The sequence below is a fragment of the Yoonia vestfoldensis DSM 16212 genome (genome assembly GCF_000382265.1).
Lineage (GTDB): Bacteria > Pseudomonadota > Alphaproteobacteria > Rhodobacterales > Rhodobacteraceae > Yoonia > Yoonia vestfoldensis.
Window position 1 is genome coordinate 1 of record NZ_KB907978.1, and the last position, 114488, is coordinate 114488.

At 62.2% G+C, this 114488-nt stretch carries 111 protein-coding genes, 3 tRNA genes and 1 pseudogene (1 of these 115 running past the window's edge); 71 read left to right on the top strand and 44 right to left on the bottom strand.

All coding sequences use genetic code 11. The features are described from left to right. The 6 genes from H147_RS0107050 to H147_RS0107080 form a co-directional block, all read right to left on the bottom strand. Positions 1-148: helix-turn-helix domain-containing protein (locus tag H147_RS0107050; RefSeq protein WP_019954651.1), on the bottom strand; the 148-nt coding region annotated here is incomplete at its 3' end. A 123-nt stretch (positions 149-271) separates the two neighbouring features. Further along, positions 272-424 (bottom strand): hypothetical protein, encoded by a 153-nt coding sequence (locus H147_RS20960; protein WP_019954652.1) that lies wholly within the window; start codon positions 422-424, stop codon positions 272-274. Positions 425-1241: 817 nt separating this feature from the next. Next, positions 1242-1619: a hypothetical protein gene (locus H147_RS20965; protein ID WP_162561644.1), complete on the bottom strand. Its 378-nt coding sequence runs from the start codon at positions 1617-1619 to the stop codon at positions 1242-1244. Positions 1620-1963: 344 nt separating this feature from the next. Next, positions 1964-2040, bottom strand: a tRNA-Arg gene (locus H147_RS0107070). Between the two features lie 53 nt (positions 2041-2093). Beyond that, entirely contained in the window at positions 2094-2405 is a 312-nt protein-coding gene (locus tag H147_RS0107075) for an ETC complex I subunit (protein WP_026352332.1), read from the bottom strand. A 71-nt stretch (positions 2406-2476) separates the two neighbouring features. Then, a complete protein-coding gene (locus H147_RS0107080; protein ID WP_019954656.1) occupies positions 2477-3709 on the bottom strand; it encodes an aminopeptidase in 1233 nt (410 codons plus the stop codon). A 93-nt stretch (positions 3710-3802) separates the two neighbouring features. On the opposite strand from H147_RS0107080, the gene uvrB reads away from it, so the two are divergent. Further along, complete coding sequence (gene uvrB, locus H147_RS0107085; RefSeq protein WP_026352333.1) at positions 3803-6007, top strand: excinuclease ABC subunit UvrB; 2205 nt, start codon at positions 3803-3805, stop codon at positions 6005-6007. Between the two features lie 26 nt (positions 6008-6033). Here the strand turns inward: uvrB and H147_RS0107090 are convergent, their stop codons facing one another. Beyond that, on the bottom strand, positions 6034-6318 hold the full coding sequence (locus H147_RS0107090; RefSeq protein WP_019954658.1) for a TFIIB-type zinc ribbon-containing protein: 285 nt from the start codon (positions 6316-6318) through the stop codon (positions 6034-6036). A gap of 123 nt (positions 6319-6441) precedes the next feature. Here H147_RS0107090 and H147_RS0107095 point away from each other — a divergent pair, with 123 nt between their 5' ends. Beyond that, the gene (locus tag H147_RS0107095; RefSeq protein ID WP_043699539.1) at positions 6442-6864 is read left to right on the top strand and encodes a hypothetical protein; all 423 of its coding nucleotides are present in this window, start codon (positions 6442-6444) and stop codon (positions 6862-6864) included. Next, on the top strand, positions 6861-7325 hold the full coding sequence (locus H147_RS0107100; RefSeq protein WP_019954660.1) for a HugZ family pyridoxamine 5'-phosphate oxidase: 465 nt from the start codon (positions 6861-6863) through the stop codon (positions 7323-7325). Before H147_RS0107095 ends, H147_RS0107100 begins: the two co-directional genes overlap by 4 nt. On the opposite strand, the gene H147_RS0107105 is transcribed toward H147_RS0107100, so the two are convergent. After that, the gene (locus H147_RS0107105; protein WP_110570933.1) at positions 7305-7832 is read right to left on the bottom strand and encodes an NYN domain-containing protein; all 528 of its coding nucleotides are present in this window, start codon (positions 7830-7832) and stop codon (positions 7305-7307) included. The genes H147_RS0107100 and H147_RS0107105 overlap by 21 nt on opposite strands. A 192-nt stretch (positions 7833-8024) precedes the next feature. Between H147_RS0107105 and H147_RS0107110 the strand changes: the two genes are divergently transcribed. The 9 genes from H147_RS0107110 to H147_RS0107150 all read left to right on the top strand — a co-directional run bounded on the left by H147_RS0107110 (position 8025) and on the right by H147_RS0107150 (position 18364). After that, positions 8025-9407 carry an aminotransferase family protein gene (locus tag H147_RS0107110; RefSeq protein ID WP_019954662.1) on the top strand — a complete coding sequence of 461 codons (1383 nt, stop codon included), beginning with the start codon at positions 8025-8027 and terminating at the stop codon, positions 9405-9407. A 60-nt stretch (positions 9408-9467) separates the two neighbouring features. Next, a complete protein-coding gene (gene pdxR, locus H147_RS0107115) occupies positions 9468-10934 on the top strand; it encodes a MocR-like pyridoxine biosynthesis transcription factor PdxR (RefSeq protein WP_019954663.1) in 1467 nt (488 codons plus the stop codon). After that, positions 10931-11680, top strand: a complete 750-nt coding sequence (locus H147_RS0107120; protein ID WP_019954664.1) for a TSUP family transporter — start codon at positions 10931-10933, stop codon at positions 11678-11680. The genes pdxR and H147_RS0107120 overlap by 4 nt, the downstream gene beginning before the upstream one ends. Before the next feature lie 12 nt (positions 11681-11692). Continuing rightward, a complete protein-coding gene (locus H147_RS0107125) occupies positions 11693-12631 on the top strand; it encodes a phosphate acyltransferase (protein WP_019954665.1) in 939 nt (312 codons plus the stop codon). Next, positions 12628-13710 carry an acetate/propionate family kinase gene (locus H147_RS0107130; RefSeq protein ID WP_019954666.1) on the top strand — a complete coding sequence of 361 codons (1083 nt, stop codon included), beginning with the start codon at positions 12628-12630 and terminating at the stop codon, positions 13708-13710. The genes H147_RS0107125 and H147_RS0107130 overlap by 4 nt, the downstream gene beginning before the upstream one ends. Then, complete coding sequence (locus tag H147_RS0107135; RefSeq protein WP_019954667.1) at positions 13700-16525, top strand: molybdopterin oxidoreductase family protein; 2826 nt, start codon at positions 13700-13702, stop codon at positions 16523-16525. The genes H147_RS0107130 and H147_RS0107135 overlap by 11 nt, the downstream gene beginning before the upstream one ends. Continuing rightward, on the top strand, positions 16507-16635 hold the full coding sequence (locus H147_RS21495) for a hypothetical protein (RefSeq protein ID WP_019954668.1): 129 nt from the start codon (positions 16507-16509) through the stop codon (positions 16633-16635). The genes H147_RS0107135 and H147_RS21495 overlap by 19 nt, the downstream gene beginning before the upstream one ends. 95 nt (positions 16636-16730) lie before the next feature. Next, complete coding sequence (locus tag H147_RS0107145; RefSeq protein ID WP_026352335.1) at positions 16731-17492, top strand: 4Fe-4S dicluster domain-containing protein; 762 nt, start codon at positions 16731-16733, stop codon at positions 17490-17492. Further along, positions 17492-18364 (top strand): dimethyl sulfoxide reductase anchor subunit family protein, encoded by an 873-nt coding sequence (locus H147_RS0107150; protein WP_019954670.1) that lies wholly within the window; start codon positions 17492-17494, stop codon positions 18362-18364. Before H147_RS0107145 ends, H147_RS0107150 begins: the two co-directional genes overlap by 1 nt. Before the next feature lie 67 nt (positions 18365-18431). On the opposite strand, the gene H147_RS0107155 is transcribed toward H147_RS0107150, so the two are convergent. The 3 genes from H147_RS0107155 to H147_RS0107165 are packed head-to-tail and all read right to left on the bottom strand — an operon-like array spanning position 18432 to position 21533. Continuing rightward, positions 18432-19643 carry a threonine ammonia-lyase gene (locus tag H147_RS0107155; protein ID WP_019954671.1) on the bottom strand — a complete coding sequence of 404 codons (1212 nt, stop codon included), beginning with the start codon at positions 19641-19643 and terminating at the stop codon, positions 18432-18434. Positions 19644-19673: 30 nt separating this feature from the next. Continuing rightward, positions 19674-20735 (bottom strand): ABC transporter ATP-binding protein, encoded by a 1062-nt coding sequence (locus tag H147_RS0107160; protein ID WP_019954672.1) that lies wholly within the window; start codon positions 20733-20735, stop codon positions 19674-19676. Positions 20736-20738: 3 nt separating this feature from the next. Further along, a complete protein-coding gene (locus H147_RS0107165) occupies positions 20739-21533 on the bottom strand; it encodes an IclR family transcriptional regulator (protein WP_019954673.1) in 795 nt (264 codons plus the stop codon). 158 nt (positions 21534-21691) lie between these two features. On the opposite strand from H147_RS0107165, the gene H147_RS0107170 reads away from it, so the two are divergent. The 11 genes from H147_RS0107170 (at position 21692) to mnmH (ending at position 34118) form a co-directional block, all read left to right on the top strand. Beyond that, complete coding sequence (locus tag H147_RS0107170; protein ID WP_019954674.1) at positions 21692-22951, top strand: ABC transporter substrate-binding protein; 1260 nt, start codon at positions 21692-21694, stop codon at positions 22949-22951. 99 nt (positions 22952-23050) lie between these two features. Further along, a complete protein-coding gene (locus tag H147_RS0107175; protein ID WP_019954675.1) occupies positions 23051-24010 on the top strand; it encodes a carbohydrate ABC transporter permease in 960 nt (319 codons plus the stop codon). A gap of 96 nt (positions 24011-24106) precedes the next feature. Next, positions 24107-24955 (top strand): carbohydrate ABC transporter permease, encoded by an 849-nt coding sequence (locus tag H147_RS0107180; protein WP_019954676.1) that lies wholly within the window; start codon positions 24107-24109, stop codon positions 24953-24955. Positions 24956-24962: 7 nt separating this feature from the next. Then, positions 24963-27047, top strand: coding sequence for an alpha-galactosidase (locus H147_RS0107185; protein WP_019954677.1), 2085 nt, complete (start codon positions 24963-24965; stop codon positions 27045-27047). Beyond that, positions 27044-27802, top strand: coding sequence for an SDR family NAD(P)-dependent oxidoreductase (locus H147_RS0107190; protein WP_019954678.1), 759 nt, complete (start codon positions 27044-27046; stop codon positions 27800-27802). Before H147_RS0107185 ends, H147_RS0107190 begins: the two co-directional genes overlap by 4 nt. Next, a complete protein-coding gene (locus H147_RS0107195; protein ID WP_019954679.1) occupies positions 27799-28701 on the top strand; it encodes a 2-dehydro-3-deoxygalactonokinase in 903 nt (300 codons plus the stop codon). Before H147_RS0107190 ends, H147_RS0107195 begins: the two co-directional genes overlap by 4 nt. 2 nt (positions 28702-28703) lie before the next feature. After that, positions 28704-29309: a 2-dehydro-3-deoxy-6-phosphogalactonate aldolase gene (locus tag H147_RS0107200; RefSeq protein ID WP_019954680.1), complete on the top strand. Its 606-nt coding sequence runs from the start codon at positions 28704-28706 to the stop codon at positions 29307-29309. After that, positions 29306-30127 carry an SMP-30/gluconolactonase/LRE family protein gene (locus H147_RS0107205; RefSeq protein ID WP_019954681.1) on the top strand — a complete coding sequence of 274 codons (822 nt, stop codon included), beginning with the start codon at positions 29306-29308 and terminating at the stop codon, positions 30125-30127. The genes H147_RS0107200 and H147_RS0107205 overlap by 4 nt, the downstream gene beginning before the upstream one ends. A gap of 38 nt (positions 30128-30165) precedes the next feature. After that, positions 30166-32067: a beta-galactosidase gene (locus H147_RS0107210; protein ID WP_019954682.1), complete on the top strand. Its 1902-nt coding sequence runs from the start codon at positions 30166-30168 to the stop codon at positions 32065-32067. Next, a complete protein-coding gene (locus H147_RS0107215; RefSeq protein WP_019954683.1) occupies positions 32067-33008 on the top strand; it encodes an aldose epimerase family protein in 942 nt (313 codons plus the stop codon). Before H147_RS0107210 ends, H147_RS0107215 begins: the two co-directional genes overlap by 1 nt. Before the next feature lie 57 nt (positions 33009-33065). Further along, the gene (mnmH, locus tag H147_RS0107220; RefSeq protein ID WP_026352337.1) at positions 33066-34118 is read left to right on the top strand and encodes a tRNA 2-selenouridine(34) synthase MnmH; all 1053 of its coding nucleotides are present in this window, start codon (positions 33066-33068) and stop codon (positions 34116-34118) included. On the opposite strand, the gene H147_RS0107225 is transcribed toward mnmH, so the two are convergent. Genes H147_RS0107225 through H147_RS0107245 form a run of 5 tightly spaced genes read right to left on the bottom strand, consistent with a single transcriptional unit; the run spans position 34105 to position 40828 of the window. Continuing rightward, positions 34105-36201 (bottom strand): slr1591 family oxidoreductase, encoded by a 2097-nt coding sequence (locus H147_RS0107225; RefSeq protein WP_019954685.1) that lies wholly within the window; start codon positions 36199-36201, stop codon positions 34105-34107. The two genes, mnmH and H147_RS0107225, sit on opposite strands and share 14 nt — an antisense overlap. A 24-nt stretch (positions 36202-36225) precedes the next feature. Beyond that, positions 36226-36783: a pyridoxamine 5'-phosphate oxidase family protein gene (locus H147_RS0107230; RefSeq protein ID WP_019954686.1), complete on the bottom strand. Its 558-nt coding sequence runs from the start codon at positions 36781-36783 to the stop codon at positions 36226-36228. Continuing rightward, positions 36776-37801 (bottom strand): lipocalin-like domain-containing protein, encoded by a 1026-nt coding sequence (locus H147_RS0107235; RefSeq protein ID WP_019954687.1) that lies wholly within the window; start codon positions 37799-37801, stop codon positions 36776-36778. The genes H147_RS0107230 and H147_RS0107235 overlap by 8 nt, the downstream gene beginning before the upstream one ends. Continuing rightward, positions 37791-40172 carry an ABC transporter permease gene (locus H147_RS0107240; RefSeq protein ID WP_019954688.1) on the bottom strand — a complete coding sequence of 794 codons (2382 nt, stop codon included), beginning with the start codon at positions 40170-40172 and terminating at the stop codon, positions 37791-37793. The genes H147_RS0107235 and H147_RS0107240 overlap by 11 nt, the downstream gene beginning before the upstream one ends. After that, on the bottom strand, positions 40169-40828 hold the full coding sequence (locus H147_RS0107245) for an ABC transporter ATP-binding protein (protein ID WP_019954689.1): 660 nt from the start codon (positions 40826-40828) through the stop codon (positions 40169-40171). Before H147_RS0107245 ends, H147_RS0107240 begins: the two co-directional genes overlap by 4 nt. Positions 40829-40958: 130 nt before the next feature. Here H147_RS0107245 and bktB point away from each other — a divergent pair, with 130 nt between their 5' ends. Continuing rightward, positions 40959-42134 carry a beta-ketothiolase BktB gene (bktB, locus tag H147_RS0107250; protein ID WP_019954690.1) on the top strand — a complete coding sequence of 392 codons (1176 nt, stop codon included), beginning with the start codon at positions 40959-40961 and terminating at the stop codon, positions 42132-42134. A 70-nt stretch (positions 42135-42204) separates the two neighbouring features. On the opposite strand, the gene H147_RS0107255 is transcribed toward bktB, so the two are convergent. The 3 genes from H147_RS0107255 to hspQ all read right to left on the bottom strand — a co-directional run bounded on the left by H147_RS0107255 (position 42205) and on the right by hspQ (position 44442). After that, a complete protein-coding gene (locus tag H147_RS0107255) occupies positions 42205-43071 on the bottom strand; it encodes a hypothetical protein (protein WP_019954691.1) in 867 nt (288 codons plus the stop codon). Positions 43072-43268: 197 nt separating this feature from the next. Continuing rightward, a complete protein-coding gene (yaaA, locus tag H147_RS0107260; protein ID WP_019954692.1) occupies positions 43269-44039 on the bottom strand; it encodes a peroxide stress protein YaaA in 771 nt (256 codons plus the stop codon). Positions 44040-44115: 76 nt separating this feature from the next. Next, complete coding sequence (hspQ, locus tag H147_RS0107265; RefSeq protein WP_019954693.1) at positions 44116-44442, bottom strand: heat shock protein HspQ; 327 nt, start codon at positions 44440-44442, stop codon at positions 44116-44118. A gap of 197 nt (positions 44443-44639) precedes the next feature. Here hspQ and H147_RS0107270 point away from each other — a divergent pair, with 197 nt between their 5' ends. Both H147_RS0107270 and H147_RS0107275 read left to right on the top strand, forming a co-directional pair. Continuing rightward, positions 44640-45230 carry a transglycosylase SLT domain-containing protein gene (locus tag H147_RS0107270; RefSeq protein WP_019954694.1) on the top strand — a complete coding sequence of 197 codons (591 nt, stop codon included), beginning with the start codon at positions 44640-44642 and terminating at the stop codon, positions 45228-45230. Then, a complete protein-coding gene (locus H147_RS0107275; RefSeq protein WP_162561645.1) occupies positions 45227-45868 on the top strand; it encodes a hypothetical protein in 642 nt (213 codons plus the stop codon). Before H147_RS0107270 ends, H147_RS0107275 begins: the two co-directional genes overlap by 4 nt. A gap of 110 nt (positions 45869-45978) precedes the next feature. On the opposite strand, the gene H147_RS0107280 is transcribed toward H147_RS0107275, so the two are convergent. From H147_RS0107280 to ttcA, 5 genes are all read right to left on the bottom strand, one after another. Further along, complete coding sequence (locus tag H147_RS0107280) at positions 45979-46587, bottom strand: LolA family protein (RefSeq protein ID WP_019954696.1); 609 nt, start codon at positions 46585-46587, stop codon at positions 45979-45981. 72 nt (positions 46588-46659) lie between these two features. Continuing rightward, positions 46660-47796 (bottom strand): N-acetylglucosamine-6-phosphate deacetylase, encoded by a 1137-nt coding sequence (gene nagA, locus H147_RS0107285; protein ID WP_019954697.1) that lies wholly within the window; start codon positions 47794-47796, stop codon positions 46660-46662. Next, complete coding sequence (locus tag H147_RS0107290; protein WP_019954698.1) at positions 47789-48697, bottom strand: ROK family protein; 909 nt, start codon at positions 48695-48697, stop codon at positions 47789-47791. The genes nagA and H147_RS0107290 overlap by 8 nt, the downstream gene beginning before the upstream one ends. Positions 48698-48817: 120 nt before the next feature. Further along, a complete protein-coding gene (locus H147_RS0107295; RefSeq protein WP_019954699.1) occupies positions 48818-50410 on the bottom strand; it encodes a PstS family phosphate ABC transporter substrate-binding protein in 1593 nt (530 codons plus the stop codon). Positions 50411-50559: 149 nt separating this feature from the next. Further along, entirely contained in the window at positions 50560-51420 is an 861-nt protein-coding gene (ttcA, locus tag H147_RS0107300) for a tRNA 2-thiocytidine(32) synthetase TtcA (RefSeq protein ID WP_026352338.1), read from the bottom strand. A gap of 87 nt (positions 51421-51507) precedes the next feature. Here ttcA and H147_RS0107305 point away from each other — a divergent pair, with 87 nt between their 5' ends. Further along, the gene (locus H147_RS0107305; protein WP_019954701.1) at positions 51508-52044 is read left to right on the top strand and encodes a DUF3833 family protein; all 537 of its coding nucleotides are present in this window, start codon (positions 51508-51510) and stop codon (positions 52042-52044) included. Positions 52045-52099: 55 nt separating this feature from the next. On the opposite strand, the gene yidD is transcribed toward H147_RS0107305, so the two are convergent. The 3 genes from yidD to rpmH form a co-directional block, all read right to left on the bottom strand. Next, positions 52100-52321, bottom strand: a complete 222-nt coding sequence (gene yidD, locus H147_RS0107310) for a membrane protein insertion efficiency factor YidD (RefSeq protein WP_019954702.1) — start codon at positions 52319-52321, stop codon at positions 52100-52102. Next, positions 52318-52650, bottom strand: a complete 333-nt coding sequence (gene rnpA / locus H147_RS0107315; RefSeq protein ID WP_375342050.1) for a ribonuclease P protein component — start codon at positions 52648-52650, stop codon at positions 52318-52320. The genes yidD and rnpA overlap by 4 nt, the downstream gene beginning before the upstream one ends. A 74-nt stretch (positions 52651-52724) precedes the next feature. Then, complete coding sequence (gene rpmH, locus H147_RS20500) at positions 52725-52859, bottom strand: 50S ribosomal protein L34 (protein ID WP_007204042.1); 135 nt, start codon at positions 52857-52859, stop codon at positions 52725-52727. 251 nt (positions 52860-53110) lie between these two features. On the opposite strand from rpmH, the gene H147_RS0107320 reads away from it, so the two are divergent. The 4 genes from H147_RS0107320 (at position 53111) to H147_RS0107335 (ending at position 56808) form a co-directional block, all read left to right on the top strand. Then, entirely contained in the window at positions 53111-53833 is a 723-nt protein-coding gene (locus H147_RS0107320) for a TVP38/TMEM64 family protein (RefSeq protein WP_019954704.1), read from the top strand. A gap of 3 nt (positions 53834-53836) precedes the next feature. Further along, positions 53837-55255: a dihydrolipoyl dehydrogenase family protein gene (locus H147_RS0107325; protein WP_019954705.1), complete on the top strand. Its 1419-nt coding sequence runs from the start codon at positions 53837-53839 to the stop codon at positions 55253-55255. A gap of 15 nt (positions 55256-55270) precedes the next feature. Then, positions 55271-56671 carry a sensor histidine kinase gene (locus tag H147_RS0107330; protein WP_019954706.1) on the top strand — a complete coding sequence of 467 codons (1401 nt, stop codon included), beginning with the start codon at positions 55271-55273 and terminating at the stop codon, positions 56669-56671. A gap of 60 nt (positions 56672-56731) precedes the next feature. Continuing rightward, positions 56732-56808: transfer RNA gene (locus H147_RS0107335), tRNA-Arg, on the top strand. 277 nt (positions 56809-57085) lie between these two features. Here H147_RS0107335 and H147_RS0107340 read toward each other — a convergent pair. Continuing rightward, complete coding sequence (locus H147_RS0107340; RefSeq protein WP_019954707.1) at positions 57086-58024, bottom strand: LysR substrate-binding domain-containing protein; 939 nt, start codon at positions 58022-58024, stop codon at positions 57086-57088. A gap of 104 nt (positions 58025-58128) precedes the next feature. Between H147_RS0107340 and phnA the strand changes: the two genes are divergently transcribed. From phnA to H147_RS0107380, 8 genes are all read left to right on the top strand, one after another. Continuing rightward, the gene (phnA, locus tag H147_RS0107345) at positions 58129-59406 is read left to right on the top strand and encodes a phosphonoacetate hydrolase (protein ID WP_051108192.1); all 1278 of its coding nucleotides are present in this window, start codon (positions 58129-58131) and stop codon (positions 59404-59406) included. Then, positions 59403-60674 carry an alkaline phosphatase family protein gene (locus tag H147_RS0107350; protein WP_019954709.1) on the top strand — a complete coding sequence of 424 codons (1272 nt, stop codon included), beginning with the start codon at positions 59403-59405 and terminating at the stop codon, positions 60672-60674. The genes phnA and H147_RS0107350 overlap by 4 nt, the downstream gene beginning before the upstream one ends. Before the next feature lie 29 nt (positions 60675-60703). Next, on the top strand, positions 60704-62245 hold the full coding sequence (locus H147_RS0107355; protein ID WP_110570931.1) for an ABC transporter substrate-binding protein: 1542 nt from the start codon (positions 60704-60706) through the stop codon (positions 62243-62245). A gap of 167 nt (positions 62246-62412) precedes the next feature. Beyond that, a complete protein-coding gene (locus H147_RS19445) occupies positions 62413-63114 on the top strand; it encodes an ABC transporter permease (protein ID WP_019954711.1) in 702 nt (233 codons plus the stop codon). After that, positions 63111-64037 (top strand): ABC transporter permease, encoded by a 927-nt coding sequence (locus H147_RS0107365; RefSeq protein WP_019954712.1) that lies wholly within the window; start codon positions 63111-63113, stop codon positions 64035-64037. The genes H147_RS19445 and H147_RS0107365 overlap by 4 nt, the downstream gene beginning before the upstream one ends. Next, positions 64034-65647 carry an ATP-binding cassette domain-containing protein gene (locus H147_RS19450; protein ID WP_019954713.1) on the top strand — a complete coding sequence of 538 codons (1614 nt, stop codon included), beginning with the start codon at positions 64034-64036 and terminating at the stop codon, positions 65645-65647. The genes H147_RS0107365 and H147_RS19450 overlap by 4 nt, the downstream gene beginning before the upstream one ends. A 248-nt stretch (positions 65648-65895) precedes the next feature. Continuing rightward, positions 65896-66954 (top strand): glycosyltransferase family 4 protein, encoded by a 1059-nt coding sequence (locus H147_RS0107375; protein WP_019954714.1) that lies wholly within the window; start codon positions 65896-65898, stop codon positions 66952-66954. Further along, positions 66951-67766: an inositol monophosphatase family protein gene (locus H147_RS0107380; RefSeq protein ID WP_019954715.1), complete on the top strand. Its 816-nt coding sequence runs from the start codon at positions 66951-66953 to the stop codon at positions 67764-67766. The genes H147_RS0107375 and H147_RS0107380 overlap by 4 nt, the downstream gene beginning before the upstream one ends. On the opposite strand, the gene H147_RS0107385 is transcribed toward H147_RS0107380, so the two are convergent. Next, entirely contained in the window at positions 67739-68443 is a 705-nt protein-coding gene (locus H147_RS0107385) for an FkbM family methyltransferase (protein WP_245541118.1), read from the bottom strand. The genes H147_RS0107380 and H147_RS0107385 overlap by 28 nt on opposite strands. 222 nt (positions 68444-68665) lie before the next feature. Here H147_RS0107385 and ribA point away from each other — a divergent pair, with 222 nt between their 5' ends. From ribA to H147_RS21565, 7 genes and pseudogenes are all read left to right on the top strand, one after another. After that, on the top strand, positions 68666-69811 hold the full coding sequence (gene ribA / locus H147_RS0107390; RefSeq protein ID WP_019954717.1) for a GTP cyclohydrolase II: 1146 nt from the start codon (positions 68666-68668) through the stop codon (positions 69809-69811). Positions 69812-69879: 68 nt separating this feature from the next. Further along, a complete protein-coding gene (locus tag H147_RS0107395; RefSeq protein WP_245541119.1) occupies positions 69880-70752 on the top strand; it encodes a zinc-dependent alcohol dehydrogenase in 873 nt (290 codons plus the stop codon). A 34-nt stretch (positions 70753-70786) separates the two neighbouring features. Then, the gene (locus H147_RS0107400; RefSeq protein ID WP_019954719.1) at positions 70787-71182 is read left to right on the top strand and encodes a 6-pyruvoyl trahydropterin synthase family protein; all 396 of its coding nucleotides are present in this window, start codon (positions 70787-70789) and stop codon (positions 71180-71182) included. 3 nt (positions 71183-71185) lie between these two features. Next, positions 71186-71950, top strand: coding sequence for a class I SAM-dependent methyltransferase (locus H147_RS0107405; protein ID WP_019954720.1), 765 nt, complete (start codon positions 71186-71188; stop codon positions 71948-71950). A gap of 22 nt (positions 71951-71972) precedes the next feature. Beyond that, positions 71973-72797 (top strand): RibD family protein, encoded by an 825-nt coding sequence (locus tag H147_RS0107410; RefSeq protein ID WP_019954721.1) that lies wholly within the window; start codon positions 71973-71975, stop codon positions 72795-72797. A 206-nt stretch (positions 72798-73003) separates the two neighbouring features. After that, a complete protein-coding gene (locus H147_RS0107415) occupies positions 73004-73519 on the top strand; it encodes a MarR family winged helix-turn-helix transcriptional regulator (protein ID WP_019954722.1) in 516 nt (171 codons plus the stop codon). An 86-nt stretch (positions 73520-73605) separates the two neighbouring features. Next, positions 73606-74427 (top strand): annotated as a pseudogene (locus H147_RS21565) (DMT family transporter); the annotation flags it as partial. 225 nt (positions 74428-74652) lie between these two features. Here H147_RS21565 and H147_RS0107425 read toward each other — a convergent pair. After that, positions 74653-74726, bottom strand: a tRNA-Cys gene (locus tag H147_RS0107425). A 200-nt stretch (positions 74727-74926) separates the two neighbouring features. Here H147_RS0107425 and neuC point away from each other — a divergent pair. Genes neuC through H147_RS0107440 form a run of 3 tightly spaced genes read left to right on the top strand, consistent with a single transcriptional unit; the run spans position 74927 to position 78627 of the window. Further along, complete coding sequence (neuC, locus tag H147_RS0107430) at positions 74927-76051, top strand: UDP-N-acetylglucosamine 2-epimerase (RefSeq protein ID WP_019954724.1); 1125 nt, start codon at positions 74927-74929, stop codon at positions 76049-76051. Continuing rightward, a complete protein-coding gene (locus H147_RS0107435; protein ID WP_019954725.1) occupies positions 76035-77300 on the top strand; it encodes a 3-deoxy-D-manno-octulosonic acid transferase in 1266 nt (421 codons plus the stop codon). The genes neuC and H147_RS0107435 overlap by 17 nt, the downstream gene beginning before the upstream one ends. Further along, positions 77293-78627 (top strand): 3-deoxy-D-manno-octulosonic acid transferase, encoded by a 1335-nt coding sequence (locus H147_RS0107440; RefSeq protein WP_026352342.1) that lies wholly within the window; start codon positions 77293-77295, stop codon positions 78625-78627. The genes H147_RS0107435 and H147_RS0107440 overlap by 8 nt, the downstream gene beginning before the upstream one ends. Here H147_RS0107440 and H147_RS0107445 read toward each other — a convergent pair. After that, positions 78624-79778, bottom strand: coding sequence for an acetoin utilization protein AcuC (locus H147_RS0107445; protein ID WP_019954727.1), 1155 nt, complete (start codon positions 79776-79778; stop codon positions 78624-78626). The two genes, H147_RS0107440 and H147_RS0107445, sit on opposite strands and share 4 nt — an antisense overlap. Positions 79779-79811: 33 nt before the next feature. Between H147_RS0107445 and H147_RS0107450 the strand changes: the two genes are divergently transcribed. From H147_RS0107450 to ptsP, 5 genes are all read left to right on the top strand, one after another. Beyond that, positions 79812-80282, top strand: a complete 471-nt coding sequence (locus H147_RS0107450) for an NUDIX hydrolase (RefSeq protein ID WP_019954728.1) — start codon at positions 79812-79814, stop codon at positions 80280-80282. Positions 80283-80338: 56 nt separating this feature from the next. Further along, entirely contained in the window at positions 80339-80734 is a 396-nt protein-coding gene (locus H147_RS0107455) for a DUF1178 family protein (protein ID WP_019954729.1), read from the top strand. Next, entirely contained in the window at positions 80734-81381 is a 648-nt protein-coding gene (locus H147_RS0107460; RefSeq protein WP_019954730.1) for an SDR family oxidoreductase, read from the top strand. Before H147_RS0107455 ends, H147_RS0107460 begins: the two co-directional genes overlap by 1 nt. A 70-nt stretch (positions 81382-81451) precedes the next feature. Continuing rightward, entirely contained in the window at positions 81452-82690 is a 1239-nt protein-coding gene (locus tag H147_RS0107465; RefSeq protein WP_019954731.1) for an aspartate kinase, read from the top strand. 35 nt (positions 82691-82725) lie between these two features. Continuing rightward, positions 82726-84966, top strand: coding sequence for a phosphoenolpyruvate--protein phosphotransferase (ptsP, locus tag H147_RS0107470; RefSeq protein ID WP_019954732.1), 2241 nt, complete (start codon positions 82726-82728; stop codon positions 84964-84966). Here ptsP and H147_RS0107475 read toward each other — a convergent pair. Beyond that, the gene (locus tag H147_RS0107475) at positions 84957-85757 is read right to left on the bottom strand and encodes an EcsC family protein (RefSeq protein ID WP_019954733.1); all 801 of its coding nucleotides are present in this window, start codon (positions 85755-85757) and stop codon (positions 84957-84959) included. The genes ptsP and H147_RS0107475 overlap by 10 nt on opposite strands. Positions 85758-85772: 15 nt before the next feature. Continuing rightward, complete coding sequence (locus H147_RS0107480) at positions 85773-86288, bottom strand: GNAT family N-acetyltransferase (protein WP_019954734.1); 516 nt, start codon at positions 86286-86288, stop codon at positions 85773-85775. Between the two features lie 71 nt (positions 86289-86359). Here H147_RS0107480 and H147_RS0107485 point away from each other — a divergent pair, with 71 nt between their 5' ends. The 3 genes from H147_RS0107485 to H147_RS0107495 are packed head-to-tail and all read left to right on the top strand — an operon-like array spanning position 86360 to position 88379. Continuing rightward, entirely contained in the window at positions 86360-86971 is a 612-nt protein-coding gene (locus H147_RS0107485; protein ID WP_019954735.1) for a flavin reductase family protein, read from the top strand. Further along, positions 86968-87852, top strand: coding sequence for an S-methyl-5'-thioadenosine phosphorylase (locus tag H147_RS0107490; protein WP_019954736.1), 885 nt, complete (start codon positions 86968-86970; stop codon positions 87850-87852). Before H147_RS0107485 ends, H147_RS0107490 begins: the two co-directional genes overlap by 4 nt. Next, positions 87849-88379: an adenine phosphoribosyltransferase gene (locus H147_RS0107495; protein ID WP_019954737.1), complete on the top strand. Its 531-nt coding sequence runs from the start codon at positions 87849-87851 to the stop codon at positions 88377-88379. Before H147_RS0107490 ends, H147_RS0107495 begins: the two co-directional genes overlap by 4 nt. A 223-nt stretch (positions 88380-88602) precedes the next feature. Here the strand turns inward: H147_RS0107495 and H147_RS0107500 are convergent, their stop codons facing one another. The 10 genes from H147_RS0107500 to coxB all read right to left on the bottom strand — a co-directional run bounded on the left by H147_RS0107500 (position 88603) and on the right by coxB (position 97496). Continuing rightward, positions 88603-90015: an FAD-binding oxidoreductase gene (locus H147_RS0107500; protein ID WP_019954738.1), complete on the bottom strand. Its 1413-nt coding sequence runs from the start codon at positions 90013-90015 to the stop codon at positions 88603-88605. Continuing rightward, complete coding sequence (locus H147_RS0107505; RefSeq protein WP_019954739.1) at positions 90016-90600, bottom strand: GNAT family N-acetyltransferase; 585 nt, start codon at positions 90598-90600, stop codon at positions 90016-90018. Then, positions 90600-91868: a M16 family metallopeptidase gene (locus tag H147_RS0107510; RefSeq protein WP_019954740.1), complete on the bottom strand. Its 1269-nt coding sequence runs from the start codon at positions 91866-91868 to the stop codon at positions 90600-90602. Before H147_RS0107510 ends, H147_RS0107505 begins: the two co-directional genes overlap by 1 nt. Continuing rightward, a complete protein-coding gene (gene thrC / locus H147_RS0107515; protein WP_019954741.1) occupies positions 91865-93250 on the bottom strand; it encodes a threonine synthase in 1386 nt (461 codons plus the stop codon). The genes H147_RS0107510 and thrC overlap by 4 nt, the downstream gene beginning before the upstream one ends. 3 nt (positions 93251-93253) lie before the next feature. Further along, complete coding sequence (locus tag H147_RS0107520) at positions 93254-93934, bottom strand: SURF1 family protein (protein WP_019954742.1); 681 nt, start codon at positions 93932-93934, stop codon at positions 93254-93256. A gap of 77 nt (positions 93935-94011) precedes the next feature. Continuing rightward, positions 94012-94815, bottom strand: a complete 804-nt coding sequence (locus H147_RS0107525; protein ID WP_019954743.1) for a cytochrome c oxidase subunit 3 — start codon at positions 94813-94815, stop codon at positions 94012-94014. Positions 94816-94840: 25 nt separating this feature from the next. Continuing rightward, a complete protein-coding gene (locus tag H147_RS0107530; protein ID WP_019954744.1) occupies positions 94841-95455 on the bottom strand; it encodes a cytochrome c oxidase assembly protein in 615 nt (204 codons plus the stop codon). After that, entirely contained in the window at positions 95452-95655 is a 204-nt protein-coding gene (locus H147_RS0107535; protein ID WP_019954745.1) for a cytochrome c oxidase system small membrane protein, read from the bottom strand. The genes H147_RS0107530 and H147_RS0107535 overlap by 4 nt, the downstream gene beginning before the upstream one ends. Next, positions 95649-96590 (bottom strand): heme o synthase, encoded by a 942-nt coding sequence (gene cyoE, locus H147_RS0107540; RefSeq protein ID WP_019954746.1) that lies wholly within the window; start codon positions 96588-96590, stop codon positions 95649-95651. The genes H147_RS0107535 and cyoE overlap by 7 nt, the downstream gene beginning before the upstream one ends. 78 nt (positions 96591-96668) lie before the next feature. Beyond that, the gene (coxB, locus tag H147_RS0107545) at positions 96669-97496 is read right to left on the bottom strand and encodes a cytochrome c oxidase subunit II (RefSeq protein WP_019954747.1); all 828 of its coding nucleotides are present in this window, start codon (positions 97494-97496) and stop codon (positions 96669-96671) included. Between the two features lie 180 nt (positions 97497-97676). On the opposite strand from coxB, the gene tldD reads away from it, so the two are divergent. The 5 genes from tldD to H147_RS0107570 all read left to right on the top strand — a co-directional run bounded on the left by tldD (position 97677) and on the right by H147_RS0107570 (position 104541). After that, entirely contained in the window at positions 97677-99098 is a 1422-nt protein-coding gene (gene tldD, locus H147_RS0107550) for a metalloprotease TldD (protein WP_019954748.1), read from the top strand. A gap of 163 nt (positions 99099-99261) precedes the next feature. Further along, positions 99262-100392 (top strand): DNA-processing protein DprA, encoded by a 1131-nt coding sequence (gene dprA, locus H147_RS0107555; RefSeq protein ID WP_245541120.1) that lies wholly within the window; start codon positions 99262-99264, stop codon positions 100390-100392. 135 nt (positions 100393-100527) lie between these two features. Continuing rightward, the gene (topA, locus tag H147_RS0107560) at positions 100528-103140 is read left to right on the top strand and encodes a type I DNA topoisomerase (protein ID WP_019954750.1); all 2613 of its coding nucleotides are present in this window, start codon (positions 100528-100530) and stop codon (positions 103138-103140) included. Positions 103141-103213: 73 nt separating this feature from the next. Then, on the top strand, positions 103214-103918 hold the full coding sequence (locus H147_RS0107565) for a CoA transferase subunit A (protein ID WP_026352344.1): 705 nt from the start codon (positions 103214-103216) through the stop codon (positions 103916-103918). After that, positions 103918-104541, top strand: a complete 624-nt coding sequence (locus H147_RS0107570; RefSeq protein WP_019954752.1) for a 3-oxoacid CoA-transferase subunit B — start codon at positions 103918-103920, stop codon at positions 104539-104541. The genes H147_RS0107565 and H147_RS0107570 overlap by 1 nt, the downstream gene beginning before the upstream one ends. Before the next feature lie 36 nt (positions 104542-104577). Here the strand turns inward: H147_RS0107570 and H147_RS0107575 are convergent, their stop codons facing one another. Then, complete coding sequence (locus tag H147_RS0107575; protein ID WP_026352345.1) at positions 104578-105414, bottom strand: lytic transglycosylase domain-containing protein; 837 nt, start codon at positions 105412-105414, stop codon at positions 104578-104580. Positions 105415-105763: 349 nt separating this feature from the next. On the opposite strand from H147_RS0107575, the gene H147_RS0107580 reads away from it, so the two are divergent. The 9 genes from H147_RS0107580 to H147_RS0107625 all read left to right on the top strand — a co-directional run. After that, entirely contained in the window at positions 105764-105946 is a 183-nt protein-coding gene (locus H147_RS0107580; RefSeq protein ID WP_019954755.1) for a Flp family type IVb pilin, read from the top strand. A 119-nt stretch (positions 105947-106065) separates the two neighbouring features. Then, the gene (locus H147_RS20295) at positions 106066-106269 is read left to right on the top strand and encodes a hypothetical protein (protein ID WP_019954756.1); all 204 of its coding nucleotides are present in this window, start codon (positions 106066-106068) and stop codon (positions 106267-106269) included. 320 nt (positions 106270-106589) lie between these two features. Continuing rightward, complete coding sequence (gene cpaB / locus H147_RS0107590) at positions 106590-107423, top strand: Flp pilus assembly protein CpaB (protein WP_026352347.1); 834 nt, start codon at positions 106590-106592, stop codon at positions 107421-107423. 327 nt (positions 107424-107750) lie between these two features. Beyond that, positions 107751-109181 (top strand): type II and III secretion system protein family protein, encoded by a 1431-nt coding sequence (locus tag H147_RS0107600; RefSeq protein ID WP_019954758.1) that lies wholly within the window; start codon positions 107751-107753, stop codon positions 109179-109181. Positions 109182-109196: 15 nt separating this feature from the next. Beyond that, on the top strand, positions 109197-109853 hold the full coding sequence (locus H147_RS0107605) for an OmpA family protein (protein WP_019954759.1): 657 nt from the start codon (positions 109197-109199) through the stop codon (positions 109851-109853). Between the two features lie 238 nt (positions 109854-110091). Beyond that, complete coding sequence (locus H147_RS0107610) at positions 110092-111336, top strand: CpaE/TadZ family protein (RefSeq protein ID WP_019954760.1); 1245 nt, start codon at positions 110092-110094, stop codon at positions 111334-111336. Between the two features lie 10 nt (positions 111337-111346). Continuing rightward, a complete protein-coding gene (locus H147_RS0107615) occupies positions 111347-112801 on the top strand; it encodes a TadA family conjugal transfer-associated ATPase (RefSeq protein ID WP_019954761.1) in 1455 nt (484 codons plus the stop codon). Positions 112802-112806: 5 nt separating this feature from the next. Beyond that, entirely contained in the window at positions 112807-113772 is a 966-nt protein-coding gene (locus tag H147_RS0107620) for a type II secretion system F family protein (protein WP_019954762.1), read from the top strand. A 10-nt stretch (positions 113773-113782) separates the two neighbouring features. Further along, on the top strand, positions 113783-114488 hold the 5' portion of the coding sequence (locus tag H147_RS0107625; RefSeq protein ID WP_019954763.1) for a type II secretion system F family protein. Its footprint extends 257 nt past the window's final position; only the first 706 of its 963 coding nucleotides appear in the window; it begins with the start codon at positions 113783-113785; its stop codon lies beyond the right edge, outside the window.

Sequence of the window (114488 nt, forward strand, 5' to 3'; positions counted from 1 at the left end):
GATCTGGCGCGTGAAACGCAGGTTCAACAATCCCCTCCCGCAAATACTTCTTGATCGTGTTGCGAGACACGCCCGTCCGCCGCGCGATCTCGCGAATGGGCATCTTGTCACGCAGCGCCCATTTCCGGATAACTTTTAAAAATCCCATGTCTATCACTCCAAGTGCTCCCAGCTGATTCAAGCCGGGGTAAGGTTGCACATGGGTCAATTCTCGATGACAATTTCTGCTGCTGCCGGGTCAGTTCTCAGTGACAATCAACACCGCCAAGATCTAGAACCATGGGAACGACAGTTTGGCCGTCGTCCGCGCATCAATGGCTGCACGGTCGTCGGACGGTGCCATACGCGCCTCGATCAGAGCGATCGCGCAGTCCGCTATGCCCTTGAAACCGATGCGGATCGGGAAGGCGAATAGCGCGCTCATTGCTTGCCCGCCAGACACAGCGCCTGTTCCACTCCAGCTCGATCCTCGGCATAAACGCGGGATAGCGGGCCAGCAGTTGGTGCGGCGTGACAGAGAACGATGCCCGAACAATGGACAGCAAATGCACAAGAACTCAGTTGCTTCGAACTACGACGATGAATGGCGAACTTCGGATTGTGGACATCAAGACGGTGTGGCACGGTCCGAACGAACAGATCGCCCGCGCGCGTCAGAGCGAAACCTAGCGGGCAAGGCAAGGGCCTGCCACTCGGGTTATCGACAGTAAAACTGTCCCGCATTGCCTGTCGATACCGGTGCGTTTGTTAACGATCCATCGAGAGCAAAACAGGCAGCAAATCTGACACCGCGACCCACTGTATCGACCGGAATTGATGCCCCCGGACGAACTGTTTCCAAGTTATTGTAGTAGGAGGCGTTAGTACTGCAGCTGGCAGCTTCACACCATCGCACTGTGACCGATCGGGTACAACGGTTCGTAATTCGGCCCTTAAAAAAGGCGGTCGAGTTGGGGTTTATCGAAGACGATATACAATTGTTTGCACTCGGACTGGTTGTTGCCGGAGTGCTTGCAGGCAACGGGCTCGCGACAGATCTCGGCGGTGAATATGGTATCGGAGCCGGGGCACGATAGGCCGTCGTGTTTACTGGAGCCACGCGAGCTCCGCCGCTTCCCGCTGGCATGCATACAACTCCATTCCATTGACGCCCTTGGGAAGCACATAATCCCGGCATCGCGGCAGTCAGTGCGTTGTTTACGCCTTGTAGGTCGGCGGCATCACATGAAACCAGTAAAGAGCTAACCAACAGCGCAAAGGCTGAACGAAAATACATGACCTGCAAGCCCAGCCTTTGATAACGGACGGTTGAGACCTCTCGTCGAGACCAACTTCAGGGATTGATACTGACAATAGACCAGCATCATATAATTTACCCCTACTCCGCCACGGTAAATGTCGAAATGATGTACCGAACAGTTGGCCGATTCGCTTTTTCGCTCAAGATTCTTTTTGATCACGAAGGCCCATACGGTGATCACAGGGCCACTATGTGGTAAATCCTGCAGTTGCGTCGACATAACTTCGAAACCGGCCAATACCCAGCGTGCTAAAGATTGTGGCGACAATCCCGCACATTTTTCCATCAGCGGTAAGGCTGCAGTGGTCCGGGAGAACACTGCGTCACCTCTGCACCGCCGTGATCGCACCCAGTCCCGAGATACAACAGCCCGCGGATCACGTTGGCCTGCTCCCTGAAAATTGGATAGTCATGGAAGGAACAATCTGACATCTGCTAGTCTCCAATAGCGAGGAGATCAGCATTTGAAGAAAAGCATGAACCATGACGCAGAGTTCAAAGCCCGCGTAGCGTCGGAAGCCGTGAATGGCGAGCTCACAATAGCGGAACTGGCTACCTTGAAGGATCTGAACGGAGAAACACGAAGAACCGCCTTGACACGATGGGCAGCAAAAAGTGCAGATTTGCGCAGTCTTGTGCCTCAGTCACAGCCGAAAGCCGGAATGGCGATCCCACGAGGACTCGAACCCCGAACCTGCTGATTAGAAGTCAGCTGCTCTATCCAGTTGAGCTATGAGATCGTCAGGACGCGGTATCGCGCGACAAAGGGGCTTTTGGCAAGCCGGAAACGGCGCTAGTGGGTCCAGGCGCCGCGTCGGTTGGTGGCGAAATTCTCGCCATAGCCGCCGGGGCGGATGTTGGGTTTGCGCGATTTAGGTTCCTGCACGATGGCATCGATTGCGTGTTCGCGGGCGTAATCCAGCGCTGCTTCCTTGCTGTCGAAATATAGCTTCACCTGCGCCTGCGTGTCGGCCGACGAGGTCCAGCCCATCAGCGGGTCGATGCTCCGCGCGGCTTCGGCCACATGTTCCAACACCCAGGACCGCGTTTTCGCGGTGCCCGAGGACATGGCGGTTCTGGCTGGCTTGTAGATTCGTGCGCGCATCTTTGGCCCTTTCGTCGTTGCATGTCATATGCGCAAAAGGCGGAGATTTCGCAAGCCCCGCCAGTGTCGCATCACGCCCATTCGCCTTTGCGCATGACGGGGATCACCTCGCCTGTCTTGGTGATCCCGTCGATATCCACCGCATCCGACCCCATCATCCAGTCGACATGGATCAGGCTTTGGTTGCCGCCTTTTTGCTGGAGCTCCTCGGGCGAATATTCCGACCCGCCGGTGATCGTATCCGCATAGCATTGGCCAAGTGCGATATGGCAGGACGCGTTTTCATCGAAGAGCGTGTTGTAGAACAGCGTGCCGGACTGGCTGATCGGGCTGGAATGGGGGACCAACGCCACCTCGCCAATACGGCAGGCGCCGTCGTCAGTGTTTAGCAGCGCCTTCAGTACGGCCTCGCCTTTGGTCGCTGTCGCCTCGACGATGCGGCCCGCCTCGAAGCGGACCTTGATGTTCTCGATGACATTGCCCTGATGCGCGAGAGGCTTGGTGGCGGAGACCACGCCGTCGACCTTGTAGGCATGGGGACAGGTGAACACCTCTTCGGTGGGGATATTGGGCTGGCAGACGACGCCGTTCAGTGCGGGTGAGGCACCACCTTTCCAGATATGCCCGTCCGCCAGACCCAGCATCAGGTCGGTGCCGGGGCCAGTGTATTTCAGCGCGGCGAAATCGTGGTCGTTCAACCACTGCACACGCTTCTTTAGTTCTTTGGTGTGCGCGGCCCAATTCGCCACCGGATCGTCGCCATCCAGACGGGACGCCTTGTAGATCGCATCCATCAGCTTGCCCTGCGCTTCCTCGACTGGCAGATCGGGGAACACACGCGCGGCCCAGCCGGCACCGGGGAAGGCGACGATGTTCCAGTTCACCTCGAACCCGACGATGGGTGCCATCGCAGGTTTGGCGGCGATAGATGTGGCCTTGGACAGGCGCGCGACCTTCGCGGGGTCCTGATCGGCCAGCAGCATCGGGTCGTCGCCCGTGATCGCCATGCGCGCGGCACCGCCTTTGTAGGCGGCGGCGAGACCTTCGTAAAACCACGCAGGCGCGCGGTCGAAACTGGAGTCGTCGGCATTTTCATACCGCGCGAGCGTGATCGCCTCGTCGGTGAAGAACGGCATCACGATCCCTGCCCCGGCCTTGTAGGCATGCACGGTGATCGCGCGGACCAGTTCGATCGCCGACAGGGGGGCGGTGATCACCAGATCCTGCCCTTTTTGCAGGTTCACGCCGGTGCGCACGGCGACTTCGGCCAAGCGGTCGAGTTTCACGGGATCAATCATGGTCATACCTCTTTCGTTTGGCCGGACCTTAGGCCAGCGGTGGCCCTTGATCCAGTGACCAAAGACAACAACTATAGGTCAACCAAAGGAATCCCCGCCATGGCCTATGCCCAGACCGACAAAACGCCGCCCGTCTATCTGGCGAACCCTGCGCCGGACGTGAAAACCCGCGAAAAGATGGAAGGCGGCAAGCGCTTTGTGCTGCAGACAGATTTCGAACCCGCAGGCGACCAGCCGACCGCGATTGCCGAACTCAGCGCCGGGATTCTGGCAGGCGAACGCGATCAGGTGCTGCTGGGCGCGACGGGGACCGGCAAGACATTCACCATGGCCAAGATGATCGAACAGACCCAGCGGCCTGCGATCATCCTTGCACCCAACAAGACGCTGGCGGCGCAATTATACGGCGAATTCAAAGGGTTCTTCCCCGACAATGCCGTCGAGTACTTTGTAAGCTATTATGATTACTATCAGCCCGAAGCCTACGTCGCGCGGTCGGATACCTATATCGAGAAAGAATCCCAGATCAACGAGCAGATCGACCGGATGCGCCATTCGGCGACGCGCGCGCTCTTGGAACGCGACGACGTGATTATCGTGGCGTCTGTGTCCTGCATCTATGGCATCGGGTCGGTGGAAACCTATGGCGCGATGACGCAGGATATCCATGCCGGCCAATCCTATGACCAGAGGCAGATCATCGCCGATCTGATCGCACAGCAATACCGGCGCAACGATCAGGCGTTCCAGCGCGGCACCTTCCGCGTGCGTGGCGACAGTCTGGAAATTTGGCCGGCCCACCTTGACGACCGCGCATGGAAACTGTCGTTCTTCGGAGAGGAGCTGGAGGCGATCACCGAATTCGACCCTCTGACCGGCACCAAGACAGGCACATTCGACAAGGTCCGCGTCTATGCCAATTCGCATTACGTGACGCCCAAACCCACGATGCAGCAGGCGATCATCGGCATCAAGAAAGAGCTGCGAATGCGGCTGAACCAACTGGTCAATGACGGCAAACTCCTGGAAGCCCAGCGGCTGGAACAACGCACCAATTTCGATCTCGAAATGCTGGAGGCGACCGGCGTCTGCAACGGGATCGAAAACTATTCACGCTATCTGACTGGCCGCGCGCCGGGGGAGCCACCGCCGACCCTGTTCGAATTCATCCCGGACAACGCCATCGTTTTTGCCGACGAGTCCCACGTTTCCGTGCCCCAGATCGGCGGCATGTACAAAGGCGACTATCGACGCAAATTCACGCTGGCAGAACACGGGTTCCGCCTGCCCTCCTGCATGGACAACCGCCCGTTGAAGTTCGAGGAATGGGACGCGATGCGCCCGCAATCGGTCTTCGTGTCCGCCACCCCCGCCGCGTGGGAGCTGGAACAGACGGGCGGCGTCTTCACCGAACAGATCATCCGCCCGACCGGCCTGATCGACCCGCAAATCGAGATCCGGCCCGTGGAAACGCAAGTCGACGACCTGCTCGACGAGGTGCGCAAGGTGGCCGCCGCCGGTTACCGCACCTTGGTCACGACCCTGACCAAGCGCATGTCCGAGGACTTGACCGAATACATGCACGAACAGGGCATCCGCGTCCGCTACATGCACTCCGACATCGACACGATCGAGCGGATCGAGATTCTGCGCGACCTGCGGCTTGGTGCGTTTGACGTGCTGATCGGGATCAACCTGCTGCGCGAGGGTCTCGACATTCCCGAATGTGGGCTGGTCGCCATTCTGGACGCGGACAAGGAAGGCTTCCTGCGCTCTGAAACCTCGCTCGTGCAGACCATCGGGCGGGCCGCGCGCAACGCCGAAGGCCGTGTCATCATGTATGCCGACCGGATCACCGGCAGCATGGAACGTGCAATGAACGAAACCGAACGCCGCCGGACCAAGCAGTTGGCCTATAACGAAGAACACGGCATCACGCCGACGACCGTGAAAAAGAACGTCGAGGATATTCTGGCGGGCCTCTACAAAGGCGATGTGGACATGAACCGCGTGACCGCCAAGATCGACAAAGACCGCGCGGGTGGCAATATCCAGACCGTCATCGAAGGCATCCGCACCGATATGCGCAAGGCCGCCGAAAACCTCGAATTCGAGGAAGCGGCGCGGTTGCGGGATGAACTCAAACGTCTGGAAGCCGTGGAACTGGCCATCGCCGACGACCCGCTGGCGCGCCAACAGGCGGTGGACAAGGCCGTCGACGACGCCTCGCGCGCGTCAGGCCGTAGCACGGGCGGCCGTGGCGGCATGCGGGGCGGGAAAAGCAGATATGGCGGGCGGAAATAAGGGGGGCGCTGCCCCCCTTCCCCGCATCAGAAATCGAACAGGTCTTCCAGAAACCCGCCGCGCTTTTTCTTGCGGGGGCGGTCGTATTGGTCGCGGCTGTCGCCATAGCCACGGTCGTCGGCATACCCGCGATCATCGCGGCCGGATGGTGGCGGCGGCGGTGGCGGCGGCGTGTAGGCAGCGCTGCGTTCGATGATCTTGTCCAACTCTCCCCGGTCTAGCCAGACACCCCGGCATTGCGGGCAATAGTCGATCTCGACGCCGGAGCGGTCAGAAATCACAAGTTGGGTTCCATCGATCGGGCATTGCATGGCAGGTCTCCTTTGTTGTCAAAGGCCGAGATGGGAAACCGGGGCCCACAGTGCAAGGCATGGCGCGGAATGTCGCATCGCCGGACGCTCTTGTTTTTGCATGAAAGCTGCTATCTTCGACAGATGCGCCTGACGTTCGCCTTTATCCTTCTCGCCGCGCCTGCTGGCGCATGGGACTTTTCGCCGTCCCCTATATGCACGCTGACGGACGCAGACGGCACGGTGACCGTGACCTATGACGCACGCCTGCCGGAATACAGCGTCACGATCACCCTGCCGGATGGCACGTGGTCGGACGATCCGGCCTTCGCGATGAATTTCGTGGGCGACCGTCCGATCTTTATCCAGACCGACCGTCACCAGATCAGCCCCGATGGCCGCAGCCTGACGGTGACGGACAGCGGGTTCGGGAATGTGCTGGACGGGTTGGCTTTCAACCAGCGCGCCTATGCGATTTCTGGCGACACCACCGTGGGCGTGTCGCTGGAAGGGATTGGCCCCGCGATGGAAGCCTTCCGCGCCTGTCCCGAGGCGAACCTTGCTTGACCCGACGCGAGCCGATCAACCCCACCGATGATGCCGCCCGCGCGCTGGTGCGCGACTTGCTGGCGGATGTCCGCTTTGGCGCGTTGGCTGTGCTGCATCCCGAAACCGGCGCGCCCTATGTCGCCCGCGTCGGGATGATCTGGGATGACACCGCCGCGCTGACGCTGGTGTCGACCCTGTCCACACATACGCGGGCGCTGCTGGTCCAACCCGCCTGCGCCGTGCTGGTGGGCGAGGTTGGCGACAAGGGCGACCCCTTGACCCATCCGCGCCTGACGCTGACCGCGCAGGCCGCGCAGGTCGACAAGCAAGCGCACAAGGACAGATGGCTGGCCGCTGTGCCCAAGGCCAGGCTTTACTATGATTTTACCGACTTCCTGATGTTCCGGCTGACCCCCGTCGGCATCGACCTGAACGGCGGTTTCGGCAAGGCCTACCGCCTAACCCCGGACGAGCTCTAGCGGCTTGCGCCAGACCACCGCGCCATCCTGAAAGGTGCCGCGCAGTACCGCGCCCTTGCGGTCCAGATGCGGGAAATGCACGCGCCAGTCGCGATACTGGTCGTTGCTGACCACCCGCAGCCCGTGATCGGCAGCAAAGGCAAGGATCGCCTGATCCGCGACGACACCCTTGTCGACCACGCAGATATGGGCCGCAGGAATGTCGATCGCATGGGACAGCTTGTTCTCGTTCAGATAGCGGTCGGACAGCTTGTAACCCACGCTCGCATCAAAAAAGACGATGGGCGTATAACCCTTGATCTCCAGCTCTCGCAACACGCGGCACAGCACCTTGGCCGACGGGTCGCCGCCCCAATGCATGACGTTGGACCCGTCCACGACGATGGCGTTGCGAGGGACCTCGGCACTGGCTTCGGGTGTCGGACGCAGCGGCCTGCGGCGCAGCGCGACCAGCACGGCAAAGCCGATCAACGCCGGCAGCAACAAGAGCAGGTCGGAAAGCATCATCCCGCGATCATATGCCCAGCGCCCGCCCATACAAGCCAGCAGACAACCCGCCGACATCTGGCTATATCTATGCACCCCATCTGGTCATATCACCCAAGGCAAAACTCGGGTCAGACTGGACAGCGACACGGGTAATGCGCGTCTTGGATTCGCAGGCCCTGCAACCAATCCTTTGCAACGGAGCTACCGGACATGGATACCCTCAACTTTGCCAACGACCCCGGCCATGTGATCGAGGCCGACCGCGCCCATGTCTGGCACCATATCAGCCAGCACAAGGTCTATGAAAACATTGACCCGCGCATCATCGTCGAAGGACGCGGGCTGCGGGTCTGGGACATCAAGGGCAAGGAACATATCGATGCTGTGTCGGGTGGTGTCTGGACCGTCAACATCGGCTATGGCCGCGAACGGATGGGCCGCGCGATTTCGGACGCCGTGACCAAGATGTGTTTCTTCGGCGGGGCGCTCGGGACCATTCCGGGCGCACAATTCGCCGAAATGCTGATCGCAAAGATGCCGGGGCTGGACCGCGTCTATTATGCGAACTCGGGGTCCGAGGCGAATGAAAAGGCGTTCAAGATGGTCCGCCAGATCAGCCACAAGCATTACGGCGGCAAGAAATCCAAGATCCTCTACCGCGAGCGCGATTATCATGGCACCACCATCGCCAACCTTTCGGCAGGCGGGCAGGACGAACGCAACGCGCAATACGGCCCCTTTGTGCCGGGCTTCGTGCGCGTGCCGCATTGCCTTGAATACCGTTCTCAGGACGGGACCCTGGGCGAGGAATACGCCGCCAACGCGGCCCGCGCGATCGAGGATGTGATCCTTGCCGAAGGGGCCGACACGATCGGCGCGCTCTGTCTTGAACCGATCACTGCAGGCGGCGGGATCATCGTGCCGCCCAAGGGGTATTGGGAACGCGTGCAGGAACTTTGCCGCAAATACGATATCCTGCTGCATATCGACGAGGTCGTCTGCGGACTGGGCCGCACCGGCGCTTGGTTCGGCTATCAGCAATTCGGCGTCCAGCCCGATATCGTGACGATGGCCAAGGGCGTGGCATCCGGCTATGCCGCGATTTCGTGCTGTGTGACCACCAATACCGTATTCGAAATGTTCAAGGACGACACCGACAAGCTGTCCTATTTCCGCGATATTTCCACCTTTGGCGGATGCACGGCAGGGCCAGCGGCAGCCATCGAAAACATGCGGATCATCGAGGAAGAGGACCTTCTGGGTAATTCGACCGCCATGGGTGCGCATCTGTCGGGCAACCTGCATGCGCTGATGGACAAGCACAAATGGATCGGCGACGTGCGCGGCATGGGCCTGTTCCAAGGTGCCGAACTGGTCGTGGACCGCGACACCAAGGAACCGCTGGACGAAAAGAAGGTGCAGGCCATCGTCGCCGATTGCATGGCGCAAGGCATCATCATCGGGGCCACGAACAGGTCGCTTCCGGGGTTCAACAACACGCTGCTCTTCGCGCCTTCGCTGATCGCGACCAAGGATGATCTCAACCAGATCACAGACGCCGTCGATCAGGCGATCACCCGCGTTCTGGGCTAGAACACCCGCTTGCCTTGGCTCTGGGATAAGTCCAGTCTGGACACATCCTAGGGCCAGCGCATGTCGATTTCCGTTGAGACCTTTTTTCTTGATCCGGGTGCCGAAGGCACGCTGCAGGCGCGAATCCAGCAGATGGTCGCGCAAGGCATCCTTGCAGGCCGGTTCCGCCCCGGTGAACGATTGCCATCGTCGCGGATGATGGCGCAGCATCTGGGCGTCAGCCGGATCACCGTGACGCTGGCCTATACCGAACTGGTGGCGGATGATTACCTGACCTCGCGTGGGCGGTCGGGGTATTATGTGTCTGACAACGCACCCGAACCGCCCGCCTTTACGGCGCAGACGGTCCAGTCAGGCACGGTGGACTGGGCGCGCGCCATCGGCCAGCGCTTTACGCCGGGGCTGAGCAACGACAAACCCGCCGATTGGGCGAATTACCGTTATCCGTTCATCTATGGGCAGGCCGACCGGACGCTGTTCGATGCCGCCAACTGGCGGCTCTGCGCCCTGCGCGCGCTGGGGATGCGCGATTTCGGGGCGCTGACGGCAGATTATTATGACGGCGACGACCCGCAACTGGTGGATTTCATCAGCCGTCAGACCCTGCCAAGGCGCGGCATTCTGGCGAACCCTGATGAAATCCTGATCACGATGGGCGCGCAGAACGCTTTGTGGCTATCGGCGCAGGTGCTGCTGAACAGCCGCAGGCGGGCCGCGATCGAGGACCCCTGCTATCCGGCGTTGCGCAATATCCTGACGCAATCGCGCTGCCATCTGAGCATTGTGCCGGTGGACCGCGACGGGCTCCCGCCCGAGGCCCTGCCCCGCGGGATCGACGTGGTTTTCACCACCCCCAGCCACCAAAGCCCGACCGCCGCGACCATGCCGCTGGACCGGCGCAAGGCGCTGATCGCGCGGGCCGAGGCCGAGGATTTCATCATCGTCGAGGATGATTACGAATTCGAGATGTCGTTCCTGAAAGCACCCTCGCCGTCGCTCAAATCGCTGGACCCGCATGGGCGGGTGATCCATGTCGGCTCCTTCTCCAAATCGCTGTTTCCGGGGCTACGGCTGGGCTATCTGGTCGGCCCCGCGCCATTCATCCGCGAAGCACGCGCCTTGCGCGCCAGCGTGCTGCGCCATCCGCCGGGGCATATCCAGCGCACGGTCAGCTATTATCTGTCGCTGGGCCATTACGACGCGCTGATCCGCCGGATGAGCCGCGCCTATCACGAGCGGCGTCAGGTGCTGGACGCGGCCTTGCAGGATTGCGGGCTGGTGGTGGCGGGGCAAGGGCTGTCGGGCGGATCGTCGGTCTGGGTGAAAACACCTGACGGCACAGATACCGCAGCACTGGCGCTGGCGCTGCGGGCGGATGGCGTGCTGATCGAGCCGGGCGCACGTTTCTTTGCAGGCGACGCGCCACCCACGGAATTCATGCGCCTTGCCTATTCCTCGATCCCCGCGGCCCGGATCGGTGAAGGCATGCGTCTGATCGCGGCGGCCTTGGCGCGGGGGGCGGCGTGATCATGCCTTTCGATCTGGACAGCGGCACGGCCGCCTTGCTGGCCCTTGCCCTGCTGGGGGCGGCCTTTGTGCGCGGGTATTCGGGGTTCGGGTTTTCCGCGATCTTCATTGCCTTTGCGGCACTGCTGACGAACCCCCTGCCCCTGATCCCCGTCGTTTTCGCCTGCGAGATCCTGATGACCGCCTTTCAGGCACGCGGGATCCGGGCGCATGTCGACTGGCCCCGTGTGGGCTGGCTGATCCTCGGGGCGGCTGTCGCGCTGCCGTTTTCCGTGTCGGTCATGCTGTCGGTGGGCGAGGATACAGCCCGCATCGTCATTTCCACCGTGATCCTGCTCATGGCGTTGCTGCTGCTGTCAGGCTGGACCTTGCAGCGGCGGATCGGCGGGCCGGGGCATGGCAGTGTGGGTATCCTGTCGGGCATGTGCAACAGCGCAGGGATCGGCGGCCTGCCGGTCGCGGCCTTTCTGTCGGCCCAACCGATGCAGGCGGCCACGTTCCGCGCAACGATGATTGTTTATCTGACCTTGCTGGACCTAATCACCCTGCCGCTGTTGTGGATGGGTGGGCTGGTCACATGGGACACCGCCATCGCCGCGCTGATGGCCTTTCCGATACTGGGCTTGGGCGTCTGGCTGGGCGGGCGACGCTTTCTGGCGGCCTCGCCCGCGGCTTTCCGGCAATCAGCGGTTTTGCTCTTGCTCCTTTTGTCCGCACTCGGTCTGATCCGGGCGATGCTGACCTGAGAGGCAACGACGATGCACGACGACTACCCGTTCCTGTCGCAGACACATGCGCGATGCCCGCAAAGCCTGCTGGACAGGGCCCGTCATCTACCCATACCCCGGGTCGCCTTGGTCAATGCAGGCGGCGCAAACCCGCTGCAAGGCCTGCGCGAGGCCTGCGATCTGGGTCTGGCGACGCCCGTCCTGATCGGTGATACGGCGCGTATTCTGGCCACCGCCGATGCGATCGGCTGGGACATCACCGGTCTGCCGCTGATCCATGCCCCCGGACCGCAAGCCGCACAAAAGGCGGCCGAGCTTGCCCGCGACGAGCGTGTCGATGCGATCATGAAAGGACAGGTGCATACGTCGGTCTTTCTGCAAGGGCTGCTGCCCTCCAGCGCAGGCTTGCGTGACAAGGGCAGCCTTTGCGGCCATGTGTTCCACCTGACCATGCCCGGATCAGACCGGCCGCTGTTCCTGACCGATGCCGCGCTGAACGTCGCACCCGATGTCGCCACGCGGCAGGCCTGCCTGACGCACGCGGTCCGGCTGGCGCAGACCTTGGGCATCACCCGCCCGCGCGCCGGATTGCTGGCCGCGACCGAGGATGTGGTCCCCACGATCCCCTCGACGGGAGAAGCGGCGCTAATCGCCGCATGGGCCAAGACCGCGCTGCCCGAGGCTATCGTCGAAGGGCCGATGGCGCTCGACCTGATCTTTTCGCGCGCGGCGGCGGCAGCGAAGAACTTTACCTCCGAGGTTGCAGGCCAGCCCGATATCATGCTGGTGCCCGACATCACGACCGGCAACGCGCTGTTTAAGCTGATGTCGCTGGGCATGGGCTGTTGTGCTGCGGGGGTCGTGCTGGGGGCGAAAGTGCCGATCATGCTGACCAGCCGGTCGCAGACCGCACAGGACCGGATCGCCTCGGCAGCACTTGGCGCGATCGCTGCGGGGATGCGGGCATGATCCTCGTCGTCAACACGGGATCGTCGTCGGTCAAGGTGGCGCTGTTCGATGGGGGCCTTGCAAGGCTGGCCTCGGGCGAAGTGACGGAAATCGGCGGCGCGGGCCTGCTCAAGTCCGGCGGGGACCACACACCGATCCGCGCGGCAGACCATGCCAGCGCCCTTGCCGCCTTGTTGGACGCGCTCGATACCGCAGGCCAGCGCCTGACCGCCGCCGCACACCGGATCGTGCATGGCGGGGCAGACCTGACGGCCCCCACCCGTGTGACGCCCGATGTCATCGCACAGATCAGCGCCTGCAACGTGCTGGCCCCATTGCACAATCCGCACAACATCGCGGGGATCGCCGCCATTGCCGACGCGCTGCCCGACTTGCCGCAATACGTCAGTTTCGATACGGCGTTCCATGCCACGAACCCCGCCATCGCCACGACCTATGCCCTGCCGCCGGAGGAGACGGCCAAAGGCATCCGACGCTACGGCTTTCACGGGCTGAGCTACCAAAGTCTTGTGCAGTCCTTTGCCGACACGCTGCCTGACCATCTGCTGGCCTTCCACCTTGGCAACGGCGCCTCGCTTTGCGCGATCAAGGATGGTAAATCGGTCGCCTCCTCAATGGGCTATTCCCCGCTCGACGGTCTGGTCATGGGCACCCGCACCGGCAGCATCGACGGCATGGCCGTGCTGCGACTTGCGAAAGATCACGGCATCGCGGCGGCAGGCGACATCCTGAACCGGCAGAGCGGGTTGCGCGCCTTGGGCGGCACGAGCGACATGGCAGCGCTGCTGCAATCAAACAGCGACAGCGCACGCTTCGCCGTGGAACATTTCTGCTATTGGGCGGCACGGCACGCAGGCTCTGCAATCGTCGCAATGGGCGGGCTTGACGCCGTGGCCTTCACCGGCGGGATCGGTGAAAATGCACCGGAAATCCGTGAGCAGATCATGGACCATCTGGCGTTTCTTGGTAAGGTGCCGGTGCATGTGATCGCCGCCGACGAGGAAAAGCAGATCGCGCGCGACGCGCTGACCCTCTTGGCGCAAGACCAGCTACGCGAAGGAGCCAGCCATGTCCCTTGACCAGCCCCAGCTTGACACATCCCCGCACGTGTCCGACGAGGTGCGCAAGACGACCTGCTACATGTGCGCCTGCCGCTGCGGGATCAACGTGCATATGAAGGACGGCAAGGTCGCCTATATCGAAGGCAACCGCGATCACCCCGTGAATCAGGGCGTGCTTTGCGCCAAGGGCTCGGCGGGCATCATGCAGCACAATGCGCCCTCGCGTCTGCGCGCGCCTTTGCGGCGGGTAGGTGAACGCGGGTCGGGCAAGTTCGAGGAAATCAGCTGGGAAGAGGCGTTGCAGACCGCGACCGGCTGGCTGGCCCCACTGCGCGCAAAGCACCCCGAAAAACTGGCGTTCTTCACCGGCCGCGACCAGTCGCAATCCTTCACCAGCTTCTGGGCGCAGGGGTTCGGCACACCCAATTACGCGGCCCACGGGGGCTTCTGTTCGGTCAACATGGCCGCCGCCGGCATCTACACGATGGGCGGGGCCTTTTGGGAATTCGGCCAGCCCGACTGGGACCATACCAAGCTCTTCATGCTGTTCGGCGTGGCCGAAGACCACGACAGCAACCCGATCAAGATGGGGATCGGCAAGATCAAGGCCCGTGGCGCGCGCATCATCGGCGTGAACCCGATCCGCACCGGATATAATGCCGTGGCCGATGATTGGGTCGGCATCACGCCCGGCACCGACGGGCTGTTCATCCTCGCGCTGGTGCATTGCCTGATGCAGGCGGGCAAGGTCGATCTCGACTATCTGGCGCGGTTCACCAATGCCTCGGTCCTTGTAAACGAAGACCCCAAGTCCGACCAGTTCGGCCTGTTCCTGCGCGATGCCGCAGGCCAGCCACAGGTGATCGACCGGCGCACAGGCCAGCTTGCGCCATGGAACGGCCACGGGGTCGAGCCCGATCTTGCCGCCACCCACCGTGCCGCAGGCATCACGCATCGCCCCGTCTTTCACCTGATGGCCGATCGCTATCTTGACCCGTCTTACGCGCCCGAGGCTGTCGCCGACCGCTGCGGTATCTCGGCCCAGCGCATCCGCGCGCTGGCGGCTGATCTGGCGCGGGTGGCCTTTGACGAGGCGATCACACTCGACCACGCATGGACCGATTTCCGCGGCAAAAAGCATGCGAAAATGATCGGCCGCCCCGTCAGTTTCCACGCGATGCGGGGAATTTCAGCCCATTCCAACGGTTTCCAGACCTGCCGCGCGCTGCATATGCTGCAGATCCTCCTTGGCGCCGTGGAAACCCCCGGCGGCATGCGGTTCAAACCACCCTACCCCAAACCCGCCACAGCCCACCCCAAACCGCATGGCAAGGTGACAGCGGGTGCCGCCCTCGACGGCCCGCATCTGGGCTATGTGCAGGGTCCCGAAGACCTCCTGCTGCATGACGACGGCAGCCCCATCCGCATCGACAAGGCGTTCTCGTGGGACAACCCGATGTCGGCGCACGGGCTGATGCATATGGTGATCAGCAACGCCCATGCGGGCGATCCCTACAAGATCGACACGCTCTTCATGTATATGGCGAACATGTCGTGGAATTCGTCGATGAACGTGGGCGGCGTCCACAAGATGCTGACCGACAAGGATGAAAACGGCGATTACCTCATCCCCCGCATCATCTATTCCGATGCCTATTCATCCGAAATGGTGGCCTATGCCGATCTGATCCTGCCCGACACGACCTATCTGGAACGGCACGATTGCATCAGCCTGCTCGACCGCCCGATCTGCGAGGCGGACGGCGTCGCCGACGCAATCCGCTGGCCCGTGGTGGAACCCGACCGCGATGTGCGCGGGTTCCAGTCGGTGCTCTGCGATCTGGGCGCGCGGCTGGGACTGCCGGGGTTCGTGAACGATGATGGCAGTGCGAAATACAAAGACTACGCCGATTACATCACAAATCACATCCGCCGCCCCGGGATCGGGCCACTGGCGGGGTTTCGGGATGCAGACGGCACCGCCGAAGGGCGCGGCGCGGCCAACCCCGACCAGTTGCAGGCCTATATCGACAACGGCGGTTTCTGGATCGCCCATGTCCCAGAAAACTGCGCCTATTACAAACCCTTCAGCGCCGAGTATCAGGACTGGGCGGTAAAGATGGGCTTTTACGATGTCATGCAGCCCTACATTTTTCAGCTTTATGTAGAACCCTTGCGCAAGTTTCAGGCCGCCGCCGAAGGGCGCGGCCACCGCCAACCGCCCGACCATTTGCGCGGGCAGATCAAGGTGACGATGGACCCGCTGCCGATCTGGTATCCGCCGTTTGAGGATGGCCATGTCGACCCTGCCGAATACCCGATCCATGCCCTGACCCAACGGCCGATGGCGATGTATCATTCCTGGGGCACGCAAAACGCCTGGCTGCGGCAAATCCATGGCCATAACCCGCTCTATGTGCCGACGAAAATCTGGGAGGCGCATGGGTTCAAGGACGGCGACTGGGCACGCGTCACCTCGGCGCATGGATCGATTACCGTGCCTGTGGCGCATCAGGCCGCGCTCAACGAAAACACGGTCTGGACATGGAACGCCATCGGCAAACGCAAGGGCGCCTGGGCGCTCGACGAAAAAGCACCCGAGGCGACCAAAGGCTTCCTGCTCAACCACCTGATCCACGAACTGCTGCCGCCGCGCGGCGACGGGCTGCGCTGGGCGAATTCCGATCCGATCACAGGGCAGGCCGCATGGTTCGATCTGCGCGTGAAAATCGAAAAATCGGGCATTCCGAACGAGGCGCAGCCCGTCATGCCCGCCATCACATCCCCCGTCCCGCAAGGGCCCAAAGACATCGCATGGACATCCCGCAAATGACCAAAGGCCAAATCCTTCTGCTGATCGCCCTCTTCGTCGCCCTGACGCTGGGCAGTTTCATCTGGTATATCGCCACATGGGATGCCGCTGCGCGCGCCCCGATCGGATAAAGCGCCATGTCCCCGCATCTTCCGAGCCCAAATATCCCCGCCGGAGGCCGCGTATTTCGCCAGAAATGCGCGACCCCGCAGCAGAGGCCAATCGCATGACGCAACTTCCCGCCAGCACCGCCAAAAAACTTGGCCTCGTCATAGACCTCGACACCTGTGTGGGCTGCCATGCCTGCGTGATTTCCTGCAAAGGCTGGAACACCGAAAACTACGGCGCGCCCCTGTCGGATCAGGACGCTTATGGCGCGAACCCTTCGGGCACCTTCCTCAACCGCGTGCATTCCTATGAAGTCCAGCCAGAGGCCGGCACCGCCCAACTGATCCATTTCCCCAAATCCTGCCTGCATTGCGAAGACGCGCCCTGCGTCACTGTCTGCCCGACAGGAGCGAGCTATAAACGGGTCGAAGACGGGATCGTGCTGGTCAATGAAAAGGACTGCATCGGCTGCGGGTTGTGCGCTTGGGCTTGTCCTTATGGTGCGCGCGAGCTTGATGCCAAGGAAGGCGTGATGAAGAAATGCACGCTCTGCGTCGACCGCATCTATAACGAAAACCTGCCCGAAGAAGACCGCGTTCCCGCCTGCGTGCGCACCTGCCCGGCGGGGGCGCGGCATTTCGGCGATCTGGGGGACGCGGAGTCAGAGGTATCACAACTGGTCGCAGCGCGCGGCGGGTTCGACCTGATGCCCGAACAAGGCACCAAGCCTGTCAACAAATACCTGCCCCCGCGCCCCAAAGACGTGGTGCCCGAATTCGACGTGCTGGCCCCGTTTCTTGACCCCGTAGCGACAGATGGCAAAGGCTTTGCGCATTGGCTCGACAAGGCGCTGTCAGCCCTGCCCGGAGGGGCGAAGTAATGCATCCCGCCAAATCCGTCATCATCTTCACCACGTTTTCGGGCCTTGGGTTCGGGCTCTTGTTCTGGCTCGGCATCGGGGCGATCACACCCACGGGTTTGTCAGCCTTCATCTGGTTCACCATCGCCTATCTGGCCGCCGTGGGTGGTCTGCTGGCTTCCACCTTTCACCTCGGGCGGCCCGAACGCGCGATCAAGGCGTTCAGCCAGTGGCAGACAAGCTGGCTGTCACGCGAGGGAATCTGCGCGGTTGCGACATTGCTGGCGATGGCGGTCTACGGCGCGGGGCTGGTGTTCTTCGACAGGGTGCTGGCACCCTTGGGCTGGATCGGGGCGCTGGGGGCGGTCGCGACAGTGTTCACGACATCGATGATCTATGCGCAGCTGAAAACCGTGCCGCGCTGGCGGCATTGGACGACACCTGCGCTGTTCCTGACCTTGTCGGTGGGCGGCGGCGCGCTGCTCGGCGGACAGGTGACAGAGGCGCTGGTGCTGCTGGCGCTTGCGGCAATCTTGCAGGTGTACACATGGGTGACGGGTGACACACGACTTGCCCAGTCCGGCACCGATATGGCGACGGCCACGGGACTTGGCCATATCGGCACAATCCGCGCCTTTGAACCACCCCATACCGGCACCAATTACCTGATGCGCGAATTCATCCATGTGGTGGGGCGCAAACATGCGCAGCGCCTGCGGGTGATCGCAGCGGTGCTGGCCTTTGTGCTGCCGGTCGTGTGCCTGCTGCTGCCTTTCAGCCATATCTGGGGCGCGCTGGCGCTGGTCAGCCATATCGCAGGCGTGCTGGTGTTGCGCTGGCTTTTCTTTGCACAGGCCGAACATGTGGTCGGGCTCTATTACGGCAAGCGCTGAGGGGGCGCTGCCCCCGCCCCGGACAGGGTCCTGGGCCCCCCGGGATATCTCTACTCGGAAGATGAGGTTAAAGGTCCTGCGCCGTGCGCACCGACAGGCCCGCGTCCCGCAAGAGGCCGGTGATGTCATCAACATGGCGTTGGTCACGGGCCTCGATCACGATTTCAAGTTCAGCTTTTTTCAGTGACACGCTCTGCATCATCCGCTGATGGATGACTTCGATCACATTCGCCCCCGCCTCGCCGATGATACGCGAGATCATGGCAAGCTGTCCGGGCTTGTCGTCGATTTCAAACACCAGCCGGGTGATCCGCCCGTCGCGCATCAGTCCGCGCAGGATCAGCGTGGACAGAAGGCGCGAATCGATGTTGCCGCCACAGATCACGAGGCCGACCTTCTGGTCCTTGAACTGCGCGAGGTTGTTCTTGATGACGGCCAGCCCCGCCCCTGCCGCCCCTTCGGCGACAAGCTTTTCGTGGCTCAGCAGGTCGAACACCGCGCTTTCGATCTCGCTTTCGCTGGCGCTGTCGATGCGGGAGACATGGTCGCGGATGATGGCGATATTGGCGGCGGCGGGTTGCTTGACAGCGATGCCTTCGGCCAAGGTGGCACCCGCGAAATGCGGGGCGACCCCGTCGAGTTGCGCCTTGGCGGCGTCGAAGATATGCGCCTGCGCGCCGATGATCCTAACGTCTGGCCGGACCGATTTCGCCGCGACGGCCATGCCCGCGATCAACCCGCCGCCGCCCACCGGCACGACGATGCAATCGAGGTCCGGCACCTGTTCGAGCATTTCCAGCGCGACCGTGCCTTGACCCGCTGCCACAACCGGATCATCGAAAGGATGGATGAAGGTCAGCCCCTTTTGCGCGGCCAGATCGAGCGTGAACTGCACGCTGCCGTCAAAACCTGCGCCATGGATCACGACCTCGGCCCCCAGATCGGCCGTGCGCTGGATTTTGTTGAAGGGCGTGCCTTCCGGCATCACGATGGTGGACGGAATGCCCAACCGTGTGGCGTGATAGGCCACACCCTGCGCATGGTTGCCTGCGCTGCAGGCGATGACACCCGCCTTGCGCGCGGCCGTATCCAGCGTCAGCAGTTTCGCCAGCGCCCCGCGCGCCTTGAACGCATTGGTGTGCTGGAGGTTTTCCAGTTTGAGATAGAGGTCGATCCCCAGCATATGCGACAGGCGCGTCGCGCGGATCGTGGGGGTGCGGATGGTCGCGGGGGCAATCGCCGCATAGGTCTGTTCGATCAGGGCGGCGGTCAGTTCCACGGGTCTTCTCCTGCAAACCGGACCCCTCGTTCATCCGTTGCGGATGCGGACCTCGGTTTGCGCATCAAACAGGTAAAGGCGGGATTTGTCGATGGTGACACCCACGCGCGCGCCCTCGACCGATCGGTCGTCGCCGCGTTCCTCGATCACGATACGTTCGCCCGTGTCGGAGGTGAGGTAGACGAAGGATACCCCACCAAGGCTTTCGGTCAGATCGACGGTATGGGTGTCGCCTGCGGCATCGACGGCCAGATGTTCGGCACGCATGCCCACGGTGACGGCCCCGTCATAGGAGGCGGGGATCACACCTGCGAAATCGGCCTTCATCCCCGGCACGGTGACTTTGCCGTCCTTGGCCGTCCCGCCCAGAAAGTTCATCGCGGGTGAGCCGATGAAACCTGCCACGAATTTGTTATCAGGGTCGCGGTACAATTCCATCGGAGCGCCGACCTGTTCGATCCGGCCCGCACGCAGCACAACGATCTTGTCGGCCAGGGTCATCGCCTCGACCTGATCGTGGGTGACGTAGATCATCGTCGCCCCGATCTCGCGGTGCAGGCGGGCGATTTCGACGCGCATTTCCACCCGCAATTCGGCGTCAAGGTTGGACAAAGGTTCGTCAAACAGGAAGACTTCCGGCCCGCGCACGATGGCGCGCCCGATGGACACGCGCTGGCGCTGGCCACCGGACAGGGCGGCGGGTTTTCGGTCGAGATAGGGTTCGAGTTTCAGAATCCGCGTCGCCTCGGCCACCTTTTCGGCGATAACCTTCTTGGGGTAGCCGTTCATCTTGAGCCCGAAGCCCATGTTGTCGCGTACAGTCATGTGCGGGTAAAGCGCGTAGGTCTGAAACACCATCGCCACGCCGCGCTGTGACGGGTCAAGCCGCGTCACGTCGCGCTCGCCGATGACAACGGCACCGTCGGTGGTTTCCTCCAACCCCGCGACCATCCGCAGCAAGGTGGACTTGCCGCAGCCCGAGGGGCCGACGAACACGCAGAATTCCCCGTCGCCGATGGTAAGGTCGATCCCATGGATCACCTGCACATCGCCATAGCGTTTGACCACATTCTTCAGCGTGACACCGGACATCGCCTACCTCCCCGTTTGTTCTTTTGCGTCGTAATCGGGAAAGCTCCAGCTTTGGGCGTCCCGTGCGATTTTGCTGGCCGTGTCCTGCAGGATCGGCACATAGGATTCGAGCCCGGCCAGATTGGTCCGGCTGGTCGTGCTGGTCACCGACAACGCCCCCAGCACGCGCCCCGCATCAGACACGATCGGCATGGCGACACAGATGATGCCGGGTTCATGTTCCTCGCGGTCGAAACCGTAACCGTTGGCCCGGATAGCGGACAGCTCTGCGCGCAGTGCGGCAGGCGTGGTCAACGTCGCGGCGGTAAAGCGATGAAAACTTTGCTGTTCGATCACCGCCTCGATGATCGCGGGGTCAGAAAATGCCAGCATCACCTTGCCGACGCCTGTGCAATAGGCAGGGCCGACCTTGCCGGCCTGGCTGAACATCTGCACGGGATTATTGGCGTTGCGTTTGTCGATATAAAGCACCTGCGCGTGGTCAAGCTGCGCCAGATGCACGGTTTCGCCGACGGCCGCGCTGAGCGCGTCGATATGGGGCCGCGCGATCGGGGCAAGGGTGGATTGTTCCCATGCCGCATGGGCGAGCCGTACAAGACGCACGCCGGGCGAATAGGTCTGCCGGTCGGGATCATAGGCCAGCATGCGCTGGTTCGTAAGGGTCTGCAAAAAGCGGTAAAGCGTCGGCTTGGGAAAGGGTGACGCTGCCAGCACTTCGCTGAAACGCACGGGCCGACCGTAAGCCGCCACCTGATCCAGCACCTCAAGGGCCTTGCCGACTGTCCCGTCGCTTGTCATCTGCTCTCCCTCGCTCCCGCCATGCGTGCCGCGGATTGTTGCAGGCGCGTCATGGCTGTTGACAAGGCTAGCGGCTTTGCGATTAAGTATCAATATGCAAAACCTAGTTTCATATAATGAAACCAAGGTGGACCATGGAAGCACCTAGGGAGGATATAATGCGTTCCATTCTGAAAACGTCGTTCGCGGCGTTCGTTGCAGCAGGCATCGCGGCATCTGCCATGCAGGCCAATGCACAAACGCTGTCAGGCGATCTGGTCATTTTCTCGGACATGTCCAACCCTGCGCCCCGCGCGGTGATGGAAGGCATGGTCGAACGTTTCGGCGAAATGCACCCGGACCTGAACATCGAGCTGACCGTCATCGACCGTGAAGCCTACAAGACCCAGATCCGCAACTTCCTGACCGCCAACGCGCCGGACGTCGCCAACTGGTATGCCGCCAACCGCATGCTGCCTTACGTCGAAGCCGGTCTGTTCGAAGACGTGTCCGACATCTGGGAAGGCGCAATGAGCGAAGAGCTTGCCTCCACCAAGGGTGCGCTGACAGTGGGCGACGCGCAATATGGCGTGCCTTATACCTATTACCAGTGGGGCGTCTATTACCGCAAAGACCTGTTCGACCAGTTCGGCCTGACGGAACCCACCACCTGGGAAGAAGAGCTGGCCAACTGCCAGACCCTGCTCGACAACGGGATCAAGTGCTACACCATCGGGACCAAGTTCCTGTGGACCGCTGGCGGCTGGTTCGACTATCTGAACATGCGCACCAATGGCTATGACTTCCATGCGCGTCTGACCAATGGCGAAGAAAGCTGGACCAGCGACGAAGTGCGCGCGACCTTTGCCAACTGGCGTCAGCTGATCGATATGGGTGCGTTCATCGACGACCACCAGAACTATAGCTGGCAAGAAGCCCTGCCCTTCATGGTCAACGGCGAAGCCGCAAGCTATCTGATGGGCAACTTCGCCGTGGCACCATTGCGCGAGGCGGGTCTGACCGACGAACAGATCGATTTCTACCAGTTCGTCGAAATCACCCCCGGCATTCCAAAGGGTGAGGACGCGCCAACCGACACGTTCCACATCCCGTCAGGTGCTCAGAACAAGGAAGCCGCACGCGAATTCCTGCGCTTCGTGGTCTCTGCGGAAAACCAGACCCTGATCAACAATGGCGCGAACCTAGGCCAGCTGCCCGTGAACGCGCTGTCATCGGTCGATGACGACAAGTTCCTGCAGCAAGGCTTCGAGATGCTGTCAAGCGGCGCACCCGGTGGGATCGCGCAGTTCTTTGACCGCGACGCACCCGCCGAGATGGCGGCGGCAGGCATGGAAGGGTTCCAGGAATTCATGGTGTTCCCCGACAACCTCGACGACATCCTGGAGCGGCTGGAAGCCACGCGTCAGGACGTCTATTGATCCTCCCCATGGGGTGCGCTGTGATGCGCACCCCGTTCGTGCCGGGCGTGGCCTCATCCGCGCCCTGCACGCCCCATTCACCAACAGACAGGGCGGCGCATGACCATTTCCGCTGACAGCTACAGCCAGACCCCGCGCGGCTGGTACAAGCGCAACGAGATCGCGATCACGCCCTGGCTGTTCCTTGCCCCCGGCGTCCTGTTCTTTGTTGTCTATGTCATAGCCCCGATCTGGCAAAGTTTCGGCATGTCGCTCTATGACTGGAACGGGCTGGGCGACATCGACACCAACGGCACCTATGTCGGGCTGGAGAATTACAACAAGCTGTTCGGCCTGAACGGCGAACGCGCCGACCGGAATTTCCAGATCTCGCTTTGGAACAACCTCAAATGGCTGGTGCTTTATCTGCTGGCGATCCCGTTGGGCCTGTTCATCGCGCTGTTCCTGAACCAGAGCGTGCGCGGCATCCGCCTTTACAAATCGCTGTTCTTTTTCCCCTTCGTCATTTCCCAAGTCGTCGTCGGTCTTGTGTTTTCGTGGTTCTATCTGCCCAACAACGGGCTGTTCACGATCATGACCGGCTGGTTCGGCTTCGAGATCAGCGGCGGTGTGCTGGGCAATCCCAACACCGCGACCTATGGCATCATCGCCGCAGGGCTTTGGCCGCAGACGGCCTATTGCATGATCCTGTATCTGACCGGGCTGAACGCCGTTGACCCCGAACAGGTCGAGGCCGCCCGTCTGGACGGTGCCAAGGGCCGCAAGATGCTGTGGTACGTGATTCTGCCACAACTCAAGCCGGCGACCTTCATCGCCTTTGTCGTCACGATCATCGGCGCGCTGCGCAGTTTCGATCTTGTGTCGATCATGACAGGGGGCGGGCCGTTCGGGTCTACCCGCGTGTTGTCGTACTACGTGTTCGAAAAATCGCTGTCCGAACGCGGGCTGCAATATGGCTATGCCGCCGCCGTCGCGGTCGTGCTTTTCATGATCATGCTGGTGTTTATCTCCTACTTTCTTTGGTCGATGTACAAAGACGAAAGAGGGGCACGCTCGTGACTGCCATGCCGAACCCCGTCCCGGGCCTGCCCCTGGACCTCCCCTTCACCCCGATCAACAGGTCCCGGATCATGTCCGGGACGGCGGAGGGCTGACATGTTCCCGACACCCGTCCAGAAATCATCCCCCGCTGTCCGCGTCGGCTATCAGGCGTTCCTGCCGCTTGCGCTGTTTCTCTGGCTCTTGCCGCTGATCGCGGTGATGATCTTTTCGATCAAACCGGACGTTGATTTCACCACAGGCAATTACTGGGGCTGGCCGTCTTCGTTCGAGGGTTTCACCAATTACGGGCTGGTGTTCTTCGAAAGCGCGATGCCGCGCTACCTGCTCAATTCCGTGCTGATCACGGTGCCCACAGTCATCGGGACCGTCGCCTTGGCCTGCATGACGGGGTTCGCGCTGGGGGTCTACAAGTTCAAGGGGAACCTCTTGATCTTCTTCATGTTCATCGCAGGCAATTTCGTGCCTTTCCAGATCCTCATGGTGCCGGTGCGCGACCTGACCGTCGACATGGGGCTGTATAATACCAAGACAGGCCTCGTGCTGTTCCACATCGCGTTTCAGACGGGGTTCGCCACGCTTTTCATGCGCAATTTCATCCGCGCCCTGCCCTTTCCCCTGATCGAGGCCGCGCGCGTCGAGGGCGTCGCCGAATGGCGCATCTTCGTCTACGTCGTCCTGCCGCTGATGAAGCCTGCCATCGCCGCGATGGCCGTGCTGATCTTCACCTTCATCTGGAACGATTATTTCTGGGCGGTCGTGCTGACCCAAGGCCCCGAAAGCCAGCCCGTCACTGCCGGCATCACCAGTTTCAACGCGCAATACCGCGCCGCCTATCACCTGATGAGCGCAGGTTCCATCGTGGCCGCCCTGCCACCGGTCCTGATGTTTTTCCTGATGCAGAAGCACTTTATCGCGGGCCTCACGCTTGGGGCTGTAAAGTAAGAAGTCCATGAACAATACCTACCGGATCGACGATGGACGCCAGACGCTTGTTCTGGCGGCCACAAATGCCCGCCTGCCAGAGGTCGTCTATTGGGGCGCGCGCCTGCCCGCTGACGAAGACCTCGGCACCCTGCACGCAGCCCACGCCATCGACGTCACAGGCGGGATGCTGGATGAAAACCCCGATCTGTCGCTCTGCCCAGAGGCGAGCCGCAGTTTCCCCGGCCAGCCCGGCCTGATCCTGCGCGACAGCGACGGCACACCGCTTTTGCCGAAGTTCTGCCTTGTCGATGCAGAGCAGACCGATACCGACCTGCGCCTGATCTTTCGTGACGCGGATAACCGGCTGGACCTGACCTGCACGTTTCAATCCGACACCGGCACCCATGTCATCACCTGCCAGACCACGCTGGACGCGGACCGTCCGGTGCATCTGCACTGGCTGGCCGCCCCGGTCCTGCCTGGCCCGCAGCAGAGCGACGAGATGATCGACGTCTCTGGCCGCTGGTGCGGAGAGTTCCAACTCGCGCGCACACCGTGGTCACCGGGGATGCGCTACCGCGAAAACCGCACGGGACGCACGGGGCACGAACATTTCCCCGGCCTGATCGTGCCATGCCGGGGCGCGACGAATACCCAAGGCGAGGCCTATGCCTTTCACTACGGCTGGTCCGGCGGTCACCGCATGATCGCCGAGGAACTGCCCGACGGGCGACGGCAGATCCAATGGGGCCACGCCGCACGGATGGAAACCGAAGCCGCCACGCATTTCAGCACCGCGCCACTGTACATCGCCTATTCCGACAGCGGCTTGAACGGCTGCGCGGTCGCGTTCCAGCGCCATCTGCGCGACCGGATCGTGACTTGGCCAAAGCCGAAAGCCCCACGCCCCGTGCATTACAATTGCTGGGAAGCGGTCTATTTCGACCATAAACTCCCTGTGCTGAAAGACATCGCCGCGCGTGCCGCAGCCCTTGGCGCGGAACGCTTTGTTCTGGATGACGGCTGGTTCGGGCAGCGCGACGACGACACGCGCAGCCTGTCGGACTGGACGGTGGACGCCCGCAAATATCCCGACGGGCTGCACCCGCTGATCGACCATGTGCACGGGCTGGGCATGACCTTTGGCATCTGGTTCGAACCCGAGATGATCAACGAGGACAGCGACATTCACCGCGCCCATCCCGACTGGGTGCTGGGCAGCGAGGATCAGACGCTGGGCCGCCAGCAAAAAGCGCTCAACATGGCGCTGCCCGCGGTGCGCGATTACCTTTATGACCGGATGTCGGCGATCCTGCACGACCACCCGATCGACTATATCAAATGGGACCACAACCGCGTGTTGCCGATGCCGGATGCATCGCAGACGCGGGGGTCATATGCCCTGCTCGACCGGCTGCGCGCGGAATTTCCCGATGTCGAGATCGAAAGCTGCGCCTCGGGCGGCGGGCGGATCGATTTCGGCATCATGCAGCGCACGCAGCGCGTCTGGCTGTCCGACAGCAACGATGCGCTGGAACGGCTGCGCATCCAGCATGACGCCGCTCTGTTCCTGCCGATGGCCGTGACCGGCAGCCATGTCGGCCCGCGCGTGTGCCATACCTCGGGGCGGACGCTGGATATCTCCTTTCGTGCATGGGTCGCCGCCCAGCGCCACATGGGGTTCGAGATGGACCCCCGCGAATTGACCGCGCACGAAGCAAGCGTGCTGGCCGAGGTGACAAGCTGGTGGAAACATCACCGCCACTGGCTGCAAACGGCGGACATCCTCCGGCTCGACAGCCCCGATCCCGCCGTGATCGCCGAACAGCAACTGGCGCGCTACAAGGACCGGTTCGTGGTTTTCGCAGGCAAGGCCGCGACCAGCACGCAGATCGTGCCGCGCCCCTTGCGGCTGACCGGACTGGACCCACAGGCGCGCTATCGCGTCAGCCTGATCAACCGCGACAGCGCCCCGCGCCTGTCGCGTGGCGCGCCCCTGCTCAAGTCCGAGGCACTGGTTGTGACGGGCACCTATCTGATGCATCACGGCGTGACACTTCCGTGGTCGTTTCCGGAACGGATGTGGGTGCTGGAAGGAGAACGCCTGTGACCGCCACCTTTCACGATCTTGCAGATGCGTCGGTGTTCATTACCGGCGGCGGCAATGGCATCGGTGCCGCACTGACCGACGGGTTTCTGGCCCAAGGCGCCAAGGTCGCTTTTGTCGGTCGGTCCGACGCCAGCGCCTTCGTGGACGAGATGGATGCCAAACACCGCAACCGACCGCTGTTCATCCAGTGCGACATCACCGATACGGACGCCCTGCAAGATGCCATCGCGCAAGCGGCCGCCACACACGGCCAACTGAACGCGCTTGTCAACAACGCCGCCAACGACGCCCGCCACGAGGCGGCAACCATCACCCCCGCTTATTGGGACGACATGCAGGCCGTGAACCTCAAGGCCTATTTCTTTGCCTGCCAAAAGGCCGCCAGCGTCATGGCCCCACAGGGGGCAATCATCAACTTTTCCTCAATCAGCTATATGTTCGGGGCGGCGGATATGATCGCCTATACCACCGCGAATGCGGGGATCACGGGCATGACACGGTCGCTCGCCCGCGAATGGGGGACGCGCGGGATCAGGGTCAATGCCATTGCCCCCGGCTGGGTCTTTACCGAAAAGCAGGAAACCCTGTGGGCCACGCCCGAAAGCAAGGCCGCCTTTCTTGAACGGCAATGCATCCCAGAACCGATCATGCCCGCCAATATGGTCGGGCCGGTGCTGTTTCTGGCCTCCGACGCATCGCGGATGATGACGGGCCAGACCATGGTCGTCGATGCCGGCGTGGTGACGACAGGATGACCGCGCCGATCAATCCCGCATGGATCGCCGTCGATTGGGGCACATCCAACGTGCGCGCGTGGGCGATGTCGGCCAGCGGCACCGTGCTGGCGCAGGCCGGATCGGACAAGGGCATGGGCGGGCTGGACCGCGCGGGGTTTGAGCCCGCGCTGCTGGCACTAGTCGGCGACTGGCTGCACGGCCCGACGCCTCTCATCGCCTGCGGCATGGTCGGCTCGCGCCAAGGCTGGGTCGAGGCGCCCTATGCCGCCGTGCCTTGCCCGCCTTTGGGCGCTGCCATGGCAATAGCACCTGCCTGCGACGCTCGTTTGCAGGTCCATGTCATCCCCGGCGTCAAGCAGATGCATCCCGCCGATGTCATGCGTGGCGAAGAAACCCAGATCGCGGGCTATCTGGCCCAGAACAAGGGGTGGGACGGTGTCATCTGCCTGCCCGGCACCCATACCAAATGGGTCCATGTCAGCGCGGGCGAGATCGTCAGCTTCCAGACCTTTATGACAGGCGAGCTGTTCGCGACACTGGCCACGCAAACCGTGCTGCGCCATTCCATCGCCGCTGATGGCTGGGACGAAGCCGCTTTCGAAAGCGGCCTTGCCGATGCCTATGCGCGGCCTGAAAAACTGGCCGGACGGCTGTTTTCGCTGCGCGCCGAAGGGTTGCTGCACGACCTGTCAGGGGCGGCTGCCCGCGCAAGGCTGTCAGGGCTGCTGATCGGGGCGGAGCTTGCCTCGGCGAAACCCTATTGGCTGGGCCAGCAAATCGCGGTGATCGGCGCGGGCGCGCTGGCACGGCTTTACGTCGCAGCGCTGGCACAGCATGGTGCGCCTGCCACACAGGTCAATGCCGAAGCTGCCACGCTGGCGGGCCTGACCGCCGCCTACCGCCAGTTGAAAGGATAAAGATGCACCGCCCCCTGATCGCCATCCTGCGCGGCATCACGCCGGACGAAGCCGAAGCCGTGACCGCCGCACTGATCGCCGCAGGCATCACCAAGATCGAGGTGCCGCTGAACTCCCCCGACCCGTTCGACAGTATCGGCCGCATGGCGCGCGCCTTTGGCGATGACGCGCTGATCGGGGCGGGCACCGTGCTGTCCACCGATGATGTCGGGCGCGTCGCAAAGGTCGGCGGGCGGCTGATCGTGTCGCCCAACTGCGATCCCCGCGTGATCGTAGCGACCAAGGCCGCAGGCCTGCAAAGCTGGCCGGGGGTGATGACACCGACCGAATGTTTCGCCGCATTGAAAGCGGGGGCGGACGGGCTGAAGATATTCCCCGCCAGCCTGATCGGGCCTGACGGGATCAAGGCGATCCGCGCGGTGCTGCCCCAAGGCACGCAGGTCTATGCCGTGGGCGGCGCGGGGGCCAGCAATTTCGTAACATGGATGGCGGCAAGCGCGGATGGTTTCGGCATCGGAACTGCACTTTATCAACCAGGCCTGAGCGTGGCCGAGGTTTCTGCCCGCGCGCGCGACATCGTGGCCGCCTATGACGAGGCCGCAGGATGATCTTTGACGCCACCCAATGCGCCCTTGGCGAAGGCGCGCTTTGGCATCCGCTCCGTGGCGAATTGTTCTGGTTCGACATTCTGGGCAAACGCCTGCACAGCAAGGCGCGCCACTGGCAGTTTGACGAATATGTCTCGGCCGCAGGTTGGGTCGATGCAGACACGCTGATCGTCGCGACGCAAACCGCGCTGATCCGCTTTGATCTGCGCGACGGCAGCCAGACCCCGCTTTGCCCGCTCGAGGCGGATAACCCCGTCACCCGCTGCAACGATGGGCGCGCGGACCCGCAGGGCGGGTTCTGGATCGGGACCATGGGGATCAATGCCGAACAGGGCGCGGGTGCGATCTATCGCTATCACAAAGGCGCGCTGCGCCAGATTTTCGCGCCGATCACGATCAGCAATGCGATATGCTTCGCCCCCGACGGCAAGACCGCCTATTTCACCGACACGCCGACGCAAAAGATCAGGTGTGTGGCGCTGGATGCGGACGGCTGGCCGCAAGGCGACCCTGCGGTCCATATCGACCTGAGCGCGACCGATTTCCGCCCCGATGGCGCGGTCGTCGATGCGCAAGGCAACCTGTGGAACGCACAATGGGGCGCGCACCGTGTGGCGGGTTATGCGCCCGATGGCACCTTCCTCGAAAGCTATAGCTTTGCAGCGGCGCAAACCTCCTGCCCGGCCTTTGGTGGCGATGACCTGTCGATCCTGTTTTGCACATCGGCCGCCACAGGGCTGGACGGGCCGGACGAAGGCAAGACATACGCTGTCCCCACACCCTACAAGGGCCAGGCAGAACATCAGGTGATCCTTTAACCCTGCCTCCCTTACCTCGCATTTCAAAAGGCTGACACATGCACCGCACGCTTGGCATCTGCTATTACCCCGAACACTGGCCCGAGGCCCAATGGCCCGAAGACGCCGCCCGCATGGTGGACGCTGGCCTGTCCTGGGTGCGGATCGGCGAATTTGCCTGGGCGCGGATGGAGGCCGTGCCGGGCACCCTGACGTGGGACTGGCTTGACCGTGCGATCGACGTGCTGGGTGCGGCGGGACTGAAGGTCGTGCTTGGCACACCGACCGCCACGCCGCCGCGCTGGATGCTGGACAAATACCCCGACATGCTGGCCGTCGACGCGCAGGGGCGCGCGCGCAAGTTCGGATCGCGCCGGCATTACGATTTCAGCCATCTGGGTTACCGCGACGAATGCCGCCGTAACGCGCGCCTGATGGGCGAGCGTTACGGCAAGAACCCCCATGTCGCCGCATGGCAGATCGACAATGAATACGACTGCCATGATACGACCCTGTCCTATTCGGACGCTGCAAGGCGCGGGTTTCAGGACTGGCTGGCGCAGCGCTATCAATCCACCGATGCGTTGAACCGCGCCTGGGGCAATGTGTTCTGGTCGATGGATTATGACACGTTCGACCAGATCGACCTGCCCAACCTGACCGTGACCGAACCCAACCCCGCGCATGTGCTGGCCTTCCGGCGTTACAGCTCGGATCAGGTGGTGGCGTTCAACAAGGTGCAGGCGGACGAGTTGCGCCGCCATACCGCCGCGCCGCTCATTCACAATTACATGGGCCGGATCACGACCTTCGACCATTGGAAGGTCGGTGCCGATCTCGATATCGCGTCTTGGGACAGTTACCCGATCGGCTTTCTGTCCGACCGGCTGGAAGGCACGGCCAAGGAAAAGGCTACCTTCCTGCGCCAAGGCCATCCCGACATGCAGGCGTTCCATCACGATCTTTACCGTGCTGTCGGTAAAGGGCGGCTCTGGGTCATGGAACAGCAACCTGGCCCTGTGAACTGGGCGCCTTACAACCCAGCCCCCCTGCCCGGCATGGCGCGTCTTTGGGCATGGGAGGCTTTTGCCCACGGCGCTGAAACCGTCTGCTATTTCCGCTGGCGGCAGGCGCCATTTGCGCAGGAACAGAACCATGCGGGGCTTTTGCGCCCCGACAGCGCGCCTGCCCCCGCCCTAGCCGAATGCCGTCAGGTCGCGGATGAGATTGCAACGCTGCCGGATGTCGGCACGGCCAAGGCGCAGGCGGCGCTGGTATTCGATTACGACAGCGCCTGGGCATGGGACACCCAACCGCAGGGCGCGGATTTCGAGGGGTTCCGTCTGGCCTTTGCCGCTTACCGCGCGCTGCGGCGGGCGGGGCTGAACATCGACATCCTGCCGCCCGATTGCGCCGATCTGTCGGGTTACAAACTGGTGCTGGCCCCCGGCCTGATGAAAATCAGCGACCCGTTGCGCCGCGCACTTGCCCGCTTTGACGGCATCGCCCTGATCGGGCCGCGCAGCGACACCAAGACGGATGAATTGAGCATCCCCACACCGCTTGGCCCCGACCTGCCCGATACCGATCTGGCGGTCGTGCTAACCGAAAGCATTCCGCCCGACGCCAAGATCAAGCTGCAAGGCGGCGGCCGTTTCCGGCACTGGTTCGAACATCTGGAAGGCACGGCACCGGTGCATCTGTCCACCAAATCGGGCCAGCCCGCGATCATGGGCGGCGACCATTTGCGCTATCTGGCGGGCTGGCCGGATGATGCGACCTTCGATGCGATCATCGGCGGGCTGTGCGATCCGCTGGACCTGCCCAGCTATACCCTGCCCGAAGGCTTGCGGATCAGGGACACCACCACACATCGGTTCGTGTTCAACTATGCACCCAAGGCGCAGGCTTGGGGCGATGTGATCGTGCCAGCGGCGGGCGTGCATTGGGAAACGCTGTGATGCAGGTTTTCGGCACCACCAAGGACGGCAAGACCGCGCATATCATCACGCTGCGCGCGGGCGACCTGACCGTCACGCTGCTGACATACGGCGCGCGGGTGCAGGACCTGCGGCTGGCGGGTGTGGATCACGGGCTGACGGTGGGGTCGGACGATCTGGCCGATTACGAAGGCGCGATGCGCTATCACGGGGCCATCGTCGGGCCTGTCGCCAACCGGATCAGCACAGCCCGCGTCCGGCTGGACGGGATGATGTATGAACTGGAACGCAACGATGGTCCCGCGCACCTGCATTCGGGGTCCGAAGGCAGCCACGCGCAGGTCTGGGATGTGGTCGCGACGACCGAGGATTCTGCCATCCTCGCGCTTGACATGCCCGATGGCTTTGCGGGGTTGCCCGGACAGCGGCGTGTGACAGCGGAATTCACCCTGACCGCCCCTGCGACGCTGACACTGACAATCAGCGCGACCAGCGATGGCACGACCTTGATGAATGTCGCCAATCACAGTTACTGGAACCTTGACGGATCGGCCACATGGCATGGCCATCGCCTCAAGATCGCGGCGGATCATTTCCTGCCCGTTGATGAAATGGTCTGCCCGACGGGCGATGTGGCGGATGTGACCGGCACCGGCATGGATTTCCGCGACGGCCCTGTGCTGCGCGCGCAGACGCCGCCGCTCGATCACAATTTCTGCCTGTCGGATCAGGTGAAACCGCTGCGCGATGTGCTCTGGCTGACAGGGCAAGGCGGGGTCGGCATGGCGATGGCCACGACCGCACCGGGACTGCAGGTCTTCGACGGCAGGCCGCGCTATGACGCGCTGGCCATCGAGGCGCAGCATTGGCCCGATGCCCCCAACAACACGCATTTCCCGCAAATCAAGCTGGCACCGGGTGCCATATATCGTCAGACGACACGCTGGACCTTCGCATGCTAGAGCATGGCGGCGACGCTTGGCCCTTTTGTCCGCGCAACGGCCGCGCTAGACAGCGCAATGCCTATCGCTTTCGCAACGCTTGACGAACTGCTGAACCATGGTTGCGACACCGTGATCGACGTGCGGTCGCCTGCCGAATTCGCGCTGGATCATATTCCGGGCGCAATCAACCTGCCCGCCCTGTCCAACGCCGAACGCGCAAGGGTCGGGACGATGTACAAACAGGTCAGCCCGTTCGAGGCGCGCAAACTGGGCGCATCACTGGTCGCGCGCAATGTCGCGGACCACATCGCGCAGGCGATGGCGGACAAGGATGGCAGCTGGCGGCCTTTGGTCTATTGCTGGCGTGGCGGGCAACGGTCGGGGTCGTTCGCCTCCATCCTGAGCCAGATCGGCTGGCGCACCGACACGGTGCAGGGCGGCTATCAGAGTTTTCGGCGGCTGGTGCACGAGGCGGTTTACGACACGCCCCTGCCGCACCGGATCATCCTGCTTGACGGCAATACCGGCACGGCGAAAACGGAACTGCTGGCACGGCTTGCCGCGAAGGACGTGCAGGTCATTGACCTTGAAGCCATGGCCAACCATCGCGGGTCGTTGTTGGGCGGCAGCGATCAGGGCCAGCCATCGCAGCGCGCGTTCGAGACACGACTGGCGCTGGCGCTGCACCGGCTCGACCCTGCCCGCCCCGTCCTGATCGAGGCGGAAAGCAGCAAGATCGGCCGTCTGATCATCCCGCCGGTCCTGTGGGCCGCGATGTGTGCCGCAAGGCGGATCACAGTGGGCGCGCCGCTTGCCGCGCGGGCCGCCTATCTGGCGCAGGCCTATGCCGATATCGCCGCCGACCCCGAGGATATGGCGCGCAGGCTGACGCCGCTCCGCTATGTCCGTGGGCATGACGTGGTGGATGGCTGGTTGGCCTTGCTGCGCGCGGGCGATCTGATCGGGTTCGCCAGTGCACTGATGGACCAGCATTACGACCCCGCCTATGCAAAATCGCGCAAAATCTCGGCAGATGACGTGCTGGCCGATCTGCACAGCGACACGCTGGACGATGCAGGGCAGGACCGGCTGGTGGAGGCGATACTGCCGCTGGTCAGCGCAGGTTGATCTCTCGCCCTTCGGTGATTTGCCCGATGATGGCGGCGGTATAGCCCGCCTCGGTCAGATCGCGCAGCAGATCATCGGCGCTGTCGGCAGCGACCGCCGCCAGCAAGCCACCTGCCGTCTGCGGGTCATAGGCCAGATCAGGCACCGCGCCGCCGACCATACCGGTCCCCGTCTGATTATCCGCAAAAAGTGTCGAACGCACGCCTTTCGCCGACAGCGCCGCCGCCCCCACCATCACCGGCACCTGCGCCCAATCCAGTACTGCCCCCGTGCCGGATGCATCACAGATCCCCCGCAGATGTCCCAAAAGCCCAAAACCCGTCACATCGGTCATCGCATGCGCATCCCGCAGGATCGCGGCGGCAGCGGCCTGCGATTGCACCATCAGGTCCAGACAGGCGATCACATCCGCCCCGCGCGCCTGCCCCGCCATGTCACCGGCCATGATCGTGCCGCTGCCGATGGGTTTGGTCACGATCAGCGCATCGCCCGGCCGCGCGCCCGCCAGCGTGATGGGCCTGTCCACCAGCCCCGTGATCGTAAAGCCGATGGTCAACTCATCCCCCAGTGAGCTATGCCCGCCGACGATCCGCGCGCCTGCCTCGGTCATGGTCGCGGTGGCAGTCGCCATGATCTCGGCCATCGTGCGTTGCTGCAATTCCGCGCTCATCCGTGGCAGGATGATCTGCGCGGTCGCGGCCTGCGGGATGGCCCCCATCGCCCAGACATCGCCCAGCGCGTGAATGGCGGCGATCCGCGTCATCAGCACCGGATCGGCCACCAGCGCGCGCAGGTGGTCGGTCGTGATGACCTGCCCCGCCTGCACCATGCCCGCGTCATCGCTAAAGGCATCGCCCAGCACCTGCAGTAAGGCCGCACGCCCCACCTTGGCCCCGCAGCCGCCACACATCGGCTTGTCGCCCAAGGCCTCGCGCAGGCCAAGGGCCGCGGTTTTCGGCACCTCCGGTCCCTGCATCACCGGCAGATCGTCAAGCTGGTTCATGAACTTGCGGTCGATCCGGTCCTTGAGCCGCCACAAGAGCGGCCCCTGCCAAACCGTCCCGAACTTTTCCGCCAGCGCGGATTTCTGCCCCAGCGAGATCAGCTTGAGATAATCGCGCTGCGGCGTGTAATCGCGCAACGGCCCGCCGGACAGAACCGCGCTCAGGTTGTCGAACAGCACGGGGGCCTGCCGCACGGCATAGACCCCCGCCTTGGGGCGGGGGGTGGCGACCATATGCGCGCAATCGCCCACGGCAAAGACGGCCACGTCGCTGGCCTGCAACTGCGCGTTTACGGTGATGAACCCGTCTCGCAGGTCCAGCCCCGTGCCCGCGATCCAGTCATGCGGCTTGGCCCCTGCCGCACCGGTGGTAAAATCACTGTGGATCAGGCGGCCGTCTTTCAGCAACACGCCTTCGGGAAACACCTGCGTGACTTCGGCGTTTTCGATGATCTCCACGCCGTAGCCCGCCAGCGCCGCCAGCATCCTTTGCCGCGCCTTGTCGCCAAGGGCGGCCAAGGCGCGGCTGCGGTCGATCAGATGCAGTTTCGGCGATCTGTCACGCAACGCATGCGCCATGGCAAGCGCCAGTTCCGCCCCCGCGACACCGCCCCCGATCACGGCAATCTTCGGGGCTTTCGCGCGGGCGCGATAATCGTCCCAGGCCTGCGCAAAGGCGCCCAGGGGTTTGGCCGGAATGCCATGCGCGGCGAAGCCTTCCAATACCGGCATTTCCGACGTGATGCCCACGTCGATCGCCAGCACGTCATAGGCGATAGGTGGCCGCCCCGGCAGAGTGACAGTGCGCGCTGCGCGGTCGATGCCCGTCACCGCCCCGTTGATGATCCGCGCCCCTGCGAAACGCGCCAGTTTGACCAGATCGATATCCAGATCATCGCGGCTGTAATGCCCCGCCACGAACCCCGGCAGCATGCCCGAATAGGCCGCTGTCGGACCGGGGTTGATCACCGTCACCCGCACACCGGCCAGCGGGTCCATCCCCCATTTGCGCAACACCAGCGCGTGGGTATGCCCGCCGCCGATCAGCACGAGGTCACGCGTGAAGGGGTATCTATCCATAAAACGCCTTTAGCGCGCACTCTGTCACGGCGATAGCCATTGGCCCGCCCAATCATCGCTTCGTGAATAGGCCGCGCGGCGGTGCTGGTCGCCCAGATGCACTAGGTCAATCTGCATGACACGGCAGGACAAAACGGCAAAGGTCGCGGGGTCAGGGTGTTTGGCATATTCCAGCGCTGCCCCGATGGGCGCACCGGGCGGCGGGGTCACGCCATAGCTTTGCTGCGCGTGATCTGGGATCTTGTCCCAAAGGTCGCGGACTTCCGCACCGCTTTGTACCGTCACCTCGGCCTGCAACCTGATCTGCAAGGCTTGCGGCCGCAGCCAGACATGCAGCGCCACACGCGGATTGGCCTGCAGGCTGGCCAGTTTAGTCGATTGCAGATCGGTGTGCAGCGTCACCAGCCCTGTGCCCTGATCGGCGGACCGCAGCACCATCGTGCGCGCCTCTGGCCAGCCATCGGGGCTGACGGTGCAAACGGTCGGCAAACGGCAAGGATGGCGCGCATCGGCCACGCCTCGTGCCAGCATCCCCCAGGCTCGCATGCGCAAGCCGTCCAGCGTGGTGAACCAGTCAGTCATAGCCTGTCATCTCCAGATAGCCGCGCCCTTGGTGGGTGCCCTGAAACGTCACCGGCCCTTCCCAATAGGGGACGCTGGTCGCCATCCATGCGTCATCGTTCAGCGCCTCGACCGTCACATCGACACCGCGCGCAGGCAAGGTCAAGCGCCAATGGACCGGCACGCCAGCCGCATTGGTCATCAGCGGTTCCACCTGCAAGGCCCCATCCGCGTAAGGCGTGGTTTCCCCCTCCGCCGTGATCCATGTGGCAGAGGTGTAATTCATCCCGTCCGTCTGTTGCAGCCGGAAGCCCATCAGCTTGTTGCCATCATCGAACAACAGTGAAAACCAGTCCCAGCCGGTCTGGTTATCCGCCAAAGGCTGCGACGACCATTCGCGGTCCAGCCACGCATTGCCCGTGACCTCCACATCGCCTGTCGGCAGGTGCAGCGTGCCCGCGATCTCGAAAAACGGCTGTGAATAGTAGTAGGACGCCTGCCCCGCCGCCGATTTCACCGAATAGCCGCCCTCGCCGTGGAACACCAAGGGCCCGGCCGCGGACAGCGTCATATCATAGCCGAAGTCCGCACCCGTCGCGCGCATCTGCAAGGTCTGCCAGTCGCCTTCCAGCGCCCAGTCGTCGATCCACGCGCTGAACGGATCGGCCACGACACCTGCCTGCCCGATCCCGCCACGCGCGAGGCGTTCGGCGACGAAATGCTCGGTTTCGGTCGTCACCGCCGCATGACCCATCCAGAGTTGCGGGCTGTCCCAGCCCTCGGCCTCGTAGGGCGCAAGGGCGGACCGGAACAGCGTCCATTGCAGTCCGTAGGGCGTGCCGTCGGCATCCTCCAGATTGGCGGTCAGATACCACCATTCGATCCGGTAATCAGGATGCGGGCCGTGATCGGCGGGAAAGTCGAACACGGGGTCAGGGGCGGGGGTGGAAAAACCTTCAACCTCGGTCCCGAGACCCGCGAAGCCTTGGGCGGATGCGGTGACAGGCAGCAGGCAGAGGATCAGCGCTTTAGCGTTCATTGGCAAAAACCTTCAGCAGATCACCGGGCGGCGTGCGGGCCAGCCGCCATGCGGGCCAGCCAGCAGCAAGAACAGCGGCGAGCAAGGCGAACCCGCCCAGACGCGCGTAATCCAGCGGGAACAGATACATCGGCAACTGCCAGCCGAAAGCCGCGACATTCACGACCGCCAGCAGCACCCACGCCAGCGCAAGGCCCAGCGGCAAGGCCAGCGCCGCAGTCAGCACCGCCAGCATCACCGCGCGCAGCAGTTCCAGCCGCCCCAAGGCGCTGCGCGTCATGCCCATCGCCCAGGCGGGGGCCAGTTGCGGGACCCGCATCGCAGCCAAGGTCAGCAGGCTCATCAGGATGGCGAAACCGGCGACAGCCAGCGTCAGGATGTTCAACGCGGTGGTGACGGTAAAGGTCCGCTCGAAGATCGCCAGCGAGACGGCCTTGATCCCTGCCTGGTCGATGGTCTGGCCCGCCCCGATGCCTGTCGCGGCCGTCAGATCGGTGACGACTGCGGCGACTTCACCCGGCACGCGCAGGCCGAACTGGCGCGCCTCGACATTCGGGAATTGCGCGGCAAAGGGGTCCTCGGCCAGCACGACCTGCCCGATAGGGTTGCCGTAATCGCCATAGATGCCCGCGACCGGCAGGGTCAGGCTGCCGATGGTCACCATATCGCCAAGGCCCAGCGCCCCCCGCCGCGCCAGTTGTTCGTTGATCACCACCGCCTGCCCAGCAAAGGTCGCGTCCCATGCGTCGGGCGTGCTTTGCAGGAACCGCCAGTTGTCGCGATAGGTGGCATGGTCGCGGGTGCCGAACACCTCGGCCGGTTGGCCCGCGATCTGCACGTCGGCGGACTGGATCGGCAGGACGACGACGCCCCGCGATTCGGCAAAGGCGATCAATGCGGCGGTCTGTTCGGCGCTGTCGGTGCTGACATAAAGCTCGGACGCAAGCCGCTGGTCCAGAAAGCCGGTGAAGGTCAGCCGGAAGCTCGACACCATCGTGGACACACCGATATTGGCCGCAATCGCCAGCATCAGCGCCATCAGCGCCAGCGACAGTCCCGGCAATTGCTGGCGCGTGTCAGCCCAGAACCATTGCGCGGTCACACCCCGCGCCCGCCCGCTGGCAAAGGCCAAAACCGCGTTCAGCACAGGCGGCAAGGCAAGGGCCGCGCCGATCAGCAAGGTCCCGAGCAAGGCAAAGCCTGTGACAAGCCCGTCCGCGTTGAAGGCCAGCACAAAGGCCACGGCCAGCAGCACAAGCGCCGCCCCCATCTGCCACCGCGCCCGCCGCCCCGCCGCCATCGCCAGCGCGCGCGGTTGCGCCGCCGCGAGCAGCGGCATCCGCGCGATCCCCCACAGCGCCGATCCGCCAGCCAGCAAGGTGCCAGCAAAGGCGATCCCCAGCCCTGACGCCCACCAGCTAGGCCGCAGTTGCAGGGTGCCTGATACATCCGCGCCGTAAAGGCCGCGCAAGGTGGCGGCGACATCGGGCAACAAAAGTGCCGCGATCACATAGCCCAAGGCGACCCCGATCACGCCCGCGACAAGCGCGAAGACCAAGAGTTCCGCCAGCATCAGCCCGATCAGCCGCCGCAAGGGCAGGCCGAGCGCGCGCAAGGTGCGCACCATGCCGCGCCGCTGCTCGAAGGCGAGGCCAATCGCGCCATGCACGATGAAAATGCCCACCGCAAAGGACAAGAGGCCAAAGGCGGTCAGGTTCAGATGGAAACTGTCGGTCAGCCCCGCAATATCGGTGCCGCCTTGCGCAGGTTGGAGCGTGAGGTCGGGTGCGATCTGGGCCAACGGCGGCAGGTCACGTGGCTGGTCAGGCAGCACCAGCAGGCTGTCGATCCGGCCTGCGCGGTCAAGCAGCCGTTGCGCCATGCCGATATCGGCAACGGCGGTGTGATCGGCAAGGTCAGGCGAGATCAGCACATCGACCCCGTCCAGCCGTGATGCCGTCAGAGCATTGGCAAAGACCTGATTGCCCCCCGTCAGAAAGGCCGCAAGGTTCACATCCCCGCCCAAAGTGACCGGCCCCATGCCCGCAGGTGCTGTCAGCGCGTCGATCCCGATCAGCCGCACGCCATCCAGATCGCCCGATAGCATCGGGCTGACCAGCCAGCCCGCGCGGCGCAGGGTGACGAAAACATCCTGCCCAAAGGCCGCGCCATCGCGGGCAACGAGCCTGTCATAGCGCCCTTCGTCCAGCGTGCTCGCGGCGGCGTCATAGCTTGCGCGCGCCTCGGCGTTGATCGCCTGCACGCCGGACCAGAGGCCCGTCGCCAGCGCCAGCCCCGCCAGCAGCGTGAACAACTGCACCGGGTTGCGTCCCCAATGCGACAACAGCGCCGCGAATGCCACCCGCGTCATGCCACCTGACCCGCGCGCAGATGCAGGCGGCGTTGCAGGCGCCCGGCCAATGCCTGCGAATGGGTGACCATCAGCAGGCCCGCGCCGGTTTCGGCCACGAGGCCCAGCATGAGGTCCATGACCGTCGCGGCCGTGGTTTCGTCCAGATTGCCCGTTGGTTCATCCGCCAGCACGAGTTTCGGGCGCGGGGCCAGCGTACGGGCAATGGCGACGCGCTGTTGTTGCCCGCCGGAGAGCTGTTCGGGATATTTGCGCAGATGATCCGTCAGCCCCATCCGGTCAGCAAGCGTCGCGCACCACGCTGCGTCATGCCGCCCCGCCAGCCGCGCCTGAAAGGCGATGTTGTCGGCGATCTTCAGGCTGGGGATCAGGTTGAACTGCTGGAACACAACGCCGACCGTGCCGCGCCGCAAGGCCGCACGGCCCGCATCATCAAGGCTGGCGATATCTTGTCCGTCCAGCACGATCCGGCCCGCATCCGCGCGGTCCAGCCCCCCGATCAAGTGCAAAAGCGTGCTTTTGCCACTGCCCGATTCGCCGGTCAGCGCAAGGCTTTCGCCTGCGGCCAGCGTCAGGCTGACCCCGCGCAGGACCGGAAACGGACCATCGGCAGTGGCAAAGGTCTTGGTCAGGTTTTCAACGGTCAGCAGGGTCATGGCCTTGAATTAACACATGGCGGGCAGAAGGAAACGCTCGGGCCTGGTGAAACTGCCGTGCCGCGACGTTCTGGCTTTTGCCACGGCGCTGTTGCGGTAAGCTGCAACCAAACAAACGGGGGAGGATACCATGACCGACATCGTCATTCTGGGCGGCGCACGCACCGCCATCGGCACTTTTGGTGGCGCTTTGGCGGGGACCACGCCCATCGAACTCGGGACCGTGGTGGCAACAGCCGCGCTTGAAAGGTCGGGCGTCGCGGGCGACCGGATCGGCCATGTGGCCTTTGGCCATGTCATCAATACCGAACCCAAGGACATGTATGTCAGCCGTGTCGCCGCGATGCAGGCAGGCATCCCCGACAGCGTGCCGGCGATGAACGTCAACCGGCTGTGCGGGTCGGGGGTGCAGGCGATCATTTCCGTCGCGCAATCGCTGATGCTGGGCGATGCCGATTTCGGCCTTGCCGGCGGGTCCGAGAATATGAGCCGGTCGCCCTTCATCATCTCCGACCAGCGCTGGGGCGCCAAGATGGGCGATATCCGCACGCGCGACATGATGCTGGGCGCACTCAACTGCCCCTTTGGCACCGGCCATATGGGGGTGACGGCAGAAAATGTGGCGGGCGAACATGGGATCAGCCGCGCCGATCAGGACGCCTTTGCCCTGCAAAGCCAGCAGCGCGCGGCGGCGGCCATCGCGGCGGGCTATTTCGACAGCCAGATCACGCCTGTCCCGATCCGCAGCAAGCGCGAGACGGTCGATTTCATCCGTGACGAACACCCCAAGGCCACGACGTCCGAGGCGCTCACCGCCCTGCGCCCCGTATTCCAGAAAGACGGGTCCGTGACGGCGGGCAATGCCTCCGGCCTCAACGACGGGGCGGCGGCCATCGTGCTGGCGCGTGCCGATGCGGCCGCGGCGGCGGGCCTGACCCCACGTTTCCGCATTCTGGGCTATGCCCATGCCGGTGTGCGGCCAGAGGTGATGGGCATCGGCCCCGTCCCTGCCGTGCGGGCGCTCTTGGAAAAGACAGGACTGACGGCAGGCGATTTCGACGTCATCGAATCGAACGAAGCCTTTGCCGCGCAGGCGCTGGCGGTCAGCAAGGAACTGGGTTTCGACCCCGCCCGCGTGAACCCCAACGGCGGCGCGATTGCGCTCGGCCATCCGGTGGGGGCCACAGGGGCGATCATCACCGTCAAGGCGATGTATGAACTGGAGCGGACAGGCGGCAAACGCGCACTGATCACGATGTGTATCGGCGGCGGGCAGGGTATCGCGCTGGCGATCGAGAGGGCTTAGAGGCCACCAGACGCTGGAGTGGAAACCGCCAGACTCAGGCCCTTGGAACACGGCTACCCTACGGCAGGTTTCACTTGTCTGTCTTGCGCATGCGTGACAGTCGCAGCGCGCGGATTTCGTCGGGCTTAGAGACCAGTCTGTCATGCTGCCGGACCCGCGATGCCGCGGTCTTTGCAATGTGATCTTCCCACGTCAGGACAGCAGTCGCGAAGTACCAGCTTGACGCCCAAGTCATGATCAATGTGCCCCGCAAGGCGGTCCAGGGCGCGAGATCGGTCTGGAACGGCAGGCTTTCGCCATTGACCAAGGCGAGGATCGTCGCAATCACCAGACCGGAAGCCATCACGACCTCTCCAAAGAAAGAGAACATATGTCCGCTGAACATCCAGACGGCCATCACGATGCTCAGCCCGATAACCCCACGCCCAAATCCGGTAAATGCCTTGTAGTCCCACCCCTCGCGACCAGATGAAGCCGCTGCCGCCGTCAAAGGAACAGCAAACGCCGCGCTGGTAATGGCCACAGGGGCAAGAAAGGCGACAAGAAACCCGCTCCAATAAGGCGAAGCGCCCAAAAGTCCCGCGAACAAGCCGAAAGGTTCAATCTGTATCCCCGCAGCTGTCACAGCCCACAAAAAACCCGCCCTCATCAGTCGTACGCCATACCCAACACACAGGAAGATGATGCTGAAAAAGAAGCAGGCGGTTAGAACTGTGCCCCAACTCATGGGTTGCGCCCTACCTCGCGCAGCAAGCGCGCAACGTAGTCCGACGATCATCAGCCAAACGCTGATCATCCCTGGCACCAGCAAACCAACGACCGGAATGATACTGAACAGGGAGAAGAAGACCATGCCGATACCCAGAAAGGGAAGCAAGATCAGGTAGCGCCAGAACGTGCCCAGCGAAAGTGGCAGAGCCTTGACGAGAATGAACATATGCTGCCCCCCAGACGTCCAACGATGATAACGCGACCATCCTGCACAACTTCCGCGGTTTCATGAAGACTGAGCGGATCAAGCAACCTACGTACCAGCCTACCAAAGTCGGTCAAGATAAAAGGGACTCGCACCATACAAAGCGTTACTGCATACACACGCAGGGGTAGTAACGCTTCAGGAATGGGCGGGTCAACTTACACCGGATAATCCCGCACGAACACCCACGTATCCCCCTCGGACAACTCGGCGTCATACGCATACCCGCCGCTGGTGAAGTGCTTGATCCCCTCCGCCTTTGTCACACGGTTCTCCACGATGAACCGCGCCATGGCCCCCCTCGCGCGTTTGGCGAAAAAGCTGACGATACGGGGTTTGTCGTCTTTGACTTCCATGAAACTGGGGGTGATGACGCGCAGTTTCAGCGCCTTGCGGTCGACGGCGCCGAAATATTCCTGACTGGCGCAGTTGATCAGCGTATCGGTCCCGACCTGCGCCGCTCGCGCGTTCAGCGCCTTGGCGATGGTGTCGCCCCAATACTCATAAAGCGACCCGCCGCGCCACGTTTTCAGCTTGCTGCCCATTTCCAGACGGTAGGGCTGGATCGCATCAAGCGGGCGCAGCAACCCGTAAAGCCCCGACAGGATACCCAGATGGTCCTGCGCCCATGCCAGATCATCCTCGGACAGGGTTTTCGCCTCCAAACCCTGATAGGTGTCCCCGTTAAAGGCAAGGGCCGCAGGTTTCACCGCATCAGCCGCAGGCTCGGCTGCGAAGGCACGGAAACGGTCGCGGTTCAGGCGGGCAAGGTCATCGGAAATCGACATCAGGCGTTTCAGATCGCCCAAACCCAGCCCGCGCGCGGTTTTCGCGAGACGGACGGCATCATCCTGAAAGGCGGGCGCGGTGGCGTCCACCTTGACGGGGTCCATATCAAGGGACTTGGCGGGAGAGATCACAACAAGCATCGGCACATCCTACTGTCTTTGCGAAGCGATGTAACATGGTGGCGGGCGATGACCAGCCCAGCCATGCGATGCGGTGTCAGTTCAACTGAACCTGCAACGGGTAATGCCCATCCTCGAACGGGCCGAACATTTCATCCAGATCGGGATGATCGACAGGTTCGCCCGAATGATCCGCGACAAGGTTCTGTTCGGACACGTAGGCCACATAAAAACTTTGCTCGTTCTCGGCCAGCAGGTGGTAATAGGGCTGATCCTTGATCGGGCGGCTGTCTTCGGGAATGGCGTTGTACCATTCGTCTGTGTTGGCGAACATCGCGTCCACATCGAAAATCACCCCGCGAAACGGATGTTTGCGGTGGCGGACAACCTGTCCCAAATGATACTTCGCGTGCTTTTTCAGCATGATTTGCGCCCTTCCAGACCCGTATATGGGTTTTTCGGTGCCAGAGTCCACGCCTGACGAGACGGTATCAATCACCGCACTCCGGTGGGTTTCCGCCCATTTCCACTGAAAATGTGATGTTGAAGGCCCGCCTTAGGCATTTCCAGATCGGTCCGGGCACGCTATGGTGTAAAAAAACAAAACATGGCGACGGGCGAATGAGCAGATATCTCCGGGCGCTGGCACTTTTGGTGTTCCTTGGCAGCTGTGGCAGCAGTTCGGGGAACTTCTCGGCGCCGCGCAATCTTGACGACGCATGCAGCATCGCGAGCGAGCGACCGCATTATTTCCGGGCCTTCCAGGCGGCAGAGCGCAAGCATGGCGTACCGGTGCCGACGATGATGGCGATGATGTATCAGGAAAGCAAATTCATCGGCGATATCCGCCCGCCGCATACCTATGCGCTGGGGGTCATCCCGATCGGGCGGCAGTCGTCCGCGCTGGGCTATAGTCAGGCGTTGGACGGCACCTGGGAAGAGTACCAGCAAGAAGTCGGCGGATCGCGCGCTCGACGCGACGATATCGGCGATGCCACCGATTTCATGGGCTGGTACATGACCAAGACGGTCGCCGAAACCGGGGTGCCTCTGAACGATACGCGCAACCAGTATCTGGCCTATCATGACGGGCGGCAGGGCTTTCTGCGCGGCACGTGGCGATCAAAGGCCTGGTTGATCCGCATCGCGGGCGAGGTGGATTCGCGGGCGGTCATGTACGACGCGCAATTGCGCAGTTGCCGTCGGCGGTGACATCGGGCACACGCACCTTGCGGGCATGGCCCGGCTGTTTCGCAGCGGCGCTGTTGGCAATGTCGGTGGCAGGCCCCGCGGTCGCGGCCACCGTCAGTTGCCACACCACTATCGACGGGCAACCATACCAGATATTCTACAACGACGCAGAGCCCTATTATTCGTCGTTCCGCGAGCGGATCTTCAGTCGCGACAACTGTCCCGGCGCCGTCGTCATCGCCTTTCTGACCCCGGAACTGACGCCGGAAGAAAGGGAAGTCTTCTGCGCCAACTATGACCCGCGCACCAAAAGCCACTCCTTGCCCGCCCAAGGGCCGCGTGATGCCTATGGTCGCTGCGTCGCGCCGTCACGCACCTGTCGCGTCGTGAACGCAACCAAGGACCAGGCGCTCGAAATCGTGGGGCTGGGTGAGGACGCGCAAAGCGGCACGCTGACCGACAGGATGTCGTCGACCATGTCGGCCGTCACGCACAGTTCTGGCGCGCTGATCCTGTCGGGAAATGCGGGGACGATCGCAGGCCTTCTGCCCTCTGCGGGGAACGCTGTCGGCACGGCGTTGGCCACCCCATCGTTGCTGGCGGGGGCTGCCGCGAGTATCGTCGTGATCGGTGGTGCAGTCTATCTTTGCGGTGACTGACGCTGTCGCGGACCGCTTTGGCCGACCGAACCGCGCGACGCAGACCTATCGGCGTCGCGACGGATGCACAGAGCGCGCGAACCAAAGGCCGCCCCCTGCCCGTCCGCCGTTTATTCCAGACCGCGCCTGCGCATTTCCGCGTTGATATTGAACATGATATCAGCGATCTGTCCGCCGGTTTGCAGATCGTTCAGGATCAGCGTTGTCTGATTGCCAACATCATCGGTGATGATCCACTGCCGAAGTTCGACCGGGTTTGCCGTGAAAACCATCTGGATATTGCCATATTGCGGATTGTCCGGGTCCTGTGCCGTGATCGTCGTGGTTGTGCCATCCGACGTCGTGCCAGTCACCATCCGCGCTGCACTCAGATTGACATTGCGTTGCAGGATGATGTTCAGCGGGGTCTGGTTCAGCGGATACCTGTCAGGCCCCGTGTTTGACCTTGGATCGAAAATCCCCAATTGTCCGCCACTGGCCAGAACCAGCGATTCCTCTGGGGGGTTGTATTCAAACCGGATGCGGCCGGGGCGTTTGATGTAAATCTGCCCAGTAGACAGGGTGCCGTCAGCATTGATCTGGGTGAACCCGCCTTGCGCGGTCTGCAACTGGTTCAGATAATCCGAAATCTGTGGCAGCGTCAGCTGCTGCGCCGAGACGGCGACCGCATAGACCGACAGGACGAAGGTCAGAAAAAGGGTGATGATGCGCGTTTTCATGTGCTGTACCTATGTAGCTTCGGCCGCTTTTGCAGCCTCTGGATGCCGACCACAACAGCAGGTATGCCCGCGCTAGGCGATATCATGCCGGATGTTTGCGGATAGCGGCCTGATCTGCAAGGACGTGTCCAACACAAACAGGTCATTGGCGAAACGCCCGTCGACCCGTCCCAGATGCGGTTTGGCCAAGAGCGCCGCCGGTGCGGTGATCGCCATATGCAACGCCTCTTCCAAGGGCAGGCCCACGTGTGCCACCAGCCTTTGTACGCCTGACAGCATGGTGGCATGGGCGCCCGCGAGGTTGCCTTCGGGATTGACGAGGCGGCCATCGCGCAGATGGATCCTTTGGCCATAGAGGTCGAAATGATCCGGCCCGCCCACGGTCGGCATGGCATCCGACACCAGCACCATCCGCCCGCAGACAGGGCGCGCCCGACAGGCCAGCGCTACCATCTCATCGGCGACATGGACCCCGTCGCAGATGATCCCGACATAGGCGTCGCTGTTGATTGCGGCGCCGACCAGCCCCGGTGCGCGCCCCTCCATCTGGGACATGGCATTATAGAGATGCGTGACCGACCGCGCGCCTGCTGCGAAAGCGGCCCCAACCTGACCTGCATCGGCATCCGAATGGCCCAAAGACACGATCACACCCAGCGCCACGAGTGCTGCGATCCGGTCGGGGGGCACCACCTCTGGCGCGAGTGTCATCATCACGGTCACATCGGCCGCTCGCAGGCCCTGTACAATCTGCATGGTAACATCGTCGAAGGGGCGCAGATGCGCGGCGGCATGGGTCCCCCTGCGGGCATGTGCGATATGCGGACCTTCGATATGCAATCCGGCGGCACCGCACAGGGTGCGCAAGGCGACCACGGCTTGTGCGGCTTGCGCCAGAACCTCGGGCGCATCAGTGATGATGGTCGGCATCAACGCGACCGTGCCAAAGCGACGATGAGCGGCAGCGATCGTCATCAGCCCCGGCAAGGACGGCGATTGGTTGAACAGCATGCCACCGCCGCCATTGACCTGCAGATCGACGAAGCCGGGGGTCAGGACCCCCTGCACGGCGCGCTGCGGCTGGTCAGGCGGGACGTCGGCCAGACCACAAACTGCCGTTACTTGCCCGCCAGCGATGCAGACCGCCTTGCCATCGAGCAATTGGCCGCCATCGAAAATCTGGGTCGGGATGATCCATCCGTCAGTCATTTGCCACCCGCCATGCTGCATGGGCCGCGCCGCGCGCGCCGCTTGTCGCCCCACCCTCGGCGCGCAGGATGACGGGGCTGCCAAAGCCCGCGAACTGCGCCCGGGCCAACGCCACCGTCAAATCCATCGACACCTCCGGAATGTCCGACATGCCACCACCCAGCACGATGCAGTCGGGATCGACCGTCAGCGTCAGCGTCTGGATCAAATCGGCGGTCAGGGCGCACCAGACATGCCAGACCGCTTGCAGCGCAGGATCGGACGCACGCGCGGCGACGATCTGTGGGGCCGTCAGGTCGAGTCCGGCCATCGCCTTGGCCAGGCGAGCCAAGCCAGCGCCGCTGATCAAGGTCTCGATGCAGCCGCGCCGCCCGCAAGGGCAATCGATGATCGGCAGGCCAAGGCCCTGCACCAGATGCGCGGCGGCGGATATATGGCCGACTTCGCCAGCCGTGCCCGACGGACCTGTCTGCAAATGCCCGTCGCGGACGTGACCGCCACCGACACCCGTGCCCAGCACCAGCGCGAATACCGACGAAAACGGGCGACCTGCGCCAAAGACCGCCTCGGACAAGGCCAGCGCGCGGCTGTCGTTGAGATAGGTCACAGGACGGGCCAGCGCATTTGACAGATGCGTTGGGAGCGGCTGGCCGTGCGCCGCGAGATTGGCCGCGAGCACACATTCGTCGCGTGGATTGACCGCGCCGGCCGCACCGATGCCGACGGCGACCGGAACACCCGCCCGCAAATCGGCCCATGCCACCAGGTCTAGAAGGGTTTGCAGCAATGCAGGATAGGTCGCAGGCGTATCGACCCGGCTGCGATCAAGCAGCCGCCAGTCCTCAGCAAAAAGCTGTGCCTCGATCTTGGTGCCGCCCAGATCGACGCCAAGCGCCATCATCGGGGCAACCCCGCGCCAGAGGAATGGAAACAAGCGTTCATGCCGATTACTGATGACGCAAAGCAGATGCGGCGGCAAGCGCGGGCCGTATCCCGATCGGGCATTGGTGCAGATGCATCGCTATTTGACCCAGACTTCGATCCGGCTGTGCGCCGGTCCTGCGACATGCCCTTCATAGCAGGTCGTACGCGAAACACCGCCGAACCCGGTCGATGTCACGGTCAGACCATTGGCCGCAAGGACCGTGGGCGCGAAGGCGCTGAAAGCGGCAGCCATCGCTGCGGCAGCCCCCGCCGATCGGTCAACCGCATCCAGCGCGCCCGCCTCGCTGTCCCCGAAACCCGCAAAAATGACCTGCCGTCCCGCATATTCGGGCTGCGCCAGCACCGTGGCGAGGTTGTGCATCATCGCCCTGTTCCACGCACCCTCGGCACCGCTTGCCGGACCGCCGGACATTGTCGGTGTCAGCCGTTCCGCCTCGGACAAGGTCTGGAACATCCGGGCGGCGACGGGGCGCTCCTCCGGTGCGGGGTTGGCAGTCAGAAGGGCGGTCAGCCGGATATTGCGATCAACGGGGGCCTGGACACGTGCCGCGTGAACGATGAAACTATCGCGCGCGAGAAGATCCTGTACAGCCTTTGACGTCGCGAAATCGAAAACCTCCGCGGGCAGCGATGTGGCCGCAGGCATGTCAAAGCGGGCGACGACGGGCCCGACCAGTGGATAATCCCCTGAAACGATGTTGAAATCCGTGGGCGCCACCGCGATACCACACGGGCCCGCAACAGGCAGAACCCGCGCCGACCCCGCATTGCCCACGTTCACGACGCTGATGCTGCCTGCGAACCCGCTGATCGCAGCGGCGATGCTGGCTTCGTCGGCCATCGTCAGGACATTGTCGGCGATGGCTTTCCCCGCGGGGGCCATGACGACCGCAATAAATTCGTCGCGCACTTCGGAGGTCATCGGCAGTTGCAACGGCAGCACGGTCAGGTCCGCTCCGCCGATCTGCGCCCAATTCGTGATTTCGCCCGCGTAAATCCCGGCCAGGTCGTCCATCGTGATCGCGTCGACGCCGACATCAGTCGCCGTGACGACCGCGAAGGCGCGCAGCCCGATCATCTGCTGGCGCGGCGCAGCCGCCAAGGCCCAGCCGGATGGTCCGACATATTCCTGTTCTGCACTGCCCGCCAGCGATGTCGTGACCAGTGCGATATCGCCATCCTGATCGGGTGCCGCGATCGAAAGGGTCGCCTGTGCATCGCCTGCCGCATCTGCGAGGGTCAGGGTCCCGGCCCCGTCGATCTCGACGGATGTATCGGTCTTTCCAGCCACGGCAAAGGCCCCCGAGAGACTGCGATAGGCCGCTTCGTAGGATGGCACGCCAAAGCTGATCGACAGGATGTCCGCAGCAGCCGCGGAATCTGCCTGCGTTTCGTCGACAACTCCGGCAAAGTCATCCGCCGTCAGACCGAATGTATTGGTCGCCAAAGTCTCGGTGCAGCCCGCGCCGTAGCACACCACACCCGATGCCGGCACACTGACGGGCCCGACGGTCGACTGGATCGTGACCATGGTCCCGTTGAATCCGATGATCTCGCCCTCGACGCTGATGAAATTGTCGGACGACCGCAATTCGACGACCTGCGCGGTCAGAACGGTCGGCGCAACGCTACAAATCAAGGCGGTCGTGAGGCTTTTCAACAATGTCATCGGTCGCTCCTGTCGGTGGTCGCCGCGCAAAGTGCGGCGGTCTTTCTCCGCCTCAGACCAGAGCAAGCAATTTTGGCAAAATTTGGATGATCTGCACGAAAAGGCCAAATTGTCGGCCCAGCCGCAACAATGTCGGCGGCGTGGCCCGTCTAGCCGGATTGGTCCGCCGACGGGGTGCCCAACGCAAGCCCCGCGAAGTCGAACAACTTGGGATCCAAAAGATGGGACGGGCGTGCGTTCATCAAAGACCGGAACATCACCTGTCTGCGCCCGGGGCTGTTGCGTTCCCAGCCATCGAGGATCTGCTTGACCTGCTGGCGCTGCAAGCCGTCCTGTGATCCGCACAGATCACAGGGGATGATGGGATATTTCATCGCCTGCGCGAATTTTTCGCAATCCACCTCGGGCACATGGGCCAGCGGGCGATAGAGAAACAGATCACCTTCCTCGTTGACCAGCTTCGGCGGCATCGTGGCCAGACGCCCGCCATGGAACAGGTTCATGAAGAAGGTTTCCAGAATATCGTCGCGGTGGTGGCCCAGCACGACGGCGGAACAGCCTTCTTCGCGCGCGACGCGGTACAGGTTGCCGCGCCGCAGCCGCGAGCACAACGCGCAGAACGTCCGACCCGCCGGCACCTTGTCCATCACGATGGAATAGGTGTCCTGATATTCGATCCGGTGCGGCACGCCCATCCGGGCCAGGAATTCGGGCAGAACAGTGGCAGGAAAACCGGGCTGGCCCTGATCGAGATTGCAGGCCAGCAGATCGACCGGCAGCAGCCCGCGCCATTTCAGCTCATAGAGCACGGCCAGCAAGGTATAGCTGTCCTTGCCACCCGACAGGCAGACCAGCCATTTTGGCGTGGTCCCGTCCGTGCGGCGTTCGATCATTCCATATTGTTCGATCGCTTCGCGCGTTTGGCGCACGATTCGTTTGCGGAGTTTCCTGAACTCCGTCGTGGTCGGCGCGCCTTCGAACAGCGGGTGTATTTCAGTTTCATCCAGCATGGCTGCGATATGCCAGATCGCAACCACGCTGCCTAGAGGCATCCGAACCGGCCCGCCGGACGTATCAAGACAAAACCGGAGTTTGTCATGCGCCTGATCATTATCGCCGCCGCCGCCTTGCTCGCTGCCTGCACGGGAAAGCCCTCTTTCGACGACCCCGCGCTGAGCGACAGGCAGTTGAATCTCGAGGAATTCTTTGACGGCGAACTGGTCGCCTATGGTCAGTTTCAGGATATCCTCGGCACCGTCCGGCGCAGTTTCGTCGTGAATATTGCAGGCGACTGGGATGGCGAACGCCTGCGGCTGGTCGAGGATTTCGTCTATGAGGACGGGTCGACCGAACAGCGCATCTGGACGCTTGTCAAAACCGGGCCAGATAGCTGGGAAGGCACTGCGCCCGGCGTCATCGGTACGGCGACGGGGTTGGAACAGGGCGACAGGTTCAACTGGAAATATGAAATCGACCTGCCGGTACCGTCGGCGGATGGCACATCGGAAACCCTGCGGGTGAATTTCGATGACTGGATGTGGCTGCTCGCCGATGACCGCCTGTTGAACCTGGCCTATGTCAAGCGCTTTGGGTTCGACATCGGCACGGTCACCATTTCATTCGAGAGGTTGTGACAAGAAATTTTGCCAAAATTTCTTGGAGGTGCGAAGATTTTTTGACAAAAAATCTTCACTCCGGAACGTTGTCGATACCGCTGCGACCCCATGGGTGGCAACGCAGGATGCGGCGGAACGCCAGCCAGCCGCCCTTGATGGCGCCGTGTTTTTCCAGTGCTTCCAGCGCATAGGCCGAACAGGTCGGATGATACCGGCAATTATGGCCGACCCATGGTGAAAAGATCAACCGATAGGCCCGCACGGGCAATGACAGGACATAGGCCAAGGGGGTCATGGATGGACCTTTCGCAGCGCGCGCCGCAGATCGGCCACCAGCGCATCGAACGGCAACGATGCAGTCAGGTCATGTCGCCCGACGAGAACGTAATCCCAGCCGCTCCGGCCATGGTCGGGCAACACCAGCCGCGCCACTTCTCGCAAACGTCGCTTGGCGCGGTTGCGGGCCACGGCGTTGCCGACCTTCTTGGAACAGGTGAACCCGACGCGAATGCCCGCAGCCTCGCCTGCCGCACGTTTGCGGGCCTGCAGGTGGATACCGGGCGTTCCCTGCCGCAACGCATGAGAGGCGCGCACGAAGTCGGCGCGTTTGGTCAGCACCTCCAGACAAACGGAAACCGCCGGAGCGCCTCTGTCAGGCTCAACCGGCGGTTTCAAAACGCTCAAGTCGCGAAAAGCGCTTACGCGCTCAGCTTTGCACGGCCTTTTGCGCGGCGTGCATTCAGGATCTTGCGGCCTGCTTTGGTCGCCATACGTGCGCGAAAGCCGTGGCGGTTCTTGCGAACCCTGTTCGATGGTTGGAACGTACGCTTCATCGCGTGTCCTCCGGTTGGTGGCCAAATCCCGACGGGATTCGAAGCCGTACTACATTTCAGACCTGCTCCTTAGAGGGGGTGTGCGATGCTGTCAACGCGCTTGACCGGCCAAGTCAGCCAGATCCTCGACATTTCTGGACGGCGTGGCTGAAACATCCGCCCACTTTGCATCAATGCCCCGTGAGGTGGCTTTCGCAGCCCGCCCTAAACGGCCATCTAGGGCCATGAAACAGCATTTCCGAAAGCGGCACATGACCGAGACAACGCAAAACCCTCTTCTGCGCAAGCTGCCGCTGATCGTCATTCTGGTCGTTGCCTGTGCGGGGGCGGTCCTGCTACGCGACTATTTGTCGTTTCAGGCGCTGTCCGACAATCGCGAAGCGCTGCTGACGTTTCGCGACGCCAACTATCTTGCGACGGTGCTGACGTTCATTGCGGCCTATGTCGTGATCGTGGCGTTTTCATTGCCCGGCGCGACGATCGCCACGCTGACGGGCGGTTTTCTGTTCGCGACATTCCCGGGCGCATTGTTCAACGTTCTCGGCGCGACACTGGGCGCGATCATCATTTTTCAGGCCGCTCGCTGGGGCCTTGGCGACAAGCTTGCCGCAAAGATGGAAACCTCAGAAGGCACGGTCAAGCGCATCAAGGACGGGATCGATGCGAACCAGTGGGAAATGCTGTTCCTGATCCGGCTGGTGCCTGCCGTGCCGTTCTTTGTCGCCAATCTCGTGCCCGCGCTGGTCGGCGTGCCGCTGTCGCGTTTTGCGATCACGACCTTTCTGGGGATCATTCCGGGGACGGTCGTGTTCACCTCTGTAGGGGCCGGATTGGGCGAGGTCTTTGCCCGTGGCGAGACCCCGAACCTCGGGATCATCTTCGAGCCGGCCATCCTGTTCCCGATTCTCGGGCTATGCGCCTTGGCCGCGCTCCCCATTCTGATCAAGGCCCTGCGCGGCAAGAAAGGTCTTTAACCCATGAACCGCATCACAACGGATATCTGCATCATCGGCGCTGGATCGGGCGGCTTGTCGGTCGCGGCGGGGGCGGTGCAGATGGGTGCCAAGGTCGTGCTGATCGAAGGGCACAAGATGGGCGGCGATTGCCTCAACTACGGCTGCGTGCCGTCCAAGGCGCTGATCGCTTCGGCCAAGCAGGCCTATGCGATGGGGCATGGCGCAAAATACGGGATCGGCGCGGTTGACCCGTCGGTCGATTACGCGGCCGCCAAGGACCATGTGGCCGACGTGATCGCCACCATCGCGCCCGTCGACAGCGTCGAGCGGTTCGAGGGCTTGGGCGTGCATGTCATTCAGGACTACGGGCGCTTCATCTCGCAAACCGAGGTGCAGGCAGGCGACACCATCATCACCGCGCGGCGTTTCGTCGTGGCGACGGGGTCCGGCCCCCTCGTGCCGCCGATTCCCGGATTGGAGGACGTGCCCTATCACACCAACGAGACCATCTTCGATCTGCGCGAAAGGCCCGGTCACCTGATCATCATCGGCGGCGGTCCCATCGGCATGGAACTGGCACAGGCGCACCGGCGGCTTGGCTGTGACGTGACTGTGGTCGAGGGGGCGAAGGCGCTTGGCAAGGACGATCCTGAAACTGCGGCCATCGTGCTGGATACGCTGCGCGACGAAGGTGTGGTCATCATGGAGGACGCGCAGGCCGAAAAGATCAGCCAGTCAGACGGCAAGATCACCGTGCATACGCCCAAAGGCGATGTCACAGGATCGCATCTGCTGATCGCGGTGGGGCGCAAGGTCAACACCGACAGGCTGGATCTGGAAAAAGGCGGCGTTGCCTATGACCGCAAGGGCCTCAAGGTCGGTCCCGACCTGCGGTCCGTGACCAATCGGCGGGTTTATGCCGCCGGAGACGTGGCGGGTGGGCTGCAGTTCACCCATGTCGCGGGCTATCACGCCAGCGTGCTGATCCGGTCGCTGCTGTTCGCGCTGCCATCCAGGCAGCGGACTGACCATATACCTTGGGCGACCTATACCGATCCCGAACTGGCACAGGTCGGCCTGACCGAAGCGCAAGCCCGAAAGAAACATGGCCCCAAGCTCGAAGTGGTGCGGTTCGAATTCCACCACAACGACCGCCTGATCGCCGAACGCAAAACCAAGGGGCTGATCAAGGTGATGGTTGTCAGGGGGCGCCCTGTGGGCGTGTCCATGGCTGGCCATATGGCGGGCGAGTTGATTGGCATGTGGGCCATGGCGATCGCCAACGGCATGAAAATGTCCGCCATCGCACAGACCGTCCTGCCCTATCCCACGGTGAGCGAGGTTAACAAACGCGCTGCAGGTGCTTATTTTAGCCCAAGACTTTTTGAAAACCCCACTGTAAAGCGGGTTGTCGGTCTTGTGCAGCGTTGGTTGCCCTGACCTCAGCGAGGGACGATGGTCAATTCTCTTTCAGGGCGATTTCTGATCCTGACAATCATCTTCGTGATGATCGCGGAAATCTTTATTTTCGTGCCTTCTGTCGCGCGGTTCCGCGAGGATTATCTGCTTGCCCGCCTCGAGCGGGCACAGATCGCGTCCCTTGCAGCCGAAGTCGATGCGATGATCAGCCCCGAACTGGAAGCAGAGCTGCTGGAGAACGCCGAAGTCTACAACGTCGTGTTGCGGCGTGATGAAATCCGCCAGCTGGCACTGTCGTCCAAACTGCCTGCGCCCATTGCCACCACCTATGACATGCGCGACCCATCGGGGCTTATGCTGGTGGCGGATGCCCTGCGCACGCTGCTGCAGACCGAAGACCGGATCATCCGCGTGATCGGCAACCCCGTGCGCGACGGCGGCCTGCTGATCGAGATCACGATGGAAGAACGCCCCTTGCAGGCGGCGATGCGCGATTATGGGCGCAACATCCTGATCCTGTCGGCCTTCATCTCGGTCGCGACCGCCAGCCTTTTGTTCTTTTCGGTCCAGATCCTGTTGGTCCGCCCCATCAAGGGTGTCGTGAACCACATGCAGAATTACGCCAAGGCCCCCGAGGACGCGCGCCAGATCATCACCCCCAGCGCCCGCGTGCGCGAATTGCGCGACGCCGAAGTGGCGCTGCAAATGATGCAGACGCAGCTGACCGGCGCGTTGCGGCAGAAAGAACGGCTGGCGCAGCTTGGCGGGGCTGTCGCCAAGGTCAGCCACGATCTGCGCAACATCATGACTTCGGCGCAACTCTTCACCGACCGGATCGGCGGATCGGACGACCCGCTGGTCAAACGAATGGCCCCCAAGCTGGTCAATTCCATCACCCGCGCCGTAAACCTGTGCGAAACCACGCTCGCCTTTGGGCGCGTCGATGAACCGGCCCCGGCGCTGGCCCGCGTGAACCTGTCGCGCATCGTCGAGGATGTGGTTGACAGTGAACGGCTGGCCGCAGGCGATTACCCGCTGTCCTTTGCCGAGGACATCCCCGCCACGATGACGCTGCGCGCGGATGGCGAACAATTGTACCGCGTGATCTTCAACCTCGTGCGCAACGCCCGTCAGGCGATCATGGCCACCGGCACCCCTGGTGAGATCGGATTGCACGCGGACGAGGACGAACTGGTCTGGCGCCTGACGGTCAGCGACACCGGGCCGGGGATGCCCAAGAAAGCGCAGGAACACCTGTTCCAGCCGTTCCAAGGCGGCGTGCGCAAGGGTGGCGCGGGTCTGGGCCTGGTCATTGCCGCTGATCTGATCCGCGGCCACGGCGGGCGGCTTGAACTGCTGGAAACCAGCGAAAAAGGCACGACCTTCGTCATCCAACTGCCCAAAGCCGACCTTGCGCTGGCCGACGCCGCGCAATGACAAGAATTCCGTTTTGCCCCTTGCATCATGCCGCCCACGAGTCTAAACGCACCGTCACGCGGATTGGTAGCTCAGTTGGATAGAGTACTTGACTACGAATCAAGGGGTCGGGGGTTCGAATCCTCCCCAGTCCGCCATTAGACAAATATCTTTATCAGCATGCTGACTGCTTAGCGCTTAGGTCTTGATATTGGCGCTTTAACCGGTCTGAAAGATGGTGCGGCGGCGCTGGGCACAGCTTCGACGACCCGTTCGCGCAGCCCCGCAGTGATCGGCCCTTCAAGCCGGCGCTGTCGTGTCTGGAAAACGCCGACAACAGCCCGACGTTGCCCTGACGTTTCTGACAATTCCGACAGACCAAACAGGCCCGTCACACCCCGGCCAGATGGGGGTGGCAACGGCGCGTGTGACGTATCACGCTTGGCTCGATCTCGAACAAGAGGCTCTGCCTGAGGGATGTCCGCATCGGGAACCCGACGCTTCGATCCAATCAAGAAAGGCGGTCGCGTTGCTGGTGGTGCTTTGGCCCGGCGGGGCAAAAGCAACCATGTGTCCTGCGCTTATTCGGCGGCCTTTGAACGGCTCAGTCAGTAGGCTGCGTTCAATTAGATCGGCAATCGTGAACACCGGAGCCACAAGGGCGCCCTCGCCCGAAACAGCCGCCTCAAGCGCGATGTAAAAATGAGGAAATCTGCGCCGCCTTCTTTGCAATGGCGCGATTGTGTCGGACAGGTCGAGCCATCGGTCAAGTTCTCCGGGGCGACTGTCGGATTCAAGAAACATCACCCGCGACAGGTCCACTGACCCGGCGCGTCGGGAGCGGAGCAATGCAGGTGACATCACAAGTCCCAAAGCGTCCGTAAGTACGGGCCGCGGCCGCGCATCCGGCGGACAGGCCGCTGATTGACGGATCGCAACATCGTAGTCGATCGATGTCAGGTCGTCGCTTGCATGTGTCTGGATCACGTCCACCGCCACCGCGGGGTAGCGTGACGAAAAAGTCCATAACCTCGGGATCAGCCAACGCATGGCAAAGGTTGCCGGTGCGGCAACACGAAGGACGCCCCGCGCCGGTGCAGGTCGGATGGTGGAGACAGCCTCCAGCAGCAGCGCCTTTGCTGCATCGATGGATTTGGCAAGCTGCAGCGCCTCCGGCCGGGGCAGGACCGCGCCGCCATGCCTGTCGAACAAGGTCATGCCGAGGAAGGATTCGATCTGCGCGATCTGCTTGCTGACTGCGCTTGGTGTGACGTGAAGTTCGTGTGACGCGGTTGTGAAGCTTTGATGACGAACGACCGCCGAGACTACTGTCAAGCTTTTGAAAGAAGGCATTTTTTCAAGTTGGTGTTCCATCTGTTCCTCGCGCCGGGAGTTTTTGTCGTTTTGAGTTTACTTCGCCGTGGCAGATCAAACGCTCAGTTCTGAAACGCAGCGTCAGCGGAAAAGGTAGCTCTTCAATGCAACAGGGACGTGATCCGATCTCCTCAGTTTTGGTCGAGAGACATGTTCGGGGGACGATTCATGCCACGGTCAACGGGCGGGACTACGCGCTCGAGCCACAGCCGGTCGTCGTCATTTGTGCCGATGGATGCAGCCCCGAATACATTGACGCTGTGGTCGATGCCGACCGCGCACCGGCTCTGGCCCGGATGCGGAAAAGAGGGCACGACGGGCAGGCGCTGGCGGCGATGCCAACCTTCACGAACCCCAATAACCTCTCGATTGTCACCGGTGCGCCTCCTTCTGTGCATGGGATCTCGGGCAACTACACCCTTGACCGTGCAAACCGTCGCGCGGTGATGATGCTGGACGACAGCGGGATGATTGGCGACACGATTCCCGGTGCACTGTCGCAAGCCGGTGCGCGGGTTGCCGTGATCACCGCGAAGGACAAACTCCGCAAGGCGTTGTCACGCGGACTCGACGGGATTTCGGGTTCTGCCGAGCATGCCGAGCACCTCAGGCAACTGGTTGGCCCTACATTCAAGGCCGCAGCGCCGGACAAGTATTCCGCCGATCTGTCCCTGTTCGTGCTGGATGCAGGCGTCAGCCTTTTGCGACAGGGCCGGGTCGATCTGATGTACCTGTCGCTTTCGGACTACGTGCAGCATGCCCATGCCCCGGACGCGCCGGAGGCACTCGATTTCATGGCATCGCTCGACCGGCGGATTGCGTCGATCCTTGATCTGGACGCTGTGCTGGGCGTTGTTGCCGACCACGGGATGACTGACATGGCGCTGCCCGATGGCACGCCGAACGTGGTGTGGCTGGGGGACATCCTTGACGCAAGGTTCGGTGCGGGTGCCACGCGCGTGATTTGCCCGATCACCGATCCGTTTGGACGACATCACGCCTCTTTGGGGGGGTTCGTGCGCGTCTATCTTTTCGATCCGGCGATAGATGCAGAGGCTGCCCGCAGTTTGTTGTCACATACGCCAGGTGTCGATCTGGTACTCACCGGAGCCCAGGCAGCAGCGCGTTTTGATCTGCCACCCGAGGCCGAGGGCGATCTTGTTGTGATCGGCGGGCATGGCTTCGCATTGGGGGCCTGCCGGGCAGATCACGACCTTTCACAATTGGCGGGAACCCGGCTTCGGTCGCATGGCGGGTTGGCCGAGCAAAAGGTGCCTTTCCTGCTCTCTCATCCGCTGGCCCCGGACATGGCCGCGCGCCTGTCCTCTCAGGCCCGCGTCTGGGACATTTTCGATGCCGCCATTAACGGGGTGACAGCATGACACGCCGCCGCGCAATCCTGTTTGTCGCTGACGGGCACAGAGACGATTTCCTCCGGCCCGAGCTGTGCCCAAACCTGTCCGGTTTCGCCGCCACCGGCCGCCGGTTCCACAATCACACCGGCAACTTCCCTTCGGCTACAAGGGCAAGCGCAGCGTCAATCGCAACCGGCTGCTGGCCCGGCAGTCATGGGCTTCATGGCAACACCATGGGCCTACCCACTGATGAAGGCACGGTGGTCCATGATGTCGGCGATCCAGCCTTTGTATCATCGCTTCGGGCGACATTCGGACGGACTTTGAAGGTGCCGACATTGGCTGAACGGCTGGCGCCGCACGGCGGAGTGTTGATCGCGTCAAACGTGTCGCCGGGCGCGGCCTATTTCCAGGACCCAGACGGATACGGCCACGTCGTGCACCGGGCCGGTTCGTTTGGCCCCGATCGCCGCCCGCTGGGCGAAGAAGAAGCACCGGTGGTCACCCATGATGCGGCCGGGGACATGGCGCTGAGCGCATGGTTCTGCGATCGCATGACCCGTGACGCAGCCCCGACACTTGGGGTTTTATGGTTGTGCGATCCCGATCTTTCGATGCATGCGGATGCCTTGGGGTCGGCACGGCACCTTGCAGGCATTGCCGCGGCAGACGCCTGTTTCGGCAAACTGCGTGCTGCGGTGGACGCGATGCGCGCATCGGGTGACGAGGTGCTGCTGATCGCATGTTCCGATCACGGGCAGGAAACGGTGATCGGACATGTGGCCATCGGCGACGAACTCGTGGCGGCCGGGCTAAAGGACAGCCCGACGTCATGCGAAGTCGCCGTCGCCCCGCAAGGCGGGAGCGGGTTGATCTACCTCGCAGGTGAAGGTCAGGCGCGGCGTGATGCCATTGCTGCCTTTCTTGTCGCCCATCCGCATGTCGGTGAAGTGTTCATAGGACGTGCAATGCACACTGTCGGACAGGCAGAAGGCGACGGGCTGGCGATTGCCTTTTCCATGGCACATGACGCGCACCAGAACGAAAACGGCGTGCCGGGACGGATCTGGGTCTGCACGTCGGACAGCAAGCCCGGCAAACCCGTGGGACAGGGCAGTCATGGCGGCCTTGGCCGCTGGGAACGACACCCGTTCCTGATTGCCCAAGGCGGTGGTTTTGTCCCCGGCACGCACGAATTTGGGCGGACACGCCTGATCGATATCGCCCCGACAATCCTACGCCACCTCGGCCTGCCACGCGATGGCATGGACGGGCTGGCGCTGCCCCGCAACTGATCTTCAACCCCAGACAAGGAGCCTCTTTCATGCAACGACGCGAATTTCTGACAACTCTGGCTGCCGGCACTGCCATGGCCACCATCCTGAACGGTGGCGGAGCAATCGCCCAATCGACCCCATCCCATGGGGGCACCATGCGCCTGTCGTGGGGCACGCTTGATACCGCTGATTTTCACCGGCATACCGGATCAATCAACCTGACCCACCCTTTCGTCGAGACACTGACATCGATCTCGGCGGACGGGCAGCCGCGCGGTATGCTTGCCGAAAGCTGGGAGATTTCGGAAGACGGTAAGACCTATACTTTCGCCATCCGCCAAGGCGTGACGTTCCACGACGGTCGCACGATGACCGCAGGCGATGTCCTTGCCAACTTCGAGCGGATCAAACGCGAAGTGCAAGGCGGTTGGCTAACCTCTGCCTTGGCCGATGTCGAAGAGATGTCGGCACCTGACGATGCCACATTCGTCGTGCGGCTTTTGACGCCCTTCGCGCCGTTTCTGAATGTGATCGCAGAAGCCTGGATCTTGTCGCCTGACTCGCCCGGTTGGAACGGCCAGATCACCAAGGCGATAGGCACCGGGCCATTCACATTCGACACATGGACTCCGCAGCTTGAACTGCGGGGCAAGCGCTTTGACGGCTACTGGATGGCGGAAAAACCCTATCTGGACGAGATTATCTTCGATGTGCGCGAGGTGGCCGACACGTCGCTCGCGTTGCGTGCTGGCGATTTCCACGCAAGCTCGATCCCGCTGTCGCAGGTGTCGGAATTCGAAGCAAATCCGGATGTCGAAGTGATGTTCCGGACGGATACAAGCTGGAGCTTCGTGTCGTTCAACAATCGTGTCGCCCGCCCGCCCTTCGACAATGTGCGCGTGCGCGAGGCGGTTGCGCATGCACTCGATATCCCGACACTGCGCACGATCGTGGCCGGCCAGTATGCGGTTGCCAGCAATCAGATGGTGGTGCCGGGCAATTTCTATTTCGACGAGGCGATGTCGGAAGCCGACCCGCACAAAGCACCGGACATGGACCGCGCAAAAGCGATCCTGGCAGAAGAAGGCATCAATCCGGGCGACTTCATGCTGGAGATGGTTTCGACACAAAACGACAGGCTTGCCGGGCCGGTCTCTCAAACCCTGCAGCAGCTGGGGTTCCGCGTGAACAACCGCGCCTATGATGATCTGGGGTATCAGCGGCGTTTGTCGGAATACGACTGGGATGTGTTTCCAGGCAGTTCGGGCCCCCGCAATGACGTGTTCCTGCGTTTTGTGCGATTCATGTCCGACGGACCCAATCCGGGCCTTTGGGGCGGTCCGCAGGACCCAGAACTGGATCGGATGATCAATGCGGCGGTTGCCTCGGTCGATGCGGACGAGCGGCGCCAGCATTACCTTGATGCATGGCAGCGGATATCCGACCGCTACTACACCATCGTCATCGGTCACAGCCCTGCCGCCTACGGGATCCGGTCAGAGGTGAGGGATTTCACCGTGGCCTTCAACACGTCCACCCACCGTGTCGACGGTGGACTGGCCGAAACATGGATGATCACCGGAGCCTGAAGGGAGGAAAAGCGATGACTGTGTCAGTTGCTTACGTTGTTGCTGTGCGGCGCAGTCGCATATCGCCCCTAACGGCGACTGGCATAGCTATCGTCGGGACGATGATCGGAGTGGCCCTTCTTGGGCCACTCCTCAGCCCACACGATCCCTATCAATTCAGCGTCCGCATGAACGAAGGCCCAAGTATCGATCATTGGCTCGGCACCGATGACCAAGGCCATGATGTGCTGTCCCGGTTGATCGCAGGAACCCGCCTCAGCCTGATGTTCGGGGCGGGTGCTGCGCTGATCGCGCTCGGGATCGGGGCGGCGCTGTCGTTGATGGCCTTGTCATTGGGCCGGATCGTCGAGACCGGCGTGTTTTCGATGTTCGATCTGATCCGGGCGTTGCCCGGTATCCTGTTTGCCCTTGCGTTCGTGGCCGCCTTCGAACCGGGAGCGTTCTCGGTCATGCTGGCACTTGGCGTTTCCTTTTCGCCGATGTTCGCGATGATCACCCGTGCGACATGGCGACAGCAGATGGCGCGCCCCTATGTGGCGGCGGCGCAGGTCTTGGGCGCATCACGTCTTCGGATTACCATCGTTCATGTCTTGCCCAACATCATTGGGGCATTGATCACACAATTCGCCATCATCTTGCCGCGCTGCATCGTCCTTGAGTCCGTGATGAGCTTTCTGGGTCTCGGCGTATCGCCTGAAACGCCGACTTGGGGGCGGATGATCGCCAATGCCACTCAATACACCGAAGCCGCTCCGCATGCCGTTCTTGCCCCCATCATCGCGCTGAGTGTGGCGACCTTTGGGATGGCTTTGATCGGTGACGCGCTGCGCCGTGGGTTCGACCCCGATAGAAGGAGGATTGCACTATGAATGATCGGCTGATCCAGACTCTTCTGCCCATAGGCGCTGATATTCTCAGATCACTGATGATCGCAGCGGGCATCGTTGTCTTCAGCTTTTTTCTGATCCGTATGATCCCCGGTGACATTGTCGACGTGATGGGTATTCAGGGCACGCTGACATACGGCCAGCAGGATGCGATGCGCGAAAGCTTGAGATTGAACGAGGGCTGGTGGTCCCAGTTCACGGCATGGCTGGGGATGGTTGCCGGGGGCGATTTCGGTGTCTCCCTTCGGTATGGCACGCCGATCCTCGATCTGTTGCGGGTCGCGCTGGCACCGACACTGATCCTCGGTGCATCAGCGCTGGGGATCGGGCTGACGCTGGGTGTCGGATTGCCGGTGTTGGCTTGCGTGTTTCCTAAATCAATATTCGTGGCTCTGGTGCAGTTCATCACACTCTGGTCGATTGTCGTGCCGACCTTTTCGATCGGTATTCTTTGCGTGATCGTGTTTGCGGTCTGGTTGGGCTGGATACCAGCCATCGGAAACATGGTCGTACCCGCTGTCATTCTTGGCATGGATACGGCCGGCACGCTGGCCAAGATGCTGCACGAAGACATGGTGGACACTGAACGGGCGGCCTTTGTGCGGACAGCACGAGCCAAAGGTCTGTCCCGCTGGCAAATCGTGCTGCGCCATATTCTGCCCAACGCATTGACGGTTGTTGTCGCCCTGTTCGGCATCCTGCTTGCAGGGGCACTGACCGGGGCAATTACGATGGAGGTCGTTTTCGGCCTGCCAGGCCTCGGGACACTGACGTTGCAGGCGATCCAGGGACGCGACTATCCGGTGGTCCAGGCTGTGGTGATCTGGCTGGGACTGACAGTCGTGCTCGCCAATCTGATAAGCGATCTCGTGCAACGCAGCCTTGACCCGAGGATTGGACGATGACGTTACCTGCCTTGCTTCAGCTTCGCGACCTGACGGTCACAATCCGCACATCCAATGGCACGATACCGGTGGTCCGCGGAGTTTCGTTCGACCTCTTCGCCGGACGCACGCTTGCCATTGTAGGAGAGTCGGGGTCAGGCAAAACGATGACGGCGATGTCGGTTCTGGGCCTCGGCCCGCCGGGGACGCCAATGACCCTTGGCGGCGAGGCCCGGTTCGACGGGCTGGATGTGATGAGAATGTCCGAAAATGAAATGCGGGCGCTGCGCGGCAGCAGGATCGGGGCAGTATTTCAAGACCCCGCAGGATCGCTGAACCCTCTGATGCCCGTTGGTGAACAGATCCGCGAGGCAGCACGTGCAGCGGGGTCCGACCGTTCCGTGGCACGCACCAAGGTATCCGCCCTGCTGGACGAAGTCGGACTGGCACACCTGCCGGGCATCGCGGGGCGCTATCCGCATGAATTATCCGGAGGGCAACAGCAACGGTGCATGATCGCGCTCGCACTTGCAGGGGATCCTGACCTTCTGGTGGCTGATGAACCCACCACCGCGTTGGATAGCGACGTCGCTGATCAGATTATCGCGCTTCTCGCCACGCTGCAGACGCGCCGTCGGATGGCGCTTTTGTTTATTTCGCATGATCTGGGCGTTGTGTCGCGTTTGGCCCAAGACATAATTGTGATGCGGGACGGGCAAGTGATCGAGGCAGGCAGCACACGCCAGATCCTCGTCAACCCGCAGGAGGATTACACCAAAGCCCTGATCGCTTGCACGCCGGGTACGGGCGGGCGGCCAAGGGCGCGACTGATGACGCTGGACATGATCCGCAGCGGCGCGGTCCCCGGGCCGAAGCGGCCCGTCGTGCCCGGACCTGTCGTTGCTTCGGTGCGCGACCTGACTGTGCGCTATCCCGGTCGAGGGTTGTTCCGCCCCGGACATCCGGCATTGCAGGGCGTGTCACTGGACTTGCATGCGGGAACCAGCCTTGGCCTCGTCGGGGCCAGCGGCAGCGGCAAGAGCACACTGGGTCGGGCGCTTGTCGGCCTTGTGGCGACGCAGTCAGGCGAGATCCGGGTCAATGACCAGTTACTACACAGAAATGGACACCGACTGGCGTCTGACAGGCGCCAGGTGCAATACGTGTTTCAGGATGCATCGGGCGCGCTGAACCCGCGACGGACAATCGGCCAATCGCTGCTGGAACCGCAACGCATCCACAGAGTGCCCCTCGGCACGACCGATCAGATGTTGGCCGAGGTCGGGCTCCCTGCCGACATCGCGGAAAGGTTTCCGGCAGAGCTGTCGGGTGGGCAGCTCCAGCGTGTCACGATCGCACGCGCGCTGGCGTTAAGGCCCGCTTGTCTGATCTGCGATGAAATCACCTCCGCGTTGGATGTCTCTTCGCAGGCGCTGGTCCTCAATGTCCTGTCGGACCTGCAAGAGCGACTGAAACTTGCCATCCTGTTCATCAGCCACGACCGGGCACTGGTTGAACACTTCTGTGACAAGGTGCTGATCATGACGGACGGTCGGCTTGCGGACGTAGACCTGCGCCGGCCTGTGGCGGACGTTTCTTCGTCGGCTCCAATTGTCGCAGAACCGGCGTAAGGTCGTGGGCATTGACCTGCTCAAATCTTCATCTCCGGTCCCGCAGCCGACCACGTCTGCGGCAAAGCCCCTCACGCCGGCATGCCGCAAAAGTATCCCAAGCCTGTGTTGCGGCGCATTGTGCCGACCGTCGCGCAATACCCATGACCGTCCGACGCAACGGGGCTATTCGACAAGCGCCTGACCCGTGCTATCTGCGCACATCCGGGCCGGCACGTCGCCGGCTTCTCGCTAAGGACCCGTTTCAGATGCCGCAGACATCAATCGCCTTTGCTGTTCCGGGTGACATCACGACGTTGACCGGCGGCTACATCTACGACCGCCACCTTTTCGAAGAATTGCAGCGTGCCGGACATGACGTGGCGTTGATCACCCTGCCAGGCAGTTTTCCCTTTGCGCCCGCTGAGGATATGGCGCGCGCTTGCGCACAGTTGCAGGCTGTGCCCGCCAGTATGACCGTCATTATCGACGGACTGGCTTTTGGTGCTTTGCCGACGCCGGACGTCGCAAGGATCAGCGCGCGGATCATCGCCCTCGTGCACCATCCGCTTGCGTTCGAAAGTGCGCTTCCCGAGGATCAGAAGGCGCATCTGTTCCAGACCGAAAGGGACAATCTGCGTCACGCCGCGCAGATCATCGTGCCAAGCCCGCATACCAAGGCCACATTGGTCAACCATTATGAGGTCAACGAAAACCGCATCCATGTCGCGCTGCCGGGCATCGCGCCTCTGCCGGTCGAAACAGAAGCGGTAGAGCGGCCGGTCCGGCCGCTGATCCTGTCGGTCGGCATCCTGCATCCACGCAAGGGGCATGACATCCTGATTGATGCACTCGGGCAGATCACACCGCTTGCTTGGGATGCCTGTATCGTGGGAAGCCCGTGGGAAGACGGATATCAACCCATGCTGCAATCGCGGATCGACGGGCTTGGGCTGACCGGACGGGTCCGGCTTGCAGGCCGCGTTTCGGCGGCCGAATTGGCCACACTTTATGCGCAAGCCAGCATCTTTGCACTGGCGACCCGGTACGAAGGCTATGGCATGGTCTTTAACGAAGCACTGCTTCACGGCCTGCCGATCGTGTCCTGCGCCACCGGCGCGGTGCCCGATACAGTGCCCGCAACCGCCGGGCTCTTGACCGCCTGCGACGATCCGGGGGCCTTCGCCGCGGCTTTGGCAAGGCTTCTGGGTGACCCTGTGCTTGCAGGTCAGATGCGCGAGGCAGCACTGGATGCAGGCGCGGCGCTTGGCACCTGGGAAGATACGGCGCGCATTGCGATGCATGCGATCGCGCTGGCACGGCCATGACGGTCCCCGGACAGACATCTGCCGATCTGGAACTGGCGGTCACGGCGGCAAAGGCGGCCGGTGATATCCTCACCACCTATTGGCATGACAGGAAAGCCCTCACGATCGACACCAAACGCGCGGGCGATTTCGTATCGCAGGCCGATCTTGAAGCCGAACTTTGCCTGCGGGACATCCTGCTTGCGGCAAACCCGGACGATGGCTGGCTGGGCGAAGAAACCGGCGGCAGGCAGGGCAGCGGGCGGCGCTGGCTTGTCGATCCGCTGGATGGCACGACCAACTTTCTGCGCGGCATCCCGCATTGGGCGGTGTCCATCGCGCTCGAAGTTGATGGCATCCGGTGCCTTGGGGTAATCCACGACCCGTTGAAACAGGAAACCTTTACCGCCGTTCTTGGCCGGGGCGCGTTCCTGAACGGGTCAGCGATTGCGGTATCGGACACAACGGACATGACGCAGGCCCTGTTCGGCACGGGGATCCCGTTTGGCGATATGGCACATATCGACGATCACGCGGCTGATATCGCCGCCTTGATGCCACGATGCGCCGGTGTCCGGCGGATGGGCGCGGCGGCGCTTGATCTGGCCTATGTTGCGGCGGGGCGCCTGGACGGGTTCTGGGAACGGCGGCTCCAGCAATGGGACATCGCCGCAGGCCTTGTCATCATGCACGAAGCAGGTGCAGTGATCGCGGCCCTTGACCCCGCCGACCGGCCCGAGCGATCGGGCACCGTCGTCGCTGCACCAAGGGCGCTATTCGATACCTTTGCGGCAACCCTGCGCCGTCAGGCGGCATCAGGCAATCGCGCGTAAAGATCACCGGATTTGTCGTGCGCCGCCAGACCGGCAAGCCAGGTCTTGACGGCGTCTGGTTCGGCCCATTGATCCCAGAGGAAATCGCCCTCCTCGCCGCGGACAGGGTTGAACCGGTAGGGGCCCAGTTCCATCAACCTGTCGATGACCGCAATCGTGAGGTCCGGCAGCCCCGGCAGATATTCGACAGAGATGATGTCGACCGGCCGGCTGAGACCAGCAAGAACATCGAGTTCGAACCCCTCCACATCAATCTTGATGTAGCGCGGCACCCCCTCCTCGGCGATCAGCACGTCAAGTGTCGTGACGGCGACGTCCTGAACCCTGTCCCATTTGACCATTTCAAAACCATGCGACGCCCCTGCCGCCTCGACGAACCCGGTCTTGAGCGATGACACCGTGGGATGGCGCGACGACACCGCCATTTGACCAGTCGACACTTCGCGCCCCGCCGCTGCCGCGATCAAACGGATATCCCGCGGGAGCGTCCATTTCAGATAGGTCGAAAACGGGGCTTGCGGTTCAAGCGCCACGACGCGCGCACCAGCCGCGCGCATCGCCCGCGCACGCGTGCCGACATGGGCCCCCACATCGAACGCAAGATCACCTTTTTTCAGAAGATCGCGGTAAAGCCGCCGGATCGGTGCCGCATTGACGGGATTGTGATAAATCACCATCGACCGCAGAAAACCCAACCAAGTCCCAATATTCAATTCGTCGTTCCTATCAAATCCGCTTGTCAGACAAGCAAAAGCTGCAGCCATGCCATACCTAGGGCACTTTCATGGCCGCTCCACCTCATTCGGCGACAGACAGCAGATATTGTCGCAATTGTGTCATGCTGCTTGTCTACGGATATTACGTGCTATTTTGTCACGGGACACTGCCCCGGGACCGCTATGAATATCATCAAGCCTGCCCCTTCTCGCCCACTTGTTTCGTCATCCGCCATCGCACCACGCCGCATCGAGCGTGTGATGCGCGCCAGAGGCGACGTCCGCCTTGGCGTGCCGATCATCATCGCGGACAATGACATGTCTGTTCTGATGATCGCGGCCGAGACGCTGACCCTTGACCGTTTTGCAGCCTTGGCGGGCAATGATCAGCAAGCTCATTTGCTGATGACACGCCACCGTGCCGAGGCGTTGGACGTCGGCACCGGACGGCATGACGGCGCGTCGCATGAGGTGGTTTCGGTTTTTCTTCCGCAAGGGGTGGGGCTGGATTGGGTAATGTCGCTGGCGGATCCGGCTTTTGCGCGGCCTCTGAGGCCGACCCCCGTGTTCACACCGGCCAGCAGTGCGATCCATCAGGCCGCGATTGCGCTGGCCAAATCGGCCCAGCTTCTTCCTGCTGCGCTGGTTGTGCCGCTTTCCGACGCGCAACGCTTTGCCGCCGCAAATGCATTGTGCATCATTGGTGCGGATGACGTGCTGGCCGAACTCTCGGCGGCGCGTTGCCAGACACCTGTTTCCTCAGCCATCCTGCCGACGGCCGCGCACGAGGCTGGCCGCGTCCATGTGTTCCGCCCCAATGACGGCGGCGTCGAACATTACGCCATCGAAGTCGGAACACCCGACCTGTCAAAGCCCGTCCTGACACGGCTGCATTCGGCATGCTTTACAGGTGATGTGCTTGGCAGCCTGAAATGCGATTGTGGCGCCCAATTGTCCGCCGCCTGCGCAACCATGGCTGCATCCGAGGGCGGCGTGCTGCTGTATCTCAATCAGGAAGGCCGCGGAATCGGCATGGCCAACAAGATGCGCGCCTATGCGCTGCAGGATCAGGGATTTGATACGGTCGAGGCCAACAACCACCTTGGATTCGACGACGACGAACGTGATTTCCGCAATGGCGCAGCAATCCTGAAGCAATTGGGTGTTCCGAAAGTCCGGCTGTTGACCAACAATCCGGCCAAGCTCGCGATCTTGCAGGCGCAAGGCATCCTTGTCACCGAACGGGTGCCGCTGCAGGTCGGCAAGACTGTCCAGAACACCGCTTATCTTGCGACCAAGGCCGAGAAATCGGGGCATCTTCTGTCATGACCGCTGCCGCTTTATGGTGCATCGCACCTGATCAGGCTGCAATCCGTCCCGCGCAAACGGGAACCGGCGTGCCTATCAGGACGCTGTTTTCCGGCATCAGCCGCGGCACCGAACGGCTGGTGTCCGGGGGGCATGTGCCCGCGTCCGAATATGCATCCATGCGCGGTCCCGGCATGGAGGGCGATTTTCCCTTTCCCGTGAAATACGGCTATTGCAATGTCGGCGAGGTGGAGGACGGCCCGTTGGCCGGGCGGCACGTGTTCAGCCTGTTTCCCCACCAGACGCATTTTTGCCTGCCCGCGCAAAACCTGACCGTGCTTCCGGCTGCCCTGCCCGTGCCGCGGGCGGTATTGGCGGCGAATATGGAAACCGCCTTGAACATTCTATGGGACAGTGGCGCGGGCGCGGGCGACCGCGTTGCCGTGATCGGTGCCGGTGTCGTTGGGGCGCTTGTCGGGTTTCTGGCGGCACAATTGCCCGGTGCAACGGTGCAACTGGTCGATATCAACCCGGCGCGCGCGGCACTGGCCAGCGCGCTTGGCGTCGGCTTCGCGCCGCCCGATGACGTGGCGCATGATTGCGACGTCGTCGTCCATACCAGCGCGACCCCGGCCGGATTGTCGTTGGGCCTGTCGGTCGCGGGCCAGAACGCCACGATCGTCGAGGCAAGCTGGTACGGTGACAAGACCGTCCCGCTTTCCTTGGGTGGCCGGTTTCACAGCCGCCGGTTGCGGATCGTTGCATCACAGGTCGGCCATTTGCCGCCCGCACGCCTGCCGCGCTGGACTTATGCAAGACGGATGGCCAAGGCGCTTGATCTGCTGTGCGATGACCGGCTTGATGCGCTGATCTCGGGCGAGACCGCTTTTGCTGACCTGCCCGATCGCTATGCCGCGATCCTGTCGGCCCCCGATACCTTGTGCCACCGCATCACATACTGACACCTGTTTTCAACACCCCAGAGGAATACCCAAAATGTACGCTGTCGAAGTCCGTGACCATATCATGATTGCCCATTCTTTCCCGTCGCCGCTGTTCGGACCGGCGCAGGGTGTGCATGGGGCGACATTCACGGTGGATGCCGCGTTCTTCGCGGATGATATCGACGAACACGGGCTGGTCGTCGATATCGGTCTGGCGATCGACGCGCTGGCGCAGGTCCTTGAACCACTGCGCTACAAGAATCTTGACGACGAAAGCCAGTTCAAGGGCATCTTCACGACAACGGAATTTCTGTCCGGCCATATCTTTCGCGCACTTGCCGACAAGGTGCGCAATGGTGACCTGAAAGACGCAAACCGCGTCCGGCGCTTGCGGATCACACTGCACGAAAGCCATCTGGCGCGCGGCTGGTTCGAGGCCGAGATCTGACCGATGGGCTTTTCTGCTGCATGGCTTGCGCTGCGGGAACCGGCCGATCACGCCGCGCGCGATGACCGGCTTCTGGTTGCAGCGGCAAAGGCTGCCGGCCCAGCGCCGGTGATTGTTGATCTTGGGTCGGGGACAGGATCGACGGTGCGGGCCTTTGCCCCGGTGATGCCTGTCAAAGCCGTGTGGCGCCTTGTCGACAGCGACCCCGCGTTGTTGGCACAGAACGCGGGGGCGGGCACGACGACGCACAAAGTCGACATGCGCAACCTGGACGACCTGCCGCTGGCGGATGCGCGGCTCGTCACTGCCTCTGCGTTGCTGGATCTGTGTTCGCATGATTGGGTCACGCGACTGGCCTTGTCTCTGAAAGACCGCAACATCGCCTTTTATGCCGCGTTGAACTACGACGGGATCATGACCTGGACACCGGCGGATGAAGACGACGCCGTGGTGACAGCGGCCTTCAACCGCCACCAGCGCGGGGATAAAGGGTTTGGCCCCGCGCTTGGCCCTGATTGTGCGAGCGCGGCTGCAGATATCTTCAGCAAGGCCGGATTTAGCGTGACCGAAGCCCCGAGTCCGTGGCGTCTGGGGCCTGCGCAGGCCGAACTCCAGCGGCAATTATGCGATGGGATCGCAGCGGCGGCGGCGGAAATGGACGCGGCGACCGCAGGCGCTTGGGCCGCCCGGCGCGCGGGTCTTGTCTTGGACGGACACTGTCATATCGGACATCGCGATTTGCTGGCCTTGCCGCCCGGTTTCCAATGAAGGCTATTGCAGGAGAAGCGTCATGCAGAATGTAGAAGTCACCCCGCGCGTCTGGGACCACCTGCTTGCCATTCGTGCGGGCACGGCCTGTGCGTGCTGCGGTGGTCCATGGTCTGCGGGGGAACGCGGCGCTTTGGATCTTTACGGGCCATTGGCGCGTCGCGATCTGGGTCCGGTGGTTGTCGCGCAGATCGGCCAATCGCTTGACGGACGCATCGCGACGGTCTCCGGCGATGCAGCCGATGTGTCAGGGCCGGACGGCCTTGCCCATCTCCACCGGATCCGCGCGCTGATGAGCGGGGTCGTGATCGGCGTCGGTACGGCACTGCACGATAACCCGCGGCTGACGGTCCGGCTTTGCGACGGGCCCAACCCCGCGCGTATCGTGATTGACCCCAAGGCGCGCCTGTCTGATGATGCGCCCGTCCTGCACGACGACGGTACCCGCTGCATCGTCGTCCAAGGCGTCGATCATCCGCGCCCGTCGCATGTCGAGGTGCTCAAGCTGCCCCTCGTCGACGACAAGTTCCAGCCAGAGGCAATCTTGCAAGGTCTGCGGGGCATCGGATTGCAACATTTGCTGATCGAAGGCGGCGGAATCACGATTGCAGGTTTTCTTGATGCCGGACATTTGTGCCGTCTGCAGGTCGCCATCGCACCTTTGGTGATCGGAAACGGACCGGCCGCCCTGACAAGCACGATCCAGCAAACCCGGCTCGCCGATTGCCTGCGCCCTGAAACACGTGTGTTCGGGCTTGGCTCGGACGTGGTTTTCGATTGCGGACTGACGTCTGCGGCGCGCGATGCAACGGTTCCGAAGCACGGCGTGCCAGTGACGGCGTCGTAAACTCTTGATGCAAATAGATGTCGCGGCCCGCTTCGGTTTTTGCATGTCGGCAACAGCTGTGCTGCGTATCGTCTGGCTCTGAAGATGATGCGCCGGTCACCCTTTGTCTGGCGCAAGACGGGGCTTTGATTTGCCGCGTCGCATGCAAATAGGATTGCGACTCAAGATTTATATATGCATGATGCATACATATAAAAGGAGTACCCATGGACAGATTGGCAAACCTGCTGAATGCGGCCGCGACCGCCATCACCGACGCACAGGCGGCGTCAATAGCGATCGAGGCGGGTCTGAACCATTCGACAACGGCGACGATTCTGACACTGGGTCAGCATCCAGGGCTCAGCCTGTCGCAGCTTTCGGGAATAGTGGGCCTGAGCCATTCCGCTGCGGTCAGGCTTGTGGATGGCCTGACAGCAAAGGGGCTGGCCATGCGCGGGGATGGACAAGACCGGCGCGAAGTCGCGGTTTCGCTGACCGTGGCGGGGCGCGCGCTGTATACGCGGCTGCGCCAAGTGCAGGGCAACACCTTGATGCCGCTCCTCGAACAGATCGCGCCAGCCGACCGGGCCTCACTCGAGCGCGCACTTTCACGTATTCTTGGCGCACTGACGCAGGGACGCGAAAGCGCGGACCACATCTGCCGCTACTGCGACGAGAATGCCTGCGCGCAAAAGGATTGCCCTGTCGAACTGCGGGCCATCGCGCTGTCGGCCGGATGATGCACGCCGTTGTGCGCCCTGCCCTGTCGCGCCCGATCGCCGTCGCTGCGATGCTGGGCTCTGCTGCTTGTTGAGGTGGGGCGACCGTCATGACAAAAGGGGCGCTTGCCGCGTTCGATCCCTTTGTGCTGCTGGTCATCCAGCTCGTCGCCAGCGTCTGCGCACTTTGGAGCGCCGTCCTGCTGTCCTCGATCCGATTGCTGCCATGGTCCCAAATGGCCAAAGCAGGTTCCACGGGTCTGTTCGAACCCGGCCTGGCCTATGCCGTCGGCGTGCCCGGCCTCGCCCTGACCACCGCGGGCAAAGCTTCGGTTATCGCGGCGTTGGAGCCGGTGTTCATCTTTCTCGGGGCCTGGATTCTGTTCCGGACCCGGCCCAGCGCCAGCGCCATGATCGCCATCGCGACCGCAGTGGTCGGGGTGATCCTGGTGTCGTTGAGCGGGCCCGACGATCTGCGCGGCGGCTCGGTTGTGGGCGATGGGCTGGTTCTTGTCGGGACCGCATTCGCCGCCGTCTATGTGCTGGCGTCAAGCAGGCTCGCGCTGACGATGCCCGCGCTTCTTTTAACGGCCATTCAGCAATCGGCAGGTCTTGGGCTGGTGCTTGGGCTGACTGCGGCGGCGCTTGCTGGGGGCTGGCAATCGCTTCCGGTGTCCGTGACCCTTCCCATGCTGACGCTGGCCATCCTGTCTGGCCTGATCCAGTACGCATTGGCATTCTGGCTATACATCGTCGGCCTCAAGGGCATCCCGCCCGGACTGGCGGGGATGTTCCTGACCACGACGCCGGTTTTCGGCGTCCTGGGCGGCATGGTTTTTCTCGGAGAGAGCCTTGTTTCGAGCCAGATCCTTGGCATGGTGCTGGTGCTGCTGGCGTTGTTTGCCTTGCTGCGATCACGCAGCAACTGAAACGCTTTGGGCGATCTTGTGCTGACAGGTCCAATCGGTAGGATGACGGCGCGCGCAGGACTTTTCTGACGTCACTGCGATCACGCCTGCTGATCGCGACCAAAAGGCTGTCCGACTGAAAACCGCGCCCACGACATGTGCGTTTATCGCGATGAGGCGTCGCAGATCTTCGGTACCAGTTTATGCGACAGACGGTCGTCGCGACGTTATGTCATTGAAATTGTTTGGAGGCGAGTACCGGAATCGAACCGGTCTACACGGATTTGCAATCCGCTGCATAACCTACCTGCCCACTCGCCTCATGGCCTGTTTCCCTAAGGATGACGGGACTTGCCGTCAAGCGGATAACTGGGGCGGCACACGCAAACTTGCAGCCATGCGTCAGTCGCCGCGGGCGGGACATATCCCGACCAATGCCGGTTCCCTTTCCGCCTCCGCAAAGGTAATCTGCCACGCAAGGCCAGTTTCGGCTGCCGACCTCTCTTGCCACGGAACCCTCATGTCCCGCTATATTCTTTTCGTGACAGGCACCCGTGCCGATTTCGGCAAGCTGGAACCGCTGGCCGTGGCCGCGCGTGATGCCGGGTTCAATGTGTCGTTTTTCGTCACCGGCATGCATATGCTCCAAGGCTACGGGCTGACCAAGCTCGAGGTGCACCGGATGGCGGGTGTCACCGTGCATGAATTCCTAAACCAGCGCCCCGGTGATCCGCAGGATATGATCCTCGCCAAGACGGTCATCGGGTTTTCCGATTTCGTGCAGGAACACCGCCCCGATCTGGTGGTCATCCACGGTGACCGGGTCGAGGCACTGGCGACCGCGCTGGTCTGTGCCACCAATTACATCCGCTGCGCCCATGTCGAAGGCGGCGAGGTCAGCGGCACCATCGACGAGATCTACCGCCACTGCAATTCCAAGCTGGCGAGCCATCATTTCGTATCCTCGGACGATGCCGCACGCCGGGTGATGTCGCTGGGCGAACAGGCCAGCCACATCCACGCCATCGGCTCGCCCGAGCTGGATTTCCACGCAGGTCCATCGGGCGTGACAATCGCACAGGTCAAGGACCGCTATGCCCTGCCCTTCGCCGATTACGGCATCTGCGTGTTCCACCCTGTTACCTCCGAGGCCGCAAGCATGGGCACGCAGGCCCGCGCATTGTTCACGGCGCTGGTGGCCTCGGGCCACGATTTCGTGGTGATCGCCCCCAACAACGACCCCGGATCGGCGGCGATCTTTGCCGAGATCGACGCTCTCCCCAAGGATCGGTTCCGCGTGCTGCCGTCGATGCGGTTCGCCCATTTCAGCGAATTGATGAAGAACGCGGCCGTGATGGTCGGCAATTCTTCGGCTGGCGTGCGCGAGGCGCCGTTTCTGGGGCTGCCATCGCTCGACATCGGGACACGGCAGACGAACCGCGCGAAATCGCCCTCGGTATTTTTCGCCGATGCGGGCGATTCTGCAGCGATTGCCCAATTCCTGACCGCGCAATGGGGCAAATCCTATCCACGCCACGATGCATTCGGTGGCGGATCGGCCGCAGGCCGGTTTGCGGCGGTGCTCGCCGATCCCGGTTTCTGGACCGGATCGCTGCAAAAGACATTCCATGACCGCGATGCCTAGGGCCGGTTTGGCCCTGCGCGCCTATCTTGCGGCCAGCTACCTTATCCCGCTTGCGGCAGGCCCCGTGCTGGCCCGCAGGCGCAAGCGTGGCAAGGAACACGCCACCCGCTGGATCGAAAAGCAAGGGCGTGGACTGGCCCCACGTCCGACGGGCAGGCTGGTCTGGATCAACGCGGTCGGGCTGGGCGAGATATTGTCGCTCCGCGGTCTGATCGCGCGGATGGCGGCGGCGGCCCCCGATCTGCATTTCCTTGTCACCTCGACCACCGCCGCCTCGGCGCGGGTGTTCGCCGGACAGATGCCGCCCCGCACGATCCACCAGTTCCTGCCGCTGGATGCGCCTGCCTATCGGCGGCGGTTTCTGGACCATTTCCGGCCTGATCTGTGCATCTGGGCCGAGCAGGACCTGTGGCCAGGGTTGGTCCATGACGCAGGCCAGCGGGGTATCCCGCAGGCGATGGTGGCAGCACGGATGAATGCGGCGTCGCTCGCGCGGCATGGCAAGGCGGCGGGGCTGTACCGCGATCTTTATATGCGGATGGCGCTGGTGACGGCGCAGGATGACGACAGTGCCAAGCATCTGTCAGCTCTGGGTACCGCAGCCCGCGTCAGCGGATCGTTGAAACCCGCCGCCCCCGCGCTGGACTGCGACCCTGTCGCCTTGCGCGATCTGCAGGCCGTCACAGGGTCCCGCTTCGTCTGGGCTGTCGCACCATCGCATCCGGCGGACGAGGCCGCAGCGCTGGCCGCGCACAAGGCGCTGCGGATGCAAATGCCGGATGCGCTGCTGATCATCGCACCCCGTCATCCCGACAGGCGCGACGCGATCAGCGCCGCCTGCCCCATGCCACCGCCGCTGAAATCGCAAGGGGCCTTGCCCAGTGCGGCTGATCCGAGCTGGCTCTGCGATACTTTTGGCGATCTGGGGCTGGTCTACCGTGTCGCCCGCGCCGTGCTGATCGGTGGCACGTTCGATACGACCCAGGGGCATAACCCGTGGGAAGCAGCCCAACTGGACTGTGCGGTGCTACATGGCCCCGAGGTCGCCAATTTCGTCGCCGACTTTGCGGCCCTTGATGCGGCAGGCGGGGCCATCGCGGTGCTGGATGTCGCCGCAATCGCCAGTGCGCTGCGTGGCGATCTGGCGGCGGTGGCAGCCAAGGCTAAGGCCGGGGCACAGGACGCAGGGCGCGCGACCGATCACTTGGCCCGCGACCTGCTGGCATTGCTAAAGGTGCGCCATGACTGACCGCTTTCCTCCGTTGCGCCTGCGGATGGCGCTGCTGGCTTATGGTCTGGCATGGGTGGTCCTGCTGCCTGCCGTGATCGTCTATCTGCGCCTGCGCGCCCGCAAGGACCCCGCCTATGGCGCGCATCTTGCCGAACGCTTTGGCCTTCTGCGCCCACAGGTGCGCAACCCTGTCTGGGTCCATGCCGTATCCTTGGGCGAAATGCGCTCGGCCACGCCGTTGATCCGCGCGCTGCTGGCGCAGGGCGAATGCGTGCTGACCACCCATTTCACCCCCGCCGGACGGCGGGAGGCCGCGCGCGAATTCAGCGCCGAGATTGCCGCAGGCCGTGTGCAGGTCGCGTGGGTGCCGTTCGACATGGGGATCGCCTATGCGGCGTTCCTGCGCCGCTTTGCGCCGAAATACGGCCTGGTGATGGAGATCGAGATCTGGCCGCGCATGATCATGGCCTGTAGGGCACGCGGCGTGCCGCTTTTCATGTGCAACGCGCAATATCCGCAGAAGAGTTTCGACAAGGACATGGCGGGCTGGGGGTTGCGGGCGGCGCTGACAGGCGGATTTGCGGGTGGGTTCGTGAAATCGGCCTTGCAGGCAGAGCGGTTCGCCGCCGCAGGCCTGCGCAACATCCATGTCACTGGCGAGATGCGTTTCGACCAGCCCATCCCGCAAGCGCAGTTGCAGGCCGCAGACCGCCTGCGAGAGAGGCTTTTGGCGGGTCGCCCCGCCTTCACCCTCACCAGCGTCGTCGCGGGCGAGGATGCGGTCTATGTCGACATGATCCGGCAAGTGCCGGGGGCGTTCTTTGTCTACGTGCCGCGCGCGCCGGAACGCTTTGACGAGGTTGCGGGGATGCTGCGCGACGCCGGACTGCGCTTTGCCCGGCGGTCGGAGGTGCTGGACGCGACCCTTGGGGCGACCGATCTGCCGCAGATCGATGTCTTGCTGGGCGACAGTATGGGCGAAATGTATTTCTACCTTGCGCTCTGCGACCGTGCCATAGTCGGTGGCGGGTTTGTGACCAAAGGCGCGCATAACATCATCGAACCGCTGGCCCTGCGCAAACCTGTCATCGTCGGCCCGCATATCTGGACCATCGAATACCCTGCGCAAGAGGCGATTGCGGCGGGCGTCTGCCACCATGTGCTGACCGAGGCCGACCTGCTGGATGCGGTCCAAGCGCCCATGACCGTGAGCGACGACCAGATCGCGGGCTTTTATGCGGACCATGCGGGTGCGGTTGCGCGCACGTTGACTGCTCTGCCGCTGGCGTTGGCGGGTCTGCCTGCGCCTGCTGGCGCAGTTGAGGCCTCCGGCGGGGATATTTAGGCTCGGAAGAAGCGGGGTTTGAGTTGGGCCACGCCGGAACGGACCGCGTCGTGGATTGCGCCATGGCGCGGGGTGTCGCGCAGCGTGGTCATCCAATGGTCTTGCGGCCGCAGCCGTTTGGGCGCGCCGTCCCAGCGCAGCGCGCGCAGCACGCCTGTGGCGTGGTCGGGCAGGCGGTCAGGGATCGCGTGATCGTTGAGCACCGCCCAGACCCCTGTCCAGAGCCGCCCCACCGACCACGGGTTATAGCCACCCCCGCCCAGCACAAGATAACGCGGGGCGATGTCGCGCAAGGCCGCCACGACCGCCCAATGCGCGTTGTTCGACAGGCATAGGCGGGATTGCGGGTCTTCCGTCACCGCATCCGCCCCGCATTGCAGCACGACGGCATCGGGCTGAAACCCCGTGACGGCGGGCAGGATCAGCTCTTGCAGGATCAGCGCCATATCGTCGTCATGCAGCCCCGCAGGCACCGGCAGGTTGAACACCTGCCCCGCCCCCTGATCCGTGATCGCCCCGGTGCGCGGCCAGCGGTTCGCCTCGTGCGTGGAGATCAAGAGCGTGTCGGGGTCCTGCGCAAAGGCATGTTCGACCCCGTCGGGGTGATGTGCGTCAATGTCCACATAGGCCACGCGCTGCGCCCCGTTGCGCCGCAGCGACTGGATCGCCAGCACCGGATCGTTGAGATAGCAAAAGCCGTTGGCGCGGTCGGGCAGGCCGTGATGCGTGCCGCCTGCGGGCGAATAGATGACACCGCCGTTCTTCAGCAACTCGCCCGCCAGCAACGAGGCGCCCGCCGCCGTCGCCGGACGACGGAACATTTCCGAAAAGACCGGATTGGACGGCGTGCCAAGGCCGTGGCGTTGTCGCACATCTTCGGTCACGGCCTGTGCCGCCTCTGCCGCTTGCAGGGCGGCCAGATAGGCGGGGGTGTGAAAGCCCGTCAGGGCCGCGACCTTGGCGCGCGGACTGGTGATGAATTGCGCAGGCGGCAACCAGCCCAGCGCGCGGCTGAGGTCCATCACCGTCGACACGCGCGGCACCCGCAACGGATGCCAGGTGCCATAGGTCGAGCCGCGATAGATTTCCGCGCCGATAAATTGCGGCGGGGGGGTTGTCGGTGGTGTCTGCGCCGTCATAACGTCCTTCATGCCCCGGATGTAACCCGGATTCAGATCGGAACCATGGCCAACTTACCCGCGCAACAAATTCCGCTGAAATTCGCGACCGGGCGCAAGACCGATGTGCGCGCGCAGTTTGCTGCGCTGTGCTGGCGGATCAAGAACGACCATGTGCAGATCTGTCTGGTGACCAGCCGCACGCGGGGTCGCTGGATCCTGCCCAAGGGCTGGCCGATGCATAAACAGACCCCTGCCGCCGCCGCCGCGATGGAAGCTTACGAAGAGGCCGGGCTGCGCGGTGACGCACTGGATGTCTGCCTTGGGATCTACAGCTATATCAAGCCCTTGGGCAATGTGAACGCGCCCATCGTTGCGATGGTCTATCCGGTCCATGTCCAGCATGTCCTGAGCGATTGGCCCGAAAAGCACCAGCGCAAGCGCAAATGGTTCAGCCCCGAAAAGGCGGCGAAGAAATTGCAAGAACCGGCGCTGAAAAAGATCGTCGCAACCTTCGATCCGGCCAGACTGCGCTGACTTGCACCGACAATCAAAAAGCCTAACTGTGTGGAAACCTCACATGACTGGCCAATATGATCCGCTTCCACCTCAAATGTGACCAGAACCACCAGTTCGAAAGCTGGTTCCAGTCGGGTGCCGCCTTTGACAAGCTTGTGGCGGCCAAGATGGTGTCCTGCACGACCTGTGGGTCAACCGTGGTGACCAAATCTGTGATGGCACCTGCAATTGCATCGGCGCCGTCACCCGAACCCGCCGAGAACCCGATTGCGGCCCTGCGCAAAAAGATCGAAAGCAGCGCCGATTACGTCGGCGCATCTTTTGCCAACGAAGCCCGCGCCATGCATGACGGTCTTGCCCCCGAACGCCCGATCTATGGCGAGGCGAACCTTGCCGAGGCGCGCAAGCTGGCCGAAGACGGGATTCCCGTACTGCCGCTGCCGTTCATTCCCGCCAAGAAAGCAAATTGATGCAGGTTTTGATTACAGGTGCCAGCCGTGGCATCGGCAAGGGTTTGGCCGACGGGTATCGCGCCGCAGGTGCGGGCGTGATCGGCACGGGACGGGATGCAAGCGCCGGGCTGCACCCGCTTGACGTGACCGATCCGGCGGCGATCATGGCGCTGGCCGCGACCGTGGGCGATCAGGCGATCGACCTGCTGGTCTGCAATGCGGGCGTCTATGCCGACAAGGGCCAGTCGCTGGATCAGGGCTATCCGGCAGATATGTGGGCGGACGGGTTCGCCACCAATGTCACCGGCGTTTTCCTGACCGTGCAGGCCTTTCTGCCGCATCTGCGCCGTGCGAAGGCGGGCAAGATCGCGATCATTTCCTCGCAGATGGCGTCACATACGCGGGCACCGGGCGGCAGTTATATCTACCGCGCGAGCAAGGCCGCAGCGTTGAACCTTGGGCGCAATCTGGCGACCGATCTGGCGCGCGACGGGATCAGCGTCGGCATCTACCATCCGGGCTGGGTGCGCACCGATATGGGCGGGTCTGCGGCCGATATCAGTGTGGAGGACAGCGCCGCTGGTCTGATAGCGCGCTTTGCCGCCCTTGGCCCTGCGACATCGGGCTGTTTCGAGACATGGGATGGGCGCGCGCACCCCTACTAAGCATTTGCGCTTTGCCTGCCGCCCCAGTAAACGGGCGCGGATCAACGCCTCTTGTTTTCAAGGATGACCCATGCCGACGCTTGTGATGAAATTTGGGGGCACGTCTGTTGCCAATCTCGACCGGATCGCACGCGCCGCCAAGCGTGTCGCCGTCGAGGTCGCCAATGGCTATGACGTGATCGTCATCGTCTCGGCCATGTCGGGCAAGACCAATGAACTCGTGGGTTGGGTGACCGAGACATCGCCGCTGTACGATGCGCGCGAATATGATGCGATCGTGTCCTCGGGCGAGAATGTGACGGCGGGGCTGATGGCGCTGCGGTTGCAGGAAATGGATATTCCCGCGCGCAGCTGGCAGGGCTGGCAGGTCCCCGTTCTGACAACCGACGCCCATGCCAGCGCGCGGATCGAGGATATCCCGACCAGCAATATCGCCGCCAAATTCGGCGAAGGCATGAAGGTTGCGGTCGTGGCAGGCTTTCAGGGCGTCAGCAAGACGGGCCGGATCACGACGCTGGGGCGTGGCGGGTCGGATACCACGGCTGTGGCCTTTGCCGCCGCATTCGGTGCGGAACGCTGTGATATCTATACCGACGTGGACGGGGTCTATACCACTGACCCCCGGATCACGTCCAAGGCGCGCAAGCTGGATAAAATCGCCTTCGAGGAAATGCTGGAACTGGCGTCACTGGGGGCCAAGGTCCTGCAGACCCGTTCGGTCGAACTGGCGATGCGCTACAAGGTGCGCCTGCGGGTGCTGTCATCATTCGAGGAACCATCGGACAGCGCCGGAACGCTGGTCTGCGATGAGGAGGAAATCATGGAATCCAATGTTGTGGCCGGTGTCGCCTATTCCCGCGACGAGGCGAAAATGACCCTGATCTCGGTCGCCGACCGCCCCGGCATCGCGGCGGCGATCTTTGGCCCCTTGTCGGATGCGGGTGTGAACGTCGATATGATCGTGCAGAACATTTCCGAGGAAGGCCGCACTGACATGACCTTTTCCTGCCCCAAGGATCAGGTGCTGCGCGCCGAAAAGGCGATGCAGGATGCCAAGGCATCCGGTGCCATCAACTTTCACGATCTGGTCGCAGATGAAGGGGTCGCCAAAGTCAGCGTCGTTGGCATCGGGATGCGCAGCCACACAGGGGTTGCCGCCAAGATGTTCAAGGTTCTCTCGGCAGAGGGGATCAACATCAAGGTCATTACAACCTCCGAGATCAAGATTTCTGTGCTGATCGACAGGAAATACATGGAACTTGCCGTGCAGGCCCTGCATGATGCGTTCGAATTGGACAAGGCGGGCTGATCCTCTGGGATCGGTCCGCTGACATCGGGGGACCAATGCCGGAACGGTTGGAAAGCGAAAGCCGCAAGCTTCTGGGTCGCCTGCGCGAGGCCCTCGCCAGTGACAGCGAAGGGCAGGCACGGCTGAACCGTGTCGTGGACCTGATCGCGTCGTCGATGCAGGCCGAGGTGTGTTCGATCTACCTGTTCCGCGATTCCGAGACGCTTGAACTCTGCGCGACGCAAGGGCTTGAACAGGAATCTGTTCACCAGACCCGGATGCGCCTTGGCGAAGGTCTGGTCGGGCGCGCAGCCAAGACCGGCAACATCGTCAACACCGCCAATGCGCCCGCCGAAAAAGGGTTCCGCTACATGCCTGAAACGGGCGAAGAACGCTATTCGTCGTTCTGTGGCGTGCCGATCCAGCGATTGGGCGACGTGCTGGGCGTGCTGGTGGTACAAACCAAGACCGAACGGGTGATGACCCCCGACGAGGTTTACGCCCTTGAAATCGTGGCCATGGTCATCGCCGAGATGACCGAGCTTGGCGCGTTCGTCGGCGAAGGGGCGGCCTTGTCCGCCCTGCACCAAAAACCCGTGCTGTTGCGCGGGTCCATCGCGCAGGAAGGCACCAGCGCAGGTCGCGTCTATCTTCATGAACCCCGCGTGGTCGTGACCAACCCTATTTCGGACGATCCCGAAAAGGAAAAGAGCCGCCTGAACGAGGCGGTCGAAACGCTGCGCAAATCGGTCGACAACATGATGATCGGGGCGCGCTCGGTCGACCCCGAACAGTTGCAGGTGCTGGAAGCGTACCGCATGTTCGCAAATTCCAGCAGCTGGATGCGCCGGATGCAGGACGACGTGCAAAGCGGGCTGTCCGCCGAGGCCGCCGTCGAAAAGGAACAATCGCTCGCGCGCGCGCGGTTGTCCCGCTCGCCCGATCCATACCTGCGCGAACGGCTGCACGATCTTGATGACCTGTCCAACCGCCTCCTGCGCATCCTGACGGGCCAGGGCGAGGACCGCAGCGACATGCCCGACGATCCGATCCTTGTCGCGCGCAATATCGGGCCCGGCGAATTGCTGGAATACGGCAAGAAACTGCGCGGCATCGTGCTCGAAGAAGGCAGCGTCGGCAGCCACGCGACCATCGTCGCCCGCGCCTGGGCGATCCCCCTGGTGATCAACGCCAAGGGTGTCACGCGCGAGGCGCTGAACGGCGACACCATTCTGGTCGATGGCGATCAGGGCATTGCGCATCTGCGGCCCGACGAGACCGTGCAGGCCGCATTCCGCGACAAGATCGAGATGCAGGCGCGCGCGCAGGAACGCTATGCCTCGATCCGCGACCTGCCGGCGCAAGCCCGTTGCGGATCGGTGATCTCATTGCAGATGAACGCGGGGCTGATCGCGGACCTGCCGTCGCTGGCGGGGTCCGGTGCCGAAGGTGTGGGCCTTTTCCGCACCGAATTGCAATTCCTGATCCGCAACCAGATGCCCCAACGGGGCGAATTGTCCGCGCTTTATGACCGTGTGCTGAATGCGGCAGGCGGGCGGCGGGTGGCGTTCCGCACGCTTGATATCGGGTCGGACAAGGTTCTTCCCTACATGAAGGCCAACGACGAACCCAACCCCGCGATGGGCTGGCGTGCGATCCGCGTCGGCCTCGACAAACCGGGCGTGCTGCGGATGCAGTTGCAGGCGCTGCTGCGCGGGGCGGCGGGGCGGCCTTTGACGGTGATGTTCCCCTTCATCACGCAACTGGCCGAATTCCGCGCCGCCAAGGCCGAGATGGACAAGGCGCTCGACCGCGAGGTCCGGTTGGGCCATCCGATCCCGTCCGAGATCGAGGTGGGCGCGATGCTGGAAACGCCGTCGCTGGCCTTTGCGCCCGATGTATTCTTTGAAGAGGCCGATTTCATCAGCATCGGCGGCAACGATCTGAAACAGTTTTTCTTTGCCGCGGACCGCGAGAATGAACTGGTCCGGCGGCGCTACGACACGCTCGACGTCAGTTTCCTGTCGTTCCTCGAACATGTCATCAAACGCTGCGATGCGGCGGGCACGCCTTTGTCGTTCTGCGGCGAGGATGCGGGCCGTCCGGTCGAAGCCTTGTGTTTCGCCGCCCTCGGCCTGCGCACGCTGTCGATGCGCCCGGCCTCGGTCGGTCCGGTCAAGCACCTGCTGCGCCGCGTCGATCTGAACGAGGTCAAGGCCGTGATGGATGCCGCGATCGCGAACGGCGATCAATCCGTGCGCCGTGCCGTGTCCGACTGGCTGGTCTATCAGGTCTGAGGCAGGCGCTGCGCGGCAAGCTGGCGGTGGAATTCATCCAGCACCGCCACATCGCCATGGTCGCGCACCAGTTGCCGCAGCCCGAAATGCACATGCGCAAGGGCGACATAGTAATCGACAAAAGCGTAATTAGTCCCCGCCCCCGCCACGGCCCCCAGCACAGGCACGGTCTGGGATGCCAGTTTCTGCGACAGCACAGCCGCGAATTTCGGCGCGACACGGCTGATCAGCGTGTTGACGGCAGCCCCCGACAAGCTGAGCCGCGCGCCGATAAAGGCCGTGTCGACACCATCATCGGCACTGCCCGGCCCGCCTGACCCGAACACGGCCAGACATTCCATGCGCGTTTCATCCGATGTCGGGTCCTCACCATATTCGGCGGCGACATGCAGCACCGCGCGAAAGATCAGCGTGGTGGCGACGGGCAGTTCCGCCAGCGCGGTGGGCAGCCCGCCAAAGCCGCCGATGGCACCCGACACCGTGCCGATGATCCGGTGGCTCTGGTCCGACCCAAAGCGCCGGCCCATGCCACCACGGGACCGCGCGGCAATATCATAGCTGCGACGCAGGGCGTTGCGGGTCACCTCGTTCAACTGGTCACGCAGCGGCTTGGGAAGTATTTTCAAACCATCCTCGACCTGACCACCGACGAAATTGATCGCCTTCATCAACACGCCATTCGCCTTGCGCTGACGCAAAGCCAAGGCGGTGATGCGCGCACGCGCATCATCATCAAGCGGTGCAGGCACCGGCACGGGGATAGCATCACGGGCGACGGTTTTGTATGTCATTGCCCTAAAATGGGGTCATCGCGGCGAAATGCAATCGTCCGCCTTGCGCACGATGCCGCTGACGCCAGCCCATGCGTCATGCAGCAGCGATAGCCCCAGCACCCGTTCGGGGTTCGTCGGCGGCGGCATCACGACATCCGGCAAATGGCGAAACCCGAAGCGGCTGTAATACGGCAGATCGCCCACCAAGAGGATGCGCGACCAGCCCGACTTGCGGGCCACCTGCGTCACACGGTAGATCAACAGCCCGGCGATCCCTTCGCCCTGCCGCGTCGGGTGGACGGCGACCGGGCCAAGCAGGACAACAGGCAGATCGTCCACATAACAAGGCCAGCAGCGGATCACGCCTGCCAGCACATTGTCGGGATCGCGCGCCGTCCAGCACAGGTCCGCGACGGGCCGCACGTCCTCACGCAGACGGTAGGACGACAGCGCCGTGCGGCCCGGCGAAAAGCAAAGATCGTAAAGCGCTTCGACCTCCCAGTAATCGGCGGCAGTCTCGATGGCCAGAGTGATGGAGGGTATTTGCATGCGTCTTTCATCTGGCCAAGGCTGTTCGGTCACGCTACCCCTTGGCTGATCGCAGGAAAAGGTCTTGAGCAATGTTTTACGCCCCAAAAGACGGCCATAATCTGCCGCATAACCCGTTCAACGCGATCGTCAGCCCGCGCCCCATCGGCTGGATCGCCACGCGCGGGTCGGACGGTCAGGACAACCTTGCCCCCTATTCGTTTTTCAACGCCGTCGCCTACGAGCCGCCACAGGTGATGTTCGCCTCGACTAGCGCCAAACCCGACCGTGACGGCACCAAGGACAGCGTCGCCAACATCCGCGAAACGGGGGTGTTCGCCGTCAATATCGTGGAATACGCGATGCGCGACGCGATGAATCAGACCTCCGGCCCGTGGGACCGCGCAACGGATGAATTCGCGCTGGCAGGCATCACAAAAGCGGAATGCGAAACGATTCCCTGCGCGCGCGTGGCGGGTGCGCCCGCGACGCTGGAATGCAAGCTGACGCAGATCGTCACCCTGCCCGGTGCCGCCAATTTCGCCGTGTTCGGCGAGGTCATTGGCGTACATATCCGCGACAATTGCCTTGTAAACGGGATTTTCGATGTGACGACCTTTCATCCGCTGTCACGCCTTGGATACCGCGATTATACTGCGGTGCGCGAGGTGTTCAGCCTGACCCGTCCGGGAGAGAAGACATGACAGAAACGTATCTGGGTATCATCGGCGGGTCCGGTATCTATGACATGGACGGATTGCAGGACGCCGCATGGATCACCATCGACAGCCCTTGGGGCGCGCCGTCGGACGCAGTGCTGACAGGGCGGCTGGGCGGCGTCAGGATGGCCTTCCTGCCCCGTCACGGACGCGGCCATGTGCATTCGCCCACCACCGTGCCCTACCGCGCCAATATCGACGCGCTGAAACGGCTGGGCGTGACCGACATCATCAGCGTCAGCGCCTGCGGATCGTTCCGCGAAGAGATGGCACCGGGCGATTTCGTGATCGTGGACCAGTTCATCGACCGGACCTTCGCGCGCGAAAAATCCTTCTTCGGCACGGGTTGCGTGGCCCATGTGAGCCTTGCCCACCCGACCTGCCCGCGCCTGTCGGAGGCTTGTGCTGTGGCGGCCGAGGCTGCGGGCATCACAGTGCATCGCGGCGGCACGTATCTGGCGATGGAAGGCCCGCAATTCTCGTCGGTCGCGGAAAGCAGGCTTTACCGCAGCTGGGGCTGCGACGTGATCGGCATGACCAACATGCCCGAGGCGAAACTCGCCCGCGAGGCGGAGATCTGCTATGCCTCCGTCGCGATGATCACCGATTACGACAGCTGGCATCCCGACCACGGCGCGGTTGACATCACCGCGATCATCGCGACCCTGCAAGGCAACGGCACCAAAGCGCGCGACCTGATCGCGCGCCTGCCCGCCCTGCTCGGGTCCGATCGCGTGCCCTGCCCGGATGGCTGCGACCGCGCGCTGGAACATGCGATCATGACCGCGCCCCACAAACGTGACCCTGTGCTGATGGCGCGGCTCGATGCGATCACCGCCCGTGTCTTTGCGAAAGAAACCAGATGAAAACCGTCCGCGACTATATCCGCACCATCGCCGATTTCCCGCATGAAGGGATCATGTTCCGCGATGTCACGACCCTGTTCAGCGATGCGCGCGGCTTTCGCATGGCGATCGACCAGCTGTTGCACCCCTATGCTGGCATGCCCATCGACAAGGTCGTAGGCCTGGAGGCGCGCGGTTTCATCCTTGGTGGCGCCATCGCGCATCAGCTGTCGGTCGGCTTCGTGCCGATCCGCAAGAAAGGCAAATTGCCCGGCAAGACGATCGAACAGGCCTATCAACTCGAATATGGGGAGGCGGTGATGGAGTTGCACGACGACGCGCTGCAACCGGGCGACAAGGTCCTGCTGGTCGATGACCTGCTGGCGACAGGCGGCACCGCCGAGGCGGGCATCCGTCTGGTCGAACGGCTGGGCGCGCAGGTCATCGGCTGCGCCTTTGTCATCGACCTACCCGCTTTGGGTGGCGCGGCGAGGCTCGAAAAACTGGGGATGCAGGTGCATAGTCTTTGCGCATTCGAAGGACTTTGATGCGCTCCGCGCGGGGAGTATTTGGGGAAATAAGAAGTTGTTAAGGAAGATCCGGTAGACCGCTTTCACGGTACAGGCTGGAGAGCCGATGACCGTGAAATGAGAAGTCGCCCGATCCCGGACCCCAGAACGGTCAGCCTGTAGCGGGCGGCGGGGTCGGGCGCACGTCTTGCGACTTCTTTTTTCCAAAAATACTCCCGCCGGAGGCGCGGCCCCACCGGCCCTAACCCGCTGGCAGGATCACGCCGGGGTTCATGATGCCTTGGGGGTCCAGCGCATCCTTGATCGCACGCAGCATCGCAAGCTTCGCCGGATCGCCATAGCGTTGCAGATCACCGACCTTGGCCCGCCCGATTCCGTGTTCGGCGCTGACCGATCCTTCCAGTGCCACGATCAGGTCATGGACCGTCCTTTGCACGGCGGGGCGCAGCGTATCATAGTCGCGGCGCGTCCGCCCCTTGGCGGGAAAGATGTTGTAATGCAGGTTGCCATCGCCCAGATGGCCAAAGCAGTTGATGCGCATATCCCCCAAGGCCCGCAGCGCGACCTCGGCTTTTGCGATGAACTCCGGCACGGCGCTCAGCGGCAAGGCGATGTCATGTGACGCGATCGACCCGATCCGGCGGTTCGCCTCGGGGATGTTTTCGCGGATGTCCCACAGCGCCTGCCGCTGCGCCGCCGATTGCGCGATCACCCCGTCAAGGGCGAGCCCTGCGTCAAACGCATCTGCAAACAGCTGTTCGAGCGCGGCATCCGGATCACCGCTGGCGGGCAGGCCAAGGTCGATCAGCACGCTCCATTCGGGAAGCTCGGCGAACGTTTGGCGCACATCGGGTCCGACTTCGGCCAGAAAGTCGCACCCTTGGCGGTGCATCAGCTCGAACGCCGACAGGCCGTCGCCGATCTGCGCGCCTGCAAGTGCCAGCAGGTCCAGTGCGGCCTGCGGCGATGGCACCGCCAACAGGGCCGCGCCCATATGCACAGGGCGCGGCACCAGCCGCAGGGCGGCGGCGGTGATGATCCCCAGCGTGCCTTCCGCCCCGATCATCAGGTTGCGCAGATCATAGCCCGTGTTGTCCTTGCGCAGCCGTGTCAGGCCATGCCAGATCGTCCCGTCCGGGCGCACAACCTCCAGCCCCAGACAGAGCGCGCGCGCATTGCCGTAGCGCAGCACATTGACGCCACCTGCATTGGTCGCCAGCAACCCGCCGATCCGCGCCGATCCTTCTGAGGCGAGAGAGAGCGGGAACAAGCGATCCACATCCTCGGCGGCTTGTTGCACATGAGCGAGGATCACGCCCGCCTCGCAGACCAGCACGTTTTCGGACGGATAGACCGCACGGATCTTGTTGAGCCGCTCCAGCGACAGAACGACCGGGGCCGGACCATCCGCCATGACCTGCCCGCCGACAAGTCCGGTGCCGCCGCTATAGGGCACGATTCCCACGCGCGCCTCGGCGCAGGCGGCCACCACAGCCGCAACGGCGGCAGTATCGGCAGGCGCCACGACCAGCCCCTGCCCCTGCCAGCGCCCGCGCGGTTCGGTGAAATAGGGGGCAGTGTCAGCCTTGAAGGCCGCCGCGTCCAACAGGCCGCGCAGCTGTTCTTCAAAAGCGGGTGTCACCGCATTCAGCATCTAGCCCACATCCGTCTTGCCGCGCCGGTCATGGCGCAGGTTGGCGTACAGCACATGGTTGCGCCAGCGCCCGTTGATCTGCAAATAGCTTTGCGCGACACCTTCGTATTTGTAGCCGCATTGTTCCAACAACCGCCGTGACGGGGTGTTTTCCGGCAGGCACCCTGCCTCGATCCGGCTCAGGTCCAGCGCGGTGAAGGCGTGATGCACGACGGCCTGCACGGCCTCGCGCATGTACCCTTGCCGCGCGAAAGGCGCGCCGATCCAATAGCCGGTGATCCCCGATTGCGCAGGGCCACGTTTGATATGGTCCAACGTAATTGCCCCTAAAAGCGCATCATCGGACCGGCGGATCAGGAACAGGGGCAAGGCCGAGCCTTGGGCAATCGACCGTTGCGCCCAATAGACACGGTTGGTGAAACCCTTGCGCGACAGATGGTCAGCGGCCCAGCTGGGTTCCCACGGCACCAGAAATTCGGCGCTGGCTTGCCGCAGCGCCGCCCATGGGCGAAAATCCGTGTGCATGGGCGCGCGCAGGGTCAGCCGTTCGGTTTCGATCCGGACCTTGCGCTTGATGCCCAGCATTATGCGGCAAGCCGTGCTTTCAGCGCCGCCAGCGTCGGGGCCTGATCGGCCGGACCGTAAAGCGCCATGGCCGACCCCGCCTGTCCCGCCATCTGCGCGGCAAAGGCTTTGACATCGCCTGTGGTCACATCGTCGATATGGGCGATGGTTTCCTCGATCCCCGGAATCCGGTCCCAGATCGACAACAGCCGCGCCAGACGTTCGGCGCGGTTGGACGGGCTTTCCAGCCCCATCAGCAGACCGGCCTTCATCTGCGCGCGGGCGCGGGCGACCTCGGCCGCGGACATGTCGTCGGCGGCGCGTTTCATCTCGTCGATTGTCAGATGCGCAAGTTCGGCGATCTGTTCGGCGCTGGTGCCGGCATAGATCGTCGTCATGCCGGTGTCCTCATAGGCCCCCGCCTGCGCAAAGATCGTATAGCAGAGCCCGCGATTTTCGCGGATTTCCTGAAACAGACGCGAGGACATGCCGCCGCCCAAGGCGGTCGCATAGATCTGGGCGGTATAAATCGCGGGGTCGCGGTAGGTCGGCCCTTCGAGGGCCAACGCGAAATGCACCTGTTCCAGCGCCTTGGTCGCGCGCCGTTCGCCGCCGATGAATTTTGCGGGCTGCAACAGGCCCGGCGCACGCTCGACCCGTGGCAGATGGCCGAAAAGCGCCTCGGCCTGCCGGACGATGGCGTCGTGATCGACGGCACCGGCAGCGGCGAGGATCATCTGGTTCGGTCCGTAATGTTCACCGACAAACCGGTCCAGATCGCCTTTGGCAAAGGTGCTGACGCGCGCGGCCTCGCCCAGAATGGACCGGCCAAGGGGTTGGTCAGGGTATGCTTCTTCCTGCAACCAGTCGAAGATGATGTCATCGGGCGTGTCCAAAGTCTGACCGATTTCTTGCAGGATCACGCCGCGTTCGACCTCGATCTCGGCTTCCTCGAACAGCGGATTCAGCAGGATATCGGCGATGATATCAAGGCCAAGGGCCACGTCGTCTTCCAGCACGCGGGCGTAATAGGCTGTCATCTCGCGGCTGGTATAGGCGTTGATATAGCCGCCCACATCCTCGATCTGTTCGGCGATTTGCAGCGCGGTGCGCGTCTTCGTGCCTTTGAAGGCCATATGTTCCAGAAAATGCGCGATGCCGTTCTGTTCGATCCGTTCGTGCCGCCCGCCCGCCAGCACCCAGATGCCGATGCTGGTGGATTTGAGGCCGGGCATCTGTTCGGTGACGATGCGCAATCCGTTGGACAGGGTGTGTTGCTGGATGGTCAAGATATGATTCGTTCCTTGATGACGGCTTGCAGCGCCGACAGGTCGGCTGCAACAGGTGTGACCCGTTCGGGGCGGTCGTACAAGTCCGCCATGCGCGCGGGCAGCGGAGCGGAGATGCCAGAGGCCGCCTTGACCGCGTCGGGGAATTTGGCGGGGTGGGCGGTGGCGAGCGTCACCATCGGCACGCTGCCCAGATGCGCCTGCGCCACATGTGCGCCGACGGCCGTGTGCGGGCAAAGCAGCTCGCCGTGCTGCGCGAGGTAGGTCTTGATCGTGGCGCTGGTCTCTTCCTCTGACGCGCGGCCCGATTTGAGGGTCGCGGTCAGCATGTCATAGGCGCCCTGCGAAATGGTAAATCCGCCGGATTTGAGGTCTTCCATCTGGCTGGCCACCGCGGCCCCATCCTGCCCGTAGGCATAGAACAGCGCGCGTTCGAAGTTTGAGCTGACCTGAATATCCATCGACGGGCTGATCGTGGGCGTCACACCTTCCTTGGTATAGGCCCCCGTCTGCAACGTCCGGTGCAGGATGTCGTTGCGGTTGGTGGCCACCACCAGATCGGCGATTGGCAGGCCCATCTGTTTGGCGATGAAACCTGCAAAAATATCGCCGAAATTGCCTGTCGGCACGGTGAAACTGATCAGGCGGTGCGGCGCGCCAAGGCTGACGGCGGCGGTGAAGTAATAGACCACCTGCGCCAACACGCGGCCCCAGTTGATCGAATTGACCCCCGCCAGCCGCACGTCATCGCGGAAGGCAAAGTCGTTGAACATATCCTTCACCAGCGCCTGACAATCGTCGAAATCGCCAGCCACGGCCAGCGCATGCACATTCGCCTCGACCGGCGTGGTCATCTGGCGGCGCTGCACTTCGGACACGCGGCCGTGCGGGTAGAGGATGAACACATCGACCGCCTTCAGCCCGCGGAACGCCTCGATCGCCGCCGATCCGGTATCGCCGGATGTGGCACCCACGATCGTCACACGCTCGCCCGAACGGGACAGGGCGGCCTGAAACATCTGGCCGATCAACTGCATGGCGAAATCCTTGAACGCCAGCGTCGGCCCGTGGAACAGCTCCAGCAGGTAATGATTGCTGTCCACCTGCACGAGCGGCGCACGGGCGGCATGGCCGAAACCCGCATAGGCGCGCGCGATCAGGTCGCGGAACTGCGCATCGGTGAAGGTGTCGCCGATGAAGGGGCGCATCACGTCGAAGGCCACCTCCTCATAGGATTTGCCCGCCATCGCCGCGATCTGGGCATGGGTCAGCGTCGGGATATCCTCGGGCAGATAAAGGCCTCCGTCACGCGCAAGCCCCGTCAGCATCGCCTGTTCGAATGTCAGCACGGGGGCCGTGCCACGTGTCGAGATATAGCGCATTGGTCAGGCGTCCTTTGGCCGAAGAGTGCGGAGGATCAGGAACAGGGACATAACGGCCCAGACGATGGCCAGCAAGAACCATGTGACCGCATATTCAAAGTGGTCGTTCTTGATATCGGCGGTCGTGATCGGCAGCGGCGTCAGGCGCGGGTCGGCAGGGGTCGTCGCGGTGGCCACGACCATGAAGGGCCGCGTATCCAGTGCCTCGGCCATTGTGACAACGTTGCGGGCGAACCAGATGTTTTCAGACAAATCGGGATCGGGCGTGCTGCTGTTCTGGTCATCGGGCCAAAGCACCGTACCGATGACCTGCATCGGCGCGACCAACGGCTCTGCCGCTTTGCCATCCAGCGGCAGGAGACCCTGATCCAGCAGGATCGCGGACCCGTCTTCGGTCTCGAACCGCGAGATCACGCGGTAGCCGGTGCCAGCAGCGGTGCCGGACACAAGCACTTGCAATTCCTGTCCGGTCGGGGCGCCGGACAGCGTCACGCGGGTGTATTCATCATCTGCTTCGGTCACATCATCGGCAAAAGGCTGCGGATCAGCGGCCAGCCGCGCGTTGATATTGGCAAGGATATCCTCTTTCCATGCAAGCCTGTCGATCTGCCACAACCCCAGCCAGATCAGAACACCGCAACCGGCGATACCCAAAAGCACGGGAAAAATGATCTGACGCAGCATGATATGCCCTTGATGGAAAAAACGCGCGGGGGTGCCGCGCGCTTATGGGTTTGGTGTGGGTCGGGATGAACCCCGCCTTACGCGCCCCAGATGTAGATCGCGGCGAAAAGGAACAGCCAGACCACATCGACAAAGTGCCAGTACCAGATCGCGGCCTCGAACCCGACATGCTTTTCCGGTGTGAAATGGCCGCGTTCGACGCGGATCAGGCAGACCAGCAGGAAGATCGCACCGATCACGACATGCGCGCCGTGGAAACCTGTCGCCATGAAGAAGTTGGCGTAATGGATTTCTCCACCGAAAGTATAGCCGTCCTGCGTGACAAGGATCCAGTATTCATAGGCCTGAAAGCCGGTAAAGATCACCCCGAACACAATGGCGAGGATCAGGCCCAGCTTGAGGTCCTTGCGGTTGTTTTCATGCACCAGCGCGTGGTGCGCCCATGTGGCCGCACAGCCCGAGATCAGCAGCAGCAATGTGTTGATGAGCGGCAGACCGAACGGGTCGATCGCATAGATTTCCGGCTTGACGTATTGTGTCCCAAAATAGGTTTCCATCGGGTACATCTGGTGTTTGAAGAACGACCAGAACCAAGCGGCGAAGAACATGACTTCGGACATGATGAACATGATGAAGCCATAGCGCAGGCCGATGCGGACGACCGGTGTGTGATCGCCGGCGCGGCTTTCGGCCACCACATCGGCCCACCATGCATACATCACGTACAGCACGGCGATCAGACCCATCAGGAAAACCCATGGGCCCGACCCGTGCATCCAGAGCACGGATCCGAACAGCATCACAAAGGCCCCGACCCCCGCGATGAAGGGCCAGATGGAGGGTGGCAGAATATGGTAATCGTGGTCTTTCGTATGCGCCATCTGGTGCGTTCCCTATCGGCTGTCTTCAGTAAGTCTCTATGGCGTTTTGCGGCGCCGGTGTCAAAGCTGTCGCACCGGCAGAGGCCTGCACGTAATCGGTCGGGACGTCGATCTCGAAGAAGGTATAGCTCAGCGTGATCGTATGGACGTACTGCCCTTCGCGGTCATCGACGATATCGGGGTGGACGAAGAACGACACCGGCATCAGCACCGTCTCTCCGGGGGCCAGAACCTGCTCGGTAAAGCAGAAACATTCGATCTTGTCGAAGAACCCGCCCGCTTCATAAGGGGTCACGTTATAGGACGCCTGTCCCGCGATCGGGACATCAAGAGGATTGTGCGCCTCATAGAACACGAGCGCGGTTTCCCCGATGCGCACCTCGACCTCGCGCTGAACGGGCTTGAAGGTCCATGGCATGTCACGTTCGAGCGATCCGTCGAAACGCACCTTGATCGTCTGGTCCAGGATCACGTCGTTATCGCCTTCGGCGACATTGGTCGCTCCGCCAAATCCGGTGACCCGACAGAACCAATCGTAAAACGGCACTGACGCCCAGGCCAGCGCCCCCATGACGACCACCAGCGCGGTCGCCTGCGCCGCACTGCGATAGATACCTGTCAGATTCGGAAACAGCTTCATTCCACGACCTCCGTCTGCGGGATCAGTTGCGGACGCGGCGCGTGGTCAAAGGTTTCGAATTGCCGGATATCGCCCAGCTGCATCACCTTGACGACCGTCAGTCCGAAAACAATGGCGATAAAGCCGGCCAACAGCAGCCCAACGCCTGCATTCCGGCCCTTGCGACGTTCATGCAATTCGTGTTCGACGCGGATCACCATGACCAGCCTCCCAATCCATAAAGGCGCAAGGCGGCCTCTGCCAGCAAAGCGCCGAAATGCGCGAAAAGATAGTACAGCGACACCTTGAACACGTTGATTTCGACACGGTGCCTGTCGGCCTCGCAGGCGGCATCGTCACGACGCCAGATATCGACGGCGCCTTTCAAAAACCACGCGTTCATGACGACAGCGACCGCCATGTAGACCGGCCCACCGATTGATGTCAGCCCGAGCCCAAGCGCCACAGGCACCAGCAGCAGCGTATAGACCAGCACATGGCGCCGTGTCGCATCGCGGCCATGCGTTTCGGTCAGCATCGGCACACCGGCGCGGCCGTAATCCGATTTGACGAACAGCGCGAGCGCCCAGAAATGCGGCGGTGTCCACATGAAGATCAGCGCGAACATCAGAAGCGATTCTATGCTGACGCCACCCGTCGCAACCGCCCAACCGATCATCGGCGGAAAGGCCCCCGCCGCACCACCGATGACGATGTTCTGCGGTGTCGCCCGTTTCAGCCACATCGAATAGACGACAAGATAGAAAAAGATCGTGAAAGCCAGCAAGGCAGCTGCAAGGAAATTGGTCGCCAGACCCAAAAGCAGGATGGAAAAACCTGACAGCGCGACGCCGATCCCCAGCGCCTCGCCGGGGGCGACACGCCCGGATGGGATAGGGCGACCGGCGGTGCGTTTCATCACCGCATCGATATCGGCATCCCACCACATGTTCAGCGCGCCCGATGCTCCGGCACCCACCGCGATACACAGGATGGCGACGAAGCCAAGAAACGGATGCACCGGCACAGGCGCCACTAACAGCCCTACCAAGGCCGTGAAAACAACCAGCGACATCACCCGGGGCTTGAGCAGGGCGAAGTAATCGCCCATTTCTGCCTCGGTGGTGGCGTGGTTGTTGGCGCTGAAATCGGTCATGGGCAACCTGTCCTTGCAAAATGCAGTGCAGTCATGCTGACGCGTGGTCCGTCAACACAATGGTGATCCGCCCGGCGATCAGGACAGTCCCTGTTCGTCGGCCAGCCACGCATCATAGGTTTCCTGGCTGACCACCTTGACGGTAATGGGCATATAAGCATGCGCCTGACCGCAAAGTTCCGAACACTGGCCGAAATAGATTCCTTCACGCTCGGCTGCGAACCACAATTGCGCGAGGCGGCCGGGGATGGCGTCCTGCTTCACGCCGAATGCGGGGATCGTCCAGGAGTGAATCACGTCAGCGGCCGTGACCTGCATCACGACTGTCGCGCCGACCGGCACGACAACGGCCGTGTCGGTGGCCAGCAGATATTGATCCTGCGTATAGCCGAATTGCTCGAGCTCGTCGCGGGTCAGCATGAAACTGTCAAAGCTGACGCCCTCGTCCACATATTCATAGCCCCAATACCACTGGTAACCCGTTACCTTGATGGTGATATCCGCTTCTGGAATTTCCTGCTGCTTGAACAGGATCGGCAGCGAAAACGCACCGATGAACACCAGAATGACGATCGGCACCACCGTCCACGCGATTTCGAGCGGTGAATTGTGGGTAAACCCGGCAGGGGTCGGGTTGCGGCGCGCGTTGTAGCGGATGATCACATAGACGAGCAGGCCCGTAACGAACAGCGTGATCGCCGTGATGATGATCAGCAGCATTGAATCGAGCCAGACGACATCGCGCGACAATTCCGTTGCGGAAGGTTGGAATCCCATGCCGCCCGGAACAGGCTGGCCCACGATCTCGAGGTCCTGACCGATGTTCTGTTGTGCCATGGCCGTGCCGCCCGCGAGAACCAGACCAAGCGTGGTCCAAACAGAGGTTGCAAAGGTGTTCAGTCGCATATTGTACCCTAACTTCATGAGGCCTTTCAGCCTCTTTCCCCGGTCTCTCCGCTCGGGCTACGGGCGGAATCCCATTGTATTGCTGCGCCCATGTCCCATATCCTGACGGACAACTCAAGAACTGCTGTTGCGGCAAACAGACGCTTTTTGCCCCCAAAACCGCCGCCAAAGGATATTGTGATGACCGCCACCCCATTTCGCCCGTTCGAGACCCATCTGGATCAGCCGCAGGCACTTGACCTGCTACGCGAGGCGACAGCAGGCGCGGATGACGGCGAATTGTTCATCGAACGGCGGAAATCGGAAATGCTGTCGCTGGATGACGGACGCATCAAGACCGCCAGTTTCGATGCCTCCGAAGGGTTCGGGCTGCGCGCCGTGCGCGGTGAAACCGCAGGTTATGCCCATGCGACGACCATCGACGAACACGCGCTGCGCCGTGCCGTGTCGACCGCACGGCTGGCCGTGGGCGACGGCGGCGGGGTAATGGCGGATGCCCCTGCTGGCACGAACCGCAAGCTTTACAGCGACGACGATCCGATGCTGCAGGCGACATTCCCCGCCAAGATCGACGTCCTGCGCGAAATCGACGCCTTCGCCCGCGCGCTTGATCCGCGGGTGGTTCAGGTGTCCGCCAGCATCGGTGCGTCGCATCAGGAGGTGGTGATCCTGCGCCCCGAAGGCACGCTGGTCACCGATACACGCCCGATGTCGCGCATCAATATCAGCGTGATCGTCGAACAGAACGGCAAACGTGAAAGCGGCGGCATGGGCGGCGGCGGGCGTTTGGGCCTGATCGGGCTGATCGGGCGCGACCATTGGGAACCCATCGTGCGCGAGGCGTTGCGCATCGCGCTTGTGAACCTTGACGCCGAACCCGCCCCCGCAGGCGTCATGGATGTCGTGCTTGGCCCCGGCTGGCCCGGTATCCTGCTGCACGAGGCGATCGGCCACGGCCTTGAGGGCGATTTCAACCGCAAGGGATCAAGCGCCTTTGCCGGGCTGATGGGCCAGCAGATCGCGGCCAAGGGTGTGACCGTGCTGGATGACGGCACAATCCCCGACCGGCGCGGGTCGATCACCGTGGATGACGAAGGCACGCCCAGCGCAAAAAACGTACTGATCGAGGATGGCGTGCTGGTCGGCTACATGCAGGACCGCCAGAACGCCCGCCTGATGGGGGTCGCCCCCACCGGCAACGGGCGGCGCGAAAGTTTCGCCCACACGCCGATGCCGCGCATGACCAACACCTATATGCTGGCAGGCGACGCCAGCCCTGAAAGCCTTGTTTCTGAATTGAAAGACGGGATCTATGCGGTGGGTTTCGGCGGCGGGCAGGTCGATATCACCAACGGCAAATTCGTGTTTTCCTGCACCGAGGCCTACCGCGTCAAGAATGGCGTCATCGGCGCCCCCGTGAAAGGCGCCACGCTGATCGGTGACGGGGCGACCGCGTTGCAACGCATCAGGGGCATCGGCAATGATCTGGCACTTGACCCCGGTATCGGCAATTGCGGCAAGGCGGGGCAATGGGTGCCGGTCGGCGTGGGCCAGCCCAGCCTGCTGATCGGTGGGCTGACGGTCGGTGGTGCGGCCGCCTGACAATGTGATTCGCCGTGCATCCTGTGGTGCGCTGCGCGGGCTTTCGGATGAATAGGGCGTCTTATCAGTCTCTTAGACTTAGACAGGTTGGGCGCCCTTGTGTGATTCATGGCTTGTTAACGCTGTCGGCGTAACCCTTGTGAGGCAATAGGCGGAGCAAGGGATGACCCAACCGACACGATCTTCCACCACCCCCCAACTCCCCCCCACCACGGAAGAGGATGCGATCACCCATCTTCGCCTATTGCGATCACGCCGTGTCGGGCCGGCGACCTATCGGCGGTTGCTGGCGGAATATGGCACGGCCACAGAGGCGCTGCGCGCATTGCCCGACGTGGCCCGCGCTGCCGGTGTCGACGACTATGCAATCTGCCCCATCGGCGTGATCCGTGCCGAATTGCAGGCGGGCAAGGCTGCGGGTGCGCGGCTGTTGTCGGACCGTGACCCTCTTTATCCCGACGCGCTGCGGACCATCGCCGATGCGCCGCCGCTTTTGTGGTGTCTGGGCCGAATGGACTTGCTGTCGCGCCCGATGGTGGCGCTGGTCGGCGCGCGCAACGCGTCATCCTTGGGCAGCCGCATGGCCCGCAAACTCGCGAATGATCTGGCCGATGCAGGCTATGTCGTGGTGTCCGGCCTTGCGCGCGGGATCGACACGGCGGCGCATCTGGGTGCCTTGGCGAGCGGCACTGTCGCGGTGCAGGCGGGCGGTGTCGACGTGATCTATCCGGTCGACAACACCCAGCTTGCCCATGACATCGCAAAACAGGGGCTGCGCCTGTCGGAAATGCCGATGGGGCTGCAACCGCAGGCCCGCCATTTTCCGGCGCGCAACAGGATTATTTCGGGGCTTGCGCAGGCCGTGGTCGTGGTCGAGGCAGCGGCAAGATCTGGCAGCCTGATCACCGCGCGCAACGCGCTTGATCAGGCGCGCGACGTGCTGGCGGTGCCCGGTCATCCCTTCGATGCGCGCGCGGCAGGCTGCAACATGCTGCTGCGCGACGGTGCGACGCTGGTGCGATCCGCCGAAGACGTGATCGACGCGCTCGCGCCCAAGGCCGTCGTCGCCCCGTTGATCCCGGCTGCTGTGGCACAGACGCGCCCGGCGCTGCGCAATATCGCCGCCCTGCACGCGATGATCCTGCAGCGCCTTGGCCCGGCACCCGTCGCCGAGGACCAGCTTTTGCGCGATCTCGCGGTACCTGCCACCGAAGTCGCCCCTGCACTTGTCGATCTCGAACTCGACGGCAAGATCACGCGGCAGGCCGGTGGCTTGCTGGCGCGAGCGGTGTAGCGGACGGACTTTCTGACCACAGGCGGGCTTATTTCCACTCCCAACGAGGGGCGGAAATTTCGCATCATTGACATTCGCGCCATCGTCGCCACATCTTGCGCCACTTGAACAAAGCCGCGCAGATAAAGGATTCCCATGCCAGTCGTCGTTGTCGAATCCCCCGCAAAAGCCAAGAAAATCAACGAATATCTTGGGCGCGGCTATACGGTTCTGGCGTCCTACGGCCATGTCCGCGACCTGCCACCCAAGGATGGTTCTGTCCTGCCGGATGACGATTTCGACATGAAATGGGAAATCGCCACGGACAGCAAAAAGCATATCAAGGCCATCGTGGATGCGCTGAAAAGCGACAATGAACTGATCCTCGCCACCGACCCCGACCGCGAGGGCGAGGCGATTTCGTGGCATCTGACCGAGGCCCTGACCGAGAAGAAGGCGATCCGCAAGGACACGCCCGTCAGCCGTGTGGTGTTCAACGCGATTACGAAAACCGCGATCCTCGAGGCGATGAAAAACCCCCGTCAGGTCGATGCGCCTCTGGTCGAGGCGTATCTCGCGCGCCGCGCTTTGGATTATCTGGTGGGCTTCAACCTGTCGCCGGTGCTCTGGCGCAAACTGCCCGGTGCCAAATCGGCGGGCCGCGTGCAATCGGTCTGTCTGCGCCTCATCGTTGAGCGCGAGATGGAGATCGAGGCGTTCCGCAATCAGGAATACTGGACCGTCAAGGCGCAACTGCAATCCCCCCGCGGCCAGATGTTCGAGGCACGGCTGACCACGCTCGCGGGCAAGAAGCTTGATAAATTCGATCTGGGCAATGCCACGCAGGCCGAAATGGCCGTACAGGCGGTCACGTCGCGCGACCTGAAGATCACAAGCGTCGAAGCGAAACCCGCCACCCGCAACCCCAGCCCACCCTTCATGACATCGACCTTGCAGCAAGAGGCGAGCCGTAAATACGGCATGGGCGCCAAGCAGACGATGAGCGTGGCGCAGCGTTTGTACGAATCGGGTCTCATTACCTATATGCGGACTGACGGGATCGACATGGCGCCCGAGGCCGTGACCGGCGCGCGCGACGCGATCACCGCGAAATTCGGCGCGAAATACCTGCCCGACCAGCCGCGCATCTATAAAAACAAGGCCAAGAACGCGCAGGAAGCCCATGAATGTATCCGCCCGACCGATATGATGGTCAGTGCCGATCAGGCCGATATCAAGGATGCGGACCAGCGCAAGCTTTATGACTTGATCTACAAGCGCACGCTGGCCAGCCAGATGGCGGCCGCACAACTCGAACGCACGGTCGTCGATGTGGCCAGCGCCGACGGTCAGGTGATCCTGCGCGCCAACGGGCAGGTCATGATCTTTGACGGCTTCATCGCGATCTACGAGGAAGGCCGCGACGATACCGCGGATGAGGACGACAAGCGCCTGCCACAACTCGCGCAGGGCGAAAAGGTCGTCAAGCAATCGGTCGATCCCGAACAGCATTTCACCCAGCCGCCGCCGCGCTATACCGAGGCAACGCTGGTCAAGCGGATGGAAGAACTGGGCATCGGGCGGCCATCGACCTATGCGTCGATCGTCACGACGATTCAGGATCGCGGCTATGTCGAAAAGGACAAGAACCGCCTGATCCCGCAGGACAAGGGCCGTTTGGTCACCGCATTCCTGATGAATTATTTCCAGAAATACATCGGCTATGACTTCACCGCCGATCTGGAAAACCAGCTGGACGAGGTCAGCGCGGGCGACGCCGATTATAAAAAGGTGCTGCACCGTTTCTGGCGAGATTTTTCCGCCGCCATCGCGGAAACCGCCGATCTGCGCATCGGCGAAGTCCTCGACAAGATCAACGAGGTGCTGGAACCTCATCTGTTCCCGCCGACCGCCGATGGCACTGACCCGCGCCTTTGCCCCAATTGCGGCGCAGGGCGTTTGTCGATGCGCACGGCGCGGTCGGGTGGTGCGTTCATCGGCTGTTCGAATTATCCCGAATGCCGCTATACTCGCCCCTTTGGTCCGCCCGACCCGGAGGCCGAAAAATCCGCGATCCCCCCCGATGGCAAATTGCTGGGCCATGACGCGGGCGATGAAATCCGCATCTTCAAGGGCCGGTTCGGGCCTTATGTCCAGCGTGGCGCCACGTCCGAGGCAAATCCCAAGCCCGACCGTACCGGCGTGCCCGAAGGCTGGGCACCCGAGGAGGTCGATCTGGAACAAGCGTTGCGCCTGCTGCAACTGCCCCGCCAGATCGGGCCGCATCCCGAAGATGGCGTCATGGTCTGGGCCAATATCGGGCGGTATGGCCCCTATCTGAAACACGCGGCCAGCACGTCCGACAAGGGCGGCACCAATGCCAATCTGGACGGGATCGACGAGGTCTGGACCGTGGGCATGAACCGCGCCGTGCAATTGCTGGCCGAAAAGATCGCGTCCCGCGGCGGGCGCGGCAAGGCCGCGACGCCGATCCGCGAACTGGGCGAACACCCGCAGGCGGGCGGTGCTGTCGCGATTTATGACGGCAAATACGGGCCTTACGTGAAATGGGACAAGATCAACGCGACGATCCCCGAAACGATCACGCCCGACGATCTGACGCTGGCGCAGGCCATCGACCTGATCGACGAACGTGCGGCCAAGGCAGGGAAAAAGAAACCGTCGGCCAAAAAGCCCGCGGCGAAAAAGCCTGCCACGAAAAAACCGGCCGCCAAAAAAGCCGCGCCGAAGAAAGCGGCGACCAAATAACGGTGCTGCACTGCGGCGATTGACTTTGGCAGGGCTGCACGACAATTTTGCGCAAATCGACAAGGGGAGCGGCATGAAAAAGGTATACGGCTCGGCGCAGGAGGCTCTGGATGGGCTTTTGTTCGACGGCATGTTCATCGCGGCGGGGGGCTTTGGCCTTTGCGGGATTCCCGAATTGCTGCTGGCGGCGATCAAGGATGCGGGCACGAAGGATCTGACCTTTGCGTCCAACAACGCGGGTGTGGATGATTTCGGCATCGGCATCCTGTTGCAGACGCGGCAGGTGAAAAAGATGATCTCGTCCTATGTGGGCGAAAATGCCGAATTCATGCGCCAGTACCTGAGCGGAGAGTTGGAGCTGGAATTCAACCCCCAAGGGACGCTGGCCGAACGGATGCGCGCCGGTGGCTGCGGTATCCCCGGTTTCTATACCAAAACCGGCGTCGGCACCGTGATCGCGGACGGCAAGGAACACAAGGATTTCAACGGCCAGACCTATATTCTGGAACATGGCATCTTTGCGGACCTGTCCATCGTCAAGGCCTGGAAAGCGGACGAGACCGGCAACCTCGTGTTCCGCAAGACCGCGCGCAATTTCAACCCGCCTGCCGCGATGTGCGGCAAGGTCTGCGTCGTCGAGGTCGAGGAAATCGTCCCCACAGGCAGCCTGGACCCCGACACGATCCACCTGCCCGGCATCTATGTGCACCGGATCATTCAGGGGCAGCATGAAAAACGCATCGAACAGCGCACGACGCGCAAGCGGGAGACAGTATAATGCCTTGGGATCGCAACCAGATGGCCGCACGCGCCGCTGAAGAACTGCAAGATGGCTGGTATGTGAACCTCGGCATCGGCATCCCGACGCTGGTTGCCAATTACGTGGGCGACAAGGACATCACCCTGCAATCGGAAAACGGGATGCTGGGCATGGGCCCCTTCCCGTTTGAAGGTGACGAAGACCCCGATCTGATCAATGCGGGCAAGCAGACGATCACCGAACTCAAGCGCACCGCCTATTTCGACAGTGCGACTTCCTTTGGCATGATCCGGGGTGGCAAGATCGCAGCCGCGATCCTTGGCGCGATGGAAGTGGCCGAAAACGGCGATCTGGCGAACTGGATGATTCCCGGCAAGCTGGTCAAGGGCATGGGTGGTGCCATGGATCTGGTCGCCGGTGTGGGCCGCGTGATCGTGGTGATGGACCACACCAACAAGCATGGCGAATCCAAAGTGCTGAAATCCTGCACCCTGCCGCTGACCGGCAAAGGTGTCGTGGACCGGATCATCACCAACCTTGGTGTGCTGGATGTCGTCGAAGGCGGGTTGCGGATCGTCGAATGCGCCGAAGGCGTGACCGAGGCTGAACTGCGCGCCGCAACCGAAGCGACGATCGTCTAGGCAAAACCACTGACTACGCCCTCGATGCGGGCGCGGTCAGATTCCGTTCACGTTGAACACGCAGGCGTCGGTGATCAATTCGGGCGGCGTCTGGCACAGACCCTTGGCGACCTGCCACGCCGCCAGCACCTTGGGCACATAATCCATCGTCTCGGCAAAAGGCGGCACGCCTTCGTACCGCTGCACGTTACCTTCGCCCGCGTTATAGCCCGCCAGCACCAGCACCGGATCATTGCCAAACCGGTCAAGCAACCAAGCTAGATAAGCCACCCCGCCCTTGATGTTCTGACCTGCATTCATGCTGTCCGTCACGCCGAATCTGTCAGCGGTCGCCGGCATCAACTGCATCAGCCCTTGCGCGCCCGCGCTGCTGACCGCGTCGATCCGTCCCGAACTTTCGACCGAGATGATCGCAAGCACAAGTGCGGGCGAGACATTCGTGCCCACGGTTTCGCGCAGGATGTGCAGACCATGTGACGCTGCGATATTCTGCAAGGACTGCAAGCGGGGTGCCGGAATACCCTGGCCTGCCGGGGGGTTGTTGATCCGGTTGATTGCAAGCTCCAGCCGCGCCGGGCTCGCATCCGCCAGCGACGATGGGACCGTTTCCCAGAACCAGCCAAAGCCTGATCTTGCACGCGGGGGCGCAACCGGGGCCGATGCAGGCGCGGCGCGCGGTTCGCTGTAAACCGGCCCGCGACGGGGTGCATTGGGGTCGATCTGCACCGTGACGCGACCTGTGGTCTGGCCCGGCGGCGGAACACCGATCCGTTTGAACGTGAAATCCGGTTGCAGCCGCTCGACCTGCGCAAAAGCGGTGGTACCGCATAGAAGCGCCACCGCGGCCGCGGAACCTACGTTAAATCGACTCATGGTCTGTCCTGCTCGACATTTCTTGTTCATGCAAAGATGGCAGAAACTGGCCAGAAGGCCACATTTTCGGGAACAATACTGAAATTTTTCAATGGATTGCGGGCTTTTCGGCAACGGATCGCCGCGAAAATGAATATCTGTTCATAATTTCTTTCATTACAATTCAACAACTTGCGCCATTTTTTGCGCCAAACAGCGGCAAGATCGAAAAAAACCGGATGCTGCCAAACTCCCGCCCCAATCTTCCAGCTATATGAGCCCATCCAAGACGGAACACGGCAGCCTCGGGTTGTCTCTGACCCCGGCGAGGAACGGCTTGAACATCAACGATACCCTAGGAGAGATACAAATGCTTAACTTCATCAAGAACTTCCGCAACGACGAAGACGGTGCCGTCACCGTTGACTTCGTGGTTCTGACCGCAGCCATCGTTCTGCTGGGTCTGGCAGTCGGCGCAGCGATCCAGTCGGGCGCACGTGGCCTGGCCAACAACATCGAAACCGAACTGAAAAACGTCAAAGTCACCCCATAAGGGTCGGCTGACGCTTATCGCATATTCTTGACTGCGCCGCCTTTGCGGCGCAGTCGACGTACCGGGGCATGTGTGCTTCTCACTTTGTTTTTGCTGTCATTGATCGGAAAGTACGTCAGATGATGTCATTCGCACACCTGCTTGTCCGCACAGTTACCCGGTTTCAGACTGACGAAAACGGGGCCATCACGGTTGATTTCGTCGTTTTGACATCCGCGATCACGCTGTTGGGCGTGGCGATCGTTGGCACCTTCAGCGGCGAGACTGTCCGCATCGCGAACGACACATCGAACTTCGTCGCCAATCAGCAGATCAGACCGTAATTTGCACCAGCGCCGGCGCGTCCGTCTGCTGACGTGACAGCCGAACAGCTGCATTTTCAATCACATTTCGATGATCTTTCGCGTAATTCGGTCCGACCACTTTGTGTTGCGCCGGATAGATGTTAGCGTTTGGTTGGGCGCGGCATGCGCAGAGGGATGATCCGATAACGGATGCACCAAAGATATTGCACAGGTTGTGACGCGCGCGCATCAGGCATCGCGTCATACGTGACACTCAGGCAGAGGTTGCGATTGTGTTTGGTAACATCCTTGATCTATGCAAGGCCGGTAATCAGATGGACCAAACGAGGAAAAGATAAATGCGTGCAGTTTTTGGTCTGGTACTTCTTGTCGGCATGGGCTTGGCGGGCTTTGCCGTTTACATGGTGAACCAATACATGGCCTCCCAGACCGCGCAGCTGGACCGGGCGCGTCAATTGGCAGCGACCGCGCTTGCCACGGTAGAAGTCTATGCAGCAGCGCGGCCCGTGACATACGGTGAACAACTGACCGCGGATGATGTGCGGATCATCTCATATGCGCGCGATTTCCTGCCGGAAGGCACATATGCAACCGAAGAGGAGCTGTTCCCGCTTGGAACGCAATCACCTCGCGTGGTCGTGCTGCCCATGCTCGAGAACGAAGTCATCATGTCCAACAAGGTGTCCGAACCAGGCGCAAGCCGCGGCCTGACCGCATTGGTCGAACCGGGATTGCGTGCTTTCCCGGTGCAAGGGCGTGTCGCGACCGGTTTCGGTATCCTGCGCCCCAATGACCGGATCGACGTTTATTGGACCGGCAGCCTGCGGGACGGACGCGAGGTGACGAACCTGATCAAGTCCGGCTTGCAGATCATCGCCGTGACGGGTGACCCCGAAAACACAGGCGGGCCCCAAAGCGTGGTCGTGCAGGTCACGCCAGAAGAAGTGGCCTTGCTGACGCAGGCACAGAACAGCGGGCAGTTGACGCTGTCGCTTGTCGGTGCGGGCGACGTGGCCGTCACTGGCCCCGTGACAGTCGACAATTCCGCCCTGACCGGCGAGCAGGATATCGTCGTGGAAGCCGCGCCCGTCGTCGAACAAGAACGCCAATGCTTCGTGACTCAGCGCAGCGGGACCACAAGCGTCCAGGTCGAGATCGAATGCTCTGACTGATCCCCTACAGGCGACCCCGACACGAAATCCATGAAATCAATGCCGACGAAAAGGGTTATTTTCGTCGGCATTTTGTTTTCCGACCGATCCGCCATATTGACGAAATCGGCCGAAATCAGCCGTTCGTATGCCATATATAGACATAAACGCCAGATTAATAGACCAACGCAAAGCTGAGGTGAAATCGCAAGTGTTGCGCGATGTCCACATTCGGTTTGGCCTCCAACGTATTGATTATTGCAATAAATGCGAGGCTGGCGCATGGTCCGGTCATCAAGGGCATTAAGACCCGTTTAAATGAGGCGTGATCGGAGAGGCAGGTCACTTATGAATTATGACAGATTTCTAAAAGCCGTACTGACGGGCTTGACGTTGTCGTTGACAACGGTCGTGCCGGCCATTGCGCAGGATAGTGCATTGCGCGTGCTGCGCGGTGCCGCGTCAAGCGCGCTGGACGTTCCCATGAACCGGGCCGTTGTCGTCGAAAGCGACGTCCCCTTTACCGAGCTGTCGATCGCCAATCCTGGCATCGCCGATATCTCATCCCTGTCCGACCGCACGATCTATGTGTTGGGCAAGGAACCGGGCCGCACCACGCTGACCCTTTTCGGGGCTGATGGACGGCTTATCACCAACGTAGAGGTTCATGTCTCTCCTGACATGGCCGAATTCAAGGAACGCCTGACCCAGATCCTGCCTGGCGAGAATATCGAAGTTCGCACCGCGAATGACGGTATTGTCCTGTCCGGCACGGTCAGTTCGGCTGCGCGGCTTGATCGTGCGCTCGACCTGGCGCAGCGGTATGCACCGGACCGGGTGTCGAACCTGATGTCGGTTGGTGGCACGCAACAGGTGATGTTGAAGGTTCGCTTCGCAGAAATGCAGCGGTCGGTCAGCAAGGCGCTATCGTCGTCTTTGGCGTTCAACGGACCTTCGCTGCAAAACAACCGTACCGTCATCGGCGGGACCAACACGGCTGTTGGTCAAGGCGGTATCAATGGTGTGCTGAACAATTCGGTCCCGACAGCGAATGCCAATAATGGCGCATTTGTCTTCGGGTTCGACGCCGGTGGTGTCGAAGTCGGGCTTCTTCTTGAGGCACTCGAATCGCGCGGTGTCGTACGGTCCTTAGCGGAACCCAACTTGACTGCGTTGAGCGGTCAGCAGGCGACGTTCCTTGCTGGTGGTGAATATCCCGTACCGGTCGCGAATGAAGAGGGTGTGATCACCATTCTCTTCAAGCCGTTCGGCGTAGAGCTTAACTTCACGCCGCGGGTCATAGATGGCGACATCATCAACCTGGAACTGCTGGCTGCTGTGTCGGCAATCGATCCGGCGAACAGCTTCTCGGCAAACGGTTTCCAGATCAGCGCCTTCAGCCGCCGTGAAACATCAACGACGGTGGAGATGCGCGACGGCGAAAGCTTTGCCATCGCAGGCCTGCTGTCTGACGACTTTACCGATCTGAGCGGTCAGGTGCCATGGATCGGGGATGTGCCGGTTCTGGGCGCCCTGTTCCGCAGCGCGGAATATGCCCGCCGTCAGACCGAACTGGTCATCATCGTCACACCGCATCTGGTGTCGCCGACACGCGGTGCCGCGCTTGCGCTGCCGACAGATCGTGTACGGCCGCCGACCGAGCAGGATCTGTTCCTGTTCGGACGGGTTGCAGCAAGCAGCGCACCAACACGCGGTGGCGCGGGCGAAGTAGCGCGGCAGGACTTCAGCGGGTCCTACGGCTATGTCATGGATGAATGATTGGAGCGCGAGACAATGAAACTCTATATGACGACTGCGCTTGTCGCAGCTACACTGTCCGCCTGCGGTCCATCCGACCCTACTTTCTCGTCCTTCTTCTCTGAAGCGGGCGCGGAGATTGATCAGGGCGATTTCGGCAACGCCACCATGAACAACGCCTTGGTGCAATCGGGCCAGCAGGGTTATACGATCAACTTGGCGCGTCGCTTTAATGCGGACGTCGATGCGATGGTGAACTTCGAATTCGATTCGGCCGTGCTGGACGCTGACGCACAAGCAACGCTGCGCCAGCAGGCCGATTGGATCCGCCAGTTCCCCGAAGTCCGCTTCAAGGTCTTCGGTCATACCGATCTTGTTGGCTCTGCCGCGTATAACCGCAACCTTGGTTTACGCCGTGCGCAGGCTGTCGTCGCGTATCTGACGACCCAAGGCATCAGCCGCGACCGTCTGGAAGCTGTTGTTTCGTTTGGACAAACCCAGCCACTGATCCAGACACCAGAACCCGAACGCCGCAACCGGCGCACGGTGACCGAAGTGTCAGGCTTCGTGGAAACGAGCCCGATGCTGTTGAACGGCAAGTATGCCGCGGTTGTGTTCCGCGAATATGTTGTCAGCGCCGCCCCCATAACGACAGTACAACAGGGTGCTATCGCGACAGGAACCGGGGGCTAAGCCCGACCGAATTTGTTTACGCCGGCATCGTCCGGCGTAAACACTCCGTGATATTTGACAAGATCGTCGCAAAATTCCGCACAATGACGATGTTTTGGTCCAAATCTCGACACGATTCCCCCCCACATTTAGGAACAACCACTATACTGTCGCCTGCATGGCCATTGTGTGGCAGGTTGCAGCGGTCGGTCCTTCTATGCCGTGGGAAATCTGCAAGAAATAACCGAGGACGAACACTATGAGCACGAGCCCGGTCGTTCAACACGACCCACCGCCGATCGTTGCCTGCACCATCAGCCGTGATGTGCAGATTTTCGATCTTTTGATCGAAGACATGGAATCGGCTCTCGGTGATTCGTGGGGCGATCTGAGCTTTGAGGATGCGGCGGCCTTTCTGGCCCAACCCGAGGCGCGTGCGCTCCAATTCGTCACTATCGCCATGGATTCGCAGGACGAGGATAACCTTGACCGTGTGTCCGAAATCATCGCCGCAGCCAAAGCCGCGCGGATCAAGGTTATCCTGATTGCCGAAGACCTCAGCCCTGGTGCCCTGCACAAGTTGCTGCGCGAAGGCGGCGATGAATTCGTGCCCTACCCTCTCCCTGAAAACGAGCTGGCCCGCGCGATCGAACGGGTCCTGACCATCGACGACTCTGTCCAGTCATCGGGCGGCAATGCGAAGTTCAAGGCCACAGGCGACAAATCCGGTGTGGTCATTCCTGTTCACGGGTTGGCCGGGGGCACGGGTGCCACGATGCTTGCCGTCAACCTGGCGTGGGAATTGGCGAACATCGATCCGAAAGACCCGCCCAAGGTCTGCCTGATCGACTTGGATTTCCAATTTGGCACGGCCTCGACCTATCTGGATCTGCCGCGCCGCGAATCGGTTCTGGAAATGCTGACTGATACCGCGGCGATGGATGCCGAAAGTTTCATGCAGGCCTTGTTGACCTATGGCGACAAGCTGCATGTGCTGACCTCGCCGACAGACATGATCCCGCTCGACATGATTTCGCCCGCCGACATTACCCGCGTGATCGAAATGGCCCGGGTCAATTTCGACTATGTCGTGATCGACATGCCATCCACGATGGTCGAATGGTCGCAGACCGTGTTGGAAGCCGCCCATGTCTATTTCGCGATGATCGAACTGGAAATGCGGTCCGCCCAGAACACCCTGCGCCTGAAACGCGCGCTCCAGTCCGAAGATCTGCCGTTCGAAAAGATCCGTTTCATCCTGAACCGCGCGCCGGGCTTTACGGACCTGAACGGCAAGAGCAGGGTGAAGCGTCTGGCGGAAAGCCTTGGGATCTCGATCGAAGTGCTGATGCCGGATGGCGGCAAAGTCGTCATGCAAAGCGCCGACCACGGCACGCCGCTGGCCGAAGGCAATGCAAAGAACCCGTTGCGCAAAGAAATCATGAAACTTGCGAAGTCGGTGCACGAGGTCAATATGGCCGCTGCCGCCGACGCCAAAGCATAAGAGGCGAACCATGTTTTCAAAGTACAAAAAACCAAGCGTTCCTCTGCCCGGTGCCGCAGGTTCGGCACAGGCAGGCGGCCCGAGGCCCGTTGCCGTCGCGCCCAAAGCCGAGGACGCGCGCCAGTCCCTGATGAAAACCATGCCCGCGCGTCGCCCCGCCGAGCCAGGCCCAGGTGACAAAGACAAGCGCCGCAAGGACCGTTTGCAGGAACTCAAGCTCGACCTGCACAAGGCGCTTTTGGAAAATCTCAACCTTGCAGCGCTCGAAACCGCGACAGAACAGGAATTGCGGACAGAAATCAACGCGATCGCCAACGAAACGCTCGAAGAAATGGGCGTCGTCCTGAACCGGGACGAACGCCAGACGCTCAGCCAGGATCTCTTTTTCGAGGTGACGGGCCTTGGCCCGTTGGAAACCCTGCTCAAAGACGACACGGTCAACGATATTCTGGTCAACGGCCCGCAGCAGATTTTTGTGGAACGCAACGGCAAGCTTGAACTGACCGATGTCACGTTCAAGGACGAACGCCACCTGTTGCGCATCATCGACAAGATCGTGTCGGCCGTGGGTCGTCGCGTTGACGAAAGCAACCCCTATGTCGACGCCCGTCTTGCAGACGGGTCGCGTTTCAACGCCATGGTCCCGCCGATCGCGGTGGATGGATCGCTGGTGTCGATCCGGAAATTCAAAAAGGACAAGCTCGGGATCGAGGATCTGGTCCGCTTTGGTGCCTTCACTGAGGAAATGGCCGCCTATCTGCAGGCCGCTGTGTCAACCCGTCTGAACATCATCGTGTCAGGCGGTACGGGTTCTGGTAAAACAACGACGCTGAACGCGCTGTCGGGCTTCATCGACGATGCCGAACGCATCCTGACAATCGAAGACACCGCCGAACTTCAACTGCAACAGACCCATGTGGGCCGGATGGAAAGCCGCCCGCCCAACGTCGAAGGCAAGGGCGGCGTGTCGCAGCGCGACTGTCTGAAAAACGCCCTGCGGATGCGCCCTGACCGGATCATCGTGGGGGAAACCCGCGGCGAGGAAGTGATCGACATGTTGCAGGCCATGAACACGGGCCACGACGGGTCGATGACAACGATCCACGCCAACTCTGCCCGCGACGGTGTCAGCCGTCTGGAAAACATGATCGCAATGGCCGGTATCGAGATGCCGATCAAGGCGATGCGCAGCCAGATCGCCTCGGCTGTGAACCTGATCGTGCAGGCGTCGCGCCTGCAGGACGGGTCGCGCCGCATGACGTCGATCACGGAAATCACCGGGATGGAAGGCGACGTGATCTCGATGCAGGAAATTTTCCGCTATCAGCGTGTCGGCCTGACCCCCGACAACAAGATCATCGGCCATTTCACGGCGACTGGCGTGCGCAGCCACTTTTCCGAACGCTTCAAGCTGTGGGGCTACGATCTGCCGCCGGCGATCTTTGAACCCATGGTCGCGGAGTAGACAACATGATTTCCATTGAACCAGTCATCTATGTTCTGATCTTCGTTGCCGTGCTGGCGCTCGTGCAAGGCGCCTATCTTGTAATTTTCGGCAAGTCGATCAGCATGGACGGCAAGGTCAATCGCCGCCTTGAAATGCTCGACAAGGGCGGCAACCGCGAACAGGTTCTTGATCAACTCCGCAAGGAGATGACGCAGCATATGAAGTCGCAAAGCATTCCGATCTATTCGTTGCTTGCGAACAAGGCCCAGAAAGCGAATATCGCGTTCACGCCGGTCCAGATCATCATGGTGATGGTAGCTGTCAGCGTTGCGGCCTTTCTTATGCTGACGGTCTTTACGGCCGTTGCACCGCCGGTCCGCATTCTTGTCAGCCTGCTGATGGGCGTCGGCGGGGTCTATGTCTGGATCAATCGCAAGGCCACGCAGCGGATGAACCTGATCGCAGAACAGCTACCGGATGCGGTCGAACTGATGGTGCGGTCGTTGCGCGTGGGCCATCCATTTTCGAGCGCGATCAACATCGTCGCCAAGGAAGTCCCCGACCCGCTTGGTACCGAGATGGGCATCATCGCTGACGAAACCGCCTATGGGCGTGACATGGGTGAGACGCTCAAGGCGATGGCCGAACGGCTCGACAATCAGGATTTGCGGTTTCTTGCCGTGGCTGTGACCATCCAGCAATCGTCGGGCGGGAACCTTGCCGAAATTCTGGACGGTCTGGCCAAGGTGATCCGGGCCCGGTTCCGCCTGTTCCGGCGGGTCAATGCCATCACCGCCGAGGCGAAATGGTCGGGAAAACTGTTGTCGGGGTTTCCAATCCTCGCGCTGATCGGCATCAACGTCGTGCGGCCCGATTATTTCGACGAGGTCATGCAAAGCCCGCTGTTCATTCCCGCGTGTTTTGTCGTTGCGACCTTTCTGGTGTTGAACCTGATCGTGATGCGCGCGCTGACCGATATCAAAGTCTGAGGGACAATCAATGGAAGCGATCCAAACCGCCATCATCAACGTCCTTGGTCCGTTCGGCCCCCTGATGGTCGTCGGCCTTCTGGGGCTGCTCATGGTGCTGCTGACCTTGCCGGTCTTTCTCAGGCGCGAAGAGGACCCGCTTGACCGGCTGAAAGCCGCGAGCCGACCGACCGGCAAGAAGGACAAGACCGAAAAGCTGCGCGCGGCATCCAGCAAGGACAAACTCGAAAAGTATTCGACGTTTCTGGAACCGCAAAACGCCGAAGAATATTCCGCGATCAAGCTCAAGCTTTTACAGGCCGGCTATCGCGGCAAGAATGCCGTGCGGATCTACCACTTTCTGCAATTCGCCCTTGGGATCGCCGGATTGGTTGGTGGCGGTATCTATGCGATGATCCAGATGTCGCAGCGGACAGTGGAAACGCAAGGTCTGATCATGATGATCCTGATACCGGGGGGCATCGGCTATCTGTTCCCGAAATACTGGGTGACGCGGCGTGTCGAGACACGCAAACAGGCCATCGTCAACGCATTTCCCGATTCGCTGGACCTCATGCTGGTTTGCGTCGAGGCCGGACAATCGCTTGATCAGTCCATCGTGCGTGTGTCGAATGAATTGCGCACGGGCTTTCCAGAGCTTGCCGAAGAATTCGAGATCGTCAGCCAGGAATCGAAGGCCGGCAAGGACAAGACAACCGTTCTCAAGGATATGGCGG

Bases quoted from the DNA above. Each gene is read 5' to 3' on its own strand.
- H147_RS20960 (WP_019954652.1), bottom strand. From the start codon at position 424: ATGAGCGCGCTATTCGCCTTCCCGATCCGCATCGGTTTCAAGGGCATA.
- H147_RS0107075 (WP_026352332.1), bottom strand. From the start codon at position 2,405: ATGCGCGCACGAATCTACAAGCCAGCCAGAACCGCCATGTCCTCGGGC.
- H147_RS0107080 (WP_019954656.1), bottom strand. From the start codon at position 3,709: ATGACCATGATTGATCCCGTGAAACTCGACCGCTTGGCCGAAGTCGCC.
- uvrB (WP_026352333.1), top strand. From the start codon at position 3,803: ATGGCCTATGCCCAGACCGACAAAACGCCGCCCGTCTATCTGGCGAAC.
- H147_RS0107090 (WP_019954658.1), bottom strand. From the start codon at position 6,318: ATGCAATGCCCGATCGATGGAACCCAACTTGTGATTTCTGACCGCTCC.
- H147_RS0107095 (WP_043699539.1), top strand. From the start codon at position 6,442: ATGCGCCTGACGTTCGCCTTTATCCTTCTCGCCGCGCCTGCTGGCGCA.
- H147_RS0107105 (WP_110570933.1), bottom strand. From the start codon at position 7,832: ATGATGCTTTCCGACCTGCTCTTGTTGCTGCCGGCGTTGATCGGCTTT.
- H147_RS0107110 (WP_019954662.1), top strand. From the start codon at position 8,025: ATGGATACCCTCAACTTTGCCAACGACCCCGGCCATGTGATCGAGGCC.
- pdxR (WP_019954663.1), top strand. From the start codon at position 9,468: ATGTCGATTTCCGTTGAGACCTTTTTTCTTGATCCGGGTGCCGAAGGC.
- H147_RS0107125 (WP_019954665.1), top strand. From the start codon at position 11,693: ATGCACGACGACTACCCGTTCCTGTCGCAGACACATGCGCGATGCCCG.
- H147_RS0107130 (WP_019954666.1), top strand. From the start codon at position 12,628: ATGATCCTCGTCGTCAACACGGGATCGTCGTCGGTCAAGGTGGCGCTG.
- H147_RS0107135 (WP_019954667.1), top strand. From the start codon at position 13,700: ATGTCCCTTGACCAGCCCCAGCTTGACACATCCCCGCACGTGTCCGAC.
- H147_RS21495 (WP_019954668.1), top strand. From the start codon at position 16,507: ATGGACATCCCGCAAATGACCAAAGGCCAAATCCTTCTGCTGATCGCC.
- H147_RS0107145 (WP_026352335.1), top strand. From the start codon at position 16,731: ATGACGCAACTTCCCGCCAGCACCGCCAAAAAACTTGGCCTCGTCATA.
- H147_RS0107150 (WP_019954670.1), top strand. From the start codon at position 17,492: ATGCATCCCGCCAAATCCGTCATCATCTTCACCACGTTTTCGGGCCTT.
- H147_RS0107160 (WP_019954672.1), bottom strand. From the start codon at position 20,735: ATGTCCGGTGTCACGCTGAAGAATGTGGTCAAACGCTATGGCGATGTG.
- H147_RS0107165 (WP_019954673.1), bottom strand. From the start codon at position 21,533: ATGACAAGCGACGGGACAGTCGGCAAGGCCCTTGAGGTGCTGGATCAG.
- H147_RS0107170 (WP_019954674.1), top strand. From the start codon at position 21,692: ATGCGTTCCATTCTGAAAACGTCGTTCGCGGCGTTCGTTGCAGCAGGC.
- H147_RS0107175 (WP_019954675.1), top strand. From the start codon at position 23,051: ATGACCATTTCCGCTGACAGCTACAGCCAGACCCCGCGCGGCTGGTAC.
- H147_RS0107180 (WP_019954676.1), top strand. From the start codon at position 24,107: ATGTTCCCGACACCCGTCCAGAAATCATCCCCCGCTGTCCGCGTCGGC.
- H147_RS0107185 (WP_019954677.1), top strand. From the start codon at position 24,963: ATGAACAATACCTACCGGATCGACGATGGACGCCAGACGCTTGTTCTG.
- H147_RS0107195 (WP_019954679.1), top strand. From the start codon at position 27,799: ATGACCGCGCCGATCAATCCCGCATGGATCGCCGTCGATTGGGGCACA.
- H147_RS0107200 (WP_019954680.1), top strand. From the start codon at position 28,704: ATGCACCGCCCCCTGATCGCCATCCTGCGCGGCATCACGCCGGACGAA.
- H147_RS0107205 (WP_019954681.1), top strand. From the start codon at position 29,306: ATGATCTTTGACGCCACCCAATGCGCCCTTGGCGAAGGCGCGCTTTGG.
- H147_RS0107210 (WP_019954682.1), top strand. From the start codon at position 30,166: ATGCACCGCACGCTTGGCATCTGCTATTACCCCGAACACTGGCCCGAG.
- H147_RS0107215 (WP_019954683.1), top strand. From the start codon at position 32,067: ATGCAGGTTTTCGGCACCACCAAGGACGGCAAGACCGCGCATATCATC.
- mnmH (WP_026352337.1), top strand. From the start codon at position 33,066: ATGCCTATCGCTTTCGCAACGCTTGACGAACTGCTGAACCATGGTTGC.
- H147_RS0107225 (WP_019954685.1), bottom strand. From the start codon at position 36,201: ATGGATAGATACCCCTTCACGCGTGACCTCGTGCTGATCGGCGGCGGG.
- H147_RS0107230 (WP_019954686.1), bottom strand. From the start codon at position 36,783: ATGACTGACTGGTTCACCACGCTGGACGGCTTGCGCATGCGAGCCTGG.
- H147_RS0107235 (WP_019954687.1), bottom strand. From the start codon at position 37,801: ATGAACGCTAAAGCGCTGATCCTCTGCCTGCTGCCTGTCACCGCATCC.
- H147_RS0107240 (WP_019954688.1), bottom strand. From the start codon at position 40,172: ATGACGCGGGTGGCATTCGCGGCGCTGTTGTCGCATTGGGGACGCAAC.
- H147_RS0107245 (WP_019954689.1), bottom strand. From the start codon at position 40,828: ATGACCCTGCTGACCGTTGAAAACCTGACCAAGACCTTTGCCACTGCC.
- bktB (WP_019954690.1), top strand. From the start codon at position 40,959: ATGACCGACATCGTCATTCTGGGCGGCGCACGCACCGCCATCGGCACT.
- H147_RS0107255 (WP_019954691.1), bottom strand. From the start codon at position 43,071: ATGTTCATTCTCGTCAAGGCTCTGCCACTTTCGCTGGGCACGTTCTGG.
- yaaA (WP_019954692.1), bottom strand. From the start codon at position 44,039: ATGCTTGTTGTGATCTCTCCCGCCAAGTCCCTTGATATGGACCCCGTC.
- hspQ (WP_019954693.1), bottom strand. From the start codon at position 44,442: ATGCTGAAAAAGCACGCGAAGTATCATTTGGGACAGGTTGTCCGCCAC.
- H147_RS0107270 (WP_019954694.1), top strand. From the start codon at position 44,640: ATGAGCAGATATCTCCGGGCGCTGGCACTTTTGGTGTTCCTTGGCAGC.
- H147_RS0107280 (WP_019954696.1), bottom strand. From the start codon at position 46,587: ATGAAAACGCGCATCATCACCCTTTTTCTGACCTTCGTCCTGTCGGTC.
- nagA (WP_019954697.1), bottom strand. From the start codon at position 47,796: ATGACTGACGGATGGATCATCCCGACCCAGATTTTCGATGGCGGCCAA.
- H147_RS0107290 (WP_019954698.1), bottom strand. From the start codon at position 48,697: ATGATGGCGCTTGGCGTCGATCTGGGCGGCACCAAGATCGAGGCACAG.
- H147_RS0107295 (WP_019954699.1), bottom strand. From the start codon at position 50,410: ATGACATTGTTGAAAAGCCTCACGACCGCCTTGATTTGTAGCGTTGCG.
- ttcA (WP_026352338.1), bottom strand. From the start codon at position 51,420: ATGCTGGATGAAACTGAAATACACCCGCTGTTCGAAGGCGCGCCGACC.
- H147_RS0107305 (WP_019954701.1), top strand. From the start codon at position 51,508: ATGCGCCTGATCATTATCGCCGCCGCCGCCTTGCTCGCTGCCTGCACG.
- yidD (WP_019954702.1), bottom strand. From the start codon at position 52,321: ATGACCCCCTTGGCCTATGTCCTGTCATTGCCCGTGCGGGCCTATCGG.
- rpmH (WP_007204042.1), bottom strand. From the start codon at position 52,859: ATGAAGCGTACGTTCCAACCATCGAACAGGGTTCGCAAGAACCGCCAC.
- H147_RS0107320 (WP_019954704.1), top strand. From the start codon at position 53,111: ATGACCGAGACAACGCAAAACCCTCTTCTGCGCAAGCTGCCGCTGATC.
- H147_RS0107325 (WP_019954705.1), top strand. From the start codon at position 53,837: ATGAACCGCATCACAACGGATATCTGCATCATCGGCGCTGGATCGGGC.
- H147_RS0107330 (WP_019954706.1), top strand. From the start codon at position 55,271: ATGGTCAATTCTCTTTCAGGGCGATTTCTGATCCTGACAATCATCTTC.
- H147_RS0107340 (WP_019954707.1), bottom strand. From the start codon at position 58,024: ATGGAACACCAACTTGAAAAAATGCCTTCTTTCAAAAGCTTGACAGTA.
- phnA (WP_051108192.1), top strand. From the start codon at position 58,129: ATGCAACAGGGACGTGATCCGATCTCCTCAGTTTTGGTCGAGAGACAT.
- H147_RS0107350 (WP_019954709.1), top strand. From the start codon at position 59,403: ATGACACGCCGCCGCGCAATCCTGTTTGTCGCTGACGGGCACAGAGAC.
- H147_RS0107355 (WP_110570931.1), top strand. From the start codon at position 60,704: ATGCAACGACGCGAATTTCTGACAACTCTGGCTGCCGGCACTGCCATG.
- H147_RS19445 (WP_019954711.1), top strand. From the start codon at position 62,413: ATGAACGAAGGCCCAAGTATCGATCATTGGCTCGGCACCGATGACCAA.
- H147_RS0107365 (WP_019954712.1), top strand. From the start codon at position 63,111: ATGAATGATCGGCTGATCCAGACTCTTCTGCCCATAGGCGCTGATATT.
- H147_RS19450 (WP_019954713.1), top strand. From the start codon at position 64,034: ATGACGTTACCTGCCTTGCTTCAGCTTCGCGACCTGACGGTCACAATC.
- H147_RS0107375 (WP_019954714.1), top strand. From the start codon at position 65,896: ATGCCGCAGACATCAATCGCCTTTGCTGTTCCGGGTGACATCACGACG.
- H147_RS0107380 (WP_019954715.1), top strand. From the start codon at position 66,951: ATGACGGTCCCCGGACAGACATCTGCCGATCTGGAACTGGCGGTCACG.
- H147_RS0107385 (WP_245541118.1), bottom strand. From the start codon at position 68,443: ATGGTGATTTATCACAATCCCGTCAATGCGGCACCGATCCGGCGGCTT.
- ribA (WP_019954717.1), top strand. From the start codon at position 68,666: ATGAATATCATCAAGCCTGCCCCTTCTCGCCCACTTGTTTCGTCATCC.
- H147_RS0107400 (WP_019954719.1), top strand. From the start codon at position 70,787: ATGTACGCTGTCGAAGTCCGTGACCATATCATGATTGCCCATTCTTTC.
- H147_RS0107405 (WP_019954720.1), top strand. From the start codon at position 71,186: ATGGGCTTTTCTGCTGCATGGCTTGCGCTGCGGGAACCGGCCGATCAC.
- H147_RS0107410 (WP_019954721.1), top strand. From the start codon at position 71,973: ATGCAGAATGTAGAAGTCACCCCGCGCGTCTGGGACCACCTGCTTGCC.
- H147_RS0107415 (WP_019954722.1), top strand. From the start codon at position 73,004: ATGGACAGATTGGCAAACCTGCTGAATGCGGCCGCGACCGCCATCACC.
- neuC (WP_019954724.1), top strand. From the start codon at position 74,927: ATGTCCCGCTATATTCTTTTCGTGACAGGCACCCGTGCCGATTTCGGC.
- H147_RS0107435 (WP_019954725.1), top strand. From the start codon at position 76,035: ATGACCGCGATGCCTAGGGCCGGTTTGGCCCTGCGCGCCTATCTTGCG.
- H147_RS0107440 (WP_026352342.1), top strand. From the start codon at position 77,293: ATGACTGACCGCTTTCCTCCGTTGCGCCTGCGGATGGCGCTGCTGGCT.
- H147_RS0107445 (WP_019954727.1), bottom strand. From the start codon at position 79,778: ATGAAGGACGTTATGACGGCGCAGACACCACCGACAACCCCCCCGCCG.
- H147_RS0107450 (WP_019954728.1), top strand. From the start codon at position 79,812: ATGGCCAACTTACCCGCGCAACAAATTCCGCTGAAATTCGCGACCGGG.
- H147_RS0107455 (WP_019954729.1), top strand. From the start codon at position 80,339: ATGATCCGCTTCCACCTCAAATGTGACCAGAACCACCAGTTCGAAAGC.
- H147_RS0107460 (WP_019954730.1), top strand. From the start codon at position 80,734: ATGCAGGTTTTGATTACAGGTGCCAGCCGTGGCATCGGCAAGGGTTTG.
- H147_RS0107465 (WP_019954731.1), top strand. From the start codon at position 81,452: ATGCCGACGCTTGTGATGAAATTTGGGGGCACGTCTGTTGCCAATCTC.
- ptsP (WP_019954732.1), top strand. From the start codon at position 82,726: ATGCCGGAACGGTTGGAAAGCGAAAGCCGCAAGCTTCTGGGTCGCCTG.
- H147_RS0107475 (WP_019954733.1), bottom strand. From the start codon at position 85,757: ATGACATACAAAACCGTCGCCCGTGATGCTATCCCCGTGCCGGTGCCT.
- H147_RS0107480 (WP_019954734.1), bottom strand. From the start codon at position 86,288: ATGCAAATACCCTCCATCACTCTGGCCATCGAGACTGCCGCCGATTAC.
- H147_RS0107485 (WP_019954735.1), top strand. From the start codon at position 86,360: ATGTTTTACGCCCCAAAAGACGGCCATAATCTGCCGCATAACCCGTTC.
- H147_RS0107490 (WP_019954736.1), top strand. From the start codon at position 86,968: ATGACAGAAACGTATCTGGGTATCATCGGCGGGTCCGGTATCTATGAC.
- H147_RS0107495 (WP_019954737.1), top strand. From the start codon at position 87,849: ATGAAAACCGTCCGCGACTATATCCGCACCATCGCCGATTTCCCGCAT.
- H147_RS0107500 (WP_019954738.1), bottom strand. From the start codon at position 90,015: ATGCTGAATGCGGTGACACCCGCTTTTGAAGAACAGCTGCGCGGCCTG.
- H147_RS0107505 (WP_019954739.1), bottom strand. From the start codon at position 90,600: ATGCTGGGCATCAAGCGCAAGGTCCGGATCGAAACCGAACGGCTGACC.
- thrC (WP_019954741.1), bottom strand. From the start codon at position 93,250: ATGCGCTATATCTCGACACGTGGCACGGCCCCCGTGCTGACATTCGAA.
- H147_RS0107520 (WP_019954742.1), bottom strand. From the start codon at position 93,934: ATGCTGCGTCAGATCATTTTTCCCGTGCTTTTGGGTATCGCCGGTTGC.
- H147_RS0107525 (WP_019954743.1), bottom strand. From the start codon at position 94,815: ATGGCGCATACGAAAGACCACGATTACCATATTCTGCCACCCTCCATC.
- H147_RS0107530 (WP_019954744.1), bottom strand. From the start codon at position 95,455: ATGAAGCTGTTTCCGAATCTGACAGGTATCTATCGCAGTGCGGCGCAG.
- H147_RS0107535 (WP_019954745.1), bottom strand. From the start codon at position 95,655: ATGGTGATCCGCGTCGAACACGAATTGCATGAACGTCGCAAGGGCCGG.
- cyoE (WP_019954746.1), bottom strand. From the start codon at position 96,590: ATGACCGATTTCAGCGCCAACAACCACGCCACCACCGAGGCAGAAATG.
- coxB (WP_019954747.1), bottom strand. From the start codon at position 97,496: ATGCGACTGAACACCTTTGCAACCTCTGTTTGGACCACGCTTGGTCTG.
- tldD (WP_019954748.1), top strand. From the start codon at position 97,677: ATGACCGCCACCCCATTTCGCCCGTTCGAGACCCATCTGGATCAGCCG.
- dprA (WP_245541120.1), top strand. From the start codon at position 99,262: ATGACCCAACCGACACGATCTTCCACCACCCCCCAACTCCCCCCCACC.
- topA (WP_019954750.1), top strand. From the start codon at position 100,528: ATGCCAGTCGTCGTTGTCGAATCCCCCGCAAAAGCCAAGAAAATCAAC.
- H147_RS0107565 (WP_026352344.1), top strand. From the start codon at position 103,214: ATGAAAAAGGTATACGGCTCGGCGCAGGAGGCTCTGGATGGGCTTTTG.
- H147_RS0107570 (WP_019954752.1), top strand. From the start codon at position 103,918: ATGCCTTGGGATCGCAACCAGATGGCCGCACGCGCCGCTGAAGAACTG.
- H147_RS0107575 (WP_026352345.1), bottom strand. From the start codon at position 105,414: ATGAGTCGATTTAACGTAGGTTCCGCGGCCGCGGTGGCGCTTCTATGC.
- H147_RS0107580 (WP_019954755.1), top strand. From the start codon at position 105,764: ATGCTTAACTTCATCAAGAACTTCCGCAACGACGAAGACGGTGCCGTC.
- H147_RS20295 (WP_019954756.1), top strand. From the start codon at position 106,066: ATGATGTCATTCGCACACCTGCTTGTCCGCACAGTTACCCGGTTTCAG.
- cpaB (WP_026352347.1), top strand. From the start codon at position 106,590: ATGCGTGCAGTTTTTGGTCTGGTACTTCTTGTCGGCATGGGCTTGGCG.
- H147_RS0107600 (WP_019954758.1), top strand. From the start codon at position 107,751: ATGAATTATGACAGATTTCTAAAAGCCGTACTGACGGGCTTGACGTTG.
- H147_RS0107605 (WP_019954759.1), top strand. From the start codon at position 109,197: ATGAAACTCTATATGACGACTGCGCTTGTCGCAGCTACACTGTCCGCC.
- H147_RS0107610 (WP_019954760.1), top strand. From the start codon at position 110,092: ATGAGCACGAGCCCGGTCGTTCAACACGACCCACCGCCGATCGTTGCC.
- H147_RS0107615 (WP_019954761.1), top strand. From the start codon at position 111,347: ATGTTTTCAAAGTACAAAAAACCAAGCGTTCCTCTGCCCGGTGCCGCA.
- H147_RS0107620 (WP_019954762.1), top strand. From the start codon at position 112,807: ATGATTTCCATTGAACCAGTCATCTATGTTCTGATCTTCGTTGCCGTG.